This is a genomic window from Sphingobacterium sp. Lzh-3 (assembly GCF_046764375.1).
Lineage (GTDB): Bacteria > Bacteroidota > Bacteroidia > Sphingobacteriales > Sphingobacteriaceae > Sphingobacterium.
Genome location: NZ_CP177226.1, coordinates 3,976,529 through 4,091,871 on the forward strand (window position 1 = coordinate 3,976,529; position 115,343 = coordinate 4,091,871).

At 39.1% G+C, this 115,343-nt stretch carries 111 protein-coding genes and 4 tRNA genes (1 of these 115 cut by a window edge); 52 read left to right on the forward strand and 63 right to left on the reverse strand.

Annotated elements, in window-relative coordinates; genetic code table 11:
• Together ACLCDV_RS16850 and ACLCDV_RS16855 are read right to left on the reverse strand one after the other, a co-directional pair.
• Positions 1-109, reverse strand: partial view of a ribbon-helix-helix domain-containing protein gene (locus ACLCDV_RS16850; protein ID WP_411971707.1) — the 5' portion only. 68 nt of this gene lie to the left of the window's left edge; the window shows 109 of its 177 coding nt (coding positions 1-109); it begins with the start codon at positions 107-109; its stop codon lies off the left edge, out of view.
• A 10-nt stretch (positions 110-119) separates the two neighbouring features.
• The gene (locus ACLCDV_RS16855) at positions 120-983 is read right to left on the reverse strand and encodes an SPFH domain-containing protein (protein WP_201667805.1); all 864 of its coding nucleotides are present in this window, start codon (positions 981-983) and stop codon (positions 120-122) included.
• Between the two features lie 97 nt (positions 984-1,080).
• Here ACLCDV_RS16855 and ACLCDV_RS16860 point away from each other — a divergent pair, with 97 nt between their 5' ends.
• The 5 genes from ACLCDV_RS16860 (at position 1,081) to ACLCDV_RS16880 (ending at position 7,192) form a co-directional block, all read left to right on the forward strand.
• Entirely contained in the window at positions 1,081-1,563 is a 483-nt protein-coding gene (locus tag ACLCDV_RS16860) for a DNA-deoxyinosine glycosylase (protein ID WP_411971708.1), read from the forward strand.
• 53 nt (positions 1,564-1,616) lie between these two features.
• On the forward strand, positions 1,617-2,795 hold the full coding sequence (locus ACLCDV_RS16865) for an AIR synthase related protein (RefSeq protein WP_411971709.1): 1,179 nt from the start codon (positions 1,617-1,619) through the stop codon (positions 2,793-2,795).
• A 64-nt stretch (positions 2,796-2,859) separates the two neighbouring features.
• Positions 2,860-3,297: an ATP-dependent zinc protease gene (locus tag ACLCDV_RS16870; protein WP_317665582.1), complete on the forward strand. Its 438-nt coding sequence runs from the start codon at positions 2,860-2,862 to the stop codon at positions 3,295-3,297.
• A 57-nt stretch (positions 3,298-3,354) separates the two neighbouring features.
• Complete coding sequence (gene rimK / locus ACLCDV_RS16875) at positions 3,355-4,290, forward strand: 30S ribosomal protein S6--L-glutamate ligase (RefSeq protein WP_070565651.1); 936 nt, start codon at positions 3,355-3,357, stop codon at positions 4,288-4,290.
• A gap of 160 nt (positions 4,291-4,450) precedes the next feature.
• The gene (locus tag ACLCDV_RS16880) at positions 4,451-7,192 is read left to right on the forward strand and encodes a DUF3857 domain-containing protein (protein WP_411971710.1); all 2,742 of its coding nucleotides are present in this window, start codon (positions 4,451-4,453) and stop codon (positions 7,190-7,192) included.
• Positions 7,193-7,262: 70 nt separating this feature from the next.
• Here ACLCDV_RS16880 and ACLCDV_RS16885 read toward each other — a convergent pair whose 3' ends face one another.
• The 5 genes from ACLCDV_RS16885 to thrS form a co-directional block, all read right to left on the reverse strand.
• A complete protein-coding gene (locus ACLCDV_RS16885; protein WP_411971711.1) occupies positions 7,263-7,616 on the reverse strand; it encodes a DUF3060 domain-containing protein in 354 nt (117 codons plus the stop codon).
• 348 nt (positions 7,617-7,964) lie between these two features.
• A complete protein-coding gene (rplT, locus tag ACLCDV_RS16890) occupies positions 7,965-8,309 on the reverse strand; it encodes a 50S ribosomal protein L20 (RefSeq protein WP_046674462.1) in 345 nt (114 codons plus the stop codon).
• Between the two features lie 98 nt (positions 8,310-8,407).
• Positions 8,408-8,608: a 50S ribosomal protein L35 gene (gene rpmI, locus ACLCDV_RS16895; RefSeq protein WP_002993964.1), complete on the reverse strand. Its 201-nt coding sequence runs from the start codon at positions 8,606-8,608 to the stop codon at positions 8,408-8,410.
• Positions 8,609-8,647: 39 nt separating this feature from the next.
• Positions 8,648-9,208, reverse strand: coding sequence for a translation initiation factor IF-3 (gene infC / locus ACLCDV_RS16900; RefSeq protein ID WP_075993338.1), 561 nt, complete (start codon positions 9,206-9,208; stop codon positions 8,648-8,650).
• A gap of 11 nt (positions 9,209-9,219) precedes the next feature.
• The gene (thrS, locus tag ACLCDV_RS16905; protein ID WP_317665571.1) at positions 9,220-11,145 is read right to left on the reverse strand and encodes a threonine--tRNA ligase; all 1,926 of its coding nucleotides are present in this window, start codon (positions 11,143-11,145) and stop codon (positions 9,220-9,222) included.
• Between the two features lie 697 nt (positions 11,146-11,842).
• Here thrS and ACLCDV_RS16910 point away from each other — a divergent pair.
• Positions 11,843-12,466, forward strand: a complete 624-nt coding sequence (locus ACLCDV_RS16910) for a 7-carboxy-7-deazaguanine synthase QueE (protein WP_317665569.1) — start codon at positions 11,843-11,845, stop codon at positions 12,464-12,466.
• A 101-nt stretch (positions 12,467-12,567) separates the two neighbouring features.
• On the opposite strand, the gene ACLCDV_RS16915 is transcribed toward ACLCDV_RS16910, so the two are convergent.
• The 3 genes from ACLCDV_RS16915 to ACLCDV_RS16925 form a co-directional block, all read right to left on the reverse strand.
• Positions 12,568-13,815: a hypothetical protein gene (locus ACLCDV_RS16915; RefSeq protein WP_411971712.1), complete on the reverse strand. Its 1,248-nt coding sequence runs from the start codon at positions 13,813-13,815 to the stop codon at positions 12,568-12,570.
• A gap of 135 nt (positions 13,816-13,950) precedes the next feature.
• Positions 13,951-15,027 (reverse strand): Gfo/Idh/MocA family oxidoreductase, encoded by a 1,077-nt coding sequence (locus ACLCDV_RS16920; RefSeq protein ID WP_411971713.1) that lies wholly within the window; start codon positions 15,025-15,027, stop codon positions 13,951-13,953.
• A 16-nt stretch (positions 15,028-15,043) separates the two neighbouring features.
• The gene (locus ACLCDV_RS16925; RefSeq protein WP_411971714.1) at positions 15,044-15,634 is read right to left on the reverse strand and encodes a phosphatase PAP2 family protein; all 591 of its coding nucleotides are present in this window, start codon (positions 15,632-15,634) and stop codon (positions 15,044-15,046) included.
• Between the two features lie 579 nt (positions 15,635-16,213).
• Between ACLCDV_RS16925 and hisG the strand changes: the two genes are divergently transcribed.
• Both hisG and hisD read left to right on the forward strand, forming a co-directional pair.
• Positions 16,214-17,065, forward strand: a complete 852-nt coding sequence (hisG, locus tag ACLCDV_RS16930) for an ATP phosphoribosyltransferase (protein WP_411971715.1) — start codon at positions 16,214-16,216, stop codon at positions 17,063-17,065.
• A 21-nt stretch (positions 17,066-17,086) separates the two neighbouring features.
• Positions 17,087-18,376 carry a histidinol dehydrogenase gene (hisD, locus tag ACLCDV_RS16935; protein ID WP_317665559.1) on the forward strand — a complete coding sequence of 430 codons (1,290 nt, stop codon included), beginning with the start codon at positions 17,087-17,089 and terminating at the stop codon, positions 18,374-18,376.
• A gap of 95 nt (positions 18,377-18,471) precedes the next feature.
• Here the strand turns inward: hisD and ACLCDV_RS16940 are convergent, their stop codons facing one another.
• The 3 genes from ACLCDV_RS16940 to ACLCDV_RS16950 are packed head-to-tail and all read right to left on the reverse strand — an operon-like array spanning position 18,472 to position 21,277.
• Entirely contained in the window at positions 18,472-19,386 is a 915-nt protein-coding gene (locus tag ACLCDV_RS16940) for a YARHG domain-containing protein (RefSeq protein ID WP_411971716.1), read from the reverse strand.
• Positions 19,383-20,024, reverse strand: a complete 642-nt coding sequence (locus ACLCDV_RS16945) for a DUF2306 domain-containing protein (RefSeq protein WP_411971717.1) — start codon at positions 20,022-20,024, stop codon at positions 19,383-19,385. Before ACLCDV_RS16945 ends, ACLCDV_RS16940 begins: the two co-directional genes overlap by 4 nt.
• Before the next feature lie 8 nt (positions 20,025-20,032).
• Positions 20,033-21,277 (reverse strand): ABC transporter permease, encoded by a 1,245-nt coding sequence (locus ACLCDV_RS16950; protein ID WP_317665553.1) that lies wholly within the window; start codon positions 21,275-21,277, stop codon positions 20,033-20,035.
• Positions 21,278-21,461: 184 nt separating this feature from the next.
• On the opposite strand from ACLCDV_RS16950, the gene queA reads away from it, so the two are divergent.
• A complete protein-coding gene (gene queA, locus ACLCDV_RS16955) occupies positions 21,462-22,511 on the forward strand; it encodes a tRNA preQ1(34) S-adenosylmethionine ribosyltransferase-isomerase QueA (RefSeq protein WP_317665551.1) in 1,050 nt (349 codons plus the stop codon).
• An 85-nt stretch (positions 22,512-22,596) separates the two neighbouring features.
• Positions 22,597-23,280: a 2-C-methyl-D-erythritol 4-phosphate cytidylyltransferase gene (locus ACLCDV_RS16960; RefSeq protein ID WP_411971718.1), complete on the forward strand. Its 684-nt coding sequence runs from the start codon at positions 22,597-22,599 to the stop codon at positions 23,278-23,280.
• A 4-nt stretch (positions 23,281-23,284) separates the two neighbouring features.
• Here the strand turns inward: ACLCDV_RS16960 and ACLCDV_RS16965 are convergent, their stop codons facing one another.
• The 8 genes from ACLCDV_RS16965 to ACLCDV_RS17000 form a co-directional block, all read right to left on the reverse strand.
• Positions 23,285-23,440, reverse strand: coding sequence for a lmo0937 family membrane protein (locus ACLCDV_RS16965; RefSeq protein ID WP_104382583.1), 156 nt, complete (start codon positions 23,438-23,440; stop codon positions 23,285-23,287).
• A gap of 79 nt (positions 23,441-23,519) precedes the next feature.
• Positions 23,520-24,287, reverse strand: coding sequence for an MBL fold metallo-hydrolase (locus ACLCDV_RS16970; RefSeq protein WP_411971719.1), 768 nt, complete (start codon positions 24,285-24,287; stop codon positions 23,520-23,522).
• Between the two features lie 356 nt (positions 24,288-24,643).
• Complete coding sequence (locus ACLCDV_RS16975; protein WP_411971720.1) at positions 24,644-25,771, reverse strand: glycosyltransferase; 1,128 nt, start codon at positions 25,769-25,771, stop codon at positions 24,644-24,646.
• A 6-nt stretch (positions 25,772-25,777) separates the two neighbouring features.
• Entirely contained in the window at positions 25,778-26,728 is a 951-nt protein-coding gene (locus ACLCDV_RS16980) for a glycosyltransferase family 2 protein (RefSeq protein WP_075993353.1), read from the reverse strand.
• A 98-nt stretch (positions 26,729-26,826) separates the two neighbouring features.
• Positions 26,827-27,429 carry a DUF4199 domain-containing protein gene (locus ACLCDV_RS16985; RefSeq protein WP_411971721.1) on the reverse strand — a complete coding sequence of 201 codons (603 nt, stop codon included), beginning with the start codon at positions 27,427-27,429 and terminating at the stop codon, positions 26,827-26,829.
• 4 nt (positions 27,430-27,433) lie between these two features.
• Positions 27,434-28,108, reverse strand: coding sequence for a hypothetical protein (locus ACLCDV_RS16990; protein ID WP_411971722.1), 675 nt, complete (start codon positions 28,106-28,108; stop codon positions 27,434-27,436).
• Between the two features lie 5 nt (positions 28,109-28,113).
• The gene (locus ACLCDV_RS16995; RefSeq protein ID WP_411971723.1) at positions 28,114-29,382 is read right to left on the reverse strand and encodes a dihydroorotase; all 1,269 of its coding nucleotides are present in this window, start codon (positions 29,380-29,382) and stop codon (positions 28,114-28,116) included.
• A gap of 215 nt (positions 29,383-29,597) precedes the next feature.
• Complete coding sequence (locus ACLCDV_RS17000; RefSeq protein ID WP_075993357.1) at positions 29,598-30,167, reverse strand: UbiX family flavin prenyltransferase; 570 nt, start codon at positions 30,165-30,167, stop codon at positions 29,598-29,600.
• A 349-nt stretch (positions 30,168-30,516) separates the two neighbouring features.
• Here ACLCDV_RS17000 and ACLCDV_RS17005 point away from each other — a divergent pair, with 349 nt between their 5' ends.
• Positions 30,517-31,167 carry an ankyrin repeat domain-containing protein gene (locus ACLCDV_RS17005; RefSeq protein ID WP_317665538.1) on the forward strand — a complete coding sequence of 217 codons (651 nt, stop codon included), beginning with the start codon at positions 30,517-30,519 and terminating at the stop codon, positions 31,165-31,167.
• On the opposite strand, the gene ACLCDV_RS17010 is transcribed toward ACLCDV_RS17005, so the two are convergent.
• Together ACLCDV_RS17010 and ribD are read right to left on the reverse strand one after the other, a co-directional pair.
• Positions 31,164-32,447 carry a DUF2851 family protein gene (locus tag ACLCDV_RS17010; protein WP_317665537.1) on the reverse strand — a complete coding sequence of 428 codons (1,284 nt, stop codon included), beginning with the start codon at positions 32,445-32,447 and terminating at the stop codon, positions 31,164-31,166. The two genes, ACLCDV_RS17005 and ACLCDV_RS17010, sit on opposite strands and share 4 nt — an antisense overlap.
• A 66-nt stretch (positions 32,448-32,513) precedes the next feature.
• Positions 32,514-33,560, reverse strand: coding sequence for a bifunctional diaminohydroxyphosphoribosylaminopyrimidine deaminase/5-amino-6-(5-phosphoribosylamino)uracil reductase RibD (gene ribD / locus ACLCDV_RS17015; protein ID WP_317665536.1), 1,047 nt, complete (start codon positions 33,558-33,560; stop codon positions 32,514-32,516).
• Between the two features lie 34 nt (positions 33,561-33,594).
• On the opposite strand from ribD, the gene prmC reads away from it, so the two are divergent.
• From prmC to ACLCDV_RS17030, 3 genes are all read left to right on the forward strand, one after another.
• Complete coding sequence (gene prmC / locus ACLCDV_RS17020; protein ID WP_317665535.1) at positions 33,595-34,455, forward strand: peptide chain release factor N(5)-glutamine methyltransferase; 861 nt, start codon at positions 33,595-33,597, stop codon at positions 34,453-34,455.
• Between the two features lie 114 nt (positions 34,456-34,569).
• Positions 34,570-34,642, forward strand: a tRNA-Lys gene (locus tag ACLCDV_RS17025).
• 785 nt (positions 34,643-35,427) lie between these two features.
• On the forward strand, positions 35,428-36,465 hold the full coding sequence (locus tag ACLCDV_RS17030; RefSeq protein ID WP_317665534.1) for a LacI family DNA-binding transcriptional regulator: 1,038 nt from the start codon (positions 35,428-35,430) through the stop codon (positions 36,463-36,465).
• A gap of 95 nt (positions 36,466-36,560) precedes the next feature.
• Here ACLCDV_RS17030 and ACLCDV_RS17035 read toward each other — a convergent pair whose 3' ends face one another.
• Genes ACLCDV_RS17035 through ACLCDV_RS17050 form a run of 4 tightly spaced genes read right to left on the reverse strand, consistent with a single transcriptional unit; the run spans position 36,561 to position 39,432 of the window.
• Complete coding sequence (locus ACLCDV_RS17035) at positions 36,561-37,406, reverse strand: hypothetical protein (RefSeq protein WP_411971724.1); 846 nt, start codon at positions 37,404-37,406, stop codon at positions 36,561-36,563.
• Positions 37,403-37,786 carry a GntR family transcriptional regulator gene (locus ACLCDV_RS17040; RefSeq protein ID WP_317665532.1) on the reverse strand — a complete coding sequence of 128 codons (384 nt, stop codon included), beginning with the start codon at positions 37,784-37,786 and terminating at the stop codon, positions 37,403-37,405. The genes ACLCDV_RS17035 and ACLCDV_RS17040 overlap by 4 nt, the downstream gene beginning before the upstream one ends.
• Before the next feature lies 1 nt (position 37,787).
• A complete protein-coding gene (locus ACLCDV_RS17045) occupies positions 37,788-38,597 on the reverse strand; it encodes a hypothetical protein (RefSeq protein WP_411971725.1) in 810 nt (269 codons plus the stop codon).
• On the reverse strand, positions 38,581-39,432 hold the full coding sequence (locus ACLCDV_RS17050) for an ATP-binding cassette domain-containing protein (RefSeq protein WP_411971726.1): 852 nt from the start codon (positions 39,430-39,432) through the stop codon (positions 38,581-38,583). Before ACLCDV_RS17050 ends, ACLCDV_RS17045 begins: the two co-directional genes overlap by 17 nt.
• A 725-nt stretch (positions 39,433-40,157) precedes the next feature.
• Here ACLCDV_RS17050 and ACLCDV_RS17055 point away from each other — a divergent pair.
• Positions 40,158-40,634, forward strand: coding sequence for a hypothetical protein (locus tag ACLCDV_RS17055; RefSeq protein ID WP_317665529.1), 477 nt, complete (start codon positions 40,158-40,160; stop codon positions 40,632-40,634).
• Here ACLCDV_RS17055 and ACLCDV_RS17060 read toward each other — a convergent pair whose 3' ends face one another.
• The 3 genes from ACLCDV_RS17060 to ACLCDV_RS17070 are packed head-to-tail and all read right to left on the reverse strand — an operon-like array spanning position 40,635 to position 43,406.
• Positions 40,635-41,411 carry an enoyl-CoA hydratase/isomerase family protein gene (locus ACLCDV_RS17060; RefSeq protein WP_411971727.1) on the reverse strand — a complete coding sequence of 259 codons (777 nt, stop codon included), beginning with the start codon at positions 41,409-41,411 and terminating at the stop codon, positions 40,635-40,637.
• Positions 41,412-42,251 carry a hydroxymethylglutaryl-CoA lyase gene (locus ACLCDV_RS17065; RefSeq protein ID WP_411971728.1) on the reverse strand — a complete coding sequence of 280 codons (840 nt, stop codon included), beginning with the start codon at positions 42,249-42,251 and terminating at the stop codon, positions 41,412-41,414.
• Between the two features lie 6 nt (positions 42,252-42,257).
• Positions 42,258-43,406, reverse strand: a complete 1,149-nt coding sequence (locus tag ACLCDV_RS17070; RefSeq protein WP_317665526.1) for an acyl-CoA dehydrogenase family protein — start codon at positions 43,404-43,406, stop codon at positions 42,258-42,260.
• 154 nt (positions 43,407-43,560) lie between these two features.
• Between ACLCDV_RS17070 and ACLCDV_RS17075 the strand changes: the two genes are divergently transcribed.
• Positions 43,561-45,168, forward strand: a complete 1,608-nt coding sequence (locus ACLCDV_RS17075) for an acyl-CoA carboxylase subunit beta (protein WP_411971729.1) — start codon at positions 43,561-43,563, stop codon at positions 45,166-45,168.
• A 91-nt stretch (positions 45,169-45,259) separates the two neighbouring features.
• On the opposite strand, the gene ACLCDV_RS17080 is transcribed toward ACLCDV_RS17075, so the two are convergent.
• Together ACLCDV_RS17080 and ACLCDV_RS17085 are read right to left on the reverse strand one after the other, a co-directional pair.
• Positions 45,260-47,188 carry an acetoacetate--CoA ligase gene (locus tag ACLCDV_RS17080; RefSeq protein ID WP_411971730.1) on the reverse strand — a complete coding sequence of 643 codons (1,929 nt, stop codon included), beginning with the start codon at positions 47,186-47,188 and terminating at the stop codon, positions 45,260-45,262.
• 122 nt (positions 47,189-47,310) lie between these two features.
• Positions 47,311-48,357, reverse strand: a complete 1,047-nt coding sequence (locus ACLCDV_RS17085; RefSeq protein WP_411971731.1) for a 2Fe-2S iron-sulfur cluster-binding protein — start codon at positions 48,355-48,357, stop codon at positions 47,311-47,313.
• A gap of 262 nt (positions 48,358-48,619) precedes the next feature.
• Between ACLCDV_RS17085 and ACLCDV_RS17090 the strand changes: the two genes are divergently transcribed.
• Positions 48,620-49,336 (forward strand): superoxide dismutase, encoded by a 717-nt coding sequence (locus tag ACLCDV_RS17090; protein ID WP_411971732.1) that lies wholly within the window; start codon positions 48,620-48,622, stop codon positions 49,334-49,336.
• A gap of 52 nt (positions 49,337-49,388) precedes the next feature.
• Here ACLCDV_RS17090 and ACLCDV_RS17095 read toward each other — a convergent pair whose 3' ends face one another.
• Both ACLCDV_RS17095 and pyrE read right to left on the reverse strand, forming a co-directional pair.
• Positions 49,389-49,787: an SRPBCC family protein gene (locus ACLCDV_RS17095; RefSeq protein WP_317665522.1), complete on the reverse strand. Its 399-nt coding sequence runs from the start codon at positions 49,785-49,787 to the stop codon at positions 49,389-49,391.
• A 22-nt stretch (positions 49,788-49,809) separates the two neighbouring features.
• Positions 49,810-50,457 carry an orotate phosphoribosyltransferase gene (gene pyrE / locus ACLCDV_RS17100; protein ID WP_317665521.1) on the reverse strand — a complete coding sequence of 216 codons (648 nt, stop codon included), beginning with the start codon at positions 50,455-50,457 and terminating at the stop codon, positions 49,810-49,812.
• Positions 50,458-50,479: 22 nt separating this feature from the next.
• Here pyrE and ACLCDV_RS17105 point away from each other — a divergent pair, with 22 nt between their 5' ends.
• From ACLCDV_RS17105 to ACLCDV_RS17120, 4 genes are all read left to right on the forward strand, one after another.
• Positions 50,480-51,067, forward strand: coding sequence for an NUDIX domain-containing protein (locus ACLCDV_RS17105; RefSeq protein WP_411971733.1), 588 nt, complete (start codon positions 50,480-50,482; stop codon positions 51,065-51,067).
• A gap of 58 nt (positions 51,068-51,125) precedes the next feature.
• On the forward strand, positions 51,126-51,842 hold the full coding sequence (locus ACLCDV_RS17110) for a 3-ketoacyl-ACP reductase (protein ID WP_317665519.1): 717 nt from the start codon (positions 51,126-51,128) through the stop codon (positions 51,840-51,842).
• A 74-nt stretch (positions 51,843-51,916) separates the two neighbouring features.
• On the forward strand, positions 51,917-53,023 hold the full coding sequence (locus ACLCDV_RS17115; RefSeq protein ID WP_411971734.1) for an NADH:flavin oxidoreductase/NADH oxidase: 1,107 nt from the start codon (positions 51,917-51,919) through the stop codon (positions 53,021-53,023).
• 86 nt (positions 53,024-53,109) lie between these two features.
• A complete protein-coding gene (locus ACLCDV_RS17120) occupies positions 53,110-53,502 on the forward strand; it encodes a VOC family protein (RefSeq protein WP_288061501.1) in 393 nt (130 codons plus the stop codon).
• A gap of 64 nt (positions 53,503-53,566) precedes the next feature.
• Here ACLCDV_RS17120 and infB read toward each other — a convergent pair whose 3' ends face one another.
• From infB to ACLCDV_RS17140, 4 genes are all read right to left on the reverse strand, one after another.
• Entirely contained in the window at positions 53,567-56,713 is a 3,147-nt protein-coding gene (infB, locus tag ACLCDV_RS17125; protein WP_411971735.1) for a translation initiation factor IF-2, read from the reverse strand.
• Between the two features lie 103 nt (positions 56,714-56,816).
• On the reverse strand, positions 56,817-58,058 hold the full coding sequence (gene nusA / locus ACLCDV_RS17130) for a transcription termination factor NusA (RefSeq protein WP_070567754.1): 1,242 nt from the start codon (positions 58,056-58,058) through the stop codon (positions 56,817-56,819).
• A 5-nt stretch (positions 58,059-58,063) separates the two neighbouring features.
• Complete coding sequence (rimP, locus tag ACLCDV_RS17135) at positions 58,064-58,528, reverse strand: ribosome assembly cofactor RimP (protein WP_411971736.1); 465 nt, start codon at positions 58,526-58,528, stop codon at positions 58,064-58,066.
• Between the two features lie 231 nt (positions 58,529-58,759).
• On the reverse strand, positions 58,760-59,536 hold the full coding sequence (locus tag ACLCDV_RS17140; protein ID WP_411971737.1) for an XRE family transcriptional regulator: 777 nt from the start codon (positions 59,534-59,536) through the stop codon (positions 58,760-58,762).
• 102 nt (positions 59,537-59,638) lie between these two features.
• Here ACLCDV_RS17140 and ACLCDV_RS17145 point away from each other — a divergent pair, with 102 nt between their 5' ends.
• The gene (locus ACLCDV_RS17145) at positions 59,639-59,962 is read left to right on the forward strand and encodes a hypothetical protein (protein ID WP_317665512.1); all 324 of its coding nucleotides are present in this window, start codon (positions 59,639-59,641) and stop codon (positions 59,960-59,962) included.
• Positions 59,963-60,034: 72 nt separating this feature from the next.
• Here the strand turns inward: ACLCDV_RS17145 and ACLCDV_RS17150 are convergent, their stop codons facing one another.
• On the reverse strand, positions 60,035-62,299 hold the full coding sequence (locus ACLCDV_RS17150; protein WP_317665511.1) for a penicillin-binding protein 1A: 2,265 nt from the start codon (positions 62,297-62,299) through the stop codon (positions 60,035-60,037).
• A 519-nt stretch (positions 62,300-62,818) separates the two neighbouring features.
• On the opposite strand from ACLCDV_RS17150, the gene rpoN reads away from it, so the two are divergent.
• The 3 genes from rpoN to ACLCDV_RS17165 all read left to right on the forward strand — a co-directional run bounded on the left by rpoN (position 62,819) and on the right by ACLCDV_RS17165 (position 66,409).
• Positions 62,819-64,285: an RNA polymerase factor sigma-54 gene (rpoN, locus tag ACLCDV_RS17155; RefSeq protein WP_411971738.1), complete on the forward strand. Its 1,467-nt coding sequence runs from the start codon at positions 62,819-62,821 to the stop codon at positions 64,283-64,285.
• 81 nt (positions 64,286-64,366) lie between these two features.
• Positions 64,367-65,242, forward strand: a complete 876-nt coding sequence (locus ACLCDV_RS17160; protein ID WP_411971739.1) for a carbon-nitrogen hydrolase — start codon at positions 64,367-64,369, stop codon at positions 65,240-65,242.
• Positions 65,243-65,332: 90 nt separating this feature from the next.
• Positions 65,333-66,409, forward strand: coding sequence for an agmatine/peptidylarginine deiminase (locus ACLCDV_RS17165; RefSeq protein ID WP_411971740.1), 1,077 nt, complete (start codon positions 65,333-65,335; stop codon positions 66,407-66,409).
• Positions 66,410-66,515: 106 nt separating this feature from the next.
• Here the strand turns inward: ACLCDV_RS17165 and agaR are convergent, their stop codons facing one another.
• From agaR to proS, 3 genes are all read right to left on the reverse strand, one after another.
• On the reverse strand, positions 66,516-67,277 hold the full coding sequence (gene agaR / locus ACLCDV_RS17170) for a transcriptional repressor AgaR (protein ID WP_317665509.1): 762 nt from the start codon (positions 67,275-67,277) through the stop codon (positions 66,516-66,518).
• Positions 67,278-67,499: 222 nt separating this feature from the next.
• On the reverse strand, positions 67,500-68,288 hold the full coding sequence (locus ACLCDV_RS17175) for a GDP-L-fucose synthase (RefSeq protein ID WP_317665508.1): 789 nt from the start codon (positions 68,286-68,288) through the stop codon (positions 67,500-67,502).
• 12 nt (positions 68,289-68,300) lie between these two features.
• A complete protein-coding gene (gene proS, locus ACLCDV_RS17180) occupies positions 68,301-69,773 on the reverse strand; it encodes a proline--tRNA ligase (protein ID WP_317665507.1) in 1,473 nt (490 codons plus the stop codon).
• Positions 69,774-69,951: 178 nt separating this feature from the next.
• Here proS and ACLCDV_RS17185 point away from each other — a divergent pair, with 178 nt between their 5' ends.
• From ACLCDV_RS17185 to purH, 6 genes are all read left to right on the forward strand, one after another.
• Positions 69,952-71,142, forward strand: coding sequence for a hypothetical protein (locus ACLCDV_RS17185; RefSeq protein ID WP_411971741.1), 1,191 nt, complete (start codon positions 69,952-69,954; stop codon positions 71,140-71,142).
• A 72-nt stretch (positions 71,143-71,214) separates the two neighbouring features.
• Positions 71,215-72,804, forward strand: coding sequence for an OmpP1/FadL family transporter (locus ACLCDV_RS17190; protein WP_411971742.1), 1,590 nt, complete (start codon positions 71,215-71,217; stop codon positions 72,802-72,804).
• Between the two features lie 211 nt (positions 72,805-73,015).
• Complete coding sequence (locus ACLCDV_RS17195) at positions 73,016-73,771, forward strand: hypothetical protein (protein WP_411971743.1); 756 nt, start codon at positions 73,016-73,018, stop codon at positions 73,769-73,771.
• 11 nt (positions 73,772-73,782) lie between these two features.
• A complete protein-coding gene (locus ACLCDV_RS17200) occupies positions 73,783-74,706 on the forward strand; it encodes a LysM peptidoglycan-binding domain-containing protein (protein WP_317665503.1) in 924 nt (307 codons plus the stop codon).
• Positions 74,707-74,738: 32 nt separating this feature from the next.
• Positions 74,739-75,377, forward strand: coding sequence for a uridine kinase (locus tag ACLCDV_RS17205; RefSeq protein WP_248931986.1), 639 nt, complete (start codon positions 74,739-74,741; stop codon positions 75,375-75,377).
• A gap of 122 nt (positions 75,378-75,499) precedes the next feature.
• The gene (gene purH, locus ACLCDV_RS17210) at positions 75,500-77,026 is read left to right on the forward strand and encodes a bifunctional phosphoribosylaminoimidazolecarboxamide formyltransferase/IMP cyclohydrolase (RefSeq protein ID WP_411971744.1); all 1,527 of its coding nucleotides are present in this window, start codon (positions 75,500-75,502) and stop codon (positions 77,024-77,026) included.
• Positions 77,027-77,080: 54 nt separating this feature from the next.
• Here the strand turns inward: purH and ACLCDV_RS17215 are convergent, their stop codons facing one another.
• Positions 77,081-77,449 (reverse strand): YkvA family protein, encoded by a 369-nt coding sequence (locus tag ACLCDV_RS17215; RefSeq protein ID WP_317665499.1) that lies wholly within the window; start codon positions 77,447-77,449, stop codon positions 77,081-77,083.
• A 332-nt stretch (positions 77,450-77,781) separates the two neighbouring features.
• On the opposite strand from ACLCDV_RS17215, the gene ACLCDV_RS17220 reads away from it, so the two are divergent.
• Positions 77,782-78,492: a DUF4397 domain-containing protein gene (locus ACLCDV_RS17220; RefSeq protein WP_317665497.1), complete on the forward strand. Its 711-nt coding sequence runs from the start codon at positions 77,782-77,784 to the stop codon at positions 78,490-78,492.
• A gap of 86 nt (positions 78,493-78,578) precedes the next feature.
• On the opposite strand, the gene ACLCDV_RS17225 is transcribed toward ACLCDV_RS17220, so the two are convergent.
• Entirely contained in the window at positions 78,579-78,884 is a 306-nt protein-coding gene (locus ACLCDV_RS17225) for an FtsB family cell division protein (RefSeq protein WP_317665495.1), read from the reverse strand.
• Between the two features lie 231 nt (positions 78,885-79,115).
• On the opposite strand from ACLCDV_RS17225, the gene lpxB reads away from it, so the two are divergent.
• On the forward strand, positions 79,116-80,231 hold the full coding sequence (gene lpxB, locus ACLCDV_RS17230) for a lipid-A-disaccharide synthase (RefSeq protein ID WP_411971745.1): 1,116 nt from the start codon (positions 79,116-79,118) through the stop codon (positions 80,229-80,231).
• Between the two features lie 57 nt (positions 80,232-80,288).
• Positions 80,289-80,927, forward strand: a complete 639-nt coding sequence (locus ACLCDV_RS17235) for a hypothetical protein (RefSeq protein WP_317665491.1) — start codon at positions 80,289-80,291, stop codon at positions 80,925-80,927.
• Positions 80,928-80,993: 66 nt separating this feature from the next.
• Here ACLCDV_RS17235 and ACLCDV_RS17240 read toward each other — a convergent pair whose 3' ends face one another.
• From ACLCDV_RS17240 to ACLCDV_RS17250, 3 genes are read right to left on the reverse strand one after another with little or no spacing between them, the layout of a single operon-like run.
• Entirely contained in the window at positions 80,994-82,073 is a 1,080-nt protein-coding gene (locus tag ACLCDV_RS17240; RefSeq protein ID WP_411971746.1) for a DUF3810 domain-containing protein, read from the reverse strand.
• Positions 82,074-82,093: 20 nt separating this feature from the next.
• Positions 82,094-83,152, reverse strand: a complete 1,059-nt coding sequence (locus tag ACLCDV_RS17245) for a nucleoid-associated protein (protein WP_411971747.1) — start codon at positions 83,150-83,152, stop codon at positions 82,094-82,096.
• A gap of 10 nt (positions 83,153-83,162) precedes the next feature.
• The gene (locus ACLCDV_RS17250; protein ID WP_343567950.1) at positions 83,163-84,068 is read right to left on the reverse strand and encodes a histone deacetylase; all 906 of its coding nucleotides are present in this window, start codon (positions 84,066-84,068) and stop codon (positions 83,163-83,165) included.
• A 159-nt stretch (positions 84,069-84,227) separates the two neighbouring features.
• Between ACLCDV_RS17250 and ACLCDV_RS17255 the strand changes: the two genes are divergently transcribed.
• Genes ACLCDV_RS17255 through ACLCDV_RS17265 form a run of 3 tightly spaced genes read left to right on the forward strand, consistent with a single transcriptional unit; the run spans position 84,228 to position 86,952 of the window.
• Complete coding sequence (locus ACLCDV_RS17255; protein WP_343567949.1) at positions 84,228-84,869, forward strand: YceH family protein; 642 nt, start codon at positions 84,228-84,230, stop codon at positions 84,867-84,869.
• A 6-nt stretch (positions 84,870-84,875) separates the two neighbouring features.
• Complete coding sequence (locus ACLCDV_RS17260) at positions 84,876-86,066, forward strand: MFS transporter (protein WP_343567947.1); 1,191 nt, start codon at positions 84,876-84,878, stop codon at positions 86,064-86,066.
• Between the two features lies 1 nt (position 86,067).
• Positions 86,068-86,952 (forward strand): DUF72 domain-containing protein, encoded by an 885-nt coding sequence (locus tag ACLCDV_RS17265; protein ID WP_411971748.1) that lies wholly within the window; start codon positions 86,068-86,070, stop codon positions 86,950-86,952.
• A gap of 116 nt (positions 86,953-87,068) precedes the next feature.
• Here the strand turns inward: ACLCDV_RS17265 and eno are convergent, their stop codons facing one another.
• From eno to ACLCDV_RS17310, 9 genes are all read right to left on the reverse strand, one after another.
• Complete coding sequence (gene eno / locus ACLCDV_RS17270) at positions 87,069-88,364, reverse strand: phosphopyruvate hydratase (RefSeq protein WP_317665477.1); 1,296 nt, start codon at positions 88,362-88,364, stop codon at positions 87,069-87,071.
• A 211-nt stretch (positions 88,365-88,575) separates the two neighbouring features.
• Entirely contained in the window at positions 88,576-89,676 is a 1,101-nt protein-coding gene (carA, locus tag ACLCDV_RS17275) for a glutamine-hydrolyzing carbamoyl-phosphate synthase small subunit (protein ID WP_336838682.1), read from the reverse strand.
• 226 nt (positions 89,677-89,902) lie between these two features.
• Positions 89,903-90,214, reverse strand: coding sequence for a DUF2752 domain-containing protein (locus ACLCDV_RS17280; protein ID WP_411971749.1), 312 nt, complete (start codon positions 90,212-90,214; stop codon positions 89,903-89,905).
• Positions 90,214-90,570 carry an NINE protein gene (locus ACLCDV_RS17285; protein ID WP_317665471.1) on the reverse strand — a complete coding sequence of 119 codons (357 nt, stop codon included), beginning with the start codon at positions 90,568-90,570 and terminating at the stop codon, positions 90,214-90,216. Before ACLCDV_RS17285 ends, ACLCDV_RS17280 begins: the two co-directional genes overlap by 1 nt.
• A 177-nt stretch (positions 90,571-90,747) precedes the next feature.
• Positions 90,748-91,746: a GTPase ObgE gene (obgE, locus tag ACLCDV_RS17290; RefSeq protein WP_046675449.1), complete on the reverse strand. Its 999-nt coding sequence runs from the start codon at positions 91,744-91,746 to the stop codon at positions 90,748-90,750.
• Between the two features lie 36 nt (positions 91,747-91,782).
• Positions 91,783-92,352, reverse strand: coding sequence for an adenylate kinase (locus ACLCDV_RS17295; protein WP_046675448.1), 570 nt, complete (start codon positions 92,350-92,352; stop codon positions 91,783-91,785).
• Between the two features lie 74 nt (positions 92,353-92,426).
• A tRNA-Arg gene (locus ACLCDV_RS17300) sits at positions 92,427-92,500 on the reverse strand.
• Between the two features lie 172 nt (positions 92,501-92,672).
• Positions 92,673-92,746: transfer RNA gene (locus tag ACLCDV_RS17305), tRNA-Arg, on the reverse strand.
• Between the two features lie 29 nt (positions 92,747-92,775).
• Positions 92,776-92,849, reverse strand: a tRNA-Arg gene (locus ACLCDV_RS17310).
• A gap of 187 nt (positions 92,850-93,036) precedes the next feature.
• On the opposite strand from ACLCDV_RS17310, the gene ACLCDV_RS17315 reads away from it, so the two are divergent.
• A complete protein-coding gene (locus tag ACLCDV_RS17315; RefSeq protein WP_411971750.1) occupies positions 93,037-93,879 on the forward strand; it encodes an alpha/beta fold hydrolase in 843 nt (280 codons plus the stop codon).
• A gap of 95 nt (positions 93,880-93,974) precedes the next feature.
• On the opposite strand, the gene ACLCDV_RS17320 is transcribed toward ACLCDV_RS17315, so the two are convergent.
• Positions 93,975-94,310 (reverse strand): DUF3276 family protein, encoded by a 336-nt coding sequence (locus ACLCDV_RS17320; protein ID WP_209574768.1) that lies wholly within the window; start codon positions 94,308-94,310, stop codon positions 93,975-93,977.
• 266 nt (positions 94,311-94,576) lie between these two features.
• On the opposite strand from ACLCDV_RS17320, the gene ACLCDV_RS17325 reads away from it, so the two are divergent.
• The 6 genes from ACLCDV_RS17325 (at position 94,577) to ACLCDV_RS17350 (ending at position 99,980) form a co-directional block, all read left to right on the forward strand.
• The gene (locus ACLCDV_RS17325) at positions 94,577-95,452 is read left to right on the forward strand and encodes a LiaF transmembrane domain-containing protein (protein ID WP_336838614.1); all 876 of its coding nucleotides are present in this window, start codon (positions 94,577-94,579) and stop codon (positions 95,450-95,452) included.
• 3 nt (positions 95,453-95,455) lie between these two features.
• Entirely contained in the window at positions 95,456-96,502 is a 1,047-nt protein-coding gene (locus ACLCDV_RS17330; RefSeq protein WP_075993407.1) for a sensor histidine kinase, read from the forward strand.
• Complete coding sequence (locus tag ACLCDV_RS17335; protein WP_075993408.1) at positions 96,495-97,235, forward strand: LytR/AlgR family response regulator transcription factor; 741 nt, start codon at positions 96,495-96,497, stop codon at positions 97,233-97,235. Before ACLCDV_RS17330 ends, ACLCDV_RS17335 begins: the two co-directional genes overlap by 8 nt.
• A 31-nt stretch (positions 97,236-97,266) precedes the next feature.
• Positions 97,267-98,697, forward strand: coding sequence for a serine hydrolase domain-containing protein (locus ACLCDV_RS17340; protein ID WP_411971751.1), 1,431 nt, complete (start codon positions 97,267-97,269; stop codon positions 98,695-98,697).
• Positions 98,698-98,850: 153 nt separating this feature from the next.
• Positions 98,851-99,825: a 2-hydroxyacid dehydrogenase gene (locus ACLCDV_RS17345; protein WP_411971752.1), complete on the forward strand. Its 975-nt coding sequence runs from the start codon at positions 98,851-98,853 to the stop codon at positions 99,823-99,825.
• Positions 99,822-99,980 carry a hypothetical protein gene (locus ACLCDV_RS17350; protein ID WP_336838607.1) on the forward strand — a complete coding sequence of 53 codons (159 nt, stop codon included), beginning with the start codon at positions 99,822-99,824 and terminating at the stop codon, positions 99,978-99,980. The genes ACLCDV_RS17345 and ACLCDV_RS17350 overlap by 4 nt, the downstream gene beginning before the upstream one ends.
• Here the strand turns inward: ACLCDV_RS17350 and ACLCDV_RS17355 are convergent.
• Entirely contained in the window at positions 99,977-100,834 is an 858-nt protein-coding gene (locus ACLCDV_RS17355) for a mechanosensitive ion channel family protein (RefSeq protein ID WP_317665452.1), read from the reverse strand. The genes ACLCDV_RS17350 and ACLCDV_RS17355 overlap by 4 nt on opposite strands.
• A 143-nt stretch (positions 100,835-100,977) precedes the next feature.
• On the opposite strand from ACLCDV_RS17355, the gene ACLCDV_RS17360 reads away from it, so the two are divergent.
• The 6 genes from ACLCDV_RS17360 to ACLCDV_RS17385 all read left to right on the forward strand — a co-directional run bounded on the left by ACLCDV_RS17360 (position 100,978) and on the right by ACLCDV_RS17385 (position 106,679).
• Positions 100,978-101,844, forward strand: coding sequence for an AraC family transcriptional regulator (locus ACLCDV_RS17360; protein ID WP_201669205.1), 867 nt, complete (start codon positions 100,978-100,980; stop codon positions 101,842-101,844).
• A 119-nt stretch (positions 101,845-101,963) separates the two neighbouring features.
• Positions 101,964-102,272 (forward strand): DUF983 domain-containing protein, encoded by a 309-nt coding sequence (locus tag ACLCDV_RS17365; RefSeq protein WP_317665450.1) that lies wholly within the window; start codon positions 101,964-101,966, stop codon positions 102,270-102,272.
• 26 nt (positions 102,273-102,298) lie between these two features.
• Positions 102,299-103,477 (forward strand): cysteine desulfurase family protein, encoded by a 1,179-nt coding sequence (locus ACLCDV_RS17370; RefSeq protein WP_411971753.1) that lies wholly within the window; start codon positions 102,299-102,301, stop codon positions 103,475-103,477.
• Between the two features lie 81 nt (positions 103,478-103,558).
• Complete coding sequence (locus ACLCDV_RS17375; RefSeq protein WP_046675441.1) at positions 103,559-103,885, forward strand: HesB/IscA family protein; 327 nt, start codon at positions 103,559-103,561, stop codon at positions 103,883-103,885.
• A 255-nt stretch (positions 103,886-104,140) separates the two neighbouring features.
• On the forward strand, positions 104,141-105,187 hold the full coding sequence (asnA, locus tag ACLCDV_RS17380) for an aspartate--ammonia ligase (protein WP_336838603.1): 1,047 nt from the start codon (positions 104,141-104,143) through the stop codon (positions 105,185-105,187).
• Between the two features lie 238 nt (positions 105,188-105,425).
• Positions 105,426-106,679: a DEAD/DEAH box helicase gene (locus ACLCDV_RS17385; RefSeq protein WP_333574712.1), complete on the forward strand. Its 1,254-nt coding sequence runs from the start codon at positions 105,426-105,428 to the stop codon at positions 106,677-106,679.
• Positions 106,680-107,193: 514 nt separating this feature from the next.
• On the opposite strand, the gene ACLCDV_RS17390 is transcribed toward ACLCDV_RS17385, so the two are convergent.
• From ACLCDV_RS17390 to ACLCDV_RS17405, 4 genes are all read right to left on the reverse strand, one after another.
• Positions 107,194-107,922, reverse strand: coding sequence for a menaquinone biosynthesis protein (locus tag ACLCDV_RS17390; protein ID WP_336838599.1), 729 nt, complete (start codon positions 107,920-107,922; stop codon positions 107,194-107,196).
• On the reverse strand, positions 107,915-108,541 hold the full coding sequence (locus tag ACLCDV_RS17395) for a histidine phosphatase family protein (RefSeq protein WP_336838597.1): 627 nt from the start codon (positions 108,539-108,541) through the stop codon (positions 107,915-107,917). The genes ACLCDV_RS17390 and ACLCDV_RS17395 overlap by 8 nt, the downstream gene beginning before the upstream one ends.
• Before the next feature lie 13 nt (positions 108,542-108,554).
• Entirely contained in the window at positions 108,555-109,754 is a 1,200-nt protein-coding gene (gene mqnE / locus ACLCDV_RS17400) for an aminofutalosine synthase MqnE (RefSeq protein ID WP_336838595.1), read from the reverse strand.
• A 103-nt stretch (positions 109,755-109,857) separates the two neighbouring features.
• Positions 109,858-111,681, reverse strand: coding sequence for an ABC transporter ATP-binding protein (locus tag ACLCDV_RS17405; RefSeq protein ID WP_411971754.1), 1,824 nt, complete (start codon positions 111,679-111,681; stop codon positions 109,858-109,860).
• 265 nt (positions 111,682-111,946) lie between these two features.
• On the opposite strand from ACLCDV_RS17405, the gene ACLCDV_RS17410 reads away from it, so the two are divergent.
• Both ACLCDV_RS17410 and ACLCDV_RS17415 read left to right on the forward strand, forming a co-directional pair.
• Entirely contained in the window at positions 111,947-113,107 is a 1,161-nt protein-coding gene (locus ACLCDV_RS17410) for a pyridoxal phosphate-dependent aminotransferase (RefSeq protein WP_411971755.1), read from the forward strand.
• A gap of 131 nt (positions 113,108-113,238) precedes the next feature.
• Positions 113,239-114,078: a prephenate dehydrogenase gene (locus tag ACLCDV_RS17415; protein ID WP_286753742.1), complete on the forward strand. Its 840-nt coding sequence runs from the start codon at positions 113,239-113,241 to the stop codon at positions 114,076-114,078.
• 56 nt (positions 114,079-114,134) lie between these two features.
• Here ACLCDV_RS17415 and ACLCDV_RS17420 read toward each other — a convergent pair whose 3' ends face one another.
• Entirely contained in the window at positions 114,135-115,280 is a 1,146-nt protein-coding gene (locus tag ACLCDV_RS17420; protein WP_333574711.1) for a tetratricopeptide repeat protein, read from the reverse strand.
• Between the last annotated feature and the right edge of the window lie 63 nt (positions 115,281-115,343).

A 115,343-nucleotide genomic window follows, 5' to 3' on the forward strand; every position in this document is an offset into this window, starting at 1 on the left:
GATATTCGATCTGCCCATTAACACTTCTAAACTCATCTGCAGCCCATTTTTCCAATGCTTTGTACATCTGGTCGTCTAAGCGTAGCATAAAGTTTTTCTTATCCGCCATTTTATTTCGTTTATTGGTACAAAGTACCTGTATTTACAATTGGTGTTGCTGCTTTTTCTCCGCAAAGTACCACCATTAAATTGCTGACCATTGCTGCTTTTTTCTCGTTGTCCAACTCTACGATATCTTTTTCAGACAATTTATGCAAGGCCATTTCCACCATCCCAACAGCACCGTCTACAATCTTTGCCCTTGCCGCCACAATTGCTGCCGCCTGCTGCCTTTGGAGCATAGCACCTGCTATTTCGGATGCGTAGGCCAAATGACTGATTCTCGCCTCTTTAATAATAACCCCGGCTGGAGCCAACCGATCAGACAATTCTTGTTCAAGAATATGATTTACGGTATCGCCACCTTCACGCAAAGTGATCTCCGCTCCTTCATCTTCCAGATTATCATAAGGAAAGCTTCCGGCCAAATGTCTTACTGCCGCTTCACTCTGCGTGCGTACATAAGAGGTATAATTACTTACATCATAAGCAGCTTTATAGGTATCACCTACCTGCCATACGATAACCGCTCCTATCTCGATTGGATTTCCCATCTTGTCATTTACTTTCAGTGTCTGTCCCTGTAAGTTATCCGACCGAAGACTTATTTTAATCGTTGAATACAGCGGATTGACAAAAAACAAACCGTTTTCCTTGACGGTACCTACATATTTTCCGAAGAAATTCAGTACACGCGAATGGTTTGGATTAATAATCATCAATCCTTTCAGAATAAAAAAAGTAGCGATCATCAGCACAACCCCCAATACAACATAAAGTGAGCTTGCTTCTACGCTGGCAAATGAGAATATAGCCGCCACAAACGAAACGACAGCTATCAATAAAGCTAAATAGCCTGACATTGGTTTAATTAGTTTTTCCATAATTTGTTAATATATATTTGATATCATTTTAATATCATAAATATACTATAATATTTTTCATATTTCAAATGAAAATTTAAAATTACTATTTTTGATTATGCGCAAAAGATCCTTTCTACCTTTAGTAAACTCTACCACAGAAATACTCATCCTTGGCTCTTTGCCTGGAGATAAGTCTTTGGCAGAGAATGAATATTATGCACACCCACAAAATCGATTCTGGAAAGTAATCAAATATTTGTTCAATGCGCCGGAACAAACAAATTATATGGAGAAGATAGATCTATTGCTTAAAAATAACATCGGTCTTTGGGATGTTTGCGCAGAAGCCTCTCGTCCCGGTAGCATGGATCTAGCCATACAAAATGAAGTTCCGAATCAGATTGTTGAACTGCTAGAAACCCACCCTAAAATCACAAAAATTATTTTCAACGGGCAAAAAGCATACAGTTTATACGTAAAGCATTTCAACAAAAGGGAAGACATTATTTACCGATGCCTACCCAGCACAAGTCCAGCCAATGCGAAAAGTAATCTCGAAAATCTAATTCAACAATGGCGCATAATAATAAGTGATTAAATTACACGAATTAGATTCGTTAATTCAGTCCTATTGCTTATTTTTGCCCTAAGATGTCAGATTTAAAATACAATCAACGAGGCGTATCCGCAGGGAAAGAGGATGTGCACAATGCGATAAAAAATATAGATAAGGGTCTGTTTCCCAAAGCATTTTGCAAAATAATTCCAGATATTTTGGGTGGAGACCCAGACTGGTGTAATATTATGCATGCGGATGGTGCTGGTACCAAATCTTCATTAGCGTATGTCTATTGGAAAGAAACTGGTGATATTTCAGTTTGGAAAGGTATCGCACAAGACGCAATTATCATGAATATTGATGACTTGCTTTGTGTGGGTGCCATCGATAACATTCTTTTATCCTCAACGATTGGCAGAAATAAAAATCTCATTCCTGGAGAGGTGATTGCAGAAATCATCAATGGCACAGAAGAGATTCTGTCTGAACTTCGAGGTTTGGGAATCGGCATCTATTCTACTGGCGGTGAAACTGCCGACGTTGGCGACCTTGTTCGCACCATCATTGTTGATAGTACAGTAACCTGTCGGATGAAACGTGAAGACGTTATTTCAAACCATCGTATCAAAGGGGGTAACGTTGTTGTTGGCTTAGCATCAAATGGACAAGCAACCTATGAACAGGCATACAATGGCGGAATGGGTTCCAATGGACTAACATCTGCACGTCATGATGTATTTAACAAAAAAGTAGCTAAAAAATATCCGGAAGCGTATGATCCAGCTGTTCCTTACGAACTAGTTTTCGCGGGAAGCCAAGATCTTACAAATGAAATCGAAGTTGAAACTGGAGAAAAAATAACCGCGGGCAAGCTAGTCCTTTCCGCTACACGTACTTATGCGCCTGTTATCAAACAGATACTAGACAAGTACCGTTCACAAATTGACGGAATGGTACATTGCTCAGGTGGAGCGCAAACAAAAGTCTTGCATTTCGTCGATAATGTGCATGTCATCAAAGATAATCTTTTCCCGATTCCACCTCTTTTTGCGTTAATACAGAAAGAATCCAATACTGACTGGAAAGAAATGTACAAAGTATTCAATATGGGACACCGTATGGAATTATATGTTCCTGAATCGATTGCATCGGATATCATCGCCATTTCAGAGTCATTCGGGATTCCGGCCCAGATCATAGGCCGTGTAGAGGAATCTGCATCCAAAAAAGTAACTATAACCTCCCCTTACGGAGAATTTATCTACGAATAAAAGTTTTTTATCCTTGTCTCCTATTTACCTAGGAGACAAGGATATTTTTTTCAATTTGGTATACATGAAAGAAAAACTTCTTGTGGGCTGGAAAGAGACCCTTGATTTACCTGAATTGGGAATATATGGTATAGAAGCAAAAGTCGATACCGGTGCTGCCTCGTCGGTACTACACTGCAACTCGTACAAGATCATTAACGAGGATGGTCAAGACTGGATCATCTGTGAGCTGATCATAAATTTTAAGACAAAAGAGACAAAAACGCTAAAGTTAAAGCTCTATCGAACAAAACTGGTAAAAAGCTCTTTCGGTCAAGAAGAAAAGCGTTACTATATCCGCACAACAGCAACATTATATAACCAGGTCTTTAGCATTAAGATCTCCTTTAGAAATAGATCACAAATGACCTACCCTATGCTTTTGGGTAAAAATTTCTTAAACAAAAGATTTTTGGTTGATGTTTCCAAAGAAAACCTCTCGATGAAGACCTTGGTAAAATAAAACAAATAGCCAAGCAATTTTGTTATCTTAGCACAAAATATACTCATTATACAAATCGTGAAAATTGCCGTATTATCGACAGTAAAGAGTTTATACTCGACTCGTCGTCTCGTAGAAGCCGCACAACAAAGAGGACACGAATGTGTTGTCATTGATCACAGCAAGTGTTATGTCGGTATTCAGCAAGGTAAACCAAGTATCCATTACAAAGGACAGGATCTGAGTGATATTGATGCCATTATTCCCCGAATAGGAGCATCGGTAACATTCTATGGATCTGCCATCGTTAGACAATTTGAGGTGATGGATGTCATTTCCGCGAATCCCAGTCAAGCCATTACGCGATCTCGGGACAAATTGAGGTGCCTGCAGATTTTATCCGGTGCAGGAATCGGACTCCCGATTACGGGATTTGCACGCACGGCCTCTGACGTGGACGACCTTATTAGCATGGTTGGTGGAGCTCCTTTAGTCATTAAACTACTTGAGGGAACACAAGGTATCGGTGTTGTACTTGCCGAAACTAAAAAAGCAGCCTCTTCTGTTATTGAAGCGTTCTACGGCCTGGGCAATAACATCCTGATTCAAGAGTTTATCAAAGAATCAAAAGGCTCAGATATCCGGGCTTTTGTGGTTGACGGTAAAGTTGTTGGTGCGATGAAACGCACAGCCAAAGAGGGTGAGTTTCGGTCAAATATCCATCGGGGTGGCACTGCCCAGATTATCCGGTTAAGTAAAGCCGAAAGAGAAACAGCAATTGCGGCAGCTGCACAATTAGGACTTACGGTTTGTGGTGTGGATATGATCCCTTCTGACAGAGGCCCTCTGGTACTGGAAGTAAACTCATCTCCAGGTTTGGAAGGCATCGAAAAAGCGACAAAAAAAGATATTGCATCAGAAATTATACAATATATTGAGCGACAATATGAAGCAAAACAGGCTCAAATGCCTAAAGTTGTTAAGAAAAAGAAAAAAAGAGAAAGTAAATTATAAGGTTACCGAATCAGCAACTAAAAGGGGTGTCCGTTATATATGGACACCCCTTTTAGTTGCCAAATAACCTAGACTCAACTAAAGTCGAATTTCCAATATTCCCCAAATTCGACTATCGTCGCTTCCAATTTTTACTTATCTTAGGCTAAATTATGAATTAATGAAAAGATTTAGCCATCTTCTATTTGCCTTTGTACTCGTACTAGCTGCATTTTCCTGGTCTTTTAGCCAAACAACCATCCAAAAAACAGCATCGCCAGCTTGGCTGCGCTCCACTACAAAAAAGGCCATAAAGCCAAATTTGGATGATATTAGTGATGGATATTACTATGAGTTAATCGAACATCAAATAAACTTAGCTACCCAAACGAAATATTATAAGGACATCAAAGTTCTCTTTGATCAGACTGGAATCGAAAATCTGGGACAAGTTCAGGTAACCTTTGACCCGCATTTCCAAAAACTTCAACTACATGAGCTAAAGGTTATTCGTAACGGCAAAGATATTAACCTATTACCGCAGGCAAAATTTAAGCTGCTTGCCGCTGAAACGGAGCTTTCGAGATCCATCTACAACGGAAGCCAGATGGCCCATTATGTTTTGGAGGATTTACGTAAAGACGATAAGATTGTATTCGCTTATTCAATAATAGGTGCAAATCCGGTATTTGAACAGAAATTTTTCGACAGTTATTACTTACAGGGGTATGAACCCACTGGGCTGGTCCATCTCAACTATATTGTACCCCATGGTCGCAAACTGCAGTTTAAGAGTTTCAATGGCGCACCTGAGGTACAGCAACAGTCAACAGGAAATACAACAAATTTTTTCTGGGAGCTGACGGCGGACAAAACAATTCAGTACGAAGATTATAGTCCGCCGTGGTACAGCCCTTTAAAATATGTCCAATGCTCGGAATTCAAGACCTGGAAGGAAGTTGATCAATGGAACCGTAAAATTAATCCCATTCCGCAGATTCCACCGACAAGTACGCTCCAAATCTTCGTCAATCAACTGTGGAAAGAGTCCAATGGACAACCCTATGCGTACCTGAAAAAGGCCTGCGACTTTGTACAAAATGAGATACGCTATATGGGTATTGAGATGGGAGAATATTCCCACCGGGCAAATGTTCCAGAAAAAGTATTTTCCCAGCGCTACGGCGATTGTAAAGATAAATCAATGCTACTGGCCACAATGCTCAAAAACAAGAATATTGATGTAGGACTCGTATTAGCCAATACCTATAAGAATAGAGGCCTGCAGGAAGAACTCCCCTCGCCTTATGCTTTCAACCATATGGTTATTGAAGTTAATATTGGTGGACGTCCCCAATATATTGACCCAACCATAACCAATCAGGGTGGAGATATCAAAAACAGGTATTTCCCAGCTTATGGAAAAGTACTCTCGACTATGAGTAGTGGAAAGCTTACAGACGTAGCGCAGCATGTTACCGGCAATATTAAAGTCAAGGAAACATTGACACTGGAAGGCAAATTTGAGGCTACCCTTGATGTCCACACAACTTATGTTGGGAATGAAGCGGACGATATGCGTACTTACTTTCAAAGCAGTGCCAAAAATGACGTACAGAAGCAATACTTGGAGTATTATGCCAAGATCTATCCGAAGATCAATAAAATTGAAAATATACAATACAGAGATGATCTAGAAAACAATATCGTGGAGATCATCGAAAAGTATAAAATAAAAAGCATTGGAAAAATAGAAAGCGGATCTACTAAAAAATATATTCCTTTGTTAGGGACAAATATAAATGATAAGCTTCCAGAGATCACGGAGGATCGTATTGCTCCCCTAAGCCTTTCTTTTCCAACAGATCTAACCTACGAAATGTATATCGTCAACAAAGGGAAAAAGGAATTTGGCAATTATAGAGACAATAGTTATTTCGACCGAACTGCGTATGTTTTCGGCAAAACACTGGAAGTAGAACAGGATAGTATAAAGGTTGCATACACGTTAAGTTTCCACGAACCCTTTGTCGAACAAAAAGACCTGAAACAGTATTATACAGATTTTGCAGATCGCGATCATATCTTTTATAATGGTTTCTATCTTGACAATGATGGATATGTAACAGATGGGATACCTCGTTTAGGCCCCCCTTCTACAGTCGATGAAATTAATTGGTTTTCATTAATCCTATTTATTCTATTACTATCCTCTTTGCTTTGGTATATCGCAAAAAAGTACAGGAAGAGCAAACCTTTTATCATCAAACCCTATAACGAAATTTATCATGACCAAATTGGGGGCTGGATGATTTTTTTACTTCTTTTAATAGTTACAAGTATATTTACGAAATTCACTTTTCTTTTCCTTAGGGAATCCTTCTTTAACCTTAATACCTGGCGGGCAATAGACCATATCGATGGTGGTGCACCTACATTCTATAAAATGCTACTCATATCTGAAATGACAGCTCATCTTTTAATTCTGGTCGGGTTCGTTTATAGTTTCATCCTTATGATCAAAAAAAGGGATATTTTTGCCCAGACATTTTTTCTAGTTACTTTGTTTATGGCTATATTCTATCTCGTCCATGCAATAGGATACCATTATATGTCCAAACAATATATGGGTATCACGGATGATTCATTTTCAAATTATACAGATCACATCAGAGCGATGCTTTTCTTCTGCATTTGGGGAACTTATGTCTATAAATCGGAACGCGTAAAGGGTACCTGTGTTCGGCCATATCAGAACGATGGGATTATGCAGAAGGCTGCGACAGGGCATCCTTTTGATCAAGATTTTCTAAAGCCTTATTCAATGATGAAACAAGGAGAAAATGAAGCTGGAGCGGAATTTCAATCCCAGAGCGATAGAGCTGATCGCAGTCATCCCGAGGACGATCAAGACAAACCATAGCTACCATTTTCATAAAAAAGGGTTCTGTAAATAATATACACAACCCTTTTTTATGGAAATCTGATTTACATTATTTCATTTTCATCACCATATTATCCGCGCCTTCAGTAGACACTTTTACCTGACCAGATTTGTTCTTCGTAGACTTATAATGGACATGGTTTTTGACCCCATCAATTTGAACAGTCTCTACTGAACCAATATTAACCATATTGTCTGCCCCCTCTATCGTCACCGTTGTGATGTCATTCCCTGTTACAGTATTCCCTTTCCCCTCAATAATCAATTTACTTACATTGCCACGGATCACAACTTTATTGTCAGCACCTTCTATTTGTACAACCTCCCCTCCTTTGGCCTCTATCGTACGATTATTGTTCACCCCTTCAATTGAGATAACTTTACCCTGCTGATTAACCAACATCGTTCGTTAGAGCCTTTGAAACTGGCTCTTTGGCCGCCATCACCAAACTTCCGATCAAAAGAAGTGAAAATCCAACTGTAATTGTTCTTAGTTTCATAATGTTATGTTTTCTACAGATCGACAAAAATCAAACCTAATTTCAAATCTAAAAGAGATATAAGTTATAATATACAGCGTCAATAGCATCAAGAGTATAATTGGGGAGTAAGAACTAAAATGAAACATAGCATTAAATTGGGTTTACCTGGCACATACGTCCAAAAAAAGATACAGTAACGGTCATAACAAAAAAAGGAGCCTAAAAGGCTCCTTTAATATCTCTAACAAATTGACAGCGGATTAAAAACTCTATTTTACTGCGTCTACAACTGCTTTGAAAGCTTCTGGGTTATTTAAAGCTAAGTCAGCTAAAACCTTACGGTTCAAACCAATGTTTTTAGCGTTTAATTTACCGATCAATTGGGAATAAGAAATTCCGTGTTGACGAGCTCCAGCGTTGATACGTTGAATCCATAAAGCTCTAAACTCGCGTTTTTTGGTTTTACGATCGCGGTAAGCGTATTGTAAACCTTTTTCTACTGTATTTTTAGCAATAGTATAAACTTTGCTACGTGATCCAAAGTAACCTTTTGCAAGGCCTAGGATTTTTTTGCGTCTTCTTCTAGAAGCTACTGCGTTAACCGAACGTGGCATATTTTTAAAATTAGTTTGGTAGAAGGTGTCATGTATTTCAATGAACTTACAACCTTATACCCGGTTAAAAAATTATTATTAATAAAATCGAATAAAACTTATTTACCGATAGCAAGCATACGTTTTACGTTGCCCATATCGCCATCAGATACATAACTTGTTTGTGTTAAGTTACGTTTACGTTTTGTGCTCTTTTTTGTCAAGATGTGGCTTTTGAAAGCGTTTTTTCTTGCAATTTTACCTGTTCCAGTCAATTTGAAACGTTTCTTTGCGCTGGAATTGGTTTTAACTTTTGGCATAATACTTATAAATTTTATATCAATCTGTTAGAATTCTTATTATTTTTTAGGAGCCTTTGGAGCTACTGTTAAAAACATGCGTTTACCTTCTAATTTCGGTAAAAGCTCTACTTTACCGTAATCCTCTAAAGCCTGAGCAAAGCGTAACAACAAGATTTCACCTTGATCCTTGTGTACAATAGCACGACCTTTGAAGTGTACATAAGCACGAACTTTCTCTCCACTTTCAAGAAACTTAATCGCATGCTTCAATTTGAACTCAAAATCATGCTCACCAGAGTTAGGTCCGAAACGGATTTCTTTAATAACAGTCTGTTTTGCATTAGCTTTGATTTCCTTTTGTTTCTTCTTCTGTTCGTAAACAAACTTACTGTAGTCGATAATCTTACAAACCGGCGGTACAGCATTTGGCGAAATCTCCACTAAATCAAGTTCCAACTCATCAGCCAACTCTAACGCTTTGCGCGTAGGGAAAACTCCTTGCTCCACATTATCTCCTACCAAGCGCACCTCAGGTACCTTGATTAATTCATTAATGCGGTGATCTGGTTCTTTCTTTCTCATTGGTGGTCTTGGACCACCGGGTCTTTTTAATGCCAAATGTTTAAAAATTAAACGGTTATTTCCTTAATTAATATATCTCTAAATTCGTCAGCAGTCATAGTTCCTAATTCTACTGAGCCATGTTTACGTACAGAAACTGTGCCATTTTCCACCTCTTTTTCCCCTACAATCAACATATAAGGAAGCTTTTTCACTTCGGCGTCTCTGATTTTTCTGCCCACTTTCTCGTCACGTAAGTCTATCAGTCCGCGAATATCGGAATTATTTAGCGAATTCAAAACATTTTGAGCATATTCTTCATATTTTTCTGACACTGGCAAGACGATAAATTGCTCAGGCGCAAGCCATAATGGGAATTGTCCAGCGCAATGTTCGATCAATACAGCCACAAAACGTTCTAAAGATCCGAAGGGTGCACGGTGAATCATCACAGGGCGATGTTTCATGTTATCACTTCCTGTATATTCCAACTCAAAGCGCTCAGGCAAATTGTAATCCACCTGTATAGTACCTAACTGCCATTTACGACCTAAAGCATCCTTCACCATAAAATCCAATTTTGGACCATAGAAAGCCGCTTCACCATACTCTACGACTGTCGGCAAGCCTTTTTCCTCCGCCGCTTCAATAATTGCAGATTCAGCCAAAGCCCAGTTTTCGTCCGTACCAATATACTTCGTACGATTCTCAGGATCACGTAACGACACTTGTGCTGTATAATCATTAAAGCCTAAGGCTCCAAAAACATAAAGTACTAAATCGATTACCTTTTTGAATTCGTCTTTGACCTGATCTGGACGACAAAATAAATGGGCATCATCCTGAGTAAACCCACGCACCCTTGTTAAACCGTGAAGCTCACCAGATTGCTCGTAACGATATACAGTACCAAACTCAGCAAATCGAACCGGTAGGTCCTTATACGAGCGTGGTTTTACTTTATAAATTTCACAATGATGCGGACAGTTCATTGGTTTTAACAAAAACTCTTCTCCTTCGATAGGAGTTTTTATTGGTTGAAATGAATCCGCGCCATATTTCTCATAGTGTCCAGAAGTCACATATAACTGCTTGTGTCCGATATGCGGCGTAACAACAGGCTCATACCCTGAGTTTAACTGTGCTTTCTGTAAGAAGTCTATCAGCTTTTGACGTAATGCAGCTCCTTTAGGCAACCAAAGAGGCAAACCTGCACCAACTTTTTCAGAAAAAGCAAAAAGTTCAAGTTCTTTTCCAAGTTTACGGTGATCGCGTTTTTTCGCTTCCTCAATAAACTTCAAATATTCTGTAAGTTCAGATGCCTTCGGAAAAGTAACACCGTAAATACGTGTCAACTGTTTGCGAGACTCATCACCTCTCCAGTAAGCACCGGCAACATTCGTCAATTTAATCGCTTTGATAAACCCAGTATTTGGAATATGAGGACCACGACATAAATCTGTAAATTCCCCCTGTGTATAGAAAGTAATCTTTCCATCTTCCAAATCTTTGATTAAATCTAGCTTATACTCATCACCTTTCTCTGTGAAATAAGCCAAGGCATCCGATTTCGAAACAGCTTTACGTTCAAATGTTTCTTTCCGTTTAGCCAGCTCCAGCATCTTGTCTTCGATCGCTTTAAAGTCATCAGACGAGAATTCACGATCACCGAAATCAACATCGTAGTAAAATCCGGTTTCAATCGCGGGACCAATACCAAATTTAATCCCAGGATACAATGCCTCCAAAGCCTCAGCCAACAAGTGTGCTGAAGAATGCCAAAAAGTAGATTTACCTTTGGTATCATTCCAGGTCAATAACTTGACAGTAGCGTCATTTTCAATAGCACGGGCAGAATCCCACACTTCACCATTTACTTCGGCAGCAAGGACGTTTCTTGCAAGCCCTTCTGAGATTGATAACGCAATCCCTGCAGCAGTGATCCCTTGTTGATACTCTCTTACGGAACCATCCGGTAGTGTAATTTTAATCATTTACAACTATGATCTTTAAATTGTTAAAAAATAGAAAACATAAAACAACATGTACAATTATGTTATTACACTTACGTTTTCAATAAATAAATTGTGACACAAATTTAGTAAAAATTCTGATAAAATAACAGGGTTTTTGCGCTATTCAACGCATTCTATCGTCACAATTTAACAAAGCTGTTTTCAGCTTTTATAATTTATGACCCGCCAAAAATAGAAAGCCGAACCTACACCCCTCTTACCCATAGTTTAAATGCGCTAAATTCATCAGCTTCACACACTTTACATCCTCATATTGCTTATCGATAATCTGATCGTATTGTTTGACAGTCCCCCACTATTGTACCGATGAGCATCCTAACATTTAATAGAAATCAGATTATATAATAACAGGGTAATTACAGGGGGTTAACAGGGGGTTAACAGGGGTATAACAGGGGCATACCCTTGTTAACCCACTGTTAACCCCCTGTAAAAGGAGTGTTTTTACGATGTTAATAGAGAATGGAACATCAACTTGATAAGCAAAGAGTATCACCTAGGTGCTTTTTTCAAAAACAATTTAAAATATGGGTGTATGGCAGCTTACACCAGTGATTAGGATCGCTAAAAAATGACAGGACAGCTACTTAAAAGCCGCAACACAAATTGAGCATCTCATTAATATTTGCTACCTTTGCAGACTGAAATTTTAACTATGTCAAATCAAGTACCAGAAGACGGAACACTATTACCCTTAATGGAAGAATTTTACACCATTCAGGGAGAAGGCTACCACACCGGGACTGCTGCTTATTTCATACGATTGGGTGGTTGCGATGTAGGCTGCCACTGGTGCGATGTGAAGGAAAGTTGGGATGCATCTATCCACCCCCTTACAACCGCAGATTCGATTATCGAAAATGCAAAGAAATATCCGGCAAAAACAGTTGTCATTACAGGTGGCGAGCCACTTATTTATAATTTGGATTACCTAACAAAAGGACTTCATGAGGCGGGTATTAAAACGTTTATTGAAACCTCCGGTGCCTATCCTTTGAGTGGCGAGTGGGACTGGATATGTTTATCTCCCAAAAAATTCAAAGCTCCACGCAAAGATGTGTTAGAAGCTGCTGGTGAACTTAAAGTTATCGTTTTCAATAAAAGTGATTTCGCCTGGGGAGAAGAATATGCACAACTAGTAGGACCAAACTGCAGATTATACCTTCAACCTGAATGGTCGAAATCTAAAGAAATGACACCTGCTATTATTGACTACGTAAAAGAAAACCCTAAATGGGATATTTCACTACAAACACATAAGTTCTTGAACATTCCTTAATCGTGCAGATGCATGATTAAATAAACATAAAAAAGGCCTTCGATAGTATCGAAGGCCTTTTTTATAAATAATAAATTTATATTAATGCATGTAATTTAAAATCACTTCACATAGGTTTTTAAAAAAGCTTCCAGATCTAACGTTTTCGTTTCTTCACCCTCCTTCTCCCGGACCAGCACATTTCCGGCATTATCAGCATCTAGAAACAGTAAATTCGCCTTTAATAAAATCTTTCCATTTTCATCCAACAATCCAACTTTTCCATTTTCAGAAAACATCAAATATTTATCTAAAAATTTACTGATATTTTCTTTCTTGTCAAGCAGAACTTTCCCTTCCTGCGTGACCAATCCAAAATTACCGTCCTTCTGAAAAATGGCCAGTTTTTGATTTGCAGGCGTAAGCCAGTCAAACCCTTCTTTATTCACCTTCCCTCCTTTCTTATCCAACAACCAGAAATAATTATCCTTATCTGAAACAATTGCAGTTTGCTCATTAAAATAAGCTAAAGAGAAAAGAGAGCAAGGCAACACCTCTTCTCCAGCCATGTTTTTTATACCATAATATTCATCATTGGTATCTTTATCCTTGACCATCGTCCATTTAAGCGATTTATCCAATGGGAAAGTGTCTTCAAATAGACTCACATCTTCCCCTTCACTCGTATTTCCTCCTCCTGAAATATCAATCACCTTTGCATTTTTAGGAAGCTCGAAATCTGCCACAGCGGAGACATTGATCACTTTTGTTGTTTCAAAACCAAGGTCATTGTTCTCACCTAAAGACAATTTGAGCACAGCTCCGGGTAAATCATTGATAAATGAAAATGCCGTCAGATAATACGTGGGCACTGCTTCCGAATACCATACTGTTGCAACTGCAGAATCGGCATGGTTTTTTATAAATAACTTTGCCTTCTTACAGGTAATTCCTGCTATTGATTCGATCTCGCCCATATCTTGCAGCTGCACATAAGGCCCTTCCGATTCCCCTAACTTTGTACTTACAATCTTATAGGATGGATTGTATGCTTCGGCAGTGACAATATCATCACCGACCGAATACGAATATGTTTTTGCTAATTTTCGATTTAAAATAGCATGTGCTTTTTGATTCACCACAGTAGAAGAATAATCGGCATCAGCCAAAATATCGACATTCCGATAAGCCATTTTTCCTTTCAAAAATGGTTCATAAAACTCTTTTGCAAATTCCGGAACTTCATTTTCAAATTTTTCAGGGGAAACTTCACCTTTAAACACCAACTCCATCTGCCATTGCTTATCTTGTGCATAAGTTGTCGAAATTGATAATCCAAATAAAAGTGCAATGTTGAGTAAATTATTCATAAGAATGATAAATATGTAGCTAAATAACAAAAGACAGACCAAAAAGCCTATCTTTTACGCTATTTTTTTATTTATTTACTTTTTTCGTTTCATATTTCCATAAAAAGTAAAAAAGAGACCACTAAGCAAAATGAACTACAATTTTATCATCTGCCTAGTTTTCACCGCTTCGTCACATGCCAAAGCAATTCGTAGACTATTAACAGCATCTTCCATCGAATCAGAAAGGTCCAAATTATCTACAATCGCCTGCTGAAAGAATAACTGTTCCCGGTTACATAATTCCTGATGATCGGGCTCATCCGATAAGTTGACCCACTCATCAACCTTCGTAAATTCATTTGCCGAATCTAAATCGGCGTAATGTACGCGAAGGCTTTCTGTTTGTGTATGGGATGCTACCGAATCCGATTTACCTTCGTCGCTCGCTTTATTTGCGACAATGGAAACTGCACCTTTAGGCCCAAAAACATCCTTTACAAAAAAAGCGTTCTGACTAACCATTGGTCCCCATCCGGCTTCATACCACCCTACGGACCCATCTTCAAAATGCAGCTGCAATTGTCCGTAGTTGTAGTTCCATGCAGGAATCTCATCGCTTAACCGCGCGCCGATTGCAGATACATACAGTGGTTTTGCACCTACCATTTGACACATGACATCAATATAATGAACTCCACAGTCAACAATGGGACTTAAACTAGCCATTAGATTTTTATGCACATCCCACATATACCCATGGCTCTGTTGATTCAGGTTCATACGCATAACTAGTGGCTTTCCCATCGTTTTAGCTATTTCAATAAATTTGATCCAGGAGGGATGATATCTCAAAATATATCCAACAACCAATTTTTTATCATATGTCAATGCTGCATCGACGACCTCCTGCGCGGAAATCACATCTTCAGCTAAAGGCTTTTCAATAAAAACATGAGCACCGGCCTGAAAGGCTTTTATAGCATACGCTTTGTGTGTATCCGGATAGGTCGCTATACAAACGGCATCCGGTTTCGTTTCCTGAAGTGCATCCTCATAAGATTCAAACAATTTATAGTTCCCTCCCAATTGTTCATTCAGTTTACTTTTGCTCTCCCCACGAGCTACTAGCCCCACAATTTGAAAGCCATCTAAATCGTGATATGCCTTCGCATGAGATGCGCCCATATTTCCACATCCAACAACCAATATTTTAATAACCTGTTCCATCATTTTTTCTATTGCTATATTATTTCTTTAATCCATCTAAAGCAAAGGCCGCTCCTGTTCCCAATACAGCACCTGCTAACACATCGGAGGGAAAATGTACGCCCAGATACATCCTTGAATACCCCACGCTACTCGCCCATAAAAGCGATGGCGCGACGACGTACCACTTTCCGTAAGCCCGAGACAAAGCAGAAGCAGTAGCAAAAGCAGATGACGTATGACCAGAGGGAAAGGAATACCCACCGGCCGTACGAACCGATATGAAATTAGGATATTTTTTAAATGGCCTGCTGCGCTTAAAAATATGTTTTAACCCAACATTCACGAGCGCTGTTACAGCCGTACTGCTAGCAACATACAAGGCATTCTGACGCATTGCCTTATCATCGTTGACTGCACCTGCAACCAGTAAACCAACCGGAACGGCTATCTGAACATAGTTATTGATATCAGAAAGCACTTTAAATGTTTGTGTTTGTGGCGCGGTCCGAGTCTCGGCTATGGACTCCAATATACGGATATCTATCGTAGACGCTGGCTTTTCCTGTCCTAGAACAGGACCATATAGACAGTTAATCCAACAAATAAAAATAAAAGCTAATCTTTTCATCAAACAAATAATCTATCTAATTTACAATCTCTTTGAAACATGTACTACTAAACACATTCCTCCTATTTATTAAACAACAACTTATACTTCCTACTACTGTAACTCTTATTCGCTGCTAATTTAGTATGTCACCCCCAATTCCTAAAAATAAGAAAATTTATGTGAGTTGTCAGCCTATAAAAAGCGTTTCGATTGGACAAGATTTCACAACTTGCTATTGGCCTGATTCAAACAGCTTACTATAGGATAGGAAATCAACATTACCTTTTGTCTAAATTATGGTATATTCCCCCAATCAACAGCATTGTTTTCACATTTTTTTCAAGAAAATTGAATTCATTTCAACAACAAGTCCATTAGGATAAGAATTTTAAAATGATAGTCTTGCATTTCCCATTAATTTACTATACATTTGCTTGCAGTTATTAATACAAACATGGTTTATACTTACGTACATCATTTTCATTTGCATCATCGCCATTGTGGCGATATGTTAATTTAATGTGTTCTTACGTAGAATACCTTCCCTCTTGTTTGATTTCTTATTATTAATAATTTACTGCTAACATTTATAAAGCGTTGAAAAATCTTAAAATTGCTATCCAAAAATCGGGTAGGTTAAACGAAAAATCTGTTCAATTACTGAAAAATTGTGGATTAGACTTCGAGAACTACAAAAGCTCTTTAATCACAACTGTTGGGAATTTCCCACTGGAAATATTATTTCTGAGAGATGATGATATTCCGGGATATGTGGAACAAGGCATAGCCGACCTGGGCATCGTCGGTGAAAACATCATCGATGAGACCGAATCCAAAGTAGAATACATCAAACGGCTTGGTTTTGGAAAATGTACTTTGAAACTGGCTATTCCCAAAGGTAGCACCATCCAAGACATTAAAGACCTTAACGGCAAAGCAATCGCAACCTCTTATCCAAATATACTAAAGAATTTTCTAGACGAGTATAAGATTAATGCAGACATCCGTTTGATATCCGGCTCAGTTGAGATTTCACCTGGCTTGGGTCTTAGTGATGCGATCTGCGATATCGTATCTACCGGAGGAACACTAAAAAGCAACGGTTTGAAACCCTTTGCTGATGTCAAAAATTCAGAAGCCATCTTGGTGGGAAGAAAGGGATTAGAAGGCAATGAGGTTTTGGCTGAGTTAGTACAACGTATTGAATCTGTTCTTTTAGCAAAAGAAACGAAATATGTGGTATTGAATGTCGAAAAGAAAAATTTGCCAGCCATCACTTCTTTATTGCACGGTGTTAAGAGCCCTACGGTTGTTCCACTGGCAGAAGAAGGTTGGGTAGCCGTACACACTGTTATCACGGAAGATGACTTTTGGGATAAGATCAATAAGTTAAAAGCTGAAGGTGCCCAAGGTATCGTTGTGATGCCCATTGAAAAAATCATTCTTTAAACTTGATGCACGTATACAACCATGTTAAAAAAATATGATTACAAAACGTTAGGAAAAACCGAAATCCAGCAACTGGTTGCTAGGAATACGGATCCAAACAATGCAATACAAGAGGTTGTCCAGGAAATTATCCAACAAGTACGCCACCAAGGTGATATCGTATTACGCGAATATGCGGCCAAATTTGATAAAGTTGAACTTGATAGATTATATTTAGACGAGGAAGATATTGACGCACTGGCATCTACCATTGACCGCGATCAACAAAGAGCTTTGGAAATCGCGTTTCAAAATATACATAAATTCCATAGTACACAATTAAAAAGGGAGCGCACTGTTGAAACAATGCCCGGCGTAAAATGCTGGCGCGAGGTTCGCCCTATTGAAAAAGTTGGCCTTTATATCCCAGGGGGATCAGCTGTGTTACCTAGCACACTTTTAATGCTCGGTATTCCTGCGAGAATAGCTGGATGTAAAGAGATTGTCGTTTGTTCTCCTCCACAATCCAATGGGAAAATCAATGGCTTCGTTGCTTTTTGTTTGAAATTACTTAAAATAAACAGAATATACCTCGTTGGAGGCGCTCAAGCCGTTGCTGCTATGGGTTTTGGGACAGAAACTATACCAAAAGTCGATAAGATATTTGGCCCAGGCAATCAGTTTGTGACCAAAGCAAAATCCATTATACAAGGTCTTGCAAATGTTAGCATTGACATGCCGGCCGGGCCATCGGAAGTACTGGTTATCGCTGATGAGTCGGCTAATCCAGCATTTGTCGCCGCAGATCTTTTGGCACAGGCCGAACACGGAGCCGACAGTCAAGCTGTCCTGGTTGCAACTTCCACCACTATAGTTGATGCCGTCAATACAGCGTTGGTAGCACAATTAGCGGTTTTACCGCGCAAGGAACTTGCTGCAAAAGCGATTGAAAATTCCTACGCAATAACTGTTGAAAATCTTCAGGAGGCCTTACAGTTTTCAAATGACTATGCACCGGAACACCTTATTTTGGAGACCGACCAATGGGAGTCCCTAACACGCTATATCAGTAACGCTGGTTCGGTTTTCTTAGGGCACTTAACCCCTGAAAGCGCAGGAGATTATGCCTCAGGTACAAATCACACGCTTCCTACATCAGGTTATGCACGCTCCTACTCCGGCGTATCGGTAGATTCTTTTGTGAAAAAAGTTACTTTTCAGCATATAAGCGAAACTGGACTTCAACAAATCGGGTCAGTGGTTGAAATACTCGCTGAACTTGAGGGCCTGCAAGCGCATAAAAATGCAATTTCTATTCGGAAGAAAGGATAAAACATAAACTCTTGATATCCCAAAAAAGGCTTTACATCGTAAAGCCTTTTTTGGGATACTGATCTTTCGAATATTCATGACTAATGTTGACTACATTACCTTCCGAAGGTGTCATAATTATCCGTTGCATATTTTTCAAATCTAGTAAGCAAAGCTATATTATCTTTTTCCAATGGACTTAAGTCAGCAGTCACATCTTTTGAAATAGGCACATACCAATCTACAGGCTCAAAAAACTGGCGAATGCTAGGTTTGGTAAACGCATAGCCATGTCGGGCAAAAATCGTATTCCGAATAATCTCCAGATCTAGTTTCTTGAGGTTTTTCAGTTCTTTCTCGGTCAACTTTTGTTTAGATGCATTTATAGTAAAGACCGCAGGGGACGCCGATCGATAGTATTGAATAATGTAAGTATAAGTTGAATCTCCATCCACATCAGTTTCCTCCTTTCTTTTTTCGTTAATCCAGTCGACCAAAGTTCCGTTTTCTCCATCCTGATTTTTTAGCATCAGATTTGGATTATAGGCGAACTGCTTTTTCAACAATTTAAAGCTTCGCTTTTTAATCTTTACCCCTTGGTCATATGCGGTCCAATTACCAATTAAGGTATCATGATTAAGCTTAATTTCAAAACGCCCGTCGGACTTTTTGTCGCCGGGCTCATCCAATAATAACCGGATATCGGCACCATTTTCCTCCAGTTTACCCACCAAAGAACGCAGATTTCCTTTGACAACATTCTGTCCAAAAACACCACCCTTATCTGTAATTTTTTTTATGGTCAAATTTATCTTGGGCGAATAATCTGTCGTGGGCAGCCCTTCTCCTTCTTCAAGAGTACTTTCATCCACAACAAATTCGCCCACCCAGTTGCCATAAAGTTCCTGATGTGCCTCAGCTTCGGCCACAACAGTATCTTTTGTTTCGGTGGCTTCATTCTTTTTGCTTTTCCCGTCCTTACAACCAAGGATTGCTCCAAGCATTAACATTAAACAAAGGTTCTTCCTCATAATTTATGATTTTTTTGATAAATAATAAATTCCGCCAACAACAAATTAGGGATCCATCCCAACCAGGCAATAATTTGATAGAGATCCATCGGATTGGGCTGAAACAGGTACACTAAAGCAAGCTTCCAAAAACGTAGCGTAAGTGCTGAACAGGTTAAGGCAAAACTACGGATCATAAAATCACGATGTTTATCAAATTTTCGCTGGCTCGCCAGACGAACTGCCCGCCAGGTGAAATAGAACCATCCAAGCCCCAATAATTCAAATGCAATAATGGAGGTTAATCCGCCATTTGCCACGGACCCAATAAGCAAACCTGAAGGAGCGGCAAAAACCAAAATGGCAAATACATACAAATACCCGATACTTCGATGGACTCGCGGATATTTATTCAATAGATAAGTATTAAACTGCGTAAAGCCCGCAGGCAAGGCAAAGATAGCTGTGCAGACATGGACATAAAACACGTAGCGATACCACCAAAGTTCTTCAATTTCCGTTTGTTTAATCATCAGGAAATTAGCATCGAGTGCGAAACCACGATAGCGAAGTGTGATTTCTGCCATCAGCATACAGCCATAGGCAAAAATTAAAAGCCAAAATCCTTGTAATATCGAAAATTGCGCTTTTTTAAACATATCGCTTTCTATTTACTCCGGATCGCTTCTACCGGATCCAATCGAGAAGCCATTAGCGCCGGAACAATACCTGATATGAGACCAATAAACGTCGAAAGCGAAACGGTAAGCATAACCATTTTCAAACTTACGACAATAGCAACGCCAGTCGCAGCTTGCACTAGAAACGCCAAAAAATAAACAACAACGAGGCCTATTCCTCCTCCCAACAAACATAGTACGATAGACTCGACTAAAAATTGCGAAAGAATAAAGAAATTTTTAGCCCCCAGCGCTTTCTGGATTCCGATGATATGCGTACGCTCTTTGACACTGACAAACATGATATTGGCAATACCAAAGCCACCTACTAAGATCGAAAAAATACCGATCGAAAAACCTGCAAGATTAATTATTCCAAAAAGCTGATCCAGTGCACCTGTAATCATTGTTGTCTGATTAATGGAAAAGTTTTCCTCCCGTTGTGGCGCTATACGACGAATCGAACGCATGAGTGTCTTCGCTTCGCTCTCCGCCTCCCCAAGCGTATAGTTCGACTTAATAACCATCGCTATGCTCGGTGAGAAATTATCATAGTTGACCAAATTTCTTGCAAGCTCAAACGGAATAAAGGCGGTATCATCGGGTGAAGTATTGATCAATACTCCATTTCCTTCTTTCTTTAATACACCGATAACCTGTATTTTTCGGCCTAACATATTGATATATTTGCCAACGGGTTCCTCATTCGGAAAAAGCCCTTCTGCAATATTTGCGCCCAGTACCGTTACAAGCGCACCACCTCTCGACTCACTTTCAGCAAAGTAACGACCATCCACAATATTTAAATTTTGAATGTACAGGTTCTCAAAGGTGGCTGCATTGACCGATGAACCTTCGGCCGAATTATTTTTATATTTTATAGTCGTATTACCGATATTGATCATGTACGCCATATACTCGGCCGTCGTCATTCGACTTCTTAAGTCCAGATAATTATTGTATGTGGGTTCGGGTCTATTCAAGTATTTCCACCAGGGGAAATTTGGTCCGCCATCCCAGGGCCATTTTTCTATATAAAGTGTTTTGCTACCAATTTTCTTTACCGACTCCTCGATGTTATTCCGAAGAGTATCTACTGCAGAAAAAACACCAATAATCGTAAAAATACCGATAGTTACACCTAACAGCGACAGTAGGGTGCGTGTACGATTGTCTTTTAATGCCGAAAATGCAAACTGACAACTCTCCAATATCAATCTAAAGAATAGCATAATTGTATTCTAAAATACAATATAGTTTTGATTTAATGTCAAAATCGTCAAAAATATATACATAAATTAGAAATATGCCCTTTCTATACCCGAAAAAGTTATAACTTTGTATGCTTTTTGCAACCTAGTATTTGGTGCACTGTAATGCACTGAAAGGCAGACATTAATATATATATTATTAAAGATGAAGTTATCTCAATTTAAATTCAACTTACCAGAATCATTACTTGCTTCTGAACCCTCTGAAAATCGTGACGAATCGCGCTTGATGGTCCTACATAAAGATACTGGTAAAATTGAACACAAAATTTTCAAAGATGTATTGGATTATTTCGATGACAAAGATGTCATGATCTTAAACAATACTAAAGTTTTTCCAGCACGCCTTTACGGTAATAAAGAAAAAACTGGAGCTACGATTGAAGTTTTCTTGTTGCGTGAATTGAACAATGAACTTCGTCTTTGGGATGTATTGGTAGACCCTGCACGTAAAATCCGTGTGGGCAACAAGTTATATTTCGGTGATGATGACTTATTGGTTGCCGAAGTGGTTGACAATACAACTTCGCGTGGCCGTACAATTAGATTTTTATTTGAAGGTACCGACGAAGAGTTCCGCCGTAATATTGAAATCTTAGGTGAAACTCCACTTCCTAAATATATCAAACGTAAAGCTACACCGGAAGACAAATTCCGTTACCAAACTATTTACGCAAAGAATGAAGGTGCTGTTGCAGCGCCTACAGCAGGACTTCACTTCTCAAGAGAGTTAATGAAACGCCTGGAACTAAAAGGCGTTGATTTTGCAGAGGTGACCCTTCACGTTGGTCTTGGAACTTTCCGTACTGTTGAAGTGGAAGATTTAACCAAACATAAAATGGATTCCGAACAGTTCATCATTACCGACGAAGCTGCACGCATTGTCAATAAAGCTATCGACAACAAACGTCGTGTGTGTGCTGTAGGAACGACTTCTATGCGCGCAATAGAATCTTCTGTTTCTGCAGACCATCACTTAAAAGCGGCAGCTGACTGGACAAGTAAATTCATCTATCCTCCTTACGATTTTAGTATTGCAAACTCGATGATTACAAACTTCCATACGCCAGAATCCACTCTTTTAGTGATGATTGCTGCGTTTGCAGGCTACGAAAATGTAATGAATGCCTATGAAGTTGCTGTAAAAGAAAAATACAGATTCTACAGCTACGGTGACGCCATGTTAATTGTTTAATAACGTGGCTTAAAAGATAAAAATAAAAAACGTGGATAGCCTCAAACTATCCACGTTTTTTAAATAATAACCTTTCAATACTAACATGAACTTTGTAATTATCGTTGCTGCCGGAACCGGAAATAGAATGAATAGCGATCTTCCAAAGCAGTTTCTTGACTTAAATGGACTGCCGATTGTTATGCATACAATTAATCGTTTTTGCCAATCAGAAACTATTTCGGAAGTTATTCTGGTCATCAGCGAGCCAATGGAAAGTTTTTGGACCGAACTGTGTTTGAAGCATCAGTTTGATCGCCCTATACATATCGCCTTTGGCGGACAAACCCGCTTCGAAAGTGTAAGGAACGGAATAGATTACATTGAGCAAAATTTTGATATCGGTCCAAAAGACTATATTGCGGTGCACGACGGAGCGCGGCCTATCATCACTGAAGCTCTTATTAAAAAAGCCTTCCAGGGGGCGTATGACCATCAGGCAATTGTCTTAGCACAAAAGAGCATTGAATCAGTTCGGATGGGAGACACCACAACCAACTCTGCTGTCGATAGAAATCATACCTGGTTAGTACAAACTCCACAGGTTTTTCATGGAGAATTGCTTCTAAAGTCCTATAAACAAGCTGAAGATCCCCTTTTTACAGATGATGCCTCGGTGGTAGAGAAAATGGGCAAGCGTATCGCTATCGTTGAAGGTGACCCCAGAAATATAAAAATCACCTACCCTCAAGACCTACAAATTGCCCAGTTCTATCTGAATTTAATTTAATGGGTTAAGCATTGCCACGAATAACGCGTAATAAAACCACAATAATTGCAATGACTAAAAGGATGTGGATAATGTTATTGCCTGCCGCATAACCTCCAAAAAAACTTATCGCCCAAATGATCACTAAGATAACGGCGATGATATACAGTAAATTTCCCATTTCTTTATAATTTAATACCTAAATCTATTTTTTACAGGTATAACAACGAAAAAAGAACTATAGTTTTATTTTAAATGGATTAGCTAATTTGAAGCTGTAATCTATCGTAAGCTAGAAACATATTTTCGGGCAATTCTCTGGAAACAGCCTCATGTAGTCCCATTCGATGCCCTATATGTGTAAAATAGGTTTTATCGGCATGAATATCATAGGCAAATTCAATCGCCTCGTCCAATGTTAGATGTGAAATATGAGATTCCTTTTGCAAAGCATTTACAACAAGAACCTTTACTCCTTCCAATAATTTCCGTGATTCTGCGCTGATAAATTTCGCATCAGTAATGTAGGCGAAATCGCCGATCCTAAAACCCAAGACTGGCATTTTATAATGGAGAACCTCAATAGGCATAATTTCTTTTCCAAATAAAGACAAGGGTACACCGGCCTTTATCTCCTCCAAATCTAAGCTCGGAGCTCCGGGATATTTAACGTCAGTAAACGCATAATAAAATTCTCGTCTGATCGCTTCATGGAGGGCAGCTGTACCGTAAATAGAAATTGAGCTATGCTGTTGATAATTAAATGCCCTTACATCATCTAAACCGGCAATATGGTCTTTATGCGAATGTGTCATCAGCACCGCATCCAAATGCATAACTTTCTCGCGCAACATCTGATACCTAAAGTCTGGGCCAGTATCCACAACCAATGTGTGTTGATTGTATTCAATAAGAATAGAAGAACGTAATCTCTTATCACGTCTGTCTTCAGATTGACAGACCTGACATTGGCATGCAATTACAGGCACCCCCTGTGATGTTCCGGTTCCTAAAAATGTTATTCTCAAGCTACAATTTTTGATTTCAATACTTCTTCATAAATCGGAAGAAGTTTTTCAGAAATGGCCTCCGAATCAATTTCAATATCCAATAATATATTCCATAATGACTGGATTTTTATTTCAAGATTCGAAAACTTATTGACTACTACAACTTTTGTCGTCTGCAACATACAAGCGCCTGTACGGAATGAGCCTTTCTCGTATCTAACTTTATACCCTTGCTCCTTAAAAAACTCTTCTAACTTAGTTAAACTGCTTTGTGTAAACGGCAACAAAATCTCTCCTTCCTTTTAAATTTCTACCTCAGTATTCCAAACTTAGATAAATTTGATTTTATATACAAATAAAATCACTGCTACTCATCAACGCGCCAACTTAAGAATCTCATTGCCAAAAGTATCCCAGCTGTATTTCCTTTTTTCATCGATAATATTCGTTCTAAATTGCTCTTCTTTGTTGTAATGGTAAAAAGAGAAAATACCTGAAGCAATTTCATCAGGATTGGGCTCAACAACATAACCGACATAGCCATCTTGAACCAATTCCGGCAATCCCCCAACATTACTCACAATCATGGGAAGATCAAAATGATAAGCAACTTGGGTGATTCCACTCTGCGTAGCGCTACGATAAGGCAAAACAACGCAATCCGCAGCTGAAAAATAACGTCCCACCTCCTGATTTGGAATAAAATCGGTATGCATAAAAATAAACTCTTCGAGTTTATACTTTTTTATAAGCTCCAGATAGGGAGCAGGATCACCATAAAATTCTCCGGCAAGCAATAATTTAACACCGAGATCGCGAACCTTGGAATGAGCTAATGCTTCGAGCAAGATATCTAAGCCCTTGTATTGACGAATAAAACCAAAAAACAATACGACTTTATCCTCTTCGGCAATCTTAAGTAATCGACGTGCTTCCTTTTTACTCTGATGCACACCATAGTTATCGTAGAGTGGATGTGGCGTATATACCGCTGGCATTTTCGGGCTTAACATTTTCAGATCTGCCAGCACACTTTTACTCATCGTGAGACAAGCATCAACAGATTTCAAAAAGTAGCGGATCAACATCCTATCCCCTATGCGTTGTTCATGAGGGATTATATTATCAGCGATACATACAATTTTAGTATGTTTATTTTTCCGAACCTGCCGCTGGATTGTTCCCAAACAAGGCCCAAAAAATGGCATCCAAAATCGCACGATAAGCAAATCATAGTTCGCCTTCCTAAGCTCCCTACCAACCTTTATCCAATTAAGTGGATTAATAGAATTCACTGTCGTTTTAATATGAAGACCGGTTGGTGCGGGCTCATCTGAATATTGCGACTTCCCGGGGAAAAGAAAATTGGGATACTGTAAACTAAAGGAGTGAATATCCACTTCATGACCTAACTCCTGAAAATGGAATGCCAATCGTTCATTAAAAGACGCTATCCCCCCTCCCCTCAATGGATAGGCGGATCCTAAAATCACAATTCGCATAATTATTTAGATGACTTTCTCAATTTGATAATCATTCCGATCGGAGCTGCTTCTAGAGACTAACTCTGCCAAGAAACCAGTCAGAAATAATTGTGTTCCCAAAATAATCGCTGTCAGCGCAAAGAAAAATAATGGTTGATCGGTTATATCTCTAAATGGTGTACCGCTAGCTATACTCATCAGTTTGTGGCAAATCAGATAAATGGAGATAAATAAACCTGCAAGAAAACTAATCACTCCCATAACACCAAAAAAGTGCATTGGCCTTTTCGCAAATTTGCCGACAAAAAATATGGACAATAAATCTAAGAAACCTTTGACAAAACGGCCCGGTCCAAATTTGGTTGTACCATATTTACGTGGATAATGCTGAACAACCTGTTCCTGTATATTGGTAAATCCAGCCCATTTCGCAATAACGGGTATATAACGATGCATCTCGCCATACACCTCGATGTTTTTAACAACATCTTTTTTATACGCTTTAAGACCACAGTTAAAATCATGCAGGTTATGAATACCAGACATGGATCTGGTTACCCCATTAAACAATTTGGTTGGGATTGTTTTGGTCAATGGATCATAGCGCTTTTGCTTCCAACCCGATACTAAATCCGCTCCCTTGTTCACGATCCGGTCATATAGTTCAGGAATCTCATCCGGGCTATCTTGGAGATCCGCGTCCATGGTAATAACCACATCACCCTGCGCAGCAGCAAAGCCTACATTCAAAGCGGCAGATTTCCCATAATTGCGTCGGAACTTGATCGCAGAAATATTTGTGTTCTTTAACTTCAACTCTTCAATAACTTTCCAAGAATTATCTTTACTCCCATCATCAACTAAAATAATTTCATAGGAAAAATGATTGGCCGCCATAACACGGTCGATCCAAGCTGTCAATTCGGGTAAGGATTCTTCTTCATTAAATAAAGGAACAACAACAGAAATATCCATGTGAATGTTAATCATGCTAAAAATGTAGTATTATAATACCAACAAAGGTATTACTTTTTCAGTAATACCTTGTAGGAACAATGTTATTTTGTTAGCCACTAATTGGCTTCTTGTTTAATCACCAATTTTTCTCGTTTTGTCAGGGCCGATAACAGCAACGCAAAAACAAATTGAAACATTAATGTAATCGCCAGTCCTTTGAACACCTGTCCTAAAGTAATTTTACCAATTGAATCAACTTGCTTTTCAAGTTCTGCGATTTTTGAATCTATAACTTCATCTGGCACATTGTTTTTCTCCATATACTCTATAGTAACGTTAATTGTATGCGTCACCACCTTTTCTTGTAAAGTTGGGTTAATGAAATTAACATACAGTTGCGTACCAATAGTGGAAATAATCGTAGAAATCGCAAGCATCATAAAGATCGATTTCAATGCGATGGAAAAATTCCAGTATCCGCCATTTGCTTTCCTGAGAGAGAACGCAAACAATGCAGAAATAATAACAAAAACACCAGTATTGACAATGAATGACATCGACATCACCCCCCAAAAGGAATTTAAGTCTTTGACAACAAACAAAACAATTAATCCTAGGATAAAAGAAATTATTCCTAAAATAACACCATAGATAATACTTTTCTTTTTGTCGATTACCGCATCAAATCCTACATTACTTTGGTTGAATGAATCTGCCATAAAATTATTTGTTATAGTAAGTACTAATTATTTGGTAAAGGGCGATATCAAAAGCCTTATTGGAAGAAGCCTCAGCATACTCTTCAAATTGTTTTTCAGATGGTTTCAACTCGCTAAAGAAACTCATAATAGGATAGAAAAGCTCATAAACTTCGCTTCTCGGATTTATTCCTTTACCTACTTTTGCTATTTCAGCATAGGGACTATCTACTACGATTTGATTAGCAATGATATCTTCATAAATTTCATGTTCGTCTTGGAATTCATCTTCATCGACCAATAAAAATTCTTTTAAGAAATCATCCAGTTCAGGCTCAATTTCATCGTCCTTACATTCCCCTAAATAAAGAAAAATATTCAACAATTCCGTTCCACGATCGATTGTTTCATCTTCGATCGCTTCCCATTCTTCAGAATCCAAATAATCATCCTCCAATTTTAATACGTCATTGGAGAAAAAATTCATCAATAAAAGATCGACATATACTTCACGAAGTTCGTCAAACAACGGATAGTCATCAAAAGACTGATCCAACAGTTCTAATTTCTCTAGATAGCTGGCCTCCGTATTGAATACGTTAAGAATCTTATCAAGAAACTCGGGGGCTGTCGAAATTCCATCAACCTTGCCATAATTTAATATACCTGCCTCAACGGCTGCTTTAACATTTGCTTCCATGGTTTTTAATCGTTTTTAATGATTTGACTATTATTGATGACCAATTCGACAGCTCCTTTTAAGGTCTGCCCAAATAAGGGAGAATTTTTTGATTTGGATTTATTGGTTTTCTCATCGAAATTCCATGTTTTCAATGGGTCAAATAAGACAAGATTAGCTATTCCCCCCACTTCAATCTGAGGCACTTCAAGTCCTAAAATTTGTCTCGGTCGTACTGACAAACTATTTACAATTTGTTCTTCATTTAATCCGGCGCGAATTAATAGCGGCAATACAGTCTGCAATCCAATAATACCATTTTTCGCAATATGGAATTCGACATTTTTAAATTCTATTTCATGCGGTGTATGTTGCGAAACAACGGCATCGATAGTACCGTCCTTAATTCCCTTAAGTAATACCTTAAGATCAGCTTTTGTGCGTAAAGGCGGGCTCACCTTATAATTACTATCAAAACCGACAATATCTTCGTCCGTAAAAACCAATTGATGCGCAGCGACATCACATGTCACTGGGAGACCTTTTGCTTTCGCCTTTTTTATCAGATCAACAGCCTCTGGTGTACTAATGGATGCGAAATGAATAGGAGCTCCGGTATATTCCGCCAAATAGAGGTCACGAGAAACCATTAACGATTCGGCAAGATTGGGAATCCCCTTCATTCCCAAATAAGTACTCATTGCGCCCTCATTCATTTTGTTTCCACCGGCCATAGACTCATCTTCGGCATGTGAAAAAATCAACCCTTCAAATCCCTTAGCATATAGCAATGCTCTGCTCATTAATCCCGCTTGTTGCACACTTCTGTTTCCATCACTAAAAGCAACAGCACCTGTCTGTTTCATATCAAATAACTCAGCCAGTTCTTTTCCTTCTCGCTTTTTGCTGATGGCCCCTATTGGGTGTACATCAACAACATTCCCTTTCGCCGTATTGACAATAAGTGCAACCTCAGACCGGCTTTGAATAGCGGGTTCAGTATTCGGCATTACAGCTACTCCAGTAAATCCTCCCGCTGCTGCTGCTGCGGTCCCACTTACAATGTCTTCCTTGGTTTCTAGTCCAGGTTCCCCAAAATTGGCATGTAAGTCAAAAAAACCTGGCGCTAAAATTTTTCCGGCACCATCGATGGTCTCTATGTTTTTATCAGCTACTTTGACAGATTTTCCAATCTGCGCAATCTTCCCCTTTTCAATAAATACATCAACTTGCTGCTGATGAAATTCATGACCAGGTAAAATTACTTTAACAGAAGTAATCAATAAGCTTTTCATATATGAATGTGATTGAATTTAAAAGGATACAACTTATTTATCGAAGCATATAGCGTGCGTAGTGTTAACAGACAAACGGTGGCTTTATCACTATAAATCATATAGCTGCAAATAACTTTTTCGCGCGATGCCTGTGATTGCTTCATTTCGAGAAACAAAGTTACAAAATACAAATTTATTAAAGAACATTAAAAATAGATTTCAACGAGGAATAGCTAGGCATTTTCTCCCCACTGATAATGTTTAAATTCAAATCCGGCAAGACTCAAAATGCGATCAACTACAGTTTCTGCTACATCTTCCAGTGTCTTTGGCAAACTATAGAATGAAGGAGATGCAGGACAAATGATTCCTCCCGCCTCTGTCACCAATTTCATATTTTGAATATGTATAATACTTAGCGGTGTCTCACGGGTAACCAAAATCAATCTTCGTCGTTCTTTTAGCATTACATCTGCCGCACGAGTTGTCAGATCAGAAGAAATTCCGTGGGCGATCCTTGATAATGTCCCCATTGAACACGGACAGACAATCATCGTATCATAGCGAGCCGACCCGGATGCAAAAGGAGCAAAGAAATCACCCTTATCGTAAAATTTGAACGGTACATCCTGATAACTCTCATCGCCTAACTCCGCACGCCATACATCCTTCGCATTATTCGACATTACAATTCCAACTTCTGCGATCTGTGTTTTTAATACCAATAGTTTTTTAAGTAAAACTTTAGCGTAGATTGAGCCGCTAGCTCCGGTAATGGCAATAACAATTTTTCTCTTAGACATCTCTTTTAAAATAATAAAAACAAAGCTATAAAAAAAGGGTCGTAGTGAGAAACACCCGACCCTACATCTACCTATGAAAAACATGCCCTTGGGAGGGGCTTAACAAAAGTACATCTACTTTTTAATTTACAAAAACATTATGCGCATTACTACACATTTGTGTATATAAAATACCCCAAAAATAACTTTTTCCCGGATTTTAAGATCCAATTCACCTCGTAAAACCACCCTTCTTCTAAATTTCAGTTCAATCCCAGGCAAAATTAAATACAAATATTTTCGCAAATCAGACATTTATTCTCATCAATAAAGTCTATTTTAGTGACAACGTTAGACAATTTGTTAAGACATGAACCTTTCCGTTTTAGAACAATATATTGAAGAAGGCAGAAGCCATGACATCGACTTATTATTGATTGGAAATCCCGAGCTTTTACAAGAAACAACGAGTCATGGAATTTCTCCCCTCCTATTAGCTTGCTATTATAACAAACCCCAGATCATTCGGGTACTTTTACAACACACCAAATCCATGACTATCCATGAGGCCTGTGCGGCTGGGTTAACCTCATACGTGGAGGCTATTATTTCGCAAGCTCCATCTGTTGTCAACGAATGGTCATCACAGGGTTTTACGCCATTGACCTTAGCCACCTATTTCAACAAAGCAGACATTGTCCGTCTTTTACTATCCAAAAAAGTTAATCCAAATGTCGTAACCAAAAATGAGCAACTCACCACCGCGTTACATATTGCTGCGGCAAACAACAATGAAGAGATCGGTAAGTTGCTTATCGATGCTAATGCAGATGTCAATGCCATTCAAGCTACTGGCGAAACCCCACTTCATTTCGCTGCGCAATTTGGTAATATCGATTTTATAGTTGCCTTACTCGAAAATGGGGCCGATACCAGAGTCATCAATATCTCAGGATTAGCTCCAATGGATATGGCATATGAAAAAGGCCATAAGGAGATTGCAGAAATTTTAAAGAATTAATTTCTTTTTAAAATTTCGGTTCCAATGCTGCAATGAAGGCAGCGCTTCCTATCACAATAAAATCGCTTTAACTGCAAAATTCCTTGACTTTGCAATGCGCTTTGAACAGGCCAATCATATTGAGCAAATTGTCTCACAACAACATTTTTTTCTGCAGGAAGCTGCTCCAAAAGATCTAAAGCTTTATCCATATAGGATTGAATACTAAAATATTTCCCGTATGAAAAAAGAAATACGATAATCACATTAATAACAAGCGTGTCAATAGTTTCTTTACCTAGACGAAGCGATGTTTTTACCTTCGTTTTGGTACCGAAAGATAAATATCCCCCCAAATAATCACCCGGCGACTCTATCTTAAATAATTTTCGAGCAGCCTCCAAATCATCCACAGCCAAAATCTTAGCAACTCCCAGCTCGTTCTTACTAAACAAAAGAGCTAATTGCGTGATTCGCCGTTCGGGAAAATTATAAGGCCTCATTCTCATCCTTTTCCATACCCCATAAATAGTCTCTATACCGTGAATATGTTTTTGATACTCAAATTCACCAACTAGCCGTTCCATATACTCGCTTTCTTGTCCTTGAATTAATAGCCGGCTGATCCCAAAGAAAAGAGCCTCTATTTTAAACAGGTTTGAACGATATTTTTGTAGAATGCTCCAGGGTAATTTTTCCCCAAGCTCCTGAAATGTATCTGCATTAACTTTCAATCCCATACATCTGCAGATCCATACCCATAGAGTTTTTTCCCAATCCGTATTAAATTGCTTTAAAATCACCAACATTTGTTGAACCTTCATTTCCAGGCGTTCAATAGCTAAAGTACTTAGCCACATGGATTTTTTAAAAAGATCAATAGAACCAAGCTGAAATTCACAAGGTATCGAACTTTTTGTATTCATCATCGCTGAATACCGTTCCAACAGATGCTTTTCCACATATTCCGAAAGCACCAATGTCGGTATCGATGTCCCATCATTCCGGAAGCTAACCTTATCATTTTTCCAAACTACATGTAAAATAACGTTGTTATAAGCGACATCTTCTTGATGACCATGTCGATCCCAATCCGAAGATTGGATATGCATCTCGACATGACCAAACCAATCATCGCCTTTATACCTGATATGTGACATGAGAAAATCGGGACCTGAATCTGTGTTGTATTGCCCCACATGAACAACGGCCAAGGGCTCTCCATCGGTAGAATTCAACCCATTTGCACGGAATAGCCGAAGTTTCCAGATAAACTGCATTAAGTTTTCTGTAACTAACATAATTGTAATTTTAAGATTAAACTAACCGGCTATGGCTTATAATATCTTAAATATACAATTTAATAATTACTGTTTCTTATAGATTTTTAAAAGATCATTGGAAACCAATTTGCTTTCTAGCAGTTGTCCCTTAAATTGAGGCGCCTCAATCCCGTTCAATAATGTTGTTTCAGACTCAAATACCCTTGCCTCATCCCAGAGGCCCGCATCGACAAACATTTGCAGGGTAGCACGCCCCCCTTCTATGATTATTGACTGAACATCCATTAAATAAAGTTGATAAAGAATACTCTGCGGTAGATATAACCCATAGTTTTCAAGCTCAATATACTTCACATTTGCTGTCCATTCTGTCTTTTTAGCATTGAACACAATTGTATCAGCTTGCTCATTGAGAATATTGGCATCTAGCGGAATAGCAAGATCTCTATCTAAAAGAATACGCAATGGGTTTTTGCCCTGCCATTCTCTTACGGTCAGACTGGGATTATCTACGATTGCAGTATTTGTACCGACCAAAATAGCATCTTCCTCCGCTCGCCAACGGTGAACCAACTGTTGGCTTGCAGCATTACTTATCCAAACCTGCTTACCTTCTTGCCCTATAAAACCATCCTTGGTTTGTGCCCATTTTAAAATAACGTAGGGACGAAATTGACCGATACGGGTAAAAAACCGACGGTTGAGCCATACGGCCTCTTTTTTCAGTAAACCAATTTCAACCTCAATACCAGCTTCCCGTAGTATTTCTACTCCTTTGCCATTGACCTTTGCGAAAGGATCCAAACAGGCTATAAAAACTTTCAACGGTTTCAGCTCCGCAATCATATTTGCACAAGGCGGTGTCTTTCCATAATGCGCGCAAGGTTCAAGGCTGACATAAAAAGTACTTTCTGCGATAAGCCGTTTTGCTTCTTCCCCATACTTTTGCATAACCTGTTGTACAGCATTGACCTCAGCATGCGGCCCACCATACGGAGAAGTATACCCTTCACCGATAATTTTACCGTCCAAAACAATGACAGCCCCAACCATTGGATTGGGACTCACTGAACCCGCCCCCATTTGGGCCAGTTCCAAACAACGATGCATATATTGCCTGTGCATATCCATAGATACAAATCTATGAAAATCGTACCTTTGACACATGAAAATACTTCAAGATTTCGAATTATTATTTCAACATGAGCTTCAGGAGTTATATGATGAGGATGAAATAAAAGCTATATTCTTAGTGGTTGTTGCCGAAAAGTTTGGGTTAAATAGAACCAATTATCAATTGAGAAAAACAGCTATCGTCAACGAGGCGGATAAGGCTGAAGTACTTAGCATCCTTCAGGATCTAAAAAAGAACAGACCTATACAGTATATACTCAATAAAGCAGATTTTTATGGTGAAGTTTTCCAGGTCAATGAATCTGTCCTCATTCCACGCCAGGAAACTGAAGAACTTGTCGATCTGATCATCAAAAACCACAAATCTTCTCAAAGCCTAAAAATTATAGATATCGGAACTGGATCTGGCTGCATCCCTGTCATCTTATCAAAGCATCTTATTAATGCCCAAGTAACCACGATGGACATCTCAAAAGAGGCGATAAAGACGGCACAGGAAAATGCTAGAGATTTAAAAACTCAGGTTCAATTTATCAATGCGGATATATTTGAATGGGAATACATTTTCTCCGACCAACAATACAATATCATTGTATCCAATCCACCCTATATAACCCCGGGAGAAAAGCAGCATATGAATCAAAACGTATTGGCTTATGAACCTGAGCTCGCATTATTCATTGAAGAAAGTGCTCCGCTGATTTTTTATGATGTTATTTCATCCTTTGCACTGAAACATTTAGCTCCAGATGGAGATCTATATTTTGAAATCAATCAATATCTCGGTGCAGAAATGAAAGAACTTATGGTCAAAAAAGGATTTGAGCAGGTCAAACTCATAAAAGACATCAATGGAGCAGACCGAATAATCCATGCAAAAAAAGCGCGATAAAAAATAATCCGTTTATTTATTAAGCAGTTAAGGCCTTTTGTCAAAATTTGCACGCAATAATTTGGCATATATCAAAAGAAATTCTACCTTTGCATCACTTTCAAAAACAGAAAGGATTCCGTAGCTCAGCTGGTAGAGCAATACACTTTTAATGTATGGGTCCTGGGTTCGAATCCCAGCGGGATCACAAAAGAAAAGCTAATCGCAGGATTAGCTTTTCTTGTTTTAAAGCGATTAGGATTCGAAAGAAGGGTCGGCCGGGTTCGATCCAATGGAGGCTCAGGGCTGTGATTGGGAAAAGAGGGGCTGAGCCAATCCCAGCGGGATCACAAAAGAAAAGCTAATCGCAGGATTAGCTTTTATTATTTAACACTCACGGGAACTTCTTTTTGTTCTGAAAAAATTACCGGTAAAACCGAAAAGCTACAACAAAACCAATGCACAACCCCATTCAGCCTATAGTTTACCGATAATCTAATATTGGACTGTTTTCACAAAACTATTTTCATTATCAATTGTATCTATTTATACAGACAAAAATTTAAATGATGAAAAGGCAATTAACATACATAATAATGTCATCCTCTTTTTTCCTTATTACAAGCTGCTCCGTAATAGAAGGGATATTTAAGGCTGGTGTTTGGACGGGTATCCTCATTGTAGTTGTTATAGTCGCCCTTGTCCTTTGGCTTATCAGTAAACTTTTCGGTGGCACCAAATAACAGTCCCCTCTTTTAACAAACTTTTGGACACCTTTCGCCCGAATACCAACAACATCTCATCAATTCACATTACCACGCTTTTCTTGATCTCCATTTGAAAACATGTTTTTTATCTTATCTTTATAATTTCAAGAATTTACGGGCTCAATACATTAAAAATAGTAACCGATAATTCAAGAATAATTCTAGCGCTATCTTACCATCGTATTGACGCTAGAACATTTGTAATCAATGAAAGAGGATCGAGCACATGAAGAGATTTACGTTAAAAGAGATTGGCCAACAGTTAAACCTATCTCCAGGAACCATTTCCAAAGCACTAAACGATAGCCATGAAATAAGTGCAGAAACAAAAAAGCTAATCTTAGATTTTACGCAGAAAATCAATTATATACCAAATTTCTCTGCAAAAAGCTTAAAGACGGGGCGCTCAAACACCTTAGCAATCATTGTTCCATTTATCTCAAGCTCATTTTTCTTTGATTTCTACGAAGAGATCTCGCACATTCTATCGCAAACGAATTATAAACTGATCCTATTGCAGACTTTTAACGACGAAAAAAAAGAAAAAGAAGCGCTGGAACTTTGCATACAAAGCAATATCGAAGGAGTGATCATTTCCCCTGTGAAAAATGATTCAAGCTTATCGCTTTTGTTTTATATGATGGAGCAGGTTTGTCCTGTTATTATTTTCGATCGCATAAACCATCAGCTCGAGACATTCAAAATCGGAATTCAAAACAACAAGGTCATCTATCAGGCAACAGAAGAAATGATCAAAAACAGAAGAGAAAATATTATCCTTTTACTATGTAAAGACATCGGTGGCAATGTAAGCCGAATAAAAGGATATAAAGATGCACTCTTCAACGCCGGCGTACCCTTTAAAGAAGAAAATATTATAGAAATTTCTTATTCAAGTCCCAAAGACAATATCGATGATGAACTAGAAAGCAAAATAAGCACGTTATTAAATAGGCCCTCTGCCCCAAACGCACTCCTCTCAACAACAGACACGTTATCGCTGAAAGTTTTGCACATATTAAATAAATTGAAGTTAAAGATTCCTGATGACATGAACTTAATTGGCTTTAGCAACACCCCTTTTGCCAACAGTCTCAACCCATCTTTAACAACAATCACCCAGCCAACACAGCTGATGGCAGAAAAATCGGTAGAATTGCTCTTGCAGATGTTAAAGAAAAAAAACAAAAAGAATTATTTCGAATTCGAGACGTTTTTTTTGGACTGTAGTATCGAACACCGAAAATCTACATCATCCCTTTAAAGAAAAGGTCAAAATTCCGCTATGGAATTTTGACCTTTTCAGAAAATACCGATCTCTACTATTAACGATCGCCCCCAACATCCACCAATTAAACCCTACTTAATCAATGATCGTAATGCATGGACGGGCAAATCTATTTTAGTATCATTGGATAGATTCCCGTTCAATGTTCCCCATTGCAAACTATCTAAACGGACAGATGATTTCCCTTCAGTTTTAATATTCAGAAGACCAACTTTGGCCTCAGGTCCTTTCCTATTGAAATATACTTCTGAATTATTTGCAACAATATCTGCACTTTGATAATTCGTACGCGGAAGCCCCAAAACACTATTCGTCGTGTTTACAAATAAACGACCGACAAGAGAATTCCCCTTACTGTCCGTCCCTCCAAGATCATCAATAGTGGAATTTGTCAGGTTCAGGTTCAATGTATTTATAACGGATTTTTCCGCAAGGGAAAATACCTCAACGCTATCACCTACAACAGTCAACTCGTTCAACTTGGCGGATAACTCGTTAATACCCGCATTTTTTAATTTTAAAACCTTAAGATCAGGTGAAAAAATATAAATTGACTTATAAAACCCCTCTCCTCCCGATAAAAGATCTAAGGTAAGATTGCCAGATTGATCGACATTCGCTTTCACAAAGTCGGCCTGACTTTTATTAACCTTAACCATAAACTTATCGCTCTTCACCCAATATAAACCTATACCGCTTGCTTTGGCACCTGAAATATAAAGCTTATCGAAAGCAGCCAAGGGAAACGAGCGATAATAAACATCCTTTGCAACCGGTTTAGAGACCTCCTGCTCCACATCAGCATGATACTTTTTCGCATCCACTCGATTTATACGAACAAGGTACGATGCGACAAGCATCGGAACCGCGAATAAGCCTATTGCTAATCCCATTATTATTTTTGTACTTAATTTCATGACTCATTTTGATTAAAATTCTGACTAACAAACCGTTTATAACGTTGTTCTAACTCATCCAGACCAATTTCCAATAAATAAATATTACGAAAAAATAAAGGAAGATCTTCTTCTAGAAAAATTGCCTTTCTATACAACTTCACATTCTTCACTGAATCTTCTGTCAGAAAAAAACCAATCCCACGCTTATTGGCTATAATTTCTTTCTGCTGCAACATATCGTAGGTCCGCATAACAGTATTGGGGTTGACCTCCATCTGAACGGCCAATTCCCTTACCGAGGGGAGTTTTTCATCCACTTTCCAGGTCGCTAGCAAAATATGATCACATACGTACTCAGCAATCTGGAGGTAAATGGCTTTATTTGCGCTGAACTCCATATTAAATCTCCTTTTCTTTTAATCTTAAAAAAGCAACTGCCCAAATCATTATGGTAAGCAACACTCCGACAGCGCTGATCAACGCAAAAATGTGATTTGAATCAGACCAATAATTATGATCCATTGTACTTACGGTATCCTGGGTCTGAGTTTTCATTAAGTAAACAAAAAGACACACCCAAACAACACAGTAGAGCACAAGAAAAATAGCCGTCTTGACATATTGATAGTTTTGGTAGACGATCCCACCAAGTAAGAAAATTGCATTCAGAAGAATTGGTACAAAACAAAAATAATAAGCTGGTTCAGGGTATTGAACCTTGAAAAAGTACTGCCATAAATCCACACTAACCACCTCTCCTGATGGCTGTGCTTCATTTAAAACAACAGAACCAACGCTCCTCAAATAAGAAACAAATGCCAAATCGATCAAATAAAAGACCAATAAATATGAACCAATACTCACGACAACCGTATAGAATAAGCTGACCAGAAACTTTTCCAATTGTGAAGCAGGAATCATCAGCTCAAAAATCGCCCGGGTCTTTTTCCCTAGGTCAGCAAAATAACTGCTCGAGATAACCGTTACAAAAAAGAGTCCCAAGATACAAAACAACGGTGCTCTGAAATTTAGCAACGAATAAACAGTATTCTTTTTGATATCATCATAATTTGATCCCAAATTAACTGCATAAAAACCAAAAATTACCCCAGCAATAATCCCTATTGACATCAGATAAATCCGTCCAAAACCAATCCATTGTCTTCGAATCAGTCCAACAAAACGCGTAGCATTAAATAGATTTGACATATTCATCATGTTTAATAAGGTCCGTAATTTTTTCCTTGCACTGTAACACTGCATTAAATAGCAACTCCAAATCCAGTTTCGAATCTTCTACCGCCGGGTTTGGGAGAATAACATTAAAACCGCCCACCCCTTCTTCGGAATAGAGTGTATCCAAAGGCAACTCTCTTACTTTTTTAAAGTATAAACGATCCGTAATCACATGCATCGGAGCGTTGAGTGCGACCTTATGATCATCAAGTAGAATAACAGCATCAATAAGATTATCCAGATCACGCACCTGATGTGTGGAGATAATCACACATCGATCGTCAGTAATGGCAGAAGCCATGATCTTTCGAAACTGAACCTTAGAAGGAATATCCAAACCATTCGTTGGCTCATCCATGATGATCACTTTTGTGTTAGAAGCTAAACCGAAAGAAATAATATATTTCTTTTTCTGTCCATAACTCATGTTTGCTAATTTTTGCTCAATGGGAATATCGAACTCACGAATAAGCTGATCAAAATATACCTGATCGAAGTTGGGGTAGAACCCTGCATTAGCTTTCAGAAACTGTTCTGATTTTACGGCAGGGAGATAAAACTCTTCCGGAATAAAACTAATCTCCCTTAATAAGGAGGGCTCCCTTCGATTAGGGTTATGCCCCAGCACATCAACTCGCCCCGAAACAGGATATACCAAACCGGCGATATTCTTAAGCAAAGTCGATTTGCCAGCACCATTCTTCCCCAATAAGCCATAGATATGCCCCTGCTTCAATTCAAGATCCATATGAAGAAAGAGTGGCCTTGATTTACTATAGCTGAAATTTAGATTTTGGATAGTAACCATACTACTGTATTATTTAATTAATACACCAATATAGAAACGAATTTTATATAATTCCAAAAATATTTTAAAAAAAACACAGGCAGAGCTTTGCTTACGCTCAGGCATTAATTTATTTTAATACCGCCAATCGCGCATAGGATAACATAAACGCTAAATTTACGTAATAAACATAATAAATTGACAAACAAATAGTTATTTAAATAAATTATGAAATTCGTAATAAACAAAACGCAACGTTAACGACATACGTTATCCGTGTTAAAAAACTGAGCAAATTATAACTATCCGCCAAAACTAAAATAACCCCCATTCTAAGCACGAAATAAATCAAAACCATACAAACCCCTTGAAAAGGATAAATACCACCTCAGAGAGGCTAAAAACAGCCAAAAATAAAACACACAAGAGCAGTATTGATTGTTCAATAGGAAACACCTTTGTTCTTGCAATCATTTGAGCTGTCTATTTGGACCAGTTAATCGTTATTCTCCATCTGACCGACAAATACCAAATTACACGCAACAGCAGTATTAACCAAGAGTTAAACAAAACACAAAACAGACTAATAATCAAAACAATAAAAAACTTACATAAACAATAAATACACATAAATATGACACCCCTTGAACAACAGATTAGTCAACTGATAAAAAACTGCCTTTTATTTAGGCGATGCTATTGCTTAAAATAGCTTTAAATCTATTTTATTACCATCTTTGTCTGGTATGATGAATCACATTTATCCTTTCATTCTAGCGATGCATTCTTTATGGAGATGGGAGGTACTGATTGTACTAACTTTTAGTCTCGTGAACTTTTTTTACAAAAGAAAAAAGAGACTTCCATTCTCCCCTACCGATCAATTTCTTGTAAAAACTACGGTTATTTCTTTTTATATTCAGCTAGTTTTAGGTTTTAGCCTCTATGTACTGAGCCCCATCACACAGTACTTCCTGCAACATTTCGACGAGGCTGTTCACCTCAGGCAAATTCGCTTCTTTGGCATGGAGCACAGTAGCATGATGATTATTGCCGCAATCTGCTTAACATTAGGTGCCCTTAAAAGCAAAAACGCCGATACAAACGATCGACGTTTTAAAATATTATTAATCTGGTTTGGACTAGCTCTCCTGATCGCTCTTAGCTCCATTCCCTGGGAATTCTCGCCGCTGACAAGCAGACCTAGTTTTCGATCATTTTAATTAGCTATTTTGCCAGTTGGCTTTTCTTTTATTTCGCATTGCATCCATTCCCTCTTTGAAATCATTGGTTTTACGCAAATCTGCCAAGCTCTCCAATAGAAAGTTATACTTTTCATCATAATCTTGCTCTTTTAATTTTCGCAGTGCTACAAATCCCCGTGATATAGCCAAGGGAGCATTTTCCAGAATCGTCCTTTTCAATTCTGTCAATACTGTTTCTTCGGGATCCAGCATGCCATACAAGATTTCCTTTTCCAAAGCCTCCTCCGCAGAAAAAGACCGACCGCTGATACAGAGATCCATCGCTTTTCTTTCAGGCATGTATTCTGTAAGCAACGCTAACACCTGAAATGGAAAGAGCCCAATTTTCACTTCAGGCAAAGAAAAACGTACCTGAGGGAGGGCAAACAAATACGTACAGGATAATGCTATCAAGAAACCACCTGCAATAACATCTCCCCTAACAACACAGATTGAAGGCTTATCTAAACAGGCAAATATCTCCGCCAGTGACTTTTCAACCTTAGGAATTGCCGGATTACCAATATCCAATGTAGGATCCTCAAAAGCTTTAAGATCCATACCGGCGCAAAACACCGGACCTTCAGCCTCTATTTGTATTAACCAAACATCAGGATTGCTATTCGCCAGATTCAATACATAGGCTATTTCGCTCACCATTGTCGGACTAAAAGCATTTCTTTTATCCGAACGGGCTAAGGTCAAGTTTAACACATGCCCCTCAACATGCACTTTAATAAAATTCAGTTTTTCCATCTACAAAATCATTTGTCTGAAGCTATGCTCCAATCCGATTATTTCAGCATCAGTCCCTCGTCCAAAATAATGCAACAACAGCTCTGAAGGTATATTACCAACCAAATCATCTTTTGCAAATGGACAGCCGCCATAACCGAGCAATGCGCCTTCAAATTTACGGCACCCCGCAAGGTAAGCTGCTTCAATCTTTGCAAGACTTTCCTCTCGCCTTGCATGAAAATGCGCACCTACTTCCAGTGTTGGAAAACGAGTTTTAACAAAACTAAATAATTCTGAAATCTGATTTGCATCGGCTTCTGAAGTTGTGTCTGCCAAAGAAAATTCCAGAATGCCAAGATCGCCTAATTTTCCAATCCACTCTTCTACCAAAAGCGGGGACCAAGGGTCACTGTATGGGTTTCCAAAAGCCATGCTAATATAAACGACTAGAGATTTATGCTGCGAGTCGGCCAAAGCTTTCATTTCTTTTACCTGCTGATAAGAAGCCGCCAAGCCCATATTGGTATTTCGCAATTGAAATGTTTCCGATATTGAAAATGGATACCCTATAAAGTCGATTTTTTCCTCTAGAACCGCCTCCTGCGCACCCCGAAGATTGGCAACAATCGCCAATAACTTCACATGCTCATTCGTTCTGATTCCTTCCAGTACTGCTTTTGTATCCGCCAACTGCGGAACTGCTTTCGGCGAAACGAAAGATCCAAAATCAATAACATCAAACAGCCCACTTTCGATTAACGTATTGATATGTTTTATTTTCTTATCTGTCTCAATAAAGTTATGAAGCCCTTGAACAGCGTCTCTTGGGCAATCAACCAATACAACTTGATCCCTCATAATATGCTATAAAATATCTTTCTCAATCTCTCTAGCGATCACCATTTTCTGAATGCTTGAAGTCCCTTCACCTATTGTACATAACTTGGCATCTCTAAAAAACTTCTCGGCAGGATAGTCCTTTGTAAATCCATAACCACCAAAGATTTGCACAGATTCATTCGAGACACTAACGGCAGCCTCTGACGCATAAAGTTTAGCCATCGCACCAATTTTAGAAACACGATCTCCATGATCCTTTAAATAGCCCGCCTGCCTCGTCAACAGTTCACTGGCTTCTACTTGCGTAGCCATATCTGCAAGCGCAAAAGAAACCGCCTGAAATTCGTAAATCTTTTTCCCAAACTGCTCACGCTCGTGTGCATATTTCAACGCGCACTCGTAAGCTCCGCGTGCAATACCCAAAGAAAGTGCCGCAATAGAAATACGTCCGCCATCCAATAGTTTTAAAGCCTGCACAAAGCCCTGCCCTTCTTCACCGATGAGTTGATCCCGATGAATCCGACAATTATCAAAAAACAGACAGGCAGTTTCTGAGGCGCGCATCCCCAATTTATTTTCTTTCTTTCCTGCGGTAAATCCAGGTGTACCTTTCTCAACAATAAAAGCTGACATCCCTTTTTTATCTCCCTTAGCCCCCGTCCGCGCAATAACGACAGCAACACTAGAACTGATGGCATGCGTGATAAAATTTTTAGAACCATTTAACACGTAGTGATCACCATCTCGCTCAGCAAATGTCGTCATTCCACCGGCGTCCGAACCAGAACCTGTCTCTGTAAGTCCCCAGGCACCGATCCATTCAGCAGTCGCCAACTTTGGAAGATAACGTTTCTTCTGTTCTTCACTGGCAAAGCTTAATATATGATTTGTACATAACGAATTATGCGCCGCTACGGAAAGTCCAATTGAGCCACACACCTTGGAAATCTCATCCAAAACGGTAATATACTCCTGGTATCCGAGTCCCGATCCACCATATTCTTCAGGAACGATCACACCCATGAAACCGTGCTCGCCTAACTTTTTAAAAACTTCTATTGGAAATATTTGGGCTTCGTCCCATTCCATCACATGAGGTTTGATATGATACTGTGCAAAATCTCGCGCACTTTGTCTGATCATATCCATTTGTTGTTTATTTTCAATAAACATAAGCATGAATATTAAATTTACAATCGGTAATTCAATTCAAATATATCAAAATATTTAGGAATAAAATTGCAAATATTTTAAAATTTTATTTTAAATTTATCTAAAAATAAGAAATTCTTAATTCAACAGCTTTTTAAAACCAAGATTATAAATTATGAAGGAGCTACTCGCATTACTTCGCCAAAAAAGAGAAAATTTAAAACTAGGTGGTGGCATCGATAAAATAAAAAAACTGAAAGAAAAGGGCAAAATGTCAGCCTGGGAACGAATAGAATATCTACTGGACCCAGACCGAGAATATCTGGAAATAGGCATGTTTGCCGGCGAAGGAATGTATAAAGAACATGGTGGATGCACAAATGCAGGCTGTGCAGCGGTACTGGGCTATTTAAAATCCAAGCTATGTGTCATCGTCTCTAACGATGCAACCGTAAAAGCAGGAGCCTGGTTCCCTATTTCTGCCAAGAAAAATTTACGTGCACAGGAAATTGCCATGGAAAACAATCTTCCAATTATTTATTTGGTAGATTCTGCAGGCGTATTTTTACCGATGCAGGATGAAATATTTCCCGATAAAGAACACTTTGGCCGCATATTCCGTAACAATGCCCGAATGTCTTCCATGGGTATCCCTCAAATTGCAGCAATCATGGGAAGCTGCGTGGCAGGTGGTGCTTATCTCCCGATCATGTCCGACTACGCTTTTATCGTCGAAGGAACAGGCTCTGTATTTTTAGCAGGCCCATACCTGGTCAAATCTGCGATAGGTGAAACCGTAGATGCTGAAACACTCGGCGGAGCTTCTACCCATTCGGAGATATCCGGCGTGACAGACAATAAATTTCCCGACGACCAAAGTTGTTTAGAGGCTATAAAAAATGTTATCGATAAAATAGGTGGAAATACAAAAGCTAATTTCAACAGAAAGAAAAGCCTTCCTCCAAAAACAGATCCGAGTAAAATAGTAGAGATTCTTCCCGAAGACAGGACAAAACCTTATCGCATGCAGGATATCTTGGATGCAATTGTAGATGCAGACACTTTAGAGGAATACAAACCCGATTATGGAAAAACAATTGTCTGCTCCCTCGCACGTGTAGACGGTTGGGCTGTCGGCATTGTTGCCAATCAACGTGAAATTATCAAAGCCAAGAAACCCGGCAACGCAATGGAAATGCAGATGGGCGGGGTTATCTATAGTGATTCAGCAGATAAGGCAGCGCGATTCATCATGAATTGCAACCAGCAGAACATTCCGCTTGTATTTTTTCAGGACGTCACTGGATTTATGGTAGGAAGCCGATCAGAACAAGGGGGGATTATCAAAGACGGAGCAAAAATGGTAAATGCAATGGCCAATTCCGTAGTCCCAAAATTCACCTTTATTGTTGGAAATAGTTATGGCGCTGGAAACTATGCGATGTGTGGAAAAGCGTATGACCCACGACTAATCTACGCTTGGCCTACCGCCCAAATGGCTGTCATGAGCGGTGCCGCTGCAGGCAAGACACTGTTTCAAATCCAAGAATCAGCGTTAAAAGCCAAGGGTCAAGAAATAAATGAAGAAGAAAAAAACAGTCTCCTTAAATCAATCGAAGATCGGTACAACGAGCAACTGAGTCCGTATTACGCTGCTGCAAGATTATGGGTTGATGGAATTATAGCACCTGAAGAAACACGAAAAGTCATCAGCATGGGAATTGAAGCGGCCAACGAAAAGCCTATTCTAGAACGGTATAATGTAGGTGTTATACAGGTTTGAGTGGAGTAAAATTAAATTAGAAAACCCCTCAAACGATAAACTTCATCATCCGAGGGGTTTTCTAATTAGGTATTTTTATAGCATACTATACTTAAGATCTTCTCCAGATTTTACTGATCGCTTCAAAGTCTGCCAAGGATTCTCTGTTCCGCATAATATCTACTGAGACCGCTTTTTCTACAGGCATTCCCGAAAAAATCTTCTTAATAGGCAGCTCCAGTTTTTTACCGCTTAACGTGTAAGGAATAGCCGCTACCTGAAAAATATCGTCAGGCACATGTCGCGGACTATATTGCTGCCGAAGCTCCCTTTTAATTTCCCCTTTTAACGCATCATTCAATAAACCATTGTCCAATTGAACAAAAAGCAACATATCAGATGATCCATTTTCATGATCTACACAGATAACCAAACTATCCAAGACCCCTTCGGTTCTATTTAAAACATTATAGATCTCTGCAGTACCGATACGTACGCCACCCCGGTTCAGCGTTGCATCTGAACGACCGTACATAATTATGCCATCATGTGCAGTGATCTTAATCCAATCACCATGACTCCAAACACCGCTATATTTATCAAAATAACTATCAAAGTATTTTTTATTCGCCAAATCATTCCAAAAATAGATGGGCATACAGGGCATGGGAGCTAAAATAACAAGCTCTCCCACCTCTCCATAAAGATGATGACCATTCTCATCAAATGCTTCTATCTTAGCTCCTAGGGTGCGACATTGAATCTCCCCTGCATAAACATCAAGCAATGTACAGCCCGAAAGAAAGGCACTGCAAACGTCTGTACCACCACTTAGCGAGACAATTTGACTCTCTGGAAACTGTACATTTAGCCATTCAAATACATCCGGTGGTAGTGGTGAACCTGTCGACCCTATTGTTTTCGGCTGATAAGCCAAGGATTTTAAATCTTGATCCTGACAGGAGATGAGATAAGCAGCACCAACGCCAAAATGGTCCACCTTGCTTTCCTGTGCAAACTTCCATAAACTCAATTTATCGGGATAATTCGTAGCCCCATCATAGATACACAATGTATTTCCCATTAAAAGGGCCGAAAGCGCGTAATTCCACATCATCCATCCAGTAGTGGAATACCACATGAATCGATCCCCGTCCTGCACATTTTGATGCAGTCCAAGTGCTTTCATATGTTCCAGCAGCATACCACCAACTCCATGTGTAATGGCTTTGGGCTTCCCGGTAGTTCCCGAAGAATACAAAATCCATATTGGCGCATCAAAAGGCATTTCCGTAAATTGGAGCTCAGCCTGTGTAAGATCCTTTTTCAGAATCTCTTCCCAAATATTGTCATCAATCAAAACACAAGCCAGTAAAGATGGTAGCCGCAGAGAAAGCTGTTTAATACTCTCCGCTTTTTCAAAAAGACGGCCATTATAGTAATAACTGGAATTTGCGAAGAGCACTTTGGGTTCAATCTGCTCAAAACGATCCTGAATACTCGCCTCCCCAAAATCGGGCGAACAACAGGACCAAACAGCACCAATGGAATTAACAGCCAAAAATAACGCAACAGCCTCAATGCCATTAATTAATACACCAGCGACGCGATCTCCACTTTGTACCCCTAGTTCTTTCAAATAGACCTGAAGTTTGAGAACCATGGATTCCAACTCAGTCCATGACACCTCTCTTTTAACTTGCTGTTCAGATTGAAAGATTAATGCCGGACGCTTTTCCGTTGTGTTTCGAAATACGTGTTCAGCATAATTCAAGGTAGCCCCAGCAAACCACTTTGTTCCGATAAAGCTTGTAGCATCTGCTGGCGAATCAACAATAGTTGTAAAGCCTGAATGAAACTTTATATTAAAATAGGTGGCTATACTCTTCCAAAAACTAGCCAGTTCAGTCGTAGACCATGCCCAAAGCTCCTGATAGGATGGAAAGAATAAGCCATGCTCCTTCTCGACATATTGTTTAAACTTATTGATCTCAGATTGAGATTTTTGCTCTTCTGTTGGGCTCCAGAGTAATTTCCCCATAATAGTTAGATATAAAACGGTTATATCCAAACTTAGATAAATTTACTTGTATATGCAATTTTAAATATTTCTGGCGCCCTATAACTGAACAGCATATTTTTGGATTAAATACGAATGCTCAATTATAGCACTTCAATAGCGGTATTCATTTCTACCGGATGCCCCGTGCACAACAGTATTCTTCCCTGTTCAACTTCGCGGTCTGTTAACACCTCATTATAGTCCATTCTTACTTTCCCCCTTGTACACTGCGAAATACACGTACTACACATACCGGATTTACAAGAATAAGGCAACTTAATTTTATGCTCCAGCCCTATATCTAAAATAGATTTATTGTAGGGAACCTCTAGATGATAAGTTTTACCTTGAAAAGATAGTTCGATGGCATAGGTTGTTCTATCGACTTCCTTTTCGGTCTCATCATCATCATCTTCTTCATTTTCGGGCAATAGAAAAGTCTCTCGTTTAATCTGATTGGAATCAAACCCCATCCCCAAAAGTGTAAAACGACATAAGTCCATATAAATCACAGGACCGCAAGTATAAAACAAAGCATCTTCCTTATTTCCAAACAAATGATCGTTAACAATAGCATGTATATAATCTCTATTTAGCCTGGCTTTCATCAAGTATTTACTATTGGAGTAAATCCACACAATAGTTAAGCGATCAGGAAATTGATCTGCCCAGTGCTCCAGTTCCGATCGGAACGGTGTTAACTCCAGCGTACTATTACTGTAAATCAACACTATTTTGGACTTACTTTCAGCAAGAAGCGCTGTTTTCAGAATAGCATACAAGGGTGTAATGCCAATTCCTGCAGCAAACAAAAACAAGGTCCGAACCTTTTCCGGTTCGGGTTCATATACAAATAAACCCTGAGGTTCCATTGCATTCACGATATCCCCCTCCACAATAGTATGGTGGAGCAGTCGGGATATTTCCCCATTTTCGACACGCTTAACAGTGATACTCAAAGGCTCATTATTATCGGGCGAACTATTAAAAGAATAAGAACGACGTACCTCACGATCACCAAACACAAAAGAAAGTGTAATAAACTGCCCAGCTTTATAGGGAGGATAGTCTCCTGCTATAGACTCAAGCTGAAAAGTAATGTTATTATTAGGTTGGGGGATAATTTTTGAAATCCTTAATGTATACATAAATCAAACTTAGCTAAATTTGACTTTATAAACAATTATAATTCTCTAGTTACCCTGCCCTAAGACTGCCTTGAAGCGTTCTTAAAAGAATGCAAATTATATGTTACGTAAATGCCGTAAACCAAAATTCAAAACAATATATACCACCCTAAAAGATGAATTTATAACAATTTTGTTGTATTACAATTAACAGACAATTCTTGCACAATATTTGTAAAATTTCACGTTATATTTATATCAAAACTAATCACAATAAGATTATATGCAAACACGCAGAAACTTCCTTCAAAATGCAGCAAAAGCCACACTTGGCATCGCTGTATCTGGATCAATATTACAAGATATTGCTTCCGCGAAAGCTACTGAATTAAATGCCGCTACCTTAAAGTTTTCTCAAGTAAAATTACCTTTCAGTTATGTCGCTTTGGAGCCTAATATTGATGCGTTGACAATGGAAATCCATTATACAAGGCACCATATAGCCTATATTAACGCCGTTAACGAAGCCATTCTTGCTGAAAATATCAAAGAAGCCTCAGAGGAGCAACTTCTAGCAAACATATCTAAGTACTCTCCTAAAGCAAGGAATAACGCTGGTGGAGCTTGGAACCATAACTTTTTTTGGGAAAGTCTGTCCGATAAGCCGAGTCAGCCCTCTGAAAAATTATTGACCATGATCAATAAGACATTTGGTTCTTTAGATAAATTCAAAGAACAATTTGCCGCAGCAGCAACCTCACGATTCGGTTCGGGATGGGCCTGGTTGATTTTGGATGATTCAGGTAACTTAAAAATTACCTCTACTCCAAACCAAGACAACCCTTTAATGGATGTTGCAGAGGTAAAAGGTATCCCCGTTTTAGGCCTCGATGTATGGGAGCACGCTTATTACCTGCACTATCAAAACAAAAGAGCTGATTATATTAAAAATTGGTGGAATGTTGTGAATTGGAAAAAAGTCAATGAAAGGCTAGCATAAAAAAAGCTCGATTAGTAATAATCGAGCTTTTTTTATATCCGTTATGAACAACCTATCCTAACTTTTCTTTTAATTTGTTGACCTGAAAATCAACTAATTTTTGAAGTGGTCCAGAAGCGATCATCTTCATCATCATGTTAAGATCAGCATCTATAACAAAGGTTGCCTTTGTCACCGTATCAGCAACAACTTGCAATTCCCAACGAAGAGTAACCTCAAAAGGCGCCTTCTCCGAAGGAACCAACTTAATGAATTGATGCTCACTACGCTCTTCTACCTTAAGGGCCAATTTTGCCATATTCTGTATTGTAAATCGAGCTTCGTCCGTAGTCGATGACCAATTGTAGATATTTTCCGGCATCAACTGTTCATGATTGTTGAGATCCGCCAAAAATGCATACACCTCGCTGACATTTTTGTTGATTTCTGTTGTGTTCTGAATAGTAGTCATAACGATAAATTAATCTTTTTTATTAAAAATTATCTCCCCAAGTTGCAGGGTTCAATCGCCACTTTTTCAAAATCTCAATATCCTCTTCCAATACATAACTATTTTCAGCAGCGACCTGAATCAAAGCATCATAATTACATAAACTGAAATAAGGACATTTTGCATCGGCAAAATTATCAGTAGCTTGTTGCAATCCATAAGTAAAAATAGACACCAACCCAACAACATTGCAGCCAGCCTCACGTAATGCCTTTACAGCCACTAAACTACTCTTACCTGTCGAAATTAGATCCTCAATTACAACTACACGTTGACCGCTAACTACTTCACCTTCAATTAAATTCTGACGACCATGGTCCTTAGCTGAGCTTCTAACATAAGAAAATGGTAGTCCCAAATCCTGTGCTACCAAAACGCCTTGTGGAATACCTGCCGTAGCAACTCCAGAAATCATATCCACTGATCCAAACTCTTCTTGAATAAGCTTAGAAAGCTTTTGACGAATGTATGTACGAATCGCAGGATGAGATAAAGTGATACGGTTATCACAGTAAATTGGAGACTTCCAACCCGACGCCCATGTAAAAGGACTTTTAGGTTGCAATTTTATTGCTTTAATTTGCAATAAGGATTCAGCAACTTTTTGTTCAACCTCATTTAAATTATTCATGGCGCAAATTTATAAAATTTATATGAACGAAACCGTGCTAATTTTAGCAGATTTTGTTCCATCGAAAACCAAAAACCCACAAACTATTAGTTTTCAAGAGATTGACCTCCAAAAACTTTTCAAACAATCTGAAATTGATAAAGTTCCTAAAACATATCTCTACATCAATAAGGATTTTGAAACCGTATTTCAAAACTTGAAAAACAAAATTAAGATCATCAAAGCAGCTGGTGGATTGGTCAAAAACGGAGATGGGGATTATCTTTTTATCTACCGACTAGGAAAATGGGATCTTCCTAAGGGTAAAGTGGAAGACAATGAAAAAATGCGGGAAGCAGCTGTACGCGAAGTCGAAGAGGAATGTGGTATCAAAATCAACTACTTAGGAAAGAAAATTACCACATCGTACCACACCTATTTTTTGCGAAACGGAGAATTTGTCCTTAAAGCAACAAACTGGTACGAAATGGGCGTCAACAAAGTCCCTAAATTGATTCCACAAACCGCAGAAGATATTACAAAAGCGGAATGGCGTCATGTGGACCAATTTGAAGACATACGGAACAACACTTACCCTATTATCGAAAATATCCTCAAAAAGGCAAAATAAGTTGCCTTTTTGAGGTTCATCTGACACGAATAAAAAAGATCATACCTATTTTTATGTTATGGAAAATATAACAGGAAAAAGAGCCTTAATTACAGGTGGTGCGCGGGGATTAGGAAAGGCGGTGGCCTATGCATTAGCGAAAGAAGGTGTTCATATCGCAATTACCGGGAGAAATGAAGCTGCTTTGAAGGATACTGTCGCGGAACTTGCCGAGCTAGGCACTGAGGTCACTTATGCCGTCTTTGACGTATCAAATTATAGTGCTGTACAGCAGGAGATCGAGCAATTGAAAAACACTTTCGGTAGCTTTGATATATTAATTAACAATGCTGGAGTGGCATCATTTTCCGCTGTGCTCGATATGGACGTTGCCGATTGGACATCGATCATTCAGACAAATCTCTTGGGTACATACTTTGTTACAAAAGCTATCCTTCCACAACTGATTGAAAAGAATCAAGGCGATATCATTATGGTATCTTCGACAGCCGGATTAAATGGCGCCGCCACCACTTCCGCTTATAGTGCCTCAAAGTTTGGCGTCATCGGTTTCGCCGATTCTTTAATGCGGGAAGTACGAAAAAACAATATCCGTGTATGTACGCTAATGCCAAGTACGATTGCCTCAGATATGTCCAAAGATCTTGGACTCACCGATGGCGATCCGGAGAAAGTTCTCCAACCTGAAGATTTCGCGGAGTTGGTGGTTGCCAATTTAAAACTGCCAAGAAGAGCAATGCTAAAATCAGCATCTTTATGGTCTACAAATCCTTAACAGTTGAACCACGGTTCGCAAGGATTTAAATAAAGGCTTTTGACGGCCTCTCTCTACAAAACAAAGAATTGATCATGGCAGGAGTATTCCTTGCTCCTGCCTTCTATAAACAAGCAATTATGAGTCAATTATTTTCATCAGTAAATATTGGAAAACTGCAATTTAAAAATCGTTTGGTCGTATCTCCGATGTGCCAGTACTCCGCAAAGGATGGTTTTGCTAATAACTGGCATTTGGTCCATTTGGGCCAATTTGCAATCGGTGGAGCTGCAGCAGTAATACAAGAAGCAACCGCAGTTAGTCCTGAAGGTCGAATCAGTGATGGAGACCTTGGTTTATGGGACGACCAGCATATCGAAAAATTAAAAGAAATAACCGAGTTCATTAAAGAAAATGATTCCATACCGGGCATACAACTTGCTCATGCAGGCCGCAAAGCAAGCAGTAATAAACCCTGGTTGGGGCGGAATCAATTTTCGCCGACAGATCCGCAGGGATGGCAAACAGTCGCCCCATCTCCGATACCTTTCCATGCTGGAGATTATGAACCACAGGAACTTGATGTAGACACCATTGAGAATCTGATTGAACAATTCGGAACAGCAACGAAAAGAGCAATACAAGCTGGTTATGAAATTATTGAACTCCACGCTGCGCATGGGTATCTGATCCATCAATTTCTTTCACCACTGAGCAACTTACGGACAGACTCTTTCGGTGGGACCTTTGAAAATAGGATACGTTTTCTTATTGAAATTGTGAAAAGAGTAAAACAAGAAATAACAAGCCAAAGTTTATGGGTACGTATTTCCGCAACGGATTGGGCCGAAGCAGGCTGGGATTTACAGCAGTCTATAGCCTTATCACAACTACTGTATACATTGGGGGTAGATCTAATTGATGTGTCGAGCGGAGGCTTGGTCTCCTATCAAAAAATAGATATCGGGCCAGCATATCAGCTCCCTTTCGCCATTGCGATTAAGGAACATACCAAGAATAACGTTGCCACAGTAGGTTTAATCAAAACAGCTATTCAAGCGGCCGAGATCATCGCACAAAAGCAAGCAGATTTAATCTTAATCGCACGGGGATTTCTTGATGACCCACATCTTCCATTACATTTTGCCAAAGAATTAGATGCTGACATCCCCTGGCCTAAACAATATGAAAGAGCAAAATAAGATGAAAAATTGTAAAAATAGCTGTATATGCTCCATATCATTAAGGAACAACCTCGTATAACAAATACAATGAGATAAGATTAAAAATGAAATTAAACCTCAACAAGATACATCATATCGCCATTATCTGTAGCAACTATGAGCGTTCAAAGAAATTCTATACTGATATACTGGGGCTAGAGATTGCTAGAGAATACTATCGTGTGGAACGTGATTCCTACAAACTGGATCTCAAACTCAATGATCATTACATTATAGAACTTTTTTCGTTCCCATCACCACCCAATCGGCTTAGCTTTCCAGAAGCGGCCGGTTTAAGACATCTTGCATTTGAAGTCGATAATCTCGACCTAGAATTAAATAAGCTCGAAAAAGCAGGTGTATCACATGAAGGGATCAGAATAGACGAGTTAACAAATAAACGCTTTACATTCTTTTTTGATCCTGATCAGGTTCCAATAGAACTATACGAACGTTAAAACAGAAAGCGGCATTGATTTAAATCAATGCCGCTTTCTGTTTTATTACTGTATAATTAAGTGATTACAATTTACGCTTCACTTCAACTTGTTCGTAGGCTTCAACAATATCTCCTACTTGAATATCATTGAAACGGTCAATATTTAAACCACATTCATACCCCATTGAAACTTCTTTCACATCGTCTTTGAAACGTTTCAAAGATGCCAACTTACCTGTGTGAATAACGACACCATCTCTAATTACACGGATATCATTGTTTCTGTTAATTTTCCCCTCGCGAACCATACATCCAGCAATCGTACCAACTTTAGAAATTTTGAAGGTTTCTCTGATTTCAACCTCAGCAACAATTTTCTCTTCAAATTTCGGAGCCAACATACCCTCCATTGCAGACTTGATTTCATCAATCGCGTCATAGATGATCGAATATAAACGTACATCAATTTGCTCGTTCTCTGCCAACTTACGTGCATTCTGTGTTGGACGTACTTGGAAACCTATGATGATCGCATCGGAAGCAGAAGCTAACAATACATCTGATTCAGAGATCGCTCCCACTGATTTATGAATAATATTAACTTGGATCTCGTCAGTAGACAATTTCAACAATGAATCTGATAATGCTTCAATAGAACCGTCCACATCACCTTTAACGATAATATTAAGTTCTTTAAAGTTACCGATGGCCAAACGACGACCGATTTCATCCAAGGTAATATGTTTAGTTGCACGCATGCCTTGCTCGCGTTGTAACTGAAGACGTTTGTTGGCTACAGTTCTAGCTTCAGACTCGCTTTCAAGAACATAAAGCTTATCCCCTGCTGTTGGCGCTCCTGCCATACCCAAGATTTGGACTGGAACAGAAGGTCCTGCCTCTTTAACACGTTCACCTCTTTCATTCGTCAAAGCCTTCACCTTACCTGAATGCGATCCCGCTAAAATTGGATCTCCAACACGTAATGTACCACTTTGTATCAATACCGTTGTCACGATACCACGACCTTTATCCAAAGCTGCTTCAATTACTGAACCAACAGCGCGTTTTGTCGGATCAGCTTTTAGATCTAACATCTCAGCTTCCAATAGAACTTTCTCTAATAATAGGTCAACATTTTCTCCTGTTTTTGCTGAAATCTCTTGCGCTTGGAACTTACCGCCCCAGTCTTCAACTAAGATATTCATCGCAGAAAGCTGCTCACGAATTCTATCAGGATTTGCTCCCGGTTTATCTACTTTAGTAAATGCAAATACGATTGGCACTCCCGCTGCTTGCGCGTGGTTGATTGCTTCTTTTGTTTGCGGCATGACAGCGTCGTCCGCTGCAATAACGATAATAACAATATCCGTCACTTTGGCACCGCGGGCACGCATAGCCGTAAAAGCTTCGTGACCGGGAGTATCCAAGAATGTAATTTTACGACCATCCTCCAATTTCACCGCGTATGCACCGATATGTTGGGTGATACCACCAGCCTCACCTGAAGTAACGTTCGCCTTACGGATATAATCCAATAAAGATGTTTTACCATGGTCAACGTGTCCCATGACCGTTACAATAGGGGCTCTTGATATCAAATTCGCTTCGTTATCTGGTTCCTCAAGTTCAGCAGTCTCCTCGTCCTCAGGTTTGATAAACTCTACCTGATAACCAAATTCATCCGCTACAATTGTTAAAGTTTCCGCATCTAAACGTTGATTAATTGACACAAACATACCCAAACTCATACAAGTTGCAATAATTTGGGTTACCTGAACGTCCATCAAATTAGCTAATTCGTTTGCAGTTACGAATTCTGTAACACGCAATACTTTCGCCATCATTTCTTGCTCCATTGCTGCTTCTTCAGCATGTTGAGCAACATCGTCACGTTTCTGACGTCTCAATTTGGCACGTTGCGCAAATTTGCCAGATTTACCTGCACCACTCAAACGAGCAAGTGTTGCCTTGATTTGATCTTGGATTTCCTTTTCAGTAGGCTCTTCCTTATTCTCAACAGGTCTTCCCTTTCCTCTATTATCAAAACGATTTCCGTGTTGCGGTCTCGTACCTTGTCCTGGTCTACCTGGATGTTGGCTATTACCACCTTGTCCCGGTCTACCATGATGTTGGTTGCTGTTTTGTCCTTGACGATTGTTCGGATTGTTGTTATTACCATGATTCCCACCGCGGTTACCTTGTTGGTCTCGATTGTTGGGATTGTTACCATCACGCGGTCCACGGTTTTGATTATTGTGACCTTGACCTTGCCCCGCATTTGGGTTTACTGGACCATTTGGATTCGTACGCTTACGCTTACGTTTCTCATTATTATTTCCAGCATTTGAAGATGAAGCCACCGGTTTGTGGGAAGGTCTAGCAGATGGTAATTCAATCTTACCAATGACTTTAGGCCCTGTCAATCTTTCTGCACGAGCAGAAATAATTTCATCTTCTTGTTTTTTCACAGGCTCCACTATTGGAGTTACTGGTACAGCTTTAGGTGCTGTTTCTTCTTTTTTCTTGTCTTCTACCTTCACAGGTTCAGTTTTTGTCTCTACAACCGGAGTTGCTTTTACTTCAGTTTTATTTACTTCGGGCTTTTGAATTTCAGCGTTTGGCACTACAGCTTCCGGCTTTTTCTCAATAACCTTTGGTTCTTCTTTTTTCGCTTCAACAATAGGCGCTTTGACTTCGGCTTCCTTCTTTTCTTCCACCTTAGCTTCAGCTTTAACCTCTACAGGAACTTCTTTGACGGCTTTCGGTTCTTCCTTTACAGGCTCTTCCTTCTTGATCTTACTTCCACCTCTATGCAATGCGTCAAGATCAATTTTACCAACCACCTTCATTCCACCTTGATGAACGGGTTCCTCCGCTTTTTCAGGAGTAGCTTCTTTAACAGAAGGGATTTCTACCGTATTCTTGACCAAGATTTCCTTTGATTCATCATGATCTTCGAAATCCTCATTCTTAGATGATTCCTTAGGAGAAGTGGACGGCGACTCCTCACGACGAATTTTGCCAATAACAATTTGTTTAGCTTCATCTTTCAGTGATTTGTCTCCCTGAAACTCTTTTAACAGCACACCATACATCTCTCCGCTCAATTTAGTGTTAGGCTTTGCTTCTACATCATATCCTTTTTTCACTAAACATTCCACGGCGGTATGTATCCCGATGTTGAGTTCCTTTGCTGCTTTAAGCAAGTTTGTTCCTTTTCCTTCAGTCATCTATAATATAAACTATTTTAATATAATTACAAAAATATGTTTTTTTCCATCCATAAACAATTTATTCCGAATGTTAGATAGAAAAAAATTAACGAGCTGAATTTTATTCAAATTCAGCTTGTAAAATACGTACAATCTCACGAACAGTATCCTCTTCCAAATCGGTACGTCTAACCAATTCTTCCTCACTCAGAGACAACACTGACTTCGCTGAATCCAAACCTACACGTTTCAATTCATCAATAACCCAGCTTTCAATCTCATCGCTGAATTCTTCGATATCAACATCTTCATCAAACTCGTCATTTTCGCGATAAACATCAATTTCATAACCAGTCAATTTCCCAGCCAACTTGATATTGTGTCCTCCACGTCCAATTGCTAAAGAAACTTGATCCGATTTTAAATATACAGCCGCAGTCTTATTTTCTTCATCGATTTTGATTGAGCTAATCCTTGCTGGACTCAACGCACGAGCGATATACAACGAATGGTTCGTTGTAAAGTTAATCACGTCAATATTCTCATTACGCAATTCGCGAACAATACCATGAATACGGGATCCCTTCATACCCACACAAGCTCCTACAGGATCAATACGATCATCGTAAGACTCAACTGCAACCTTTGCTCTTTCTCCTGGTTCACGGACTATTTTCTTGATCGTAATCAAACCATCAAAAATTTCAGGAACCTCAAGTTCAAACAAACGTTGTAAAAATGCAGGCGCAGTACGTGAAATAATAATCTTTGGGTTATTATTCATCATATCCACTTTATGTACAACAGCACGAATACCATCGCCCTTTTTGAAGTAGTCAGCTGGAATTTGCTCTGATTTAGGAAGAATTAATTCATTACCGTCCTCATCCAATACCAAGATCTCTTTCTTCCAAATCTGATAAACTTCACCAATAACCAACTCCCCTTCTCTATCTTTATATTTTTTAAAGACCTCATCTTTTTCCAATTCTAAAACCTTAGACACAAGCGTCTGACGCGCAGCTAAAATTGCACGGCGACCAAAGCTTTCTAATGTGATCTGTTCAATAAAATCATCGCCTACTTCCAAATCTTCATCATGTTTTCTAGCTTCCGCCAATTCGATTTCAAGATCATCATCTTCTGAAAATTCATCTTCAACAACGACGCGCGTTCTCCAAATCTCCAAATCTCCGTTATCTGGATTCACGATAACATCCACATTTTCATCCGTACCAAAACGGCGGCGGATCATACTACGAAAAACCTCTTCCAATACTGTAATAACAGTAGGTCTATCGATATTCTTAAACTCCTTAAACTCTTGAAAAGAGTCTATCAGATTGATGTTGCTGTTACTCATTATTATTAAAATGAAATTACCACTTTTGTTGCTTTTATTTGATCAAAAGGAAGTACTTTTTCTACCTCTTGTGCTTTTTTACCTTTTTCTTTTACCTTTTGAAGAACAGTGATCTTCGTATCGTCTACGGCCAACAATGCGCCTTCAATTTTTTCATTATCGTTCAATTTCACCTGAACTGTGCGACCAATATTCTTTTGATACTGTCTTATATTGACAAAATTAGCATCAATTCCAGGGGATGATACCTCTAAACGATAGGCATTATCAATTACATTTTCCTCTTCCAGATGAAAACCAACATGACGGCTCACCTGTGCACAATCATCAATACTAACCCCATTGTCCCCATCCAAAAGAATCTCAAGAATTTTATTTGGACGCATTTTCACACTGACAATAAACAAATCCTCGCGATCTGCTATTTTCTCCTCGATGAGTTCAATAACTCGTTTTTCTACATGCTGCATTGTTCTGTTTCTAGAAATGCTAATTAATTGAATTAAAAAAAGGGGGCAATACGAGCCCCCTTCCTTTCAGATATGCAAATATAGCATTTTATAAAATAAAAAACAAACTTATAAACATTGTTTTTATATTCAACATACCTCTACCCCTTATAAAAACAATGTTTCGCTCTTTTTGGGTGCATTAAAATTCTTTCAAAGTAGCCAACGCCAAAACACGCAATTAATTTTTCACTATTTTGAACTATCCACAACTGCATTAATTGTCTTCTGCATCTGCGCCATCATACTTGTCAGCGTTTCCATTGTCGGCTCTGGAGTAGGCTCAGGCAACTGCGTACTGATAAAAGCCTTTGCTTTCCATACCTCAAGAATATCTGCAGTCTCCACCCAATAAGGCTCATAGGTCTTATTGTCGGAAACAAGCTTCAAACCTTTATCCTCTTTAAATTTAAAAGCGATACGTTTATAAACCACTCCATCCTCCTTAGAAACCACAACATAGGTACTCCCAGGCTTAATATCATGCCAATTCTCCACATACTCCGCTACGATAATGGATCCTGAAGGTAATGGCAACATAGAGTCGCCCTTTATTTCAAAAGCACGAAATGTTCCCTGACCAAACATAGGAAGTGAAAATTTAGGCAATTCAGCGACATATTCCGGATCTCCATACCCATTTAAATACCCCGCACTTGCCTTAACCGGAACGAGTTCAATATTCTCACGATCATCCGCATCCACCGTAACACTAAGCACCCTTAAATTAGATGCATTGCTTTTGGGAACCGGCTTCCATTTTTCATCAATAACATCATTTGCCAACTCATCCATAGTCAAACCATAGAATTCAGCAATCTTCTTCAGCAACTCATATTTAGGCTCAGCCCTATCTTCTTCGTACGCACCCACCGACGCACGTTTAATTTCCATAATATCAGCAAATTGTTGCTGCGTGATTTTTTTTCCTTTTCGAAGGAATTTTAGATTGGACGAAATATTTGACATATTATTTTTTCAAAAAAATATTTTGCAAAAACTAATTTTATTAGTAATATTGTGCCAATAAAATTAGTAAATATATTTTAAACGTCCAAATAATTTAGCATTATGAATAATTTTATTGTATATATATTAACAGACAGCAATCGTAAACACTTTGAAATTGGGCTTAGTTCCAACATATTCAGCAAAGTATTGGAATTGGAGCAATCTAATAGCTTTATTTTCAACCAAGGCCCAAGGTTAAATCGGATAATCTACACAGAAGCTTTTACTAGCTTGGAGATAGCCAACAAAAAAATAAACGAACTGCAGCATTTCACAACTATGCAGATTGAAAGGCTCATCCGTAAATCCAACCCAAACTGGAACAACCTTTTCCCACAGCAACACCACGCTTTCACCAAAAGAGACTCCCACTACGCCGCTTAACATAAAAAAAGCCACCTTAGTAAACTAGGCGGCCATCTTATATTTTTAATTATAAATCTTTAAGCGTCGTATTTAATTTCGGCTACTATCCTTCTCCGAGGGTAATAATCCTTCATACTGAACACTGTTATCTCCGCCTTCAGTATGGTTACGCTCAACATGATTTTCTTCAGCGCCTTCTTCCTGTGGCCCTATTAATCCTTCATCAGCGGGCTCATCTACCTGCGTAGAATCACTCTGCTCTGGCTCTGGATCGCTATAGCGGGGAGTTTCGCATTTGTAAGATTTTGTAATTTCGACAGTCGGGCTAGGAAACTTACCTTGCGTATACCCCAACTGCTTATCTTTATATACTGACTCCATGTATACGCCAAATATCGGCAATGCTGTACGGGAACCTTCTCCCGAATGGGAATTTTTAAAGTGAATACTCCGCTCGTCACAACCAACCCATACACCTGTGACCAAATCTTTCGTCACCCCCATATACCAACCATCCACATATTCAGACGAAGTACCTGTCTTTCCTCCAATTTCATTTTCCTTATCAAACAAGTCCCACTCCCACAATCCCTGAGAGGTACCCCCAGGTTCTTCCATGCCACCACGAAGCATATAGGTCATCAACCAGGCATCTTGCTTATCCACAACTTGTTTACGTTCCGCCTGAAAGGTCGCAATCACATTACCGTCATGATCTTCGATCTTAGACACCAATAAAGGAGTAACACGCTCGCCATGATTCATCATCGTCGAGTACCCATTCACCATCTCAAAAACAGAAACATCATTTGGCCCCAAACCCACCGAGGCAACTGGATTTAATTTACTCGTAATACCACAACGATGCGCTGCATCGACTACTTTTGCAGGCGTAACCATATCAGTCAATTGTACCGTTACCGAATTAATTGAACGCGCCATTGCGTGACGCAAAGACATTTCACGATAGGAAAAATTCCAGTCTGCATTTTTAGGCTCCCATATCTCCACAGAGTCCCCTTTATCAATCTTGATTGTAACGGGTTTATCTGTAATCTTGTCACATGGAGACATCCCCGACTCCAAAGCAGCCAGGTATACAAAGGGTTTAAATGTAGAACCAGCCTGTCTCTTCGCCTGCATCACGTGATCATACTTAAAATATTGATGGTTTATACCACCCACCCACGCTTTAATTTCACCCGAATATGGATCCATAGACATCATTCCCGCATTTAGCATCATAGCATAATACTTCAACGAATCCATTGTGGACATATCTTTTTCGATCTTACTACCATCCCTCCAATTATAGACTTCGATCTTCTTCTTTTTATTCAAGAAGTAATTGATGCTATCCGGGGTATTTGCATATTTTTTGCTTAAAAAAGCATAATAAGGAGTTTTCTTTGCCAAATTATCCAAAAAGTTCGGAATAACCTTACCTGATAAATCGCGCCAAGGCTCCTGTCCTTCCCAGGTATTATTTAGACGTTGCTGCAATTCGACCATTTGTTTCGCCACAGCCTCTTCAGCATGTTTTTGAAGCTTAGAATTTATCGTGGTGTAAATTTTCAAACCGTCTGTATAGATATCGTAATTATTATCCTCAGACCATTTCTCCAACCACTTAGCAACAGCAGCACGCAAGTAAGAATCTCCCCCAGCATTCAGGTCTTGACTATTCGTATTCAAAACAATCTTCTCTTTAACCAGACGATCATATTCCTCTTTTTTCAAAAAACCGCCTTTATACATCTGGCTTAAAACCGTGTTTTTCCGCACAAAAGCATTTTCGGGATTGCGAATAGGGTTATATAAGGTCGTACCTTTTAACATTCCGATCAAAACAGCAGCTTCATTTTGATTCAATTGATTAGCCCCCTTTGAAAAATAGCGCTTTGCAGCAGTCTCAATACCATACGCATTGTTACTAAAGGATACTGTATTTAAATACATTTCCAATATCTGATTTTTGGAATAGCGTTGTTCCAATTTATAAGCCGTCATCCACTCCTTGAACTTTGTCACCACCAAGCCCGCAACAGGAAGACGTGTCAATAAACCGCCCGCCTTATTATAACGTGTACGATAAAGATTTTTAGCTAATTGTTGCGTAATGGTACTTGCGCCACGCTTATCTCCTTTTAATGTAGAGATAATACCTGACCCAAGTCCGAAAAAATCAACACCATTATGACTATAAAAACGTACATCCTCAGTTGCGATCAACGCATTCGTCACTGACTTCGGAATACTATCAAATGGAATTGGATTCCTATCCTCATCAAAATACCGCCCGATTAAAACACTGTCTGCGGTATATAACTCCGTTGAAATATTAACACTTGGCATAACAATATCCTTTTTTGTTGGAGAATAACCGAAAAGCCACAAAAAATTCAATTGTATAGCACAAACCAATATAATGATAAAATATATTGCTATAACGAGATAACGAAGAATCCTATTCTTAATACGTTTAAACATAAATGGAAATTTATCTTATATTCAACACATCCGATAAGCAAAAGGTTTTATGCCCATCAAATATGCCTTTATATCTATTTTCAGGGGCTAAATATACAACTAAATAAATCGCTGTAATCAACTATTTACATTTTTTAACAATAAAAAACAGACAATAAACAACTGTAAAATATGATATGGTTCCAAAGGATTAATTTTGAAAATTACCACGACAATTAAATAGCAAAGGGGATGTCTGGAGAAAACAAGCCGAATCTACTCTTGTTTATAAATTTGGCTCCGCGTTCCACAAATATTATACCCATTTTTCAATTATTATCGATTTTATTTTAAAATAATAATGATATTTGTTTAAATTTAGATGTAAAAAAGTCAACTATTAGCATGTTAAAACAAACATTACAACAAAAGCTATTACAGAAATTGTCTCCGCAACAAATACAATTTATAAAATTGTTGCAGGTTCCGACGGTTTCATTAGATGCTAGAATCAAGGAAGAATTAGAAGAAAACCCTGCGTTAGAAGATGGTAGCTTGACGAATATGACGGATCCTATAGAAGAATATCCCGATAAAGATCCAGATGATAATTTTGACAATGAAGATGGGTTCGACTCTGAAGACTTTAGTTTAGAAGACTATATTCAGGAAGATGATTTCAAAGATTACGGCAGTGGCTATGACTATGGAGACGACGATGATGACCGGAAAGAAATGCCTGTTGCTATTCAGCACTCTTTTTACGAGCAGTTACAACAACAATTAGACCTTTTGGCATTAGATGACAAACATTTTTTAATTGGCCAACAAATTATTGGCAGTTTAGATGACGACGGCTATTTACGCCGGCCCATCATCAATCTTGTCGACGATCTTGCTTTTGGCCAAAATGTAATGACCGATGAGCAGGAAGTACTTGATATGCTAAAGGTAATTCAAGATTTTGAACCTGCTGGAATTGGAGCACGAGACCTACAAGAGTGCCTATTGATCCAATTACAAAAAAAAGATACCCAAAACCCCACAATCAAACTCGCTATTAAAGTCGTAGCGAATTACCTTGAAGAATTCACCAAAAAACATTATGATAAATTAGAAAAATCTTTAGGTGTTTCATCAGAGGATTTAAAAAACGTCGTCAACGAGATCCTAAAACTTAATCCTAAACCAGGAGATTCTGGTGCAGTCGCGGGCAAACAGCTTCATATTATCCCGGATTTCCATATCAGCAATAATGATGGAACACTGCATCTGACTTTAAATGGCCGAAATGCACCTGAGCTTCGCATAAGTCGTGATTACCAACACATGTTCGAGCATTACGAGAAATCGGATCAAAAGGATAAAAAAATGAAAGAGGCTGTACAATTCGTCAAACAAAAACTTGACTCAGCCAAATGGTTTATTGATGCAATAAAACAGCGTCAACAAACCTTACTAAAAACAATGAATGCAATCATGGAATACCAATATGATTATTTCCTCACGGGTGATGATCGAAAATTAAAACCCATGATACTGAAAGACATCGCCGATAAAATCGACATGGATATATCTACGGTGTCGCGGGTAGCAAATTCAAAATACGTACAAACAGAATTCGGAACATTTCTCTTAAAATCATTTTTCTCTGAAGCTATCCAGACGGATTCCGGTGAAGAAGTATCCAATAAAGAGGTTAAGAAAATATTGGAAGAGTGCATCGCAAAAGAAAATAAACGGAAACCCTTGGCTGACGAGAAACTAACTGAGATCCTAAAAGAAAAAGGATACAATATCGCGCGGCGAACGGTGGCAAAATATCGGGAAGCATTGAATATTCCTGTAGCAAGATTACGAAAAGAGCTCTAAGAGCTCTTTTTGTTTTTCCCACAGACCAAATCCAAATTAAGAATAGTATCTTTGTGCTTGAATTAAAATAAGCATTAAAGAATGAGCAAAGTAAAAGTTGGAGTTGTACAGATGAGCTGTACCGCAAGCAAACAAGAGAATCTCGAAAAAGCTATCGCTAAAGTAAAAGAAGCCGCTGCAAAAGGTGCGCAAATTGTGTGTCTGCAAGAACTATTTACCTCTTTATATTTCTGCGATGTGGAAGATTATGACAATTTCGCACTGGCAGAATCCATTCCTGGCCCATCGACCGACGCACTATCGACAGTCGCTAAAGAAGCCGGAGTCGTAATTATCGCTTCATTATTTGAAAAAAGAGCGGAAGGACTGTACCACAATACAACTGCCGTACTGGATGCCGATGGTTCCTATCTAGGAAAATATCGCAAAATGCATATTCCAGATGACCCTGCATTTTATGAAAAATTCTATTTTACCCCAGGAGATTTAGGCTACAAGGTATTCAAAACAAAATTTGGAAGAATAGGCATTTTAATTTGCTGGGATCAATGGTACCCTGAAGCATCTCGAATTACCGCATTGATGGGTGCAGAAATCTTATTCTACCCTACAGCTATTGGATGGGCAACAGATCAAGATGAAGAAACCAACAAAGATCAATACAATGCGTGGCAAACAATACAACGCTCCCATGCCGTTGCAAATGGTGTTCCTGTTGTATCCGTTAACCGTGTAGGATTTGAACAAAATGGCGCGATGAAATTTTGGGGTGGAAGCTTCGTAACAAATGGACAGGGCAAACTGCTTTACCTCGCTTCCCACGACAAGGAGGAAATTGAGGTTGTCGAATTGGACTTAAATGAATCGGATTATTTCAGAAAACATTGGCCATTTTTGAGAGACCGAAGAATCGAAACATACGCACCTATCACCAAACGTTTTATTGACGAAGACTAATATTGGATATTCTAGCCATTTCAGTTTCGAACGCACACAACTGTGCTGAAACGAACTGAAATGGCTTTTTTTAATCCCATTAAAATAAGTATGGAACAAAAAAAGACATTCACACAGGACTATTTTGACAATTCCCCGAAACAACAGGGCTTCTCATTTCCCGCAGAATGGGCAAAGCAGGAAGCCTTATGGTTGAGCTGGCCACATAAAGAGGAATCCTGGCCTGGGAAGATCGAAACAATATACAAACCCTATTGCGAATTTATTAAAGTCGTAGCAACCGGGCAAAAAGTAAGGATTAACGTCGCTAACGAGGAAATGCAAAATTTTGCTATTACCGCGCTCAAAGAAGTGACAACCGATTTTAGCAATATCGAATTCTATTTTAATCCGACAAACGATGCTTGGTGTAGAGACCACGGTCCCGCTTTTATAATTAACCAAGCAACAAATCAAAAAGCAGTTGTCGACTGGGGGTATAATGCCTGGGGTGGAAAATACCCACCTTTCGATTTAGACGATGTCGTACCAACACGCATTGCCAAAGAATTTAATCTCCCTTTATTCACCCCTGATATCGTCATGGAGGGCGGTTCCGTTGAGTTTAATGGTGCAGGAACTATTATGACTACAACAGCTTGCCTACTGAATGAAAACCGAAATCCACACCTGACAAAAGAACAAATAGAAACCTATTTGAAAGAATTTTATGGTCAGGAACAAGTTTTATGGCTTGGAGACGGTATCGTTGGAGACGATACAGATGGGCATATTGATGACATCACACGTTTCGTCAACGAAAACACAGTTTTAACGGTTGTTGAGGAAGATCCGACAGATGAAAACTACGAAATACTTCAAGAAAATCTAGCAACGCTTCGTTCATTTAGACTCCTAAATGGAGAGCCTCTGCATGTCATTGAGCTCCCAATGCCAGCTCCTGTTATCTATGACGAAACAAGATTACCAGCTTCTTATGCTAATTTCTACATTGCAAACGATGTTGTTGTTGTACCGATCTTCAACGATAAAAATGACCAAAGAGCACTGGATATCATCCAAGGCTGTTTCCCTACACGTAAAGTCATAGGAATAAATTCCGTCGACATTATTTGGGGGCTGGGAAGTTTCCACTGTTTAAGCCAGCAAGAGCCGGCACTGAGCTAAAAAAACTATCCATAAATAAAATGTCCCCAAAGAGTTAAAAACTCTTTTGGGGACATTTTTTATGATAAAAATAAGCAGCTCCGCTTTGATTTTTAGTTAAGCCGTGTTAAACAACAATAACATTTACCCCAGCTTTTTCTAACGATTCCACAAAGCTTGTATTTACTTTATCATCGGTAATTAATATATCAATTTTATCAAAACCACAAATCCGCCCGAAGCTTCGCCGTCCGAATTTAGACGAATCTGCTAGTACGACAACCTTTTGAGCCGTATCGATCATAATGCGATTTAATTGTGCCTCCTGCGCACTTGACGTTGACACACCATATTCTAGGTCAATACCGTCCACACCCAAAAATAATTTACTGCAATAAAAATCCTGCAATAAATTTTCCGCATACTTTCCAGTTACCGATGTTGAAGTCTTGCGAAGCGTTCCGCCCATCTGCATGATTTCAACCGAAGGATATTTGATCAATTCCATCGCAACATTCAATGCCGAAGTTACGACAGTGATATTTCCTTTAGGAGTGATCTGCTTTGCCAGCGACTGCATAGTCGTTCCTGAAGCGATAATGATTGAATCATTTTCCTCAATCATTTCAGCCGCTTTTTTTCCGATCCGACTTTTATCGTCCGAACGAAGCTTCTCTTTTTCAAATACTGTACGGTCAGTCGTATAAGGATTATATTGTGTTGCCCCGCCATGCGTTCTAAACAACAATCCACTATCTTCCAACAAGGTCAAATCTTTCCGAATGGTTACAGAGGAAACGCCCAATTCCTCACATAGATCAATTACCTGAACTACGCCGACCTCCTTTAATTGTTTTAAGATATATTGATGTCTTTCTACATTTGTCATGGCTCTATTTCTAATAAGCTGTTAAAATACTAAATCTATTATCGGTTTGTTTAAAGGAATATGTCGATATCTTGAAAAAATCCATCGATATCAATAAATTTCAACAAATATGACTTTCTACTTAAATTTTCCTTCGTAGAATTGATGTTAAAATAATGAAATTATTTAATTTTTTCACGCTGACAATCATAAATTCATTTTTCTTTTTAAAATAAAAATGAATTAAAATTGCAAAGGATCAGGCAGGACAAATTGATAATCAAGTTCCTCTAGAAGTAATTTTCCGCTAACTATTTTTTGAGTTGCATCCGCCGCTTCGAACGCAAGAGGTAAAGCATAGCCATATTTTTTTGCCGATGCCAGAATAACATCCATTTTCTTAGGGTGTAAGGGAGCAACAACATTATAAACCCTATATCTAAGCGCGCGGCAAGATGCCTCCTCCAATAACCTGACCACATCGTCGATATGAACAAAATTAGCCGGCTGCTCACCGGTCGTACAGATACGCTCAGAAAAATATTTGGCAAAAACACGATTTTTTCCAAACAAACCTCCCAGACGATAAATGAGTGTATCAGCCAATCCCAACATACTTGCTTCAGCAAGCAAAAGTTTTGATGAAAGTAAGGTTGTATCTGCATAGGATTCATCAAATACGCCATCTTTATCCGGATAAATACCAATAGAGCTTAAGAAAACATGTTTACTCCATGTAATGTGACCAAAAAACAAGCTGATATTCGAAAATCTATTTTCAAGGATCGCTACACTATTTTTCTGACTTGCAGGTATACTGTTCAATACGAAGTCAAAGTGAGTAGGTATGTCACTCATCTCAGGAAAACTTTCCTTATCAAAATCCAGGATAAACGAAAAAATACCATCAGCATTAAGCCGATGGTATTTTTCATATGTTCTCGTACTTGCCCAGACCTCATGACCTCGGTGCTTCATATATATCGCAAAAGACTCTGCGAGCCAGCCACATCCTAAAATGAGTACCCTCATAGGACAAAACGATTAATAGGCTTTTGCAAACAGTACACGGCGTTTAGAAGGCTTTCCAGTAAAGATACAAATACCATCCTCTTCCTTCGCATCCAAAGGAATACAGCGGATTGTCGCCTTAGTTTCTTCTTTTACACGTTTCTCCGTTTCGGTTGTTCCGTCCCAATGACAGGAAATAAACCCACCTTTACCTTCCAACACTTCTTTAAACTCATCATAAGAATTCACCTCAGTGTAATGAGAGGTTCTGAAATCTAATGCTTTTTGGTATATATTTTCTTGTATGGTATCTAGCAACTGTACAATCGTACCAGCCAGTCCCTCCTGAGCAACCGTCTCCTTCGTTTGGGTATCACGACGCGCCAATTCAACAGTACCATTTTGCATATCTCTTGCTCCAACAGCCACACGAACAGGAACGCCCTTTAATTCCCACTCTGCAAATTTAAAGCCCGGACGCTGAGTATCCCGATCGTCATATTTCACCGAGATATCTTTCCCCCTCAATTCATTTGTTAACTGATTCACAAATACATCAATTTGTGCTTTTTCTTCTTCAGTCTTAAAAATTGGAACTATGACAACCTGAATTGGAGCCAATTTTGGTGGTAATACCAATCCTTGGTCATCCGAGTGCGCCATAATCAATGCCCCCATCAGACGAGTAGAAACACCCCAGGAAGTTGCCCACACATGCTCTAACTTACCTTCTTTAGAGGTAAATTTTACGTCAAATGCTTTTGCGAAATTTTGGCCAAGAAAATGCGACGTCCCTGCTTGCAGTGCTTTTCCATCTTGCATCAAAGCCTCGATACAATAGGTATCCAACGCTCCCGCAAAACGTTCGTTTTCGGTTTTTCTACCACGTACGACAGGCACTGCCAAAATATTTTCAGCAAATTCGGCATAGACATCAAGCATACGCTCAGTTTCGGCAATAGCCTCTTCACTTGTTGCATGCGCCGTATGCCCTTCTTGCCATAAAAACTCAGCTGTACGTAAGAAAAGACGTGTACGCATTTCCCAACGTACAACGTTCGCCCATTGATTGACCAAAATTGGGAGGTCACGATAAGATTCAATCCATCCACGATAGGTATTCCATATAATCGTTTCCGAAGTCGGGCGTACGATCAACTCTTCCTCCAACTTCGCCTCTTCATCCACTACGATCTTACCTGTACCGTCGTTTTTTAATCGATAATGTGTTACCACCGCACATTCGGTAGCAAAACCTTCCACATGCGCCGCCTCTTTAGAAAAAAACGACTTGGGAATGAATAAAGGGAAATAAGCGTTGCTATGACCTGTTTCTTTAAATCTCTTATCTAAGATTGCCTGCATCCTTTCCCAGATAGCGTATCCGTATGGTTTGATCACCATACAGCCTCGTACAGCTGAATTTTCAGCTAGATCAGCTTTAATCACAAGCTCGTTATACCATTGTGAATAATCTTCAGCACGACTTGTTATTCCTTTACTCATATGAAATTGATAAATTATTGTAACATTATTACGTTAAATCTCGTCTGTAATTCTAATACGAAAAGCGTTCAATAAAAAATATTTGTATTTTTGATTACTTCGATTAAACCCCCTTGAGAAATTTGCGTCTAAGATAGTAAATAAGGCTGTATAATCGAAAATAACGATTTAGGATATTATGAAAAAAAATAGATTATTTATCGGAGCACTTGCCATAACAGGAGCGTTCATGCTGGGTTCCTGCGGTACGAGTAGGCAAATCTATGGCGACGATGTCTATGGCAATAACGGGCAAGCGAGACAAAAAGTTTACCAAAGCCCAGACTATTATTACACAGATGTAGATCAGTCCCAACCAAATGGACAGGCACAAGGCGGTTACTATGATGATGAGTATTCTGATCAGGATTACAACAGTGATTCCTATGAAGATCTTGAATATGCCAATCGTATCAACCGTTTCTATTACGCTAGTCCGGGCATGACGTATTTCGACCCATTTTTTGATCCATGGTATGGTTATGGTTTCGGCGGTTGGTACGGATATGGCCCATCGTTCGGAATGGGATGGGGATGGAACTCTGGATGGGGTTCATCTTGGTCTATCGGCCTCGGATGGGGATGGGGTTCTAGCTGGGGCTGGGGATCTCCATGGTATGGTGGTTACAGACCTTGGGGTGGCTGGTACGGCGGTGGCTACTGGGGATCTGGTTGGTATGGAAACGGCTACTGGGGTGGTGGTTACTGGGGTAACTCAAGACCACGTTATGCTTCGAATAGGTCTGTATACAGAGACAACTATAACACACGTAGTTCATCATCAAGATCCCGCACAGCAGGAGGATATGACCGTAATGGTGTTGCCCGAAATTCTGGGGGGTACGATCGTACTGGGGTAGCTCGCGATTCAAGAGGCCGCATTACCTCTGTTTCCAACAGGTCAAGAACTTCTGACGGTTCTGTAACACGGGGTTCTGCTTATGATCGATCAAACGGTAGAACAAGAACATCGGATGGTGTATCGAATAGAGCTTATTCAGACGGTACACGTTCAAGAACATCGGACAGAGTCAATGGTTCTTATCCAAACAACACACGTAGCACCTCTAGTGGATATTATAATAATGATTCCAGATCACGAAACAGCTCAGGTGAGGTATCTCGTCAGATGAGCCGTTCGATGGAAACACGTTCCAGCAACCCAAGCTCGACGTCGAGACCATCATATACTCCACCAACAAGAAGCTATGATAGTGGTTCATCATCCCGCTCCAGCGGTGGTTTCTCTGGAGGTGGTAGTTCTAGATCTTCGGGAGGAGGCTTCTCTGGAGGCGGTAGCTCAAGATCAGGTGGGGGACGTACTCGATAGTTAAAAGCATTTTAAATAGTAGCATACAATTTCTTGTATGCTACTAATTTAGTATTGACGACATTTTAGCATATGACAATCAAAAAATTACTTTTTGGAACTGCATTCATTTTAGGTGCAGCAGGGACTACTCAAGCGCAATATACGAAAGATGTACTTTTATTTTCCCAAGGGGACAATGGCGGAACAGCTCGTTTTAAAGCCATGGGAAATGCATCTACCGCATTAGGTGGAGATATAAGTTCAATTACGAGTAACCCTGCAGGTTTGGGCTACTTCAATCAGTCTGATATATCCGTAACAGCCAGATACCTTAACAATAAAAATAAAACAGACTATTTCGGTCAGAATTCGAACAGCAGTAAGAATAATTTCAATTTAGACAATGCCGGAATTGTTTTTCACCTGCCGACTTACCGCAATGGTGGCAACCTCGATCGAGGCTGGTTAAATTTCAACGTCGGTATCGCCTATAACAGAAACTATGTATATGATAACCGGCTAGAATATAGAGGAGTTAATACAGACAATTCCATTACCCATTCCTTTGCCGATCGTTTAGCAACTGAAGGCAATGCCGGAGGTTGGGGACAGGATTTCTATCAAAATTCATTTATGGTTGATGACGACCCAAATAATTCAAAGGATTTCTATCCGATTGCCATCGGTAAAAAGATGGGATCATATCCTGGGAACGAACAAGTCAATTCTATTTATGAAAAAGGCAGTAAATCGGAATCTGTATTGTCTTTTGGAGCAAATTATAGCAACAAGCTTTACTTAGGTGCATCCCTAGGTTTCACCAGCTTCCACTATAATACGGCTAACGTATTCACTGAATATGGTCAAACAATGACCGAAGCACAATTAAAGGATTACAATAGCAAGTCTGTGTTTTTAAACCCAAAAAACCCTGAGTATCAATATCTCGACAACGATTACGAGCTATTTGAAACCTATAATCAGATTACGGATGGCACAGGAATTGATTTTAAATTAGGTATGATCTATAAGTTTACGCCTACTTTTAGTATGGGGTTCACTGCCAAGTCACCGACCTTTATGAATATCAAGGATGATTCCGAAAATTATACTAAAATTAATTACTTTTTGCCCAATGCAAATGAAGCCCGTGCTCAATTCGTAACAAACGACAAAATAGGTAATAGTTCATGGGAATATAACATGAATACTCCCTACCGCCTTTCCTTAGGGGCTAGCCAATTATTTTCAAAAGGTTTGATTACAGCCGATGTGGAGTGGGTAGATTATGCTGCGATTCGCTATAAAGATGCTGGCGGTTACAACCAAATGCAAGAAGATAGAATGAATCAAAGTATCAAAGATACTTACCAAGGTGCAATTAATGCAAGAATCGGTGGTGAAGTTCTATTAAATAATGTATTTAGTGGAAGAGCCGGTTTCAACTACAAAGGTAATCCTTACAAAAATGCTGATTATACAGACTATACAGCTTCACTAGGTGTTGGAGCTAAACTTGGTCGCGGTATGTACATCGATTTAACAGGTGCTTATAATGCCGTAAATTTTAAAGAAAGCCCATATATTATTGATGAGGCTCACTGGAAATCATCCAGCCCACTAGCAGATATCAAAAATCAAAGAACGAGTGTCATTTTGACCATCGGTTCAAAGTTTTAATTATTTAAAAGAACGTCCAGCAAGCCTGGACGTTCTCCGTTTATCACAGTCAGCCAGATCAAGGCGAATGATAAAAACCAATATCTGAAGATCACGTCGCCAAAATTCCCTTCCCATATTGAAAAATTCTGCTTAAACCGACTTATCTCATAATTATACTTGTATATAAAGCCAACTTTATCTAAGTTTGTCCCCTTGGATTGAAAATTACATGGCAAATCAAACAATTTCAAAAGCATTCAATTTCATTTTTACATACCCCATTTGGCGGATAGAAATCGATGCGGAGAATAAATTGATCGCTGTGGAGACCAGAAACCCAGACGATACCCTACCCTATTTTAATGTAGTCACTTTCGAAGGGTCTTACGTATTACAAGACTTCAAGGCAATAGCCAAAGAGTGGGTCCTAGCTGGAATTCAATGCAAAAAATTAATTCTTAAGAAGATTGCCAATAATTCACCTATCGACGCAGGCATACAGGTAATCGATTGCTACAATCCACAGCTTCAAGAAACCTGGTTCAACTACATCTTCGTCGGTCTAGTCGATCAAGGCATGCTCATTAGACCCAAAGTAATAACACAGGGATTACAGTTATTTTTGAATCTCCAATCGATGTCAATTGAAAGCAAAAATGAAATTCCCTTTAAACCTTATGCCAGCGCGCTCGTCTATCCAATTATCTACAATGGTGAAATTCCCCTTTTTTTAAAGGACTTCCCAATTGATGGTGAGATCTGGATAAATACGGTGAATGACTACTTTATTTGGGCTTTCTATGAAAAAGACAGAAACAATCGTTATCAAATCAGGCTAGTGCAATCCACAAGAGAAAAATTGACAGAGTCTATTATTGCAGTTTCCGGGCTGGAACTAAAGCTCTTCAACATTTATTTTCTTATTCACGAACAAATATTCCTTTTGACAGATAATAAACGGGAGTTTGTTTCGTATTTAGTATAATTGCAAAATATATGAAAGTTTTATTCGAATTAAAAACATATAAAAAGATAGCTATTCTATCCATCGCGATATTAGCTATTCAACAAGTTGAAGCAAAGAATTCAACCTCTTTACGTACTGATTTTATCCCTGATTCAGTAGGAACTGAAGCTATCAATGGTGAAGAATACGTGTTGTTCAAAATTGAAAAAGGCGACAACTATTACCAGTTAAGTAAAAAGTATAAAACAACGGTGGGCCAATTGACCCAAATAAATGGTAATGGAACATTAAGCCTGGGGCAAATTGTGAAGATTCCGACAGGTCGAAAAGCGAAATCAACAGTAAGCAACGACCGTGGAAATACGACGGTGCAAAACCCGCGTAATCCGCAACAGCAAGAAGGTTTTACGGAATATATCGTTGGAGAGAAAGAGACACTTTATGCCATATCTAAAAGATTCAGTATTTCTGTTGAAGATATCAAAAAAGCAAACAACTTAAAAAATAACGTTATTGGCGGTGGAATGAAGCTCATGATCCCCAATCAGCCCCTACCTCCAGAACGACCAAAATTAGTTGAACCTAAAGGAATCGAAATTGTAACGCCTGATTCGACAGACGTTGACGATAAAGAAGAAAATCAAATTTCAACAAACCGCTACGGAATACGCGAAAAGTCCGAACGTGGTATTGGTGTGTGGATTGATGGACTTTCCTCTCAAGGTACAAGCAATCTTGCTCTTCATAAGAGCGCTCCAGTAGGTACTATTCTAAAAATTACCAACCCAATGACCAAAAGTGTTACTTACGCAAAAGTGGTCGGTAAATTTAATGATAATGCCGAAAACCAAAATGCAATTGTCGTGTTGTCAAAGTCTGCCGCCGCAAGCATAGGCGCACTTGATAAACGCTTTCAGGTTGAAATTGCTTATGGATTACCGCTAGAAAATTAACAGAATAAAATAGCTTTTATAGCATAGTAAGAATGAATAACAAACCGTATGTCATAGGTATTGCCGGAAGTAGTGGCTCTGGAAAGACTTTTTTTTTAAATAGTTTTTTAAAACATTTTAAGCCTAATGAGGTAACCTTAATTTCCCAAGATGATTATTACATCCCTGCAAATACTAAAACCCAGGAGGAAAATAGGCTGTATAACTTCGATATTCCGACATCAATCGACAGAGATGCTTTTTATAAAGATATCAAGGCACTCTTTAACGGTGAGACAATACATAAAGAAGAGTATACATTTAACAACCCGGCATTAACCCCCAAGATACTAGAGATTAAACCGGCACCCATTTTAATTATTGAGGGCCTATTCATTTTCTATTATACGGAAATTAATAATTTAATCAATCATAAGATATTTTTAAGCGCAGATCAGGATATCGCATTAAGACGACGTCTACACCGTGATCTGGTTGAACGTGGCTACTTTGAAGATGATGTTATGTACAAATGGGTAAACCATGTGCTGCCTTCCTACAACGAATTCCTACTTCCCTACCGGGATACTTGCGATCAGGTTATATTTAATAATACCGATGAACCAGAACCAATCTGGGATATCACCAACCAAATTTCTGAAGAGCTAAAATTAAAGCTCAATTTGGTATAAAATTAAAACAATGTAGAAAGGAGAATCTCGTAAACAGATTCTCCTTTCTATTTAAAGTACTTGATTTATTGGTATCAAGATTTTAAATACCTATCTTTGCGCCACGAAACAAATCCATCATAATGAACCATCCTGTAAAGATTAAAAATGCATTGGTTTCAGTCTATTATAAAGACGGCCTTGCTCCTTTAGTTGAATTATTAAACAAATACGGTGTTACTTTCTATTCCACTGGCGGAACAGAAACATTTATCAAAGATTTAGGGATAGATGTTGTTCCAGTTGAAGACCTCACCAGCTACCCTTCTATTTTAGGAGGGCGTGTAAAAACATTGCATCCAAAAGTATTTGGCGGTATTTTGGCGCGTCGCCCACTTGAGTCGGATCAACAACAGCTTGCTCAGTATGAAATACCTGAGATCGATTTGGTTATTGTGGATTTGTACCCTTTTGAAGAAACTGTTGCTTCCGGTGCATCGGAAAAAGATATTATCGAGAAAATAGATATCGGTGGAATTTCATTGATCCGCGCTGCCGCTAAAAACTTTAACGATGTCGTTATTATCTCATCCAAAAATGATTACAAAGAATTGGAGGAAATACTAGCAAACCAAGAAGGTAATACCTCATTGGAACAACGTAAAGAATTTGCTAAACGTGCATTCAATACATCCTCGCATTACGATACAGCAATCTTCAACTATTTCAATCAAGAAAATCCGCTTCAGGTTTTTAAACAATCTGAGCAAAAAGCGCAGGTGTTGCGCTACGGTGAAAACCCACACCAAAAAGGTGTTTTCTTCGGCGATTTAGATAAGATGTTTGATAAATTAAACGGTAAAGAGTTATCTTACAACAATTTGGTTGACGTTGATGCTGCCGTTGCTTTGATTGATGAGTTCACAGAACCTACATTCGCGATCTTAAAACATACGAATGCTTGTGGAGTTGCCTCCCGTTCAACAATCAAACAAGCTTGGTTAGATGCTTTAGCATGTGATCCTGTTTCAGCTTTCGGTGGAGTTTTAATAACGAATGGCCAAGTTGATGCTGCAACAGCTGAAGAGATCAATAAATTATTCTTCGAGGTGTTGATTGCACCTTCTTATTCTGAAGAAGCGATCGCTATACTTACCGCAAAGAAAAACAGAATTATTTTGGTTCGTAAAGAGGTTACATTGCCAGCACAACAGTTCAAAACTCTATTGAACGGCGTCATTCTTCAAGATAAAGACAATACGATTGAAGGACCTGAACAAATGGTTACAGTAACACAAGTACAGCCAACTGCAGAACAACTGGAGGATCTTTATTTTGCGAACAAAATTGTAAAACACACCAAGTCAAATACAATCGTATTTGCTAAAAATGGCACTTTGTTAGCTTCAGGTGTAGGGCAAACTTCACGTGTAGATGCATTGAAACAAGCTATTGAGAAGGCCATTTCTTTCGGTTTTGACCTTAAAGGCTGTGCGATGGCATCGGATGCCTTCTTCCCTTTCCCTGATTGTGTGGAAATTGCTTCAGAAGCTGGTATCGCGGCGGTATTGCAACCCGGTGGTTCAATCAAAGATCAATTGTCAATTGATATGGCCAATGAAAAAGGAATCTCCATGGTAACAACGGGTGTTAGACACTTTAAGCACTAGTTGAACTTCAATAATAAATAAAAAAAGCTACTTTAGAAAAGTAGCTTTTTTTATTTATCTCGCTTCTACAGGAAACTTTGAACGCTTATACTGTTCCATCTCCGCGCTAAGTTTGCGAATCGCATAACCAACAATAGCCACATCATCGATCCACCCGCCCACGAGAATAAAATCAGGAATCGCATCAATCGGCGAAACCACATAAAGTATCGTTCCAATAATAATCGATAAATTCCATCTATCCATTTTATACTTCCCCGTAATTGTGTCCTTACACATTGCAATTAATACGTTGAAGTCGTCCATATAGCTCCCTAGATTCCTCGCTTTTGCCTCCGCCTGTACAAATTCAGATTCCGTAATTTTACGATGCCTAAACTGCTCAAACATTCCCTTCGCAATTCTTTTGATTCTATTGTTCATACCTCAAAATTAGGATTACTAGTTTAACAATCCAAATCCTCGCGCTAAACAAAACTCGGGTCAAAATCGAATTGTAAATCGCAACATGAGCAAATTCTTTCCCTCAGACTGATTAAATTTTGTCTAGGAACCATATTCATCTGCCGCCGATCCGATTAACCACCATCTTCAAAAATTGGCTTGCAAAGGCTATCGGAATAAAAAACGACGTCTGAACATAGATTTTTATTATTTTTACAAATCGCTGTAGCAAAGTGTGCGTCTTCTCCGTATAATAGACAACACAAGCGCAACGTGTGTCACAAAAAAATAGATTTTAATATTACACGGTTATGAAAAACTATAGATTATTCAATTTTATTGCTATTGCTTTAGCGGCACTCTTTTTAACAAGCTGCCTAAAAGATAATGATGATCAGCCAATTCCCGGTGCATTGTTTACCATGGTCAATGGCTACAGTGATGCCAATGCAGTCATCTATTATGCGGACGGAGGCTCACTTCAAAACCCCAGCTATCCATTGGGATTTAAGAGTTATACTCAAATCGGTTTATTTACAGGAGCACGTAAAATAGCAGTTTCCGCAGAATATAACAAAATCTTGACGGATACAACAATAACGGTCAAAGATAGTACAATATATACGTCCTTTTTATTTGGATCAAAGTCTAAACCAGTGCAGGTGGTCACGACAGATCGGATCAATAAAGACATCAAAAATACAGAATCTGGGTTACGCTTCTTTAATTTTGCGGAAGGTACAGATTTGGTTAGCCTTAAAATAGGGGATTTGACCTCTCCAACAGAATGGACAAATAGAGCAAAAGAAACACAAAATTCAGCAAGTGCACATCAGGGCTTTATCGCTCAAAAAAGCGGCACATTCACTGTTACGGCACGTGATAAAGCAGGAAAAACAATTGCTACACGTAGCGACATTAAATTGGTTGAAGGCTATTATTATTCATTGATCCTTATCGGCAAAGCCAATGATGAAAATAAACCACTATATATTGGTCTAGTAGCCCAAGCCGCAAATTAAAATACCCATATCTATATACGTTATAAAAACGGCCGTCATGTAAACATGATGGCCGTTATTCTTTACTTTATACTAAACTTTAGCTGTTAATGATTCCCTTTAGCTGCTACTTTAGTAACCACATAAATATCTTCATTGTCTTTTTTCATCTTATATTTCTCCCGGGCGATACGTTGCACTTCTTGCGGATTTGATCGAATATCATTAATTGTTTTAATGATAGCCGCATTTTCTTTCAGATAGAAAGATCGTTCACTTTCCAGATTTGCTTTCTGCTTTTGATAACTGTACTGCGTGGCAAAGTCATTTCGATCAAAAAATAACATCCACACGAGAAAAGCCAAAGCGGCTAACAAATACTTATTTCTTATTAAAGACCACAATCGTTGCATAAGACAAAAATACTATTTAGCTTTTATACTTAGGATATTTTCTTCAAAAGTTGAACATCTTTAATTAAAGATATGGAATAATATGTTCAAAGTCATCATATAACTAGAATAATCTTATCTTTAACAGTTCAAAAACGATCATTCCAATGAAATATTCATCGTTAAGACGAAACGCAGTTTTAACGATAAAAAGATATTCCAAATGATCATTAAAGAATAAATCGTTGACATATGAAATACTATCTTATTGCAGGTGAAACTTCAGGGGACTTACATGGTGCCAATCTTATTAAAGCATTAAAAATTGAAGACCCCAATGCGACTTTCCAAATAGTCGGGGGAAATCTGATGCAAGCAGAGGCCGAAAAAAATGCATTGATACATACTTCAGAAATGGCTTTTATGGGCTTTATAGAAGTTTTAAAAAATCTGCCAAAGATATCTAGGAATCTCAAACTTGTTAAAAATGATCTATTAAAAGAAAAACCAGACACCGTCATTCTGATCGATTTCCCGGGGTTCAACTTGAAAATCGCTGATTTTGCAAAAAAACACGGAATCAAAACCTGCTATTATATTTCCCCAAAAGTGTGGGCCTGGAATCAAGGTCGTGTAAAGAAAATAAAACGGATTGTCGACCATATGTTTTGTATCTTGCCATTCGAGGTAGATTTTTATAAGAAATGGCGCATGCCCGTTGATTACGTTGGAAACCCGCTTTTGGATGCGATTTCAACCTATAATTTCAATCCCCAATTTAGAGCACAAAATGGATTATCAGAAAAACCACTGATCGCCCTTTTACCGGGAAGCCGGGAAATGGAAATTTCCAAGCTTCTCCCTATCATGGCCGAACTTCCGTTTTTCTTTCCTGTTCATCAATTTGTCATCGCCGGTGCTCCCAATTTTGACGAAGCCTATTACAAGCAGTTTTTTAAAGGCATCGACATTCCCGTGATCTTCGATCAAACCTACGATATTCTCCATAACGCAGAAGCCGCAGTCGTCACCAGTGGGACGGCTACTCTTGAAACAGGTATTCTGAAGGTACCTCAGGTTGTCGTTTATAAGGCTAACCAACTATCTGTATGGATAGCCAAATTAGTCATCAAGGTTAAATTTATCTCGCTAGTGAATCTAATTAATAATTTCCTATCAGTGAGGGAATTGATTCAAGACGACTGCACGCCATACGATATTTCCTATGAAGTAGGTGAACTTATCAATAATAAAGCCCATCGTGCAAGTGTGATGGAAAACTACGATATTCTGGCAGAAAAACTAGGTTCTCCCGGCGCATCTGAGAAAACGGCCAAATTAATTGTAAAATATCTCGCTAAAATTTAAACTCTTTGACCTTTTATTTGTCAAACTACTAGTTAGTTACAATTAATTAAAAGTTTTATGAAATTTAAATTTATTCTAGGCTTTTTTCTTTGCTTTGCAATGACCTTCACTGGGAAAGCACAAGAAACACAACATATTTCTAAACTGGAAATTGGCAAAAAGGCAAAAAAAAATATCGATAATAGAGACTCAACCGTCGTCATGCACATCGATACTTTAATCATGAAAGACAATGCTACCCTTTCGTTCTATGGTAAGAAAAATGTCAAGCTAACGATTGGTTATGCTGAAATTGGAAATAAGGCAACCATCTATGGAACCGATGGAAAGAATAACGGTGCCAACTTTGACATCAATGCTAATTTTCAAAAATTAGGTTCCCTTTATATTATTGCAAAAGGAGATGACGCTTTTAATGGCACGAAAACCTTTCCAAATGGGAACGGAGGAAAAATTAAAGTCACTTTAACAGATGGCAGTCTCAAACCTCAAACAACCAACAAAAAGGCTGTGAACTATATTTATGGAGACGTAGCTGCAGGTGGACGAGCTGTCAATGCAAACACAGACTTGAGAAACATCTATGATCGGATTAAAACCGCTCCCACTGGATTAAGAGGATTGCCGCAAGGACAAATTTATTCGGGCAGCCCCGGAACTGAAGGTTCATTTGAACTAATTTCAACACAAAAGTAATCTTCTTTAAGATCCTAAAAAAGCCGTATTATTTTTTGTAATACGGCTTTTTTAGGATTTCATATGCTAATTACATCCTTTTCTCTTAAGCTCATAGGCCAATACCAACCGCGTCATCCGATCGTACCGTGCTATTCCTTCCTGTTGATTGTTATGTTTCAGGTATTGATTATAAAACAATCCCATCACATCGTCGACCCAACCCGTATATTCACGCCAAAACTGCTTTTCTTTTTCCAAGTCTTTCAATACATTTACACTTAATTTTCCTTTATAATCTTTTCCCAAATCGGGGTACATACCCTGCAGCTCACGTAACATATAAAGCGTCGTCTGAAGGTAAGCCGAATACCGGTAAAAAGATTGGGGATGCCGCTGTAAACGAACAAAAGCAATAAAATTCGCCTCATCTTCAAAACCGATTCCCTGTTGGTGGGCAAGTTCATGCACCGTAGTAAAAGGTAGAAAAGTTACCGGCATGGCTTTATTAACCTGCGCTTCATGGGTAAAAGGATTAAAATAGCCCGATACACCAAAAAAGGAAACTATCTTACTATTTATTGGCGATTTTGCCTTAATTAGTCTCCTTGATAAAAACGCTGCAAAAGCTGTATCCCGTTGCACCCATTGATTCAAATCCTCTTGAATAGCTTCTTTACTCCCTTCCCAATGCGATGGATCCACATGTTCACGCAACTTATTTGTGCTATCCAAAAGTCCATTTAGTACCACAAGATAATCTGCAAGTTTTAAACTATCAACCTCTAAATGGGCATTTGTACTGATTGGCTTTCGATAATAATTTAAACCCCACGATAGGTAAAAGAAAAAATAGACCCCCAATAACAAATTGATAACGAGCAAAACCGAACGAAAAGAATTTTTCCATCTTCTTTTCCATAAATTTCCAATCAATTTGACAACTAAATAGATTAGAAAAGCAACAACGACGACATAAAATAGATCGCCAAGACTAAAGGGAATATAACCCAAAATAAATCTCGGCACATGGCTATAGAAACGGTAAAACCCACGCGCATAAAATACCTCAATCCATTGGCTATGTTTCTCAATCAGGGAGAAAATAAAAATTCCAATCAGAAGTAACAGCAGCGTGAAAACAGCTATTTTATCGCGCTTTTCCATTCAAATAAGATATAAAACGATTAACTTTCGTTCTCAAAATAGACCTTGTAATAATTCATGCCTTTATCCTCATCGTAACCCTTCTCAAGATATTCTCGTTTACCATGAACATAAATATGAAAGTTCTTATCCAGCTTTAAAACGGACTTGTAAGAAGATTCCATTTTTTTTACGGCTTTATCTGCTATTTCAAAACTTGCCTGAAATGGAGAGTCAAATTCATCTTCAAAACCGGCTTTAAAGTCCTGAAATAAAGCAATTGCTTGTGGATTACCCAATACTTCCTCCTCGAACTCTTCCTGGACAAAAGTCTCTTTTTCCTTAAAATAGTTCATGGATTTGTTCATCAGATCAATCTTGTCTGCTTTCTCCAATTCAAACGTCTCATCTAATTTTTCCTGAACAAAGTTCTTATACACTTTCAGGTAATTCCCCGTTTGATTGAAATTATCGTTACGCACGCGAAGTTGCAGAAACTCATCTTTCCAGTACACAGCCTCCTGTTGACGGTTTGTCTGATCGAGAACCAGCACCTTATAACCCTCTTCTTCTTCAACGTTGACAATAATACAGCCCTTGTCCAGTTTATTGATATTGATCGCCTCCTGCTCATATTCCAACATAAAAGCACCTTGCTCCGGATATACTTTCAGATAAGTCTCTTTATTTTCAGATTTGAATATACCAATCGCATCATGTTCTTCCCCTTCGATCTGCACATTTTTTAAGGCAACTACATACACCTCTCCAGCCTTAATTTTAGGATGGTTGGATACCTCATAAAGGTGTTTTGAAATTTGCTGGGAGAAATCATGAAATGGAAGCTGCTCCCTAAAATACTGCCGCACAAAATAGAAAATCTCATTCAGCTCCAACTCTCCATTGGGATGATATAAGCGATATACTTCATTCACCTTTGCAAAAGGGCTCATAAAATACTGCATCAGGAGCCCAGGTAACACGTCGTCTCCTTCAAGAGATACCGGGGCATCCGACAAAATATAAAATTCATCTTGCGCTTTATTGCCTACGCGATGAATAGATAACGCTTCAAAAGTTGCATCTTGGTGAAAAAACATATTTCTTATCTTATAAATTATATATATCTATTGCTATTCTAAAAGTGTGACAATGTGCATTGACAATATCTTTAATTTCAGGAGAATAACCTCCGCCCATACTTACTTGAACAGGGATATTGTGTTTATGGCACATTTGAAAGACCAATTCATCTCTTCGAAGACAGGTACTGCTACTTAAGTTCAATTTACCCAGCTTATCTGTTTCCAAAATATCTACCCCCGCTTGATAGAAAACGAAATCAGGCTCAAATTCCCGAAATACATTAACCAAACTTTCTTCCAATAAAGTGAGATATTCCATATCAGTAATATAATCTGCTAAGCCAATATCCAAATGGGAACGCTGTTTGACAAAGGGATAGTTTTTCTCACCATGCATTGAAAAGGTAAACACCTGGTTATGCCCCTCAAAAATATGGGCAGTACCATTTCCCTGGTGCACATCCAGGTCAATGATGAGGATGCGGCTAGCATATTTATACTTCAATAAGTAGCCTGCGGCAGTCGCTTGATCATTCAGCAAACAGAAGCCTTCGCCAAAATCATAACCCGCATGATGTGTTCCTCCGGCAATGCTAAATGCAACACCATATTGCAGTGCATACTTTGCACTTTGGATTGTTCCATCAAGGATATAGCGTTCCCGATCAACAAGGCTTTGACTTAATGGAAAACCTATTCTACGGACCATCTTGGAATCCAAAGTAAGCTCAAACAACTGCTTTACATACATTGGATCATGGACCAAACAGCATGTCTCAAAACTCGCGAGCTCAGGACTGAAAAAACTTGACTCATCTGCCAGACCTTCATGTTTTAACTGTAAAGGAATCAACTCGTACTTCAACATCGGAAAACGATGTCCCTCTTTGACGGGGTGGACAAATTCTTGACGAAAAGCTATCTTAAGCACCTTAAAATCTTCTATTACTCCATGCGAAGATAAGAAAAAGATCTTTTGGAGTTATAGGAGAAAAAGGGCATCTTTGAGAAGAAACAAACAGCAAGCCCATGTTATGTTACCATAACAGCCTACTTGTATTCGATCATAAATTTATATTCTTAAAAATAAATGGAAACAACTAATTTGCCCCAATTGTCTGCCATGGAACAACGTGTACTAGGCGCACTAATCGAAAAATCTAAAGTAACCCCAGAATATTACCCCATGACGATCAATAGTCTACAGGCTGCTTGTAATCAAAAAACTTCCCGAAAACCAGTTGTACATTATACGGAAGACGATATTGTGTCGACACTAGATATATTGAAGAAAAAGGGCTTAATCTCGACAGTTGTTGGTGGTGGATCTCGCGTAACGAAGTATAAGCATAATTTTGCCATACAATTTCCACTGGTTCCCTCTGAATTAACCATTGTTTGTTTATTGCTACTCAGAGGACCAATGACCGCCGGCGAAATTAATTCAAACTCCGGAAGACTTTATGAATTTGAATCGTTGGGCGAAATCAATGAACAATTGGAAAAATTGGCACAAGAAGGCTATCTTAAGTCCTTACCGAAACAAACGGGCCATAAAGAAGTCCGCTACATCCATTTATTAGGAGAAATCAATCTGGAAGCCTATGAAAATAGTGGTCCGGTGAGCGGCTCCTCGAACGACCAGATCTTACTCGATCGAATTGGACAATTGGAACAGGAAGTTGCAACCTTGAAACAGCAATTTCAGGATCTCTGGGATGAATTACATTAATTGCTCATGTCGCAAACAATAGATTCCAAAAACGAAATATCCAAAGCAACCTTGTGGCTGATGACCATCGCCACCGGCTTAGTTGTCGCCAATAATTATTACAATCAACCACTATTGGGCCTGATTGCCAAAGACCTCCATATTGACGAGGCTATGGTCAGTAATTCGGCCATGTTAACGCAGATCGGATATGCCTTTGGCCTGTTACTAATCGTTCCCTTAGGGGATATGTTTAAAAGAAAAAAAATGATCTTGATCGATTTCTTTTTCATTATTTTTTCTTTGGTAGGCATGGCCATGTCCACTTCTATCCTATCTATCTTGCTATTCAGCTTTCTGATAGGTTTCACGTCCGTTATTCCACAGGTTTTTGTACCCATGGCAGCCGAACTTGCGAGCAAAGAAAAGCAAGCTTCAGCGATAGGTATGGTTATGTCGGGTCTGCTGATCGGTATATTACTCTCTAGGGTTGTAAGCGGCTTTGTCGGCTCCTACTTTGGCTGGCGCGAAATGTATTGGATAGCGTCAGCAATTATGGTCATTACAGCCATCACCATCGCATTGAAGCTCCCAGAGGTACTGCCTAATTTTAAAGGTTCTTATAAGGAATTGATGCGATCAGTCTGGAACTTTGCCAGGAAACAACCTGTATTACAGTTGGCGGCTTTTCGTGGAGCCATGGGATTTGGGGCTTTTTCCGCATTTTTTACAACGCTTGTTTTCCATCTTGAAGCCCCACCTTTCTTTGATGGCCCGGCAACTGCTGGAGCCTTTGGCCTCGTCGGTGCCTGTGGGGCCCTTGCCGCTGCTTTTGTCAATAAACTAACCATTTATATAGGCAAAGCAAAAATCATCTTGTACGCGATCCTATTGATGTTACTCAGCTGGTTATTATTCGCCCTCTTCGGCAATTACTATTGGGGCCTGATCCTTGGTGTTATTCTCATCGATCTTGGCCTACAGTCGATGCATATCCTAAATCAAAGCGATTTCTATGCGCTAAACCTCGGTGCCAACAATCGACTAAATACTGTATATATGGTGAGTTATTTCATTGGTGGATCAACAGGCACTTTTTTTGCTGCACAAGCATGGCAACACTTCCAATGGCCCGGCGTTATTTTCGTAGGTACATGTTATACGCTGTTGGCATTGTTGGCTCATCTATTATTTGATTATAAATTAAGAAAAAACTGATATGAAATTCGGCCAAGTAGAGCACCCTGAGGAAATCGATTTTACCCTTCCTCCTACTACACCAGAAACCTTAACCTTATTACAGCACTTCAAAATAGACAAACCTTTTGAGGTATATGTTGGCTGTGCAAAATGGAATAAACAAGATTTAAAAGGCTTTTATCCCCGAGGCACAAAGGACGAACTTGCCTATTATTCCACGCAGTTTAACAGTATTGAACTCAATGCTACATTCTATAACTCACCCAGTATAGATCAAGTAGAGACCTGGAAAAAGAAAACACCTGCTAACTTCAAGTTCTTTCCCAAAATACCGCAATCCATCAGCCATTTTAGCAGACTATTAAATACGGGAGATAAAGTAAAATTATTTACGGATTCCATTGTTCATTTCGATGAAAAACTGGGAATGGCCTTTCTCCAAATGCACGACAATTATAACCCAAAGGACATGGCCCGTTTAAAACTATTCTTACATGACTGGCCAAAAGAAGTCCCGCTAGCGTTGGAAGTCCGTAATAAAGACTGGTTTTCCAAACCCGAAGTCACGAAAGAACTATACACGCTCCTGGAGGAGACAAATGTAACGAATGTACTGGTCGATACTGCTGGCCGGAGAGACATGCTCCATATGCGCTTAACAACGCCGACCGCTTTCATACGGTATGTAGGTGCAAATCATGCATCAGACTACGATCGACTCGATAACTGGATCGATGTTCTGAAACTATGGCGGGAAAACGGGCTGCAAAAATTGTATTTCTTTATTCACCAGAATATTGAGGTGGAATCACCATTATTGGCGACACACTTTATCAAAAAACTGAATACAACATTCGACTTGGATCTAACCTATCCGAACAAAAACACAGGAAATAACTCATAATAAGACAAGTTATCAAATCTGGTCCCACTCGCACAAATAGAAAAGAAATATTTGCCCACAAAAAAAGCCGAAGTAGAAAACACTTCGGCTTTTTATATTAAAAATCAAGCTTTATTCTATTTTTTAGCGTATTTAAAGTTTTTACCAATGAAACGGGCATTACCACCCAATTCTTCTTCGATACGCAACAATTGATTGTATTTAGCCATACGGTCAGAACGGGAAGCAGAACCTGTTTTGATCTGACCACAGTTCAATGCGACAGCTAAGTCTGCAATAGTTGCATCCTCAGTCTCGCCCGAACGGTGCGACATCACAGAAGTATAACCAGAATTTTGAGCTAAAGTAACCGCATTGATTGTTTCAGTCAATGAACCGATTTGATTTACTTTCACTAAAATTGAATTTGCTGTATGTGTATCAATCCCTTGTTGAAGACGTTTTGTATTCGTAACAAAAAGATCATCACCTACTAATTGAACATGGTCACCGATTTTGTCAGTCAATGTTTTCCATCCAGCCCAATCATCTTCAGCCATACCGTCTTCAATAGAAATAATAGGGTATTTAGCTGTTAATTCAGCTAAATAGCTTGCTTGTTCTTCACTAGAACGTACAGCACCTTTATCACCTTCAAACTTCGTATAATCGTATTTACCGTCTTTGTAGAACTCAGAAGAAGCACAATCCAATGCTAAACAAACATCTTGACCTGGTTTGTAACCAGCGATTTCAATCGCTTTCAAAACTGTTTCGATTGCATCTTCAGTACCTTCAAAAGTTGGTGCAAAACCACCTTCGTCACCTACTGCAGTGGAAAGACCTCTGTCATGTAAGATTTTTTTCAAGGTATGAAACACCTCGGTACCCCAACGCAAAGCTTCAGAGAATGAAGGCGCACCCACAGGCATGATCATAAATTCCTGAAATGCAATAGGCGCATCAGAGTGAGAACCACCATTGATGATATTCATCATAGGAATAGGCAAAGTATTTGCATTTACACCGCCGATGTAACGGTATAATGGCTGACGTGACTCTTGTGCAGCAGCTTTTGCAACAGCTAAAGAAACACCCAAAATAGCATTTGCGCCTAAGTTACCTTTATTTTCGCTACCGTCTAAATCAATCATGATTTTATCGATGGCATTTTGTTCGAAAACATCTACACCTTCTAAAGCTTTTGCAATTTTAGTGTTTACATTCTCAACAGCTTTCAAAACACCTTTTCCCAAATATTTTGCCTTGTCGCCATCGCGCAATTCAACTGCTTCGTGAATACCAGTTGAAGCACCTGAAGGAACAGCTGCACGACCAACAAAACCATTTTGTGTAGTAACATCTACCTCGATTGTAGGGTTACCGCGCGAATCCAAAATTTGACGCGCATGAACATCGATAATTAAACTCATCTCTTTATTAGACTATAATTTATTTTCATTACTTAGTGTAGATAAGACACACTCTTATCTACAGACATTTTTCACAACCAAATATAATAAAAAATGTATTTATTCCCCTATTTATTATGAATAAAATAGTACTAATCTGAATAATTGGTACTATTGTCACAATAAAAAACCCTTCAAGATCTGAAGGGTTTTTTATATTATATTGTACAAATTAGTTTTTGATCATCGCTACAAAATCATCAAACAAATAGCGCGAGTCATGTGGACCCGGTGATGATTCTGGGTGATATTGCACCGAAAATGCTTTCTGTCCTTTGATACGGATACCTTCAATAGACTGATCGTTCAAATTAACGTGTGTAATTTCGACGTTCTCAGAATTTTGGATATCTTCAGCCACAACCCCAAAACCGTGGTTCTGCGAAGTGATTTCACAACGATTAGCGATAATATTCTTCACCGGGTGATTGATACCACGGTGTCCGTTATGCAATTTGCTTGTGCGGATACCATTTGCCAATGCTAAGATCTGGTGACCTAAACAAATACCAAACATCGGTTTATTTGCATTCAAAATAGCTTTTACCGTATCGATTGCATAATCCATCGGTGCTGGATCGCCAGGACCATTGGAAATGAAATAACCATCCGGATTCCATTTCTCCATTTCCTCAAATGTTGTTTTCGCAGGAAAAACCTTTGTATATACATCACGAGCCTCAAAATTGCGCAAGATATTTTTCTTGATCCCCAAGTCCAAAACCGCTACGCGTAACGATGCATTTTCGTTACCGAAGAAATAAGGCTCAGCTGTTGTTACTTTTGAAGACAGCTCAAGTCCATCCATTGAAGGAACTTCAGCCAATTGACGCTTTAATTCCTCAACATCCAATGTTTCTGAAGAAATAATTGCATTCATTGCTCCTTTATCACGGATATGTCGCACCAATGAACGGGTATCCACATCAGAAATACCAACTAAATTACCCTCTTCAAAATAGCTTTGGATAGATTCATCAGCCATTTTACGGCTATAGTTGATGTTGTAGTTTTTACAAACTAATCCTGCAATCTGAATTTGATTTGATTCGGTATCCTCCTCATCAATACCATAGTTACCAATGTGTGCATTGGTCGTTACCATGATTTGTCCAAAATAAGATGGATCTGTAAAAATCTCTTGATAACCAGTTGTTCCTGTGTTAAAACAGATCTCCCCAGTAGTCGTACCAATTTTACCAGCGGCTTTACCGTGATAAACTGTACCATCTTCTAAAACTAAAATTGCAGGCAATTTGCTGTAGTTGGTCATTATCGATGTTATATTATAAAATGTGTATCCTTACTTTTATGAATTTTAAAGCGTTCCAGATTGGATATAAAAAAAGCCCTCAAATGGGCTAAATATCAATTAACAATGCATCATCACGATTGACAAACCGTTTCCTAAGGCACCTACCAATAAAGACTCTACTTTAATTTTCACGGGAGACAAAGTTACGACATATCACTTAAAAGTGAAAACATTTTTTATTTTTTTATTCCGAAATTGATTTCCGCTCCATAAATTGAGCAAAGTCCCTCAAAACCAGACCTGTCAATAGCGGCACAAGCATATAAATCAATGGATTCTCTAGCCAGGCTTCTCGAAACTCCAAGCGCAACAAAGCAATCAAAGCGGTAGTAAGACCACATCCCGGACAATCATAGCCACTTGCAGCCTTCCAAAGGCAAGGAATAAGAATGTGGATATCCGTGAAAAGATATAACCCTATAGCAATTCCGAAATACCCCAATACCAACGAATAGATCCAATGATATTTAAGGTATTTCAGTAGGATATAAATCATTAATTATTGTTTATAGGACTCTTAATATAGTTGCCATCTGCATCCTTATATTTTCCGACAAGAATCATAATCAAATCAATTAAATACCAGATACCACAACCGCCTAAGGTAAGCAGCTGAATAACGGCAGTACCAATTTGCCCCAAATAGAACCGATGCGCTCCAAAAGGGCCTAGAAAAAAGCAAAATAACAATGCCGGCAACCATCTATCATCCTGTAACGTGTTATTTTGTTGTTGAAAGGGTTGGTTCGCATAAAAAATAGGTTGTCGTACACCACAATAGGGGCAAACCTCGGCCTTGATATTGATCAACTTGCCGCATTCTACGCAATACTTTTCGTTTTCTGTTTTCATTTAGATTTAATTTGGTAATGGGGCTAAAAACCAGCCTTCCATCAGGAATAAAATAATCGTATGAAATTAACAAAAAAACTTATTAAATGTTCTTTTTTTAGCAACATATAGCATTTAATATAAACAGAAAAGGCGCTTCACGGTGTGGAGCGCCTTTTCTGTTTATATATTCAACTTTTAAGAGTTGATTGCTTTCCAGATCATATCTTTCAATGGTAATATATTTTTACCTGTTACCGAAGAAATGAAAATATAGGGTACATCTTCCGGTAGCTCCTGCTCCATTTCCTTCTCCAGCTCCTCATCGAGCATATCAGACTTGGTAATAGCCAGCAATTTGGGTTTATCGGCCAATTCAGGATTATACGCAGTCAGTTCATTTAATAGAATCGCGTACTCCTCACGGATCGTCCGATCGGTATCGGCTGGCACCATAAACAGCAGAACAGAATTTCGTTCAATATGCCGCAAGAAACGATACCCTAATCCCTTTCCTTCTGAAGCGCCTTCGATAATACCCGGAATATCGGCCATAACAAAGGAACGGTTATCCCGGTAGCTCACCATACCCAAATTAGGTACCAGTGTTGTAAAGGGATAATTCGCAATTTCTGGTTTTGCAGCAGAAACGACGGACAACAACGTTGATTTACCAGCATTCGGAAATCCAACCAGTCCAACATCGGCAAGAACCTTCAATTCGAGAATCATCCACTGTTCTTTACCAGGAAGACCAGGTTGCGAAAACCGTGGTGTCTGCTGCGTTGGCGACTTAAAATGCCAGTTGCCCAGCCCGCCTTTTCCTCCCGGGACCAATATTCTGGTTTCACCGTCTTCTGTGATATCGAACAGCACCTCTCCCGTCTCTGCATCCTTCGCAATCGTACCCAACGGCACTTCCAAGATCTCATCACGTCCAGTTGCCCCCGTACGCAAAGAACTGCCGCCAGACTCACCGTTTGACGCAATAATATGCTTACGATATTTTAAATGGAGTAACGTCCAGAGATTAGTCGTTCCTTTCAGGATAATATGCCCGCCACGACCGCCGTCACCACCATCGGGTCCACCGGTAGCTGTGTGCTTGTCACGGTGCAAATGAGCCGAACCTGCCCCACCATGTCCAGAACGACAACACACTTTCACATAATCAACAAAATTCGAGCCTTGCGCCATTACAATTTATTACAGTCTAAAAAGTACTTATCTTAATTAATAATTATCGATGATATCTGTTAAACTTTTAAAGATAGAATCGATATCACCGATACCATTCACTTTAGAAAGTTTACCTTGTGCCTCATAATACGGCAACACATGAATCGTCTTCGTGAAATATTCATCAATACGCTTCACCAATTTATCCGCATCATCATCCGCACGACCAGAAATTTCCTTACGTTTAGCGATGCGTGCTTTCAATTCATCCTCATTCACATCCAGTGCGATTACGACCGAGATTGATGTATTGATACCTTCTAAAAAAGCATCCAATGCCTCAGCTTGAGCAACAGTACGAGGAAATCCATCAAAAATAAATCCTTTTGCATCCGGATTTTTCTTTACTTCCTCTTCCAGCATTGCTATCGTAATCGAATCTGGCACTAAATTTCCCTCAGCAATAATCTGGCTCACTTGTTGACCAAGTGGCGTTTGACCTTTAATATGTGCTCTAAAAATATCACCAGTTGAAACATGAACCAATTGATATTTTTCAATAAGCTTTGCAGATTGGGTTCCCTTACCTGCACCCGGAGGGCCAAATATTACAAGGTTTAGCATAGTTTTATTTAAGAAATTAAAACGAGTTAAAAAATAAAAGCCTAATCACAGATGATGACTAGGCTTTTCAGTTGTGCGCTCCAAGGGAGTCGAACCCCTAACCTTCTGATCCGTAGTCAGATGCTCTATCCAATTGAGCTAGGAGCGCAATAAACCATTACGTTTAGAACTCTGTCCCATGTGTTTTGGTGACGCAAATATAGTCAGAATTCGTTTTTTTACAAATTTTTTTTCAAAAAGAAGTTCCCTCCTTCCATCGACTGCCCTGCAATAATGCTTCTAAAAACAAAAAGCCAATCAAATTGACTGGCTTTTATTTGTGCACTCCAAGGGAGTCGAACCCCTAACCTTCTGATCCGTAGTCAGACGCTCTATCCAATTGAGCTAGGAATGCCTCTTTTAACAATACAAAAACTGTATTTGTGCGCACCAAGGGAGTCGAACCCCTAACCTTCTGATTCGTAGTCAGATGCTCTATCCAATTGAGCTAGGAGCGCTAGGCAACCAAAACAAATCCGTTATCCTTTTCCGTTTTGGTGATGCAAATATCGGTATATTTATCAATTTCACAAACATTTTTTCTCTTTTTTCAACTTTATACAACAACATTTCTTTTATCTCGTTGATAATATTATATTTAAAATATCAACTTTTTTTTTCAGACACGGACAAATATTAGTATTCATGAGCAAAAGAGAATTAAAACGCAGTAAAATCCGCATCGGAGACATCAGTATCTCCTACTACATTCGGCCAAGCACCGCTTACCCTTCTCCCAAAACCGTCCTATTTATCCATGGCTTTCCATTCAACAAAAATACATGGAAACAACAGCTCCTTCAACTCGACGAAGAATATACGGGCATCGCGATCGATGTTCGGGGACATGGACTGAGTACCAACGGACATGGTTTTTTCTCCGTTGATGTTTTTGCCAAAGATCTTGTGGAATTTATCCGTAAGCTCGACCTCAATCACGTCATCCTCTGTGGAATCTCCATGGGAGGCTACATAGCACTCCGGACTTATGAACTAATCGGACAACAGCTCAAAGGACTTGTCCTTTGTGACACCAATTCACTTGCCGACGACAATAAAGCTAAACAAAAGCGTTTTGATTCCATCCAGGCCTTGTTAAAGTACGGCAGAAGGCCATTTGCCATTGGGTTTATCGCCAATGTATTTCACGATAAAACAATCCGTGAAAACCCCGAGGCTGTTGAACTTATCAAAAGCTGTATCCGCAGAAATGAAGTCGCCAGCATTTGCGCAACACAACTTGCTCTTGCATCACGAACAGATACAACGCATTCGTTGAGAACAATCATTATTCCAACATTGGTCATAAAAGGTAAACACGACAAATTGATGAGCGTAGAACAAACCGATATCCTCATCGAGAATATACCGGATGTCCGCTATATGGAATTTGAAGAATCCGGACACTTGCCCAATTTGGAAGAACCCGAAAAATTTAATGCCGTGCTAAATGATTTTCTGCGCAGTATACCGCTTATATCCTCCTAGCACGACATTGCAGAACGAACCATTTTTCAGAAAGCAAAAAAGCCACTTTAGTGGCTTTTATTTCTTTTTTTCATTAAGATTCCGTTCTACAAATATTAGAACGAAAAATCGTCTTTTGAACGGGCACCCGCTTCTTCAGCGTATGCATCGTCAAAGTTAGGCTCATAACGTTTCTCGATTACTTCCTGATTGGACTTGATGTAATTCACCACATCTGTCAAACCTTCAGCGAACTTTTCAAAATCTTCTTTATATAAGAAAATCTTATGCTTAATAAACTGGCCATCCTCAAAGCGTTTCTTGCTTTCTGTGATAGTAATGTAGTAATCGTTCGATCGAGTTGCTTTTACATCAAAAAAATAAGTACGCTTACCTGCTCTCACCTTTTTTGAAAAAACTTCTTCACGTTCTTTGTTTTCAAAATCTCCCATTGGTTGTTATTTAAGTTTAAAGTAATCTTAATCTTTGATAAATATATAATAATTCATTTTAATACACCAAATAATATTAAAAAAAAAGACAATTACGCGTAAAAATGGCAGTCCCCTACGATTTATAACCAAGACAAAAATTAAACAACAAGATTTTTTACCGACGAAATCATTACATTTACCGAAAATATAAGTTGTATTACCTAAAGCAAATATGTAGAATATATTTGTGCCTCTATCTTTGAGTCATAAATAGTAAAAACATTATGGAAAAAGAACCCATCATACCAAACAGCAATAATAGCCGCAATATTGTAGGAGCGATTGTGATCATCGTAGGTATATTCTTATTATTGAATAACCTCAATTTAGGAAGCTGGTTTCCGGATTGGTTATTTGGCTGGCAAACGATATTAATCATCATTGGATTGGTCATCGGTATAAATTCCCAATTTCAGAAAAAATCGGCAATTATCTTGTTGATCATAGGTGGAGCAAGCCTGATCTCAAGAATGATGCGTACTGACTTTGGTTCGGTAACCGTTCCGATCATCATCATTTCGCTCGGTATTTACTTTATCATGAGCAAAAGGAAACCGCCGATGGTTCCCCCAACGTATCCTCATCCGCCACAAGGCTCTTACGACTGGGATAAGCGAGTCCATGAACCCACAGAAGTACCTATCGACAGTAGTCCCGCTGATCAGGAATCAAAACCTTTCAACGAACAATATGGATCAAGCCAACAAGCCTCGCCTAATCAGCAGGCTTTTGGCGACAAAGATCCTTTTCAACAGTCATTTGAAGATAACCTCAACTTGAACAGTATTTTTGCAGGTCAAAAGAAGGTAATCTATTCCAAAAATTTTAGAGGTGGCAACTTGACCAATGTATTTGGGAGTGTAGAACTAGATTTAACAAAAGCGGATATTCAACAACCCATTGTGATCGATACATTCCAATTGTTTGGTAGCGCACGTATTATCATTCCACCACATTGGACGGTGTTTAGCAACGTGGCATCGGTCTTAGGATCTGTTGATGACCGCCGCTTTCAAACAATTTATAATCCTGATACGGATAAGAAAATATACATTACAGGGACCTGTATTTTAGGCAATTTAACCATAAAAAATGCTTAATAGATGAAAAACAAACTGTTCCTCAGTGTTAAAAGTCGTTTAATTGGCATTATATGTATATCCGTATTTATCGGATATCTCGCGTTACAATATTTATTGATGCTTCGTTCTGGTTTCGACCAACAACTCGCATTCAAAGATTCATTTATAAACAGTGTGGTGATGATGTTTTGCTGTTATGGCATGTCATCAGCACTCAATTTCTATACCCCGCAACCCCGGGAGATTTGGAAGGTACTCATCATCGGATTAATCATGGGCGCAATAAGCATCGCATTAAGCCGATTTTTGATGAGTTACTTTATCGAATCGACCTTTACCCCATTGCTGGATTTAACCTTACCCTATCGGGGTATCGTTAACTTCCTCATTTTGACTTCTGTTGCCATTATCAATATCGTTTGGAATATTCAGGAAGACAACATCAACAATATCAAGCGGAAGCAGGAATCCGAAAATTTACTTCGGGAAGCCGAACTGTATAATTTAAGACAACAGTTACAGCCGCATTTCCTATTCAATAGCCTCAACTCCATTATAGCACTTATTGGCGCCAATCCGGATGAAGCCCGAAACATGACATTCCAGTTATCGGACTTTTTAAGAGGAACATTAAGAAAAGAAAACAATCAAATTATCACACTTGAAGAAGAGCTCGATCACCTTCAACTTTATCTTGATATTGAAAAAGTACGCTTTGGTCATCGACTAAATACATCCATCTCTTCCTCAGAAGAAATTTTCAACAATAAATTACCAGCCATGATTATTCAGCCACTGGTAGAAAATGCAATTAAACACGGATTATATAATGTAACGGATCAAGTAGAAATTAAAATAAAATGCCAGTCGAATGAAGGTCAATTAATGATCCAAATCACCAATCCATTCGATACTGAAGAGCAATCAAAACCGAAAAAAGGCACTGGATTTGGGCTTTCGAGCATTCAACGCCGATTGTACCTCCTCTATGGAAGAAATGATCTCCTTGAAACTCAGATTCAGGACAATATATTTATCAGTACCCTAAAAATACCTCAATATGATTAAAGTCGTTATTATCGATGATGAACCCTTGGCACGCTCCATTATTGCCGGTTACTTAAAAAATGAGGCCGATGTATCGGTCGTTGCCGAATGTGGCGATGGTTTTGAAGGCGTTAAGGCTATTCATACCCATGAACCTGATTTAATTTTTCTAGACGTACAAATGCCCAAATTAACGGGTTTTGAAATGCTGGAACTGATAGACAATCCACCAGCTGTCATCTTTACGACGGCTTTTGATGAGTACGCTTTAAAAGCTTTTGAGAAGAACGCATTGGATTACCTGTTAAAACCGGTATCACCTACGCGCTTCAAAAAAGCCTTGGAAAAATTTAGGGCTAACTTCTCAGCTCCGGAGAAAAAGGTACAGCCCAACTACGAAGTCCTTACAGCGCAAGACGAAACAAAAATTGACCGTATTGTTGTAAAAACAGGCACGCAGATCAAAATTATTCCAATTGATACCGTCAAATATCTTGAATCCTACGATGACTATGTTAAGATTCATACCAAAGATGGCATGTACCTCAAAAACAAAACCATGTCCTTTTTTGAAAAATCTTTGGATCCAAATCAATTTGTCCGCATCCACCGTTCTTTTATCATCAAAGTGGATCAGTTGGCTAAATTGGAACCTTATGAAAAAGACTCTTATATTGCTGCATTGACATCGGGCGAAAAGCTCAATATCAGTAAATCAGGCTATGCACGATTAAAACAATTGATTGGAATTTAAACATTCCGTAGATTTGTGCCCATCAATAGTTATGAAACATTTAATTACAATAGTATTGCTGGGCATCTCTTCTTACTCCTTTGCCCAAACGAATCCTGCGGAACAGATCAACAGAGGAGTTTACAATAAGCTGGAATTTTTTATCAATTCCCAGATGACAGACTCCGCCTATAATTTGGCCAGTGATTCTTTCAAACAGCAAATTAGCCTATCCAAATTCACGCAAGTACTCCAAGAGCTATACCCCTTAGGAAGAGTAAAAAGCTCAACGATACAAGAATTTGAAAAAGGGCTTGCAACCTATCAAATGGACTTCGACAGCAAATCATATGCGGTCCTTTTTGCAACGGATACTACCCTAAAATTCAATACATTAAAATTCACACCTTTAGCAGGAAAGCCTCAAGTGGAAAAAACTATTGTGGTACCTTCTACACAGAAATCTGTCGATAACGACGACCTTTTTGTCGATTCAGTTGCAAATACGTACCTGAAACAACAAAACACACAATCACTTGCCATTGGCATTTTAAAGAACGGACAAACCAAAACCTATTTCTATGGCGAGACGGCTAAAGGCAACCAAACTACACCAACAAAAACATCTATTTATGAAATCGGTTCGCTGAGCAAAGTTTTTACCGCTATACTTTTGTCAAATCTTGTCGAAGAAGGAACAGTCACGTTAGATCAACCTATTTCGTTATTTCTTCCTGACTCACTCAAAAAAAATGAAGCGCTTTCGAAAATAACATTTCAAATGTTGGCCAATCATACCTCTGGCTTCCCTCGACTTCCTGAGAATCTCGACAAAGTCAAAGGATTTAACGAAAACGACCCCTACAAAACATACGACAAAAAAGCACTTTATAATTACCTCGCAAGCTTTAAAAATAAAAAAAATCCAGGTGAAGAATATGAGTATAGCAACCTTGGTTACGCCGTATTAGGAGACATTATATGCAGTATCTATAAAAAAAGTTATGATCAGCTTGTAAAAGATATCATCTGTAAACCACTTGAAATGAGTAATACCTTTCAAGTATTAGACCCTAAGAGAAAAGATACTTTTAAAGTATATAACAAAGAAGGCCAAGAAGTAATTCCTTGGTCGTTTGACGCTTTCGGTCCCGCTGGTGGATTAAAATCGACTCTGGAGGATCTGCTTAAATTTGCGAATGCGCAATTTAAAATGCCGCAGACTCCATTGGAAAATGCGATGGCAAATACCCGGTTATTTACATTTTTTCTACCTCCAGACACAGACCTCGGACTCGCATGGCACATGAATTTGATTGACGACCTAACGGTTTATTGGCATAATGGCGGAACTGCTGGAAGTAGCTCCTATCTAGCCTTATCGCCCGACAAAAAAAGTGGCGTAGTCATCTTGTCCAATTCAGCCGTCTCTGCCGATGACAAGGGTAAAGCTATTTTGGATTACCTACTCCGTAAAAAGTAAAGTTCAAAAAACAAGGAATAATGAGCCATATTGAAACAACAATGTGGCTTTTTTTGTTGTAATAGCGATGAGTGATCATTAATTTTGAAGATAGGACAAAACAAATGGATTCAGAGGAATCAACCAACAACAAGCTAAACAGTATCTATTTACATGAAGATATTTATCACTAAAAAAATTCCACAAAAAGGCATAGATCTATTAAAATCTGCTGGGCACGACCTTACGATTCACGATTCAAGTACCCCCCTATCCGAAACGGAGCTTATCAAAGCTAGCCAACAGGCCGACTACGTCCTTAACGGTGGGATGCAAAAGTTTGATGCTAATTTTTTCCAAAACTGCCCCAACCTGAAAGCCCTATCCCTCATGAGCGTCGGCTATGACAATGTGGATATCTCAGCCGCTACACAGCATGGAATACCCGTAAGCAATACACCGGGCATCCTTTCAGGAGCAACAGCAGACGTTGCTTTCCTCTTGATGCTATCGGTATCGCGGAAAGCATTTTTCAACCACAAAAGAATTTTGCAGGGCGAATGGAAAGGTTTTGATCCTACGGCAAACCTAGGTATCGAGCTCAATAACAAAACACTGGGCATTTATGGACTGGGACGAATTGGCTTTGAATTCGCCAGAAAAGCCAAAGCAGCGTATAACATGGAAATTATCTATTACAATCGGAGCCGTAATGAGGAAGCAGAACAAATTCTTGGCGCACGATATGTTAATTTCGACGATCTGCTCACGCGGAGCGATGTACTTTCAATCCATGCAGCTTTGACTGCGGAGACTAAAAACCGGTTTGACAAAAATACGTTTACGCGCATGAAAAACTCCGCTATATTAGTGAATACGGCTAGGGGCGGATTGGTCAATGAATTGGATCTAACAGAAGCCCTACAGACTGGCCAATTATGGGGAGCCGGGCTTGATGTAACAGACCCGGAGCCGATGGATCCAAAAAACCCACTCTTAACGATGGAAAATGTTTGTATCCTGCCACACATCGGCTCTGCCACCGTAGAAACAAGGGATAATATGGCATTGATGGCCGCCAGCAACTTACTTGCAGCAATCAAAGGCGAAAAAATGCCCCAAATTATCAATAAAGAAGTATATCCATGAAACGAAAATTTTTTCAGCTTTTAAATAGCTTAAATAAAGCCATCTTACCAAAATACGGTAAGATGGATCCGTTAAAATTAAAAAAGTACCAGCAGGCTATCATTGCCTACAGGTACTTTGTCCTTATACATGCATTGGAAACGGATCAGGACTAAGCTTTTGCAGTTCCTTGGTCACTTGAATTTGAAACAATGCTAATCTGCGTCGGATTGGAAGATAAACTAATATCGTTCCTTTCCAGCTCCAACATAATCTTTTCTTGCATCGAGTTTCGCGCAGCGACATAGTGCTCTCTTTTCGTCCAGGCACGAACGGTCAAAACCATGGCACTGTCGCCCAATTCTTTGATGAAAACAGTTGGCTCCGGACTTGTCAACACATTCTCATTCGAACGGAGCACTCTTAATATGATATCTTTCGCTTCTTTCACGTTTTTATCATAAGAGATACTGATGGTATATTCAAACATCCGTTGCACAATTTTCGTGTAATTTTTGATAACCGAATTAGCTAAGGGTCCATTAGGGCTAAAAACACGTACCCCATCATCACCTATTAACGTAGAATACAAGATATCAATCCGTTCTACCGTACCTGCAGTACCATTTGCACTCGATATGGAATCCCCAACTTCAAAAGGCCTAAACATCAATATGAGCACTCCACCAGCAAAATTGCTCAAGCTGCCCTGAAGTGCCATACCGACAGCCAATCCAAAAGCAGACAACGCTGCGATAAACGAGGTTGTCTGAATCCCAATCTGGCTGGCTACAGTAAGAAGCAACATCACCCACATGACAATCTTGACGATGCTAGAGATAAAAGCCCGGATCGACGGATCCACATTTTTCTTTTCAAAACGTTTATGTAATAATCGGTCCACAAAACCAATGACATATTTACCGAGAATTAATAGGATAATTCCCCCAATAATCCCCGGTATTGATTCAATCACAATGTCGGTTAATCGCCCAAATCTCGTTCCTAGGCTATTCAAATTACTTTCCATTTATCAATATATTTTAAAATTTTACAAACAAGGATTGTTCCAACATCACGAACAAAACACCAAAACATCAAAATCATTGAAAAATACCACAAAACAACAAATAAACACCACTTATAAAAGAATATTTACCCTAATTTTGTAATATGATTAGAAAAAACACCATACCTATCATTGATAGTTGTAGTATTGATCTCAACAATAACACAACGATTCACATTGATGATCTGAAAGAATATATCATCAAGCATCAGGATATGGTATTCCCCCATAAGCATAATTTTTTTCATTTCGTCCTTTTCACCAAAGGGTCGGGTGAGCATATCATTGATTTTAATCATTATAAGATAGCGCCTTATCAGATCTATTTTATGGTGCCAGGCCAGGTGCATACCTGGAATTTTGTAGGGGATGAAGCAGGTTATGTCGTCAATTTTTCCATTGATTACTTCCAATCCTTTCTTTTACGCGCCGACTACCTGGAGCGCTTTAGCTTTCTACAGGGCAAAATTGAACATCTGATATTCGTGTTGGCTGAACAGTATCGTTACCAGGCGACTGCTATTCTCGACCAAATCTTATCCGCCAAAGCCGAGCGATTATCGGAAGACTATATCCGTACACTTTTACTGCAATTTATATTATATATTTCAATTGCTACAGAGAAGGAACATCTCGAAAGAGGCAATCCTTACAATCATAAAATATTCAACAGCTTTCAGCAATTGGTTGAACAGCAGTTTAAATCGACCAAGCTGCCCAGCATTTATGCGGATCAGCTATTTATCACGCCCAATCATCTCAACGCGATCTGTAAGTCTTATATTGGACAGTCTGCGGGAGAAATTATCCGGAACCGCATTGTCCTTGAAGCAAAGCGGCTCCTGGTCAATAGAAATTTAAACATTACCGAAATTGCAGATGAGCTGCAATTTAAGGACAACTCATACTTTACTAAATTTTTCAAAAAATCCGCTGGGCTCACACCTGAAGAGTTCAGAAAACAACTATAACTATGGAAGAGGTTAAATACGAATTATCTGAATTTAAAGCTGCATGGCAAGCAAAATGTCCAAGATGTAGAATCGGCCATGTGTACCAAGGGCCTGCATACGGTCTGAAAGTTCAAAAAATGAACAGCCACTGTGATTACTGCGGCCTACGCTATGAGCGTGAACCGGGCTATTTCTATGGCGCGATGTACGTAACCTATGCTTTCTCTATTGCTGAAATGGTTACTGCTTGCATGGCAACCTATATTCTGACAGGAAACGATTCTTCTTTTATACTCTATGCAACAGTTGCCATCATGAGCGTTGTGTTGATGTCACCCTTCAACTATCGCTACTCGCGTATCGTACTGATGTATTGGCTAACGCCGGGCTTGAGATATGATCCAAATGTCAAAAAAAAGGAAGTTGATGTGAAGGCTTCAGCATAACCTTCATTATCCTTATCTTTATCCTGATGAAGGATATCATTTATTTGGACAATAATGCCACTACGCGGATTTTGGATGAAGTATGGAACGAGATAACGCCCTACTTCATCCAAAACTATGCGAACGCATCGAGTGTCTATCACCAAATGGGACGCGAAGCCAATGCTGCCATCCAACTTGCTAGAGGAAAAATAGCTGAAGTGTTGAATTGCTCACCGAAAGAACTATTTTTCAATTCAGGTGCAACGGAAAGTATTAATACCGTAATCTGTGGCATATTTGACAAATACCAGTCTAAGGGGAATCATATTATCACCGTTTCAACAGAACACAAAGCCGTATTAAGTTGCTGCGAACAGTTAGCCAAGCAGGGGGCCGAAATCACCTACCTGCCAGTCGACGCACAAGGGATGATTGCCATCGATGATTTAAAGAATGCAATCACAGCCCAGACAATACTGGTCTGTATCATGGCGGCCAACAATGAAACAGGTGTGCTATCTGCTATCGCACAAATAGCCAATATCTGTACCGAAAAAGACGTCTTATTTTTTTGTGATGCGACACAGGCCATTGGAAAAATCGACATTGATCTACAAAAATTAAATATCGACATACTCTGCTTAAGTGCTCACAAACTTCATGGCCCAAAAGGAGTCGGCGCACTCTACATCCGAAGAAAATCGAAACCGATTCAAATTACTCCTCTCCTTATCGGCGGTGGTCAGGAAAGCGGATTTAGAGGCGGCACATACAATGTGCCAGCTATCGTCGGCTTTGGAAAAGCCATGTCTCTGATTAAACCAGCAGTTTATAATACGGTCGAACGAAACCGCAATCTATTGGAAGAAATTTTAAGTGAGATTCCTGAAATCATCATTCATGGAAAAAATGCACCCCGCCTACCAAACACCAGTTACATTAGTTTTAAACATATCCTGGCCAGCGAAATAATGACTACCTGTCCCACATTGGCCCTTTCCTCGGGCTCGGCCTGTGTGACCGGTTCCAGAGAACCTTCCCATGTTTTAATGGCTATGGGTATTTCCAAAGAAGATGCATTATCGGCCATTCGCTTTAGCTTAAGCATATTTACGACGCAAGAGGATATTATACAATGTGCCCAATTGATCACAGCAGCGGTTCACAAAATCCGCGATCAATCCCCCATCTGGCAACTTTTCAAAGCTGGCCTGATCGATTAATTTATGACATTCTAAAAACTTTATAGGAGACGAAATATAACAAGATTGTATGTATCTTTGTGTCATACAAAGGATATTACTATGATTACAGTTACTGACAAAGCAAAAACTCGTATCGAGGAAATCATGAAGGATGAGCAATATGACAGCAATTACTTTGTGCGTGTTGCTGTGGAAAGTGGCGGTTGTTCGGGCTTGAGTTATAAGCTGAACTTCGATAACGAAGAAAAAAAAGGTGATCAATTTTTCGAAGATAAAGGCGTGAAAGTCTGTTTGGATATCAAATCATTTTTATACCTGGCAGGTACAGAATTGGATTATTCCGATGGTTTGAACGGAAAAGGTTTTGAATTCCACAACCCGAATGCGAGCCGGACCTGTGCATGTGGCGAAAGCTTCTCCGTTTAATCAATCAATCGATCCACCATAAACAAAAGAGCCCTGAAATATTTCAGGGCTCTTTTGGTAAGTAACCAAACACTTTTGGTTGCACCAACAAATTATTAGTTTTATAATTAAATATTGACCTACCTTCATTTTGTTAGAATTTTTTTATTTTTTCAACTTTTTAATGGATAAATATTAAAAATCACAACCAAACAGATTAACCAGTGATATTTTCATACTTTTGTATGAAATAACTGAATAAAAAATAAAAAAACTATGCGTATCAATCCGCGCATGGTATTTCATTTGACTCATATGGAGGGAAGAAAACTTTTAAGTACCGAAGTTGCTATCAGCTTCGTTAAAGATACATTTGTCCAACAACTAAAGAAAGCATTAAATTTAATTCCGATCTCATCACCATTGGTGGTTTTAGACGGCACAGGATTAAACGATGACTTAAATGGAATTGAGCGTCCGGTATCATTTCCGATTAAATCATTGAATGAAAAAAGAGCTGTCGTGGTACATTCATTGGCAAAATGGAAAAGAGTCCGTTTAAAAGAGCTTGAAATGTTACCTGGGGAAGGCATCGTGACAGACATGAAAGCACTGCGTCCTGATGAAGATTACACCCCTATCCATTCGATCTATGTAGACCAATGGGATTGGGAAAAAGTTATCGATAAAGATCAACGTAATTTGGCCTTGCTGAAAGAAACCGTATTAAAAATTTACGATGCGTTACGATTTACAGAACAACAGGTTGAAAGCAAGTATCCACAGGTAAAAGCGATTCTTCCAGAAACCATTACATTCATTTCGGCTGAAGAACTACTGCAAAAATATCCTAATCTAAGTGCAAAGGAACGTGAAAATACAATCACAAAAGAATATGGAGCTGTGTTTTTATATGGTATCGGAGGGGCACTTAGCAATGGTGTTGCACACGATGGACGCGCAGCGGACTACGACGACTGGAGTACCGCAAATGAAGCAGGCCACAAAGGATTGAACGGCGATATTCTCGTATGGAACCCGATCTTAAATTCAGCGTTTGAACTTTCTTCCATGGGAATTCGTGTCGACAAAACAGCCTTGGCACATCAAATGGAAATCAGAAATTGTACTGAAAAATCCAAACTGACTTTCCATAGCATGCTTCTTAATGATCAATTACCAGAATCTATGGGCGGTGGGATCGGACAATCACGTGTCTGTATGTTTATGCTCAAGAAACAACATATTGGAGAAGTCCAAGTCAGTATCTGGGAAGAGGACAAAAAAGAAACGCTAAGACAAGAAGGTATTGATATCTTATAAAACAATACTTATTAAGAATTAATAACACGGCAACTATACCGCGTTTTCCAGTATATCGATACAAATCAACGCAAGGTAATCATCTTTTATAGACCGATTACCTTTGTTTTTTTAGGTATAAAATGCCTAAAAAATTTTCATTCTAGTTTGTTCCTTTCAAGATAGCGGTATTTTGTATTTTTGTCAAATGCAGCTAGAAGCTATTTTAAATAAATTAGGCATTTCATCCTTAAATGAGATGCAAGAAAAAGTAGTGGAATCATATCAAAAAGACCATGATTTCATCTTACTTTCACCCACAGGATCTGGCAAAACCTTGGCCTTTTCATTGCTCATTTTAGCGCAATTGAAGGAAATCGTTCGGGAGGTTCAAGTACTGATTTTAGTGCCGACCCGCGAACTTGCCTTACAGATAGAGCAAGTGCTACGCAAGGTGGCCACAGGTCAGAAAGTCACCTGTGCCTATGGTGGTCATAGTACCCGTATCGAAAAAAATGAATTTAAGGATGCTCCCGCAATTATTATAGGAACTCCAGGACGTATAAAACAACATATCGAAGAAGGAAATTTTGATCCGACCAGTATCCACACCCTTGTGTTAGACGAATTTGATAAATCGTTGGAACTGGGATTTCAGCATCAAATGGATTTCATTATTCGACATATACCGGCCATCAGATCACGGATATTGACTTCTGCAACGATGATGGATGCAATCCCACCATTTACACAGATAAAGGAGCCTATCCTTGTTGATTTTCTGAATAACTCACAGAACATACCCCGCATTACAATAAAAAAGGTCGTTGCCCCTGTTCAAAAGAAATTGGAGGCATTGCTAAAACTCATCTGCAAGATTGGGACGAAAAAAATGATTATTTTCTGTAATCATCGCGATGCAGTAGATCACATCAGCGAATTGCTGGACAATCGCAATATTATTCACGACACATTTCATGGCGGACTTGAACAGCAAGATCGTGAGCTGGCGCTTCTCAAATTCCGTAATCATTCCAACAATGTTTTGATCACGACCGATTTGGCTGCAAGAGGGCTGGATATCCCCGAAGTCGATGCCATTATTCATTACCAGCTACCGCATAAAGAAGATGGCTTTATTCATCGCAATGGACGTACTGCGCGTATGCAGGCAAAGGGTGATGTCTATGTCATCTTAAAGCCTGAAGAAGCCTATCCCTATATAGCGGAAGAAATACCGGAAGAGGAATTTCCCGAATACTATGATCTTCCGGAAAATTCACCTTTCGCCACACTTTATATCAGTGCTGGACGAAAAGATAAAGTCAATAAAATTGACATCGTAGGTTTTCTCCTGCATTTGGAAGGTGTTGAAAAAGACGACATCGGTATAATAGAAGTGAAAGATAAGGTAGCTTATGTTGCCGTTAAAAGAAAGCTTGCTTCCATTATTATCAATAAGGCTAGTGGGCAAAAAATAAAAGGACGTAAAGTAAAAATTGGACGTACCTAGTTCTTTACACGCCAAGAGATCCTTCTTACCTATTTCGCTGGCGAAGGTCAGATCCATCATCAGACTGTGATTCCAATACATAAGGAGACCTGCGTTGTCGTTTAAATAAGTTGATATAAAAAACCACTCTATGAGTGGTTTTTTATATAGGAACCTGATTAACTCTTGGTTAATATCATGTTTGACTTTAACAGGGGTATTACAGGGGGTTAGCAGGGGTATAACAGGGGGTTAACAGGGGTATACCCCTATTAACCCCTTGTTAATACCTTGTTAAAAGGGTACTATCACCCTTTTAATTCCAAACATGGTGTAATCGGAGTTATACGCCTTACCGAAGTCGTTATAAACAAAAGCAAGAAATAAAGGGAATTTATCGGGGGGTAGTGCACCCGGGGAATCAATTGTCAGGTAAGCCTTACACGGCATTGTGAGGGCTTACCTGGCAATTCTATAAAAGATCTTGACGGAATGTGTATGTGCCCTGGTCCCTGTTCAGGTCAAGCGCCCCAGGTTAATCCAGTTCTTTTAAATACCGGAGATACAACTGCACAGCTTCGCGTTTCTTATCTGTCAAATGGAAATTAAGATGCTGCGTCAGATATTTGGTATAATCAAAGCCCTCAAATTCTGGGAGACCGGCTATCACATCGGTTGCATGTTCAACGCCATAGGCTAAAGCTTCATTAAATTGCTCCACAAAAGAGTCGGGAAGTTTTTTGTTACTGACCCATAAGGCAAAAGCGAAAGGTAATCCGGTGAAGTTAAACCACTCTTCCCCCAAATCATAAACATAGGGTACTGCATTCTTCTTACCGAAAGTACGATCCCCAATTAAAACATAGGCATCTGGCTCTATAGATTCATCAGTGACCAATGCTACATCCTTTTTCCAATAATTTTTAATCAATACACGTGCTAAACCATTTGACGTGCGCGATTGCTTATCCAAACGTAAAGTTTTTACCTCATCAATAGGCTTATTGGCAAAAATAAAGACAGAATCAACAGCACCTTCTGTGCCGATACAAAAATCGGTATTAATATAATACTCGGGCAAACTTAATAAGGCAGCTGTCGGTATAATACCGATATCAGCTTGATCATCGATTACTTTCTGTGCACATGCGCTTGGATAATCAACGCTCAAGTCGATTTGCTCCATCACTTTCGATTTACGTATTCCATTCAAAAATGGATAAGTATTGGTATACGATACGGCAGAAACTCTAATTTTATTCATTTATCAATGCTTCTAAGTGTGCGGTATTGTAATAGTCCACAATCTCAAATTGACCATTATCATACAGCAATTTATATAAAGCAGTATTTGTATGCGGGAAATCATCCATATAACGGGCATCGACACCTGTCATTAGACAAAGCATAATCCGTAAAGCACGACCGTGCATACAGACTAATATGTTTTTTTCATCTGCCTGAGCAAGCATATGATCCAAGGCGACTTGTTGACGAGCCATCAATTCATAAGGAGACTCTCCGTTTTCAATACTGACATCCAATTCTCCATTGCGCCATGCTGCGACCAATTTTTCAAAACCAGTTAGCAATTCTGGTGTTTGTTCTTTTCCTTCATAAACTCCCCAGCTTATTTCATCCAAACCAACAAGCTGTTCCCAAGGTAAATCCAAATCAAGAAATCCCTGTACAGTTTGATGCGTACGCAATAAAGTGGAGGTATATATCTTATCAAAAGGCACTGTCTTATAGTGATCAAAGAAAGCCTGAGCTTGAGCTATGCCCATCTTATTGAGCGGGGAATTAACACCCCGTCCCTGCACAATACCTTTTAAATTTAGATCAGTCTGTCCGTGTCGTATAAAATAAAATGTCTTTTTCAACGTGCAATATGAGTTATGAATTGACAACAGGTAATGCATAATAGCTTTTCTTTTGATCACCTTGATCAAAAACAAAATCATTATAATCGGTCACCACATTGTAGAGGGTATCTCTTTCGATCGGATGGCGTCCAACATTTTTTATCAGCTCGACAACCTCTTGTGTGGTCATCCCCGGCTTTTGCTCTTCTGCTCCGGCCATGCTGTATATTTTTGTCGTATCATCCAGTGTACCGTCGATATCATCGACCCCAAAAGCTAAGGACAACTGGGCTGTATCTCTCGAGATCATCGCCCAATAGGCTTTGATGTGGTCAAAATTATCCATATAAATTCGAGCGATCGCATAATTTCTTAAGTCTTCGATCACGGATACCTCGGGAATATGGGACATTTGATTCTCTTTATTTCTAAATTTCAAAGGAATAAAGGTCTGAAAACCGCCAGTCTTATCCTGCAGCTGCCTCAAGCGTTCCATATGATCCACACGATGCCAAAACTGCTCAATATGACCGTACAGCATGGTTGCATTGGTATGCATTCCCAGCTTATGCGCTTGCTCATGAATATCCAACCATTGTTCGGCGGTACATTTATCATGTGCAATCTGTTCTCTCACTTCTGGATGAAAAATTTCTGCTCCCCCTCCTGGCATCGAATCCAACCCGCAGGATTGCAAATATTTCAGGCCATCGTAATGGCTCAATTTTGCCTTCTTAAAAATATAGTAATACTCTACAGGTGTAAGTCCTTTAATATGCAACTCGGGACGATGTGCCTTACATTTGCGAAAGAAATCGGCATAAAATTCGAGGTTTTGTTTAGGAACAACCCCGCCCGTGATATGAACCTCAGTAACAGGCTCATTGTCATATTTTTTGACAATATCCATCATGCCGTCAACTTCCATCTCCCAACCTTCTTCCCGTTCTTTTATTAAGCGGGAATACGAACAGAACTTACAGTCATAGACACAAACATTCGTCGGCTCAATGTGAAAATTACGATTGAAAAAAGTATGATCTCCATGGCGTTTCTCCCGAATATAGTTAGCCAGCACACCAAGATAACCTAACTCACCTTTTTCATATAAAAGCACTCCTTCCTCAAAAGTGATACGCTCCTCTCGCAAAACTTTCTCCGCTATATCTCTCAACTCGACAGCTAAATTCTTATCGTTAATCAAGAAATTCAATTTATCTATTGCGTTCATTAAATGTATCTCCTATCTTAAATCAAATGTACCGAAAAGGCAACAAAAGTTATAATAAAAAATGTGATAACAACTAATTTGACAAACCTCTTAGAAAAGAAAGCTAATCTGTAAATTGCTGCATCTCGATTAATTTCCGATATAATCCTTCGCGTTGTATCAGCTCACTATGGCTGCCCGCTTCTACAATTTTTCCAGCCTCAATAACCACAATTTTATCGGCATTCTGGATGGTACTTAAGCGGTGGGCAATGACAACTGTTGTTCTGTTGTCCATTAATTTGTATAAGGAATCCTGTACCAATTTCTCCGATTCGGTATCTAGCGCAGACGTCGCCTCATCAAGAAGCATAATCGGTGGATTTTTTAAGACAGCCCGTGCGATACAGATCCGCTGGCGTTGTCCACCCGATAATTTACCGCCCCGATCACCAATGTTGGTCTGATAGCCATGTTCTGTTTTCAAAATAAATTCATGTGCATTGGCAATTCGTGCAGCGGCTTCTACCTCTTCCTGGCTGGCAGAAAGATTAGCAAAAGCGATATTATTGAAGATCGTATCATTAAACAAAATGGACTCCTGATTGACGACACCAATCATGTTCCGTAAAGAATCTTGGTTAAAATCCCGTAAATCAGTACCATCAAACAAAATTTGCCCTCCAGTGACGTCCATAAAGCGCGGAATCAAATCAACCAACGTTGATTTCCCTCCACCTGAGGGCCCTACCAATGCAACGACCTGCCCTTTTTCTATCGTTAAATCGATGTTCTGGAGAATCTCTTTATCTTTGGTATACGAAAAATTAACCTGATTAAATACAATACTCTTCTCAAAGCTTTTCACAAGCTTCGCGTCGGCGCGATCTTTCACTTCCGTCTTTTCATCGATCAGCTCCAGCACCCGTTCGCCCGCAGCCAGACCATTGTGTATACCACTAAACGAATCTGTTAACGCTTTAGCAGGGCGCATCACCTGTGAAAAAATAGCGATATAGGCGATAAATTCCGGCGCAGTTAACCCTTTATCTCCTGAAAGCACCAAATGACCACCATATAAAAGAATAATTGCGACCATAATGACACCCAGCAGCTCAGAAACAGGCGAGCTTAACTGTTGTCTTTTAGCCATAGCACGGCCGATATTCGCATAACGTTCGTTCTCATTATGAAATCTGTTCTTAATAAAGGAGACCGCATTGAAAGCTTTGATAATTTTAATCCCAGACAATGCTTCGTCCAAATAAGAAATCATATTTCCATACGACTCCTGTGCGGCATGCGCCTGACTTTTGAGATTCTTAACGATTCTTGCAATAAAAAATCCAGATATAGGAATAACCAGGAGGGAGAAAAAAGTCAATTTTGGAGAAATATTAAACAGCATCACGATATACGCGATCAGTTGCAAAGGCTCCTTAAAAATCACCTGTAACGTTCCGGTAACAGAATATTGCACAACCTGCACATCGGATGCTACTTTAGAAACAATATCACCTTTTCGTTGTCCCGTAAAATAGCCAACATGCAGATCCATCACATTATCAAACACTGCTCTACGCAATTTAAGCAGGGTATGAATCCGGAAATTCTCCATAATGCGCTGACAGAAATAACGAAATAAATTGCTGATAAAAACAGAGATTACAATTACAATACAGACGTATTTCAATGCACCATAGGCTCCAAATTGATTGTTGGCAACACTGGCGTAGTAATTAAACCAGGCGAGAATGTCTGTATAAGCCTCAGGTTTTACGACCGCAGTGGTCTCTTTACCTGCATTAAAAAGTGTATGGAGTAATGGAGCAAGTAATGCTAAATTCAAAGTGCTAAATATAACCGTGATCAGCGTGCAAATTACATAGGGGATTGCAAATTTCTCAATGGGTTTAGCAAACGATAAGAGCCTAAAATATGTTTTCATTTATTTTGAACTAAGACAAATTACCTTTATACGAAAAGTCATTCGTCGGTCTCTCCTCTACCTTTCAGATTTTTGACGAGGAAATTGAACAAAAATAACAAATTAATCAAGAAAAGCACATATCCTGGTAAGGGACTATAAAATTGTTGCATCTCAAGAACAAAGCATTCAGCTAGTTCAGCTTGAAAAATCGATAAAAAAATCTCCTTTTAATAGATAATTCCCTAATTTAGCCTTATTCAAATACCAAATTTATTAAAATAAAATGCAAATAGACGTTGCCAAAAGATTGCAGCACACTGAAGAATATTATTTCTCCAAAAAATTGAGAGAAATAGATGAGTTGAACAAACAGGGTGCGCGTGTAATCAACCTAGGAATTGGAAGTCCGGATTTGCCCCCACACCCGGAGGTGATCGAGACATTAAATACGAATGCCCAACTTCCAAATGTGCATGGCTATCAAAATTATAAAGGCGCCCCCGCCCTACGACAAGCCGTTGCAGATTGGTATCAACGTTATTATAACGCGACTTTTAATCCCAATACAGAAATATTACCCTTGATAGGGTCAAAAGAGGGTATTGTGCACATCTGTATGACCTATCTTCAGGAAGGAGACCAAGCGCTTATACCCAATCCTGGCTACCCAGCTTATGCGGCTGCAGTGAGATTGAGTGGTGCTGAAGCGATTACCTATAATCTTACACAAGAGAAAAATTGGCTTATCGATCTAAATGAGCTCAAAAAACAAGACTTGTCAAAGGTTAAACTGATGTGGATAAACTATCCTCATATGCCAACAGGTGCCTCGGCACCCGATGCATTTTATCAAGAGCTGATTCAGTTTGCCAAAGCGCATAATATCCTGATTTGCCACGATAATCCGTATAGCTTTATTTTGACAGATACGCCAAGAAGCATTATGAGTATCCCTGGCGCGAAAGATGTGGCCATCGAATTGAATTCGTTAAGCAAGTCTTCCAATATGGCAGGATGGCGAATTGGTGTGCTCGTGGGTGCCGAAGAACGTATAAACCAAGTCCTCCGTTTCAAAAGCAACATGGACTCAGGTATGTTTTTACCTGTTCAGCTGGCTGCGGCAAAAGCCTTACAACTTGATGCCTCCTGGTATGCTGATCTGAACAAAATTTACGCTGAAAGACGTCAACAGGTGTATGAAATTATGGATTTACTGGACTGTTCTTATCAAAAGGACCAAGTAGGTCTGTTTGTATGGGCACGCATCCCTGAAAAATATAAGGATGGTTATGCGCTGAGCGATGCTGTTTTGGACAAATCACGGGTATTTATTACACCGGGTGGAATTTTCGGAGACAAAGGTGATCAATATATACGCATCAGTCTCTGTGCCACAGTAGAGGTACTCAAAGAATCAATCCAGCGCATTAAAGATAATTTCTAAGACATTCGATGTCGGGGCAGTTTAACTGCCTTGAAATTATCGATAGAATAATTGATCGACAAACAAACAGGGTATAAAGCGTTCGGTGTATAACATTTGAACAAAAATACGCTTAATATAATTGTTTACATATGAACATTGCCATTGTAGGCGTAGGCTTGATCGGCGGCTCCGTTGCCATTCGCCTAAAAGAAACAAAATTCTGCGACAAAATTATCGGTGTAGATAAGAGTCAAAAGAACTTAGATAAAGCGATGCACATCGGCTTCATTGACGAAACAGCAAGCTTAGAAGATGCGATTAAGAGCTGTAAAGTATTGGTGCTCACAATTCCTGTCGATGCCATTTTACATGTTGTTCCTCAAATCTTGGATTTGGTTACAGATCAGGTCGTCATTGACATGGGATCGACAAAAACAAATATTCTCAACAAAATCAAGGATCACCCTAACCGAGGGCGTTACGTGGCAGCCCATCCCATGGCCGGAACAGAGTATTCGGGGCCTGAAGCTGCAATAGCAGGCTTATTCAAAGGCAAGATGATGGTATATGTCGAAGCGTTTAAAACTGATGAGGATGCTTTCGAGATCGCTGATGCCATCACCGACCAACTGGAGATGCGCAGCTGTTTTATGAATGCGGACGAACATGATGTACATACGGCTTATGTATCACACATCTCTCACCTGACCTCTTTCGCCCTCGCCTTAACGGTATTGGAAAAAGAGAAATCTCAGGGACGTATCTTTGAGCTGGCAGGATCGGGATTTGAATCTACAGTACGTCTTGCCAAAAGTTCGCCCGATATGTGGACACCTATTTTCAAGCAAAATCGCGAAAATGTACTCGAAGTACTCGAAGAACATATCAAGCAGCTTCAATCCCTGCACGATTCTATTGCCACGGAGGATTATGACAAATTACACAAACTTATTACCCGTTCCAATAAGATAAAAAGGATTATTAAGTAAAGGGTGCTCTAGTTAGAGCAGCAGGTATAAAAAGTCCACCTTTTGGTGGACTTTTTTTATTCATCTTCCAATTCATTGAATTTATCCAGATCGGCTTTTGCTCCAATAGGATCACCCAATTTTTCACGAATTGCTGCGCGATATGAATACAAATCAGAATAATATGGATTCAAATCGATCGCTTTCGAGTAATCTGCTAAAGCACCGGAAAGATCCTCCAACTTTTCATTTAAATCGGCCCGCAATGAATACACATAAAAATCTTCCGGATTGAGCGTAACAAGGCGGTCAAAATCCAATAATGCTTCCTTAAAATTTCCCAACCGCTCAAACAAAGACGCCCTTTCTTCGTATACGATCGATGAATCACGATCTATTTCCTCCGCTTTAGCATAGTCTTCCAGCGCACTTTGGTATTTCCGATAGGATTCAAACACTTTAGCACGAAATATATAGGCGGCAGAACGATCCTCATCAAGAGCAATGGCCTGATTGAAATCAGATAATGCCAACTCAAAACAGGTCAATTTCAGGTACAAACTTCCTCTAAAAACAAACAGGTTGCTATCCTTGTTCTCAGACTCCGCAATAGCAGAAGAATAAAGACCGATTGCCTTTAGATAACTATAGCAATGAACATATTCAAGGCCCAATGAATTTATTTCGTCAGTATTCAGCTGCTTTGGCTTCGACTCCAGCTCCTGAATAACCAAATTGTCGGCCTCAAAGTAAGTGAGTTCAGCTTGATTTTCTGCCCATTCCAATACGCTATGGTAATTAAAATCCAGTCGCTTGGCAATCTGATAATCATAGAAAGCACCTTCGTCTTCATCGATAAGTCGATACACTAAACAACGGCTCGCATAAAAAAACGGTTCCTCTTTATACTGTTCGATTGCACGAGTAAAAGTTGCTATCGCTTGGTCATAGGCCGCTATTTTAAAATAATAAAGCCCCAGATAACTATAGGCAAGCGCATGATCAGTCAAAGCAATCGCCTGCTCAAGTAAAGCGACAGGATTGCCATCACCACCGATTCCGACATTAAATCCCTCCAATGTAGATTTAAGCGCACTCTGTTGGACGGTATCTAACCAATCAGCGGAAAAAGATAAACCCGCTTCCGGAAAAAATGATGAAATAGGTAAAAAAGAAAACTTAGCAAGAAGTACGGGTACCGGCAGTGTAAAATCTGAATCCACAAAAGTATTGTTTTGTAGAATGACAGCTAGATTTGAAAACATATGCTTCATACCCAAAACTAA

Bases quoted from the DNA above. Each gene is read 5' to 3' on its own strand.
- ACLCDV_RS16855 (WP_201667805.1), bottom strand. From the start codon at position 983: ATGGAAAAACTAATTAAACCAATGTCAGGCTATTTAGCTTTATTGATA.
- ACLCDV_RS16860 (WP_411971708.1), top strand. From the start codon at position 1,081: ATGCGCAAAAGATCCTTTCTACCTTTAGTAAACTCTACCACAGAAATA.
- ACLCDV_RS16865 (WP_411971709.1), top strand. From the start codon at position 1,617: ATGTCAGATTTAAAATACAATCAACGAGGCGTATCCGCAGGGAAAGAG.
- ACLCDV_RS16870 (WP_317665582.1), top strand. From the start codon at position 2,860: ATGAAAGAAAAACTTCTTGTGGGCTGGAAAGAGACCCTTGATTTACCT.
- ACLCDV_RS16880 (WP_411971710.1), top strand. From the start codon at position 4,451: ATGAAAAGATTTAGCCATCTTCTATTTGCCTTTGTACTCGTACTAGCT.
- ACLCDV_RS16885 (WP_411971711.1), bottom strand. From the start codon at position 7,616: ATGTTGGTTAATCAGCAGGGTAAAGTTATCTCAATTGAAGGGGTGAAC.
- rplT (WP_046674462.1), bottom strand. From the start codon at position 8,309: ATGCCACGTTCGGTTAACGCAGTAGCTTCTAGAAGAAGACGCAAAAAA.
- rpmI (WP_002993964.1), bottom strand. From the start codon at position 8,608: ATGCCAAAAGTTAAAACCAATTCCAGCGCAAAGAAACGTTTCAAATTG.
- thrS (WP_317665571.1), bottom strand. From the start codon at position 11,145: ATGATTAAAATTACACTACCGGATGGTTCCGTAAGAGAGTATCAACAA.
- ACLCDV_RS16910 (WP_317665569.1), top strand. From the start codon at position 11,843: ATGTCAAATCAAGTACCAGAAGACGGAACACTATTACCCTTAATGGAA.
- ACLCDV_RS16915 (WP_411971712.1), bottom strand. From the start codon at position 13,815: ATGAATAATTTACTCAACATTGCACTTTTATTTGGATTATCAATTTCG.
- ACLCDV_RS16920 (WP_411971713.1), bottom strand. From the start codon at position 15,027: ATGATGGAACAGGTTATTAAAATATTGGTTGTTGGATGTGGAAATATG.
- ACLCDV_RS16925 (WP_411971714.1), bottom strand. From the start codon at position 15,634: ATGAAAAGATTAGCTTTTATTTTTATTTGTTGGATTAACTGTCTATAT.
- hisD (WP_317665559.1), top strand. From the start codon at position 17,087: ATGTTAAAAAAATATGATTACAAAACGTTAGGAAAAACCGAAATCCAG.
- ACLCDV_RS16940 (WP_411971716.1), bottom strand. From the start codon at position 19,386: ATGAGGAAGAACCTTTGTTTAATGTTAATGCTTGGAGCAATCCTTGGT.
- ACLCDV_RS16945 (WP_411971717.1), bottom strand. From the start codon at position 20,024: ATGTTTAAAAAAGCGCAATTTTCGATATTACAAGGATTTTGGCTTTTA.
- ACLCDV_RS16950 (WP_317665553.1), bottom strand. From the start codon at position 21,277: ATGCTATTCTTTAGATTGATATTGGAGAGTTGTCAGTTTGCATTTTCG.
- queA (WP_317665551.1), top strand. From the start codon at position 21,462: ATGAAGTTATCTCAATTTAAATTCAACTTACCAGAATCATTACTTGCT.
- ACLCDV_RS16960 (WP_411971718.1), top strand. From the start codon at position 22,597: ATGAACTTTGTAATTATCGTTGCTGCCGGAACCGGAAATAGAATGAAT.
- ACLCDV_RS16965 (WP_104382583.1), bottom strand. From the start codon at position 23,440: ATGGGAAATTTACTGTATATCATCGCCGTTATCTTAGTGATCATTTGG.
- ACLCDV_RS16975 (WP_411971720.1), bottom strand. From the start codon at position 25,771: ATGCGAATTGTGATTTTAGGATCCGCCTATCCATTGAGGGGAGGGGGG.
- ACLCDV_RS16980 (WP_075993353.1), bottom strand. From the start codon at position 26,728: ATGGATATTTCTGTTGTTGTTCCTTTATTTAATGAAGAAGAATCCTTA.
- ACLCDV_RS16985 (WP_411971721.1), bottom strand. From the start codon at position 27,429: ATGGCAGATTCATTCAACCAAAGTAATGTAGGATTTGATGCGGTAATC.
- ACLCDV_RS16990 (WP_411971722.1), bottom strand. From the start codon at position 28,108: ATGGAAGCAAATGTTAAAGCAGCCGTTGAGGCAGGTATATTAAATTAT.
- ACLCDV_RS16995 (WP_411971723.1), bottom strand. From the start codon at position 29,382: ATGAAAAGCTTATTGATTACTTCTGTTAAAGTAATTTTACCTGGTCAT.
- ACLCDV_RS17000 (WP_075993357.1), bottom strand. From the start codon at position 30,167: ATGTCTAAGAGAAAAATTGTTATTGCCATTACCGGAGCTAGCGGCTCA.
- ACLCDV_RS17005 (WP_317665538.1), top strand. From the start codon at position 30,517: ATGAACCTTTCCGTTTTAGAACAATATATTGAAGAAGGCAGAAGCCAT.
- ACLCDV_RS17010 (WP_317665537.1), bottom strand. From the start codon at position 32,447: ATGTTAGTTACAGAAAACTTAATGCAGTTTATCTGGAAACTTCGGCTA.
- ribD (WP_317665536.1), bottom strand. From the start codon at position 33,560: ATGGATATGCACAGGCAATATATGCATCGTTGTTTGGAACTGGCCCAA.
- prmC (WP_317665535.1), top strand. From the start codon at position 33,595: ATGAAAATACTTCAAGATTTCGAATTATTATTTCAACATGAGCTTCAG.
- ACLCDV_RS17030 (WP_317665534.1), top strand. From the start codon at position 35,428: ATGAAGAGATTTACGTTAAAAGAGATTGGCCAACAGTTAAACCTATCT.
- ACLCDV_RS17035 (WP_411971724.1), bottom strand. From the start codon at position 37,406: ATGAAATTAAGTACAAAAATAATAATGGGATTAGCAATAGGCTTATTC.
- ACLCDV_RS17040 (WP_317665532.1), bottom strand. From the start codon at position 37,786: ATGGAGTTCAGCGCAAATAAAGCCATTTACCTCCAGATTGCTGAGTAC.
- ACLCDV_RS17045 (WP_411971725.1), bottom strand. From the start codon at position 38,597: ATGTCAAATCTATTTAATGCTACGCGTTTTGTTGGACTGATTCGAAGA.
- ACLCDV_RS17050 (WP_411971726.1), bottom strand. From the start codon at position 39,432: ATGGTTACTATCCAAAATCTAAATTTCAGCTATAGTAAATCAAGGCCA.
- ACLCDV_RS17055 (WP_317665529.1), top strand. From the start codon at position 40,158: ATGATGAATCACATTTATCCTTTCATTCTAGCGATGCATTCTTTATGG.
- ACLCDV_RS17060 (WP_411971727.1), bottom strand. From the start codon at position 41,411: ATGGAAAAACTGAATTTTATTAAAGTGCATGTTGAGGGGCATGTGTTA.
- ACLCDV_RS17065 (WP_411971728.1), bottom strand. From the start codon at position 42,251: ATGAGGGATCAAGTTGTATTGGTTGATTGCCCAAGAGACGCTGTTCAA.
- ACLCDV_RS17070 (WP_317665526.1), bottom strand. From the start codon at position 43,406: ATGTTTATTGAAAATAAACAACAAATGGATATGATCAGACAAAGTGCG.
- ACLCDV_RS17075 (WP_411971729.1), top strand. From the start codon at position 43,561: ATGAAGGAGCTACTCGCATTACTTCGCCAAAAAAGAGAAAATTTAAAA.
- ACLCDV_RS17080 (WP_411971730.1), bottom strand. From the start codon at position 47,188: ATGGGGAAATTACTCTGGAGCCCAACAGAAGAGCAAAAATCTCAATCT.
- ACLCDV_RS17085 (WP_411971731.1), bottom strand. From the start codon at position 48,357: ATGTATACATTAAGGATTTCAAAAATTATCCCCCAACCTAATAATAAC.
- ACLCDV_RS17090 (WP_411971732.1), top strand. From the start codon at position 48,620: ATGCAAACACGCAGAAACTTCCTTCAAAATGCAGCAAAAGCCACACTT.
- ACLCDV_RS17095 (WP_317665522.1), bottom strand. From the start codon at position 49,787: ATGACTACTATTCAGAACACAACAGAAATCAACAAAAATGTCAGCGAG.
- pyrE (WP_317665521.1), bottom strand. From the start codon at position 50,457: ATGAATAATTTAAATGAGGTTGAACAAAAAGTTGCTGAATCCTTATTG.
- ACLCDV_RS17105 (WP_411971733.1), top strand. From the start codon at position 50,480: ATGAACGAAACCGTGCTAATTTTAGCAGATTTTGTTCCATCGAAAACC.
- ACLCDV_RS17110 (WP_317665519.1), top strand. From the start codon at position 51,126: ATGGAAAATATAACAGGAAAAAGAGCCTTAATTACAGGTGGTGCGCGG.
- ACLCDV_RS17115 (WP_411971734.1), top strand. From the start codon at position 51,917: ATGGCAGGAGTATTCCTTGCTCCTGCCTTCTATAAACAAGCAATTATG.
- ACLCDV_RS17120 (WP_288061501.1), top strand. From the start codon at position 53,110: ATGAAATTAAACCTCAACAAGATACATCATATCGCCATTATCTGTAGC.
- infB (WP_411971735.1), bottom strand. From the start codon at position 56,713: ATGACTGAAGGAAAAGGAACAAACTTGCTTAAAGCAGCAAAGGAACTC.
- nusA (WP_070567754.1), bottom strand. From the start codon at position 58,058: ATGAGTAACAGCAACATCAATCTGATAGACTCTTTTCAAGAGTTTAAG.
- rimP (WP_411971736.1), bottom strand. From the start codon at position 58,528: ATGCAGCATGTAGAAAAACGAGTTATTGAACTCATCGAGGAGAAAATA.
- ACLCDV_RS17140 (WP_411971737.1), bottom strand. From the start codon at position 59,536: ATGTCAAATATTTCGTCCAATCTAAAATTCCTTCGAAAAGGAAAAAAA.
- ACLCDV_RS17145 (WP_317665512.1), top strand. From the start codon at position 59,639: ATGAATAATTTTATTGTATATATATTAACAGACAGCAATCGTAAACAC.
- ACLCDV_RS17150 (WP_317665511.1), bottom strand. From the start codon at position 62,299: ATGCCAAGTGTTAATATTTCAACGGAGTTATATACCGCAGACAGTGTT.
- rpoN (WP_411971738.1), top strand. From the start codon at position 62,819: ATGTTAAAACAAACATTACAACAAAAGCTATTACAGAAATTGTCTCCG.
- ACLCDV_RS17160 (WP_411971739.1), top strand. From the start codon at position 64,367: ATGAGCAAAGTAAAAGTTGGAGTTGTACAGATGAGCTGTACCGCAAGC.
- ACLCDV_RS17165 (WP_411971740.1), top strand. From the start codon at position 65,333: ATGGAACAAAAAAAGACATTCACACAGGACTATTTTGACAATTCCCCG.
- agaR (WP_317665509.1), bottom strand. From the start codon at position 67,277: ATGACAAATGTAGAAAGACATCAATATATCTTAAAACAATTAAAGGAG.
- ACLCDV_RS17175 (WP_317665508.1), bottom strand. From the start codon at position 68,288: ATGAGGGTACTCATTTTAGGATGTGGCTGGCTCGCAGAGTCTTTTGCG.
- proS (WP_317665507.1), bottom strand. From the start codon at position 69,773: ATGAGTAAAGGAATAACAAGTCGTGCTGAAGATTATTCACAATGGTAT.
- ACLCDV_RS17185 (WP_411971741.1), top strand. From the start codon at position 69,952: ATGAAAAAAAATAGATTATTTATCGGAGCACTTGCCATAACAGGAGCG.
- ACLCDV_RS17190 (WP_411971742.1), top strand. From the start codon at position 71,215: ATGACAATCAAAAAATTACTTTTTGGAACTGCATTCATTTTAGGTGCA.
- ACLCDV_RS17195 (WP_411971743.1), top strand. From the start codon at position 73,016: ATGGCAAATCAAACAATTTCAAAAGCATTCAATTTCATTTTTACATAC.
- ACLCDV_RS17200 (WP_317665503.1), top strand. From the start codon at position 73,783: ATGAAAGTTTTATTCGAATTAAAAACATATAAAAAGATAGCTATTCTA.
- ACLCDV_RS17205 (WP_248931986.1), top strand. From the start codon at position 74,739: ATGAATAACAAACCGTATGTCATAGGTATTGCCGGAAGTAGTGGCTCT.
- purH (WP_411971744.1), top strand. From the start codon at position 75,500: ATGAACCATCCTGTAAAGATTAAAAATGCATTGGTTTCAGTCTATTAT.
- ACLCDV_RS17215 (WP_317665499.1), bottom strand. From the start codon at position 77,449: ATGAACAATAGAATCAAAAGAATTGCGAAGGGAATGTTTGAGCAGTTT.
- ACLCDV_RS17220 (WP_317665497.1), top strand. From the start codon at position 77,782: ATGAAAAACTATAGATTATTCAATTTTATTGCTATTGCTTTAGCGGCA.
- ACLCDV_RS17225 (WP_317665495.1), bottom strand. From the start codon at position 78,884: ATGCAACGATTGTGGTCTTTAATAAGAAATAAGTATTTGTTAGCCGCT.
- lpxB (WP_411971745.1), top strand. From the start codon at position 79,116: ATGAAATACTATCTTATTGCAGGTGAAACTTCAGGGGACTTACATGGT.
- ACLCDV_RS17235 (WP_317665491.1), top strand. From the start codon at position 80,289: ATGAAATTTAAATTTATTCTAGGCTTTTTTCTTTGCTTTGCAATGACC.
- ACLCDV_RS17240 (WP_411971746.1), bottom strand. From the start codon at position 82,073: ATGGAAAAGCGCGATAAAATAGCTGTTTTCACGCTGCTGTTACTTCTG.
- ACLCDV_RS17245 (WP_411971747.1), bottom strand. From the start codon at position 83,152: ATGTTTTTTCACCAAGATGCAACTTTTGAAGCGTTATCTATTCATCGC.
- ACLCDV_RS17255 (WP_343567949.1), top strand. From the start codon at position 84,228: ATGGAAACAACTAATTTGCCCCAATTGTCTGCCATGGAACAACGTGTA.
- ACLCDV_RS17260 (WP_343567947.1), top strand. From the start codon at position 84,876: ATGTCGCAAACAATAGATTCCAAAAACGAAATATCCAAAGCAACCTTG.
- ACLCDV_RS17265 (WP_411971748.1), top strand. From the start codon at position 86,068: ATGAAATTCGGCCAAGTAGAGCACCCTGAGGAAATCGATTTTACCCTT.
- eno (WP_317665477.1), bottom strand. From the start codon at position 88,364: ATGAGTTTAATTATCGATGTTCATGCGCGTCAAATTTTGGATTCGCGC.
- carA (WP_336838682.1), bottom strand. From the start codon at position 89,676: ATGACCAACTACAGCAAATTGCCTGCAATTTTAGTTTTAGAAGATGGT.
- ACLCDV_RS17280 (WP_411971749.1), bottom strand. From the start codon at position 90,214: ATGATTTATATCCTACTGAAATACCTTAAATATCATTGGATCTATTCG.
- ACLCDV_RS17285 (WP_317665471.1), bottom strand. From the start codon at position 90,570: ATGAAAACAGAAAACGAAAAGTATTGCGTAGAATGCGGCAAGTTGATC.
- obgE (WP_046675449.1), bottom strand. From the start codon at position 91,746: ATGGCGCAAGGCTCGAATTTTGTTGATTATGTGAAAGTGTGTTGTCGT.
- ACLCDV_RS17295 (WP_046675448.1), bottom strand. From the start codon at position 92,352: ATGCTAAACCTTGTAATATTTGGCCCTCCGGGTGCAGGTAAGGGAACC.
- ACLCDV_RS17315 (WP_411971750.1), top strand. From the start codon at position 93,037: ATGAGCAAAAGAGAATTAAAACGCAGTAAAATCCGCATCGGAGACATC.
- ACLCDV_RS17320 (WP_209574768.1), bottom strand. From the start codon at position 94,310: ATGGGAGATTTTGAAAACAAAGAACGTGAAGAAGTTTTTTCAAAAAAG.
- ACLCDV_RS17325 (WP_336838614.1), top strand. From the start codon at position 94,577: ATGGAAAAAGAACCCATCATACCAAACAGCAATAATAGCCGCAATATT.
- ACLCDV_RS17330 (WP_075993407.1), top strand. From the start codon at position 95,456: ATGAAAAACAAACTGTTCCTCAGTGTTAAAAGTCGTTTAATTGGCATT.
- ACLCDV_RS17335 (WP_075993408.1), top strand. From the start codon at position 96,495: ATGATTAAAGTCGTTATTATCGATGATGAACCCTTGGCACGCTCCATT.
- ACLCDV_RS17340 (WP_411971751.1), top strand. From the start codon at position 97,267: ATGAAACATTTAATTACAATAGTATTGCTGGGCATCTCTTCTTACTCC.
- ACLCDV_RS17345 (WP_411971752.1), top strand. From the start codon at position 98,851: ATGAAGATATTTATCACTAAAAAAATTCCACAAAAAGGCATAGATCTA.
- ACLCDV_RS17350 (WP_336838607.1), top strand. From the start codon at position 99,822: ATGAAACGAAAATTTTTTCAGCTTTTAAATAGCTTAAATAAAGCCATC.
- ACLCDV_RS17355 (WP_317665452.1), bottom strand. From the start codon at position 100,834: ATGGAAAGTAATTTGAATAGCCTAGGAACGAGATTTGGGCGATTAACC.
- ACLCDV_RS17360 (WP_201669205.1), top strand. From the start codon at position 100,978: ATGATTAGAAAAAACACCATACCTATCATTGATAGTTGTAGTATTGAT.
- ACLCDV_RS17365 (WP_317665450.1), top strand. From the start codon at position 101,964: ATGAACAGCCACTGTGATTACTGCGGCCTACGCTATGAGCGTGAACCG.
- ACLCDV_RS17370 (WP_411971753.1), top strand. From the start codon at position 102,299: ATGAAGGATATCATTTATTTGGACAATAATGCCACTACGCGGATTTTG.
- ACLCDV_RS17375 (WP_046675441.1), top strand. From the start codon at position 103,559: ATGATTACAGTTACTGACAAAGCAAAAACTCGTATCGAGGAAATCATG.
- asnA (WP_336838603.1), top strand. From the start codon at position 104,141: ATGCGTATCAATCCGCGCATGGTATTTCATTTGACTCATATGGAGGGA.
- ACLCDV_RS17385 (WP_333574712.1), top strand. From the start codon at position 105,426: ATGCAAGAAAAAGTAGTGGAATCATATCAAAAAGACCATGATTTCATC.
- ACLCDV_RS17390 (WP_336838599.1), bottom strand. From the start codon at position 107,922: ATGAATAAAATTAGAGTTTCTGCCGTATCGTATACCAATACTTATCCA.
- mqnE (WP_336838595.1), bottom strand. From the start codon at position 109,754: ATGAACGCAATAGATAAATTGAATTTCTTGATTAACGATAAGAATTTA.
- ACLCDV_RS17405 (WP_411971754.1), bottom strand. From the start codon at position 111,681: ATGAAAACATATTTTAGGCTCTTATCGTTTGCTAAACCCATTGAGAAA.
- ACLCDV_RS17410 (WP_411971755.1), top strand. From the start codon at position 111,947: ATGCAAATAGACGTTGCCAAAAGATTGCAGCACACTGAAGAATATTAT.
- ACLCDV_RS17415 (WP_286753742.1), top strand. From the start codon at position 113,239: ATGAACATTGCCATTGTAGGCGTAGGCTTGATCGGCGGCTCCGTTGCC.